The 105,844-nt window shown below is 60.9% G+C and carries 91 protein-coding genes and 2 tRNA genes (1 of these 93 only partly in view); 37 read left to right on the top strand and 56 right to left on the bottom strand.

Features of this window, described 5'->3' with window-relative positions; translation table 11 throughout:
- Positions 1-200 precede the first annotated feature (200 nt).
- From JQ863_RS15215 to JQ863_RS15185, 7 genes are all read right to left on the bottom strand, one after another.
- Positions 201-3,092 carry an FAD-binding and (Fe-S)-binding domain-containing protein gene (locus JQ863_RS15215; protein ID WP_204114997.1) on the bottom strand — a complete coding sequence of 964 codons (2,892 nt, stop codon included), beginning with the start codon at positions 3,090-3,092 and terminating at the stop codon, positions 201-203.
- A 28-nt stretch (positions 3,093-3,120) separates the two neighbouring features.
- Positions 3,121-4,404, bottom strand: coding sequence for a TRAP transporter large permease (locus JQ863_RS15210; RefSeq protein WP_204114996.1), 1,284 nt, complete (start codon positions 4,402-4,404; stop codon positions 3,121-3,123).
- On the bottom strand, positions 4,401-4,901 hold the full coding sequence (locus JQ863_RS15205) for a TRAP transporter small permease (RefSeq protein WP_204114995.1): 501 nt from the start codon (positions 4,899-4,901) through the stop codon (positions 4,401-4,403). Before JQ863_RS15205 ends, JQ863_RS15210 begins: the two co-directional genes overlap by 4 nt.
- Before the next feature lie 80 nt (positions 4,902-4,981).
- The gene (locus tag JQ863_RS15200; protein ID WP_204114994.1) at positions 4,982-5,977 is read right to left on the bottom strand and encodes a TRAP transporter substrate-binding protein; all 996 of its coding nucleotides are present in this window, start codon (positions 5,975-5,977) and stop codon (positions 4,982-4,984) included.
- Positions 5,978-6,012: 35 nt separating this feature from the next.
- Positions 6,013-7,941 carry an amidohydrolase family protein gene (locus JQ863_RS15195; RefSeq protein ID WP_275411566.1) on the bottom strand — a complete coding sequence of 643 codons (1,929 nt, stop codon included), beginning with the start codon at positions 7,939-7,941 and terminating at the stop codon, positions 6,013-6,015.
- A 426-nt stretch (positions 7,942-8,367) separates the two neighbouring features.
- The gene (locus JQ863_RS15190) at positions 8,368-10,047 is read right to left on the bottom strand and encodes a hypothetical protein (protein WP_204114992.1); all 1,680 of its coding nucleotides are present in this window, start codon (positions 10,045-10,047) and stop codon (positions 8,368-8,370) included.
- Entirely contained in the window at positions 10,008-10,328 is a 321-nt protein-coding gene (locus tag JQ863_RS15185) for a hypothetical protein (protein ID WP_204114991.1), read from the bottom strand. The genes JQ863_RS15190 and JQ863_RS15185 overlap by 40 nt, the downstream gene beginning before the upstream one ends.
- A 67-nt stretch (positions 10,329-10,395) precedes the next feature.
- Between JQ863_RS15185 and JQ863_RS15180 the strand changes: the two genes are divergently transcribed.
- Positions 10,396-11,367 (top strand): YcaO-like family protein, encoded by a 972-nt coding sequence (locus tag JQ863_RS15180; protein ID WP_204114990.1) that lies wholly within the window; start codon positions 10,396-10,398, stop codon positions 11,365-11,367.
- Here JQ863_RS15180 and JQ863_RS15175 read toward each other — a convergent pair.
- Entirely contained in the window at positions 11,364-11,909 is a 546-nt protein-coding gene (locus JQ863_RS15175) for a hypothetical protein (protein WP_204114989.1), read from the bottom strand. The genes JQ863_RS15180 and JQ863_RS15175 overlap by 4 nt on opposite strands.
- A 320-nt stretch (positions 11,910-12,229) precedes the next feature.
- Here JQ863_RS15175 and JQ863_RS15170 point away from each other — a divergent pair, with 320 nt between their 5' ends.
- Positions 12,230-16,609: an Ig-like domain-containing protein gene (locus JQ863_RS15170; RefSeq protein WP_204114988.1), complete on the top strand. Its 4,380-nt coding sequence runs from the start codon at positions 12,230-12,232 to the stop codon at positions 16,607-16,609.
- 119 nt (positions 16,610-16,728) lie between these two features.
- Here JQ863_RS15170 and JQ863_RS15165 read toward each other — a convergent pair whose 3' ends face one another.
- Positions 16,729-17,412 carry a GntR family transcriptional regulator gene (locus JQ863_RS15165; RefSeq protein ID WP_204114987.1) on the bottom strand — a complete coding sequence of 228 codons (684 nt, stop codon included), beginning with the start codon at positions 17,410-17,412 and terminating at the stop codon, positions 16,729-16,731.
- 161 nt (positions 17,413-17,573) lie between these two features.
- Between JQ863_RS15165 and JQ863_RS15160 the strand changes: the two genes are divergently transcribed.
- Positions 17,574-18,590, top strand: coding sequence for an Ldh family oxidoreductase (locus tag JQ863_RS15160; RefSeq protein ID WP_204114986.1), 1,017 nt, complete (start codon positions 17,574-17,576; stop codon positions 18,588-18,590).
- 32 nt (positions 18,591-18,622) lie between these two features.
- On the opposite strand, the gene JQ863_RS15155 is transcribed toward JQ863_RS15160, so the two are convergent.
- The 14 genes from JQ863_RS15155 to JQ863_RS15090 form a co-directional block, all read right to left on the bottom strand.
- The gene (locus JQ863_RS15155; protein WP_204114985.1) at positions 18,623-19,648 is read right to left on the bottom strand and encodes a trans-3-hydroxy-L-proline dehydratase; all 1,026 of its coding nucleotides are present in this window, start codon (positions 19,646-19,648) and stop codon (positions 18,623-18,625) included.
- Between the two features lie 9 nt (positions 19,649-19,657).
- A complete protein-coding gene (locus JQ863_RS15150) occupies positions 19,658-20,761 on the bottom strand; it encodes a cis-3-hydroxy-L-proline dehydratase (protein WP_204114984.1) in 1,104 nt (367 codons plus the stop codon).
- Positions 20,762-20,772: 11 nt separating this feature from the next.
- A complete protein-coding gene (locus JQ863_RS15145; RefSeq protein ID WP_204114983.1) occupies positions 20,773-22,014 on the bottom strand; it encodes an FAD-dependent oxidoreductase in 1,242 nt (413 codons plus the stop codon).
- Between the two features lie 9 nt (positions 22,015-22,023).
- Positions 22,024-23,334: a TRAP transporter large permease gene (locus JQ863_RS15140; protein WP_204114982.1), complete on the bottom strand. Its 1,311-nt coding sequence runs from the start codon at positions 23,332-23,334 to the stop codon at positions 22,024-22,026.
- 3 nt (positions 23,335-23,337) lie between these two features.
- Positions 23,338-23,871, bottom strand: coding sequence for a TRAP transporter small permease subunit (locus JQ863_RS15135; protein WP_204114981.1), 534 nt, complete (start codon positions 23,869-23,871; stop codon positions 23,338-23,340).
- A gap of 55 nt (positions 23,872-23,926) precedes the next feature.
- Complete coding sequence (gene dctP / locus JQ863_RS15130) at positions 23,927-24,991, bottom strand: TRAP transporter substrate-binding protein DctP (protein ID WP_204114980.1); 1,065 nt, start codon at positions 24,989-24,991, stop codon at positions 23,927-23,929.
- A gap of 92 nt (positions 24,992-25,083) precedes the next feature.
- Positions 25,084-26,016, bottom strand: coding sequence for a 4-hydroxyproline epimerase (locus JQ863_RS15125; protein WP_204114979.1), 933 nt, complete (start codon positions 26,014-26,016; stop codon positions 25,084-25,086).
- Positions 26,007-26,966: a dihydrodipicolinate synthase family protein gene (locus tag JQ863_RS15120; protein WP_204114978.1), complete on the bottom strand. Its 960-nt coding sequence runs from the start codon at positions 26,964-26,966 to the stop codon at positions 26,007-26,009. The genes JQ863_RS15125 and JQ863_RS15120 overlap by 10 nt, the downstream gene beginning before the upstream one ends.
- 37 nt (positions 26,967-27,003) lie before the next feature.
- On the bottom strand, positions 27,004-27,726 hold the full coding sequence (locus tag JQ863_RS15115; protein ID WP_204114977.1) for an amino acid ABC transporter ATP-binding protein: 723 nt from the start codon (positions 27,724-27,726) through the stop codon (positions 27,004-27,006).
- The gene (locus JQ863_RS15110) at positions 27,723-28,385 is read right to left on the bottom strand and encodes an amino acid ABC transporter permease (protein WP_204114976.1); all 663 of its coding nucleotides are present in this window, start codon (positions 28,383-28,385) and stop codon (positions 27,723-27,725) included. The genes JQ863_RS15115 and JQ863_RS15110 overlap by 4 nt, the downstream gene beginning before the upstream one ends.
- 10 nt (positions 28,386-28,395) lie before the next feature.
- Positions 28,396-29,058, bottom strand: coding sequence for an amino acid ABC transporter permease (locus JQ863_RS15105; protein ID WP_204114975.1), 663 nt, complete (start codon positions 29,056-29,058; stop codon positions 28,396-28,398).
- 62 nt (positions 29,059-29,120) lie between these two features.
- Positions 29,121-29,921 (bottom strand): transporter substrate-binding domain-containing protein, encoded by an 801-nt coding sequence (locus JQ863_RS15100; RefSeq protein ID WP_204114974.1) that lies wholly within the window; start codon positions 29,919-29,921, stop codon positions 29,121-29,123.
- A 362-nt stretch (positions 29,922-30,283) separates the two neighbouring features.
- Positions 30,284-31,558 (bottom strand): flavin-dependent oxidoreductase, encoded by a 1,275-nt coding sequence (locus JQ863_RS15095; protein WP_204114973.1) that lies wholly within the window; start codon positions 31,556-31,558, stop codon positions 30,284-30,286.
- Between the two features lie 246 nt (positions 31,559-31,804).
- Entirely contained in the window at positions 31,805-32,695 is an 891-nt protein-coding gene (locus JQ863_RS15090) for an amidohydrolase family protein (protein WP_204114972.1), read from the bottom strand.
- A 184-nt stretch (positions 32,696-32,879) separates the two neighbouring features.
- Here JQ863_RS15090 and JQ863_RS15085 point away from each other — a divergent pair, with 184 nt between their 5' ends.
- From JQ863_RS15085 to JQ863_RS15065, 5 genes are all read left to right on the top strand, one after another.
- Positions 32,880-33,344, top strand: a complete 465-nt coding sequence (locus JQ863_RS15085) for a DUF3237 domain-containing protein (RefSeq protein ID WP_204114971.1) — start codon at positions 32,880-32,882, stop codon at positions 33,342-33,344.
- 451 nt (positions 33,345-33,795) lie between these two features.
- The gene (locus JQ863_RS15080; protein WP_204114970.1) at positions 33,796-35,439 is read left to right on the top strand and encodes a GMC family oxidoreductase; all 1,644 of its coding nucleotides are present in this window, start codon (positions 33,796-33,798) and stop codon (positions 35,437-35,439) included.
- A gap of 61 nt (positions 35,440-35,500) precedes the next feature.
- The gene (locus tag JQ863_RS15075; protein WP_204114969.1) at positions 35,501-37,138 is read left to right on the top strand and encodes a long-chain-fatty-acid--CoA ligase; all 1,638 of its coding nucleotides are present in this window, start codon (positions 35,501-35,503) and stop codon (positions 37,136-37,138) included.
- Entirely contained in the window at positions 37,131-38,873 is a 1,743-nt protein-coding gene (locus JQ863_RS15070) for an aldehyde dehydrogenase family protein (RefSeq protein WP_204114968.1), read from the top strand. Before JQ863_RS15075 ends, JQ863_RS15070 begins: the two co-directional genes overlap by 8 nt.
- 61 nt (positions 38,874-38,934) lie before the next feature.
- Positions 38,935-39,546: a TetR/AcrR family transcriptional regulator gene (locus JQ863_RS15065; RefSeq protein ID WP_204114967.1), complete on the top strand. Its 612-nt coding sequence runs from the start codon at positions 38,935-38,937 to the stop codon at positions 39,544-39,546.
- A 22-nt stretch (positions 39,547-39,568) separates the two neighbouring features.
- Here JQ863_RS15065 and JQ863_RS15060 read toward each other — a convergent pair whose 3' ends face one another.
- Positions 39,569-40,456 carry a LysR substrate-binding domain-containing protein gene (locus JQ863_RS15060; protein WP_204114966.1) on the bottom strand — a complete coding sequence of 296 codons (888 nt, stop codon included), beginning with the start codon at positions 40,454-40,456 and terminating at the stop codon, positions 39,569-39,571.
- A 108-nt stretch (positions 40,457-40,564) separates the two neighbouring features.
- Between JQ863_RS15060 and JQ863_RS15055 the strand changes: the two genes are divergently transcribed.
- The 4 genes from JQ863_RS15055 to pbfA are packed head-to-tail and all read left to right on the top strand — an operon-like array spanning position 40,565 to position 45,889.
- Positions 40,565-41,752 (top strand): 2-aminoethylphosphonate--pyruvate transaminase, encoded by a 1,188-nt coding sequence (locus tag JQ863_RS15055; protein WP_204114965.1) that lies wholly within the window; start codon positions 40,565-40,567, stop codon positions 41,750-41,752.
- 50 nt (positions 41,753-41,802) lie between these two features.
- On the top strand, positions 41,803-43,050 hold the full coding sequence (phnA, locus tag JQ863_RS15050) for a phosphonoacetate hydrolase (RefSeq protein ID WP_204114964.1): 1,248 nt from the start codon (positions 41,803-41,805) through the stop codon (positions 43,048-43,050).
- A complete protein-coding gene (gene phnY, locus JQ863_RS15045) occupies positions 43,047-44,516 on the top strand; it encodes a phosphonoacetaldehyde dehydrogenase (RefSeq protein WP_239113298.1) in 1,470 nt (489 codons plus the stop codon). Before phnA ends, phnY begins: the two co-directional genes overlap by 4 nt.
- A complete protein-coding gene (gene pbfA, locus JQ863_RS15040) occupies positions 44,513-45,889 on the top strand; it encodes a (R)-1-hydroxy-2-aminoethylphosphonate ammonia-lyase (RefSeq protein ID WP_239113297.1) in 1,377 nt (458 codons plus the stop codon). Before phnY ends, pbfA begins: the two co-directional genes overlap by 4 nt.
- Here pbfA and JQ863_RS15035 read toward each other — a convergent pair.
- Positions 45,874-47,541, bottom strand: coding sequence for an amidohydrolase (locus tag JQ863_RS15035; protein ID WP_204114963.1), 1,668 nt, complete (start codon positions 47,539-47,541; stop codon positions 45,874-45,876). The two genes, pbfA and JQ863_RS15035, sit on opposite strands and share 16 nt — an antisense overlap.
- Before the next feature lie 194 nt (positions 47,542-47,735).
- Between JQ863_RS15035 and JQ863_RS15030 the strand changes: the two genes are divergently transcribed.
- From JQ863_RS15030 to glpK, 14 genes are all read left to right on the top strand, one after another.
- Positions 47,736-50,204 (top strand): AMP-binding protein, encoded by a 2,469-nt coding sequence (locus JQ863_RS15030; RefSeq protein ID WP_204114962.1) that lies wholly within the window; start codon positions 47,736-47,738, stop codon positions 50,202-50,204.
- Between the two features lie 224 nt (positions 50,205-50,428).
- The gene (locus JQ863_RS15025; RefSeq protein ID WP_204114961.1) at positions 50,429-51,775 is read left to right on the top strand and encodes a serine/threonine protein kinase; all 1,347 of its coding nucleotides are present in this window, start codon (positions 50,429-50,431) and stop codon (positions 51,773-51,775) included.
- 11 nt (positions 51,776-51,786) lie between these two features.
- Entirely contained in the window at positions 51,787-53,142 is a 1,356-nt protein-coding gene (locus JQ863_RS19485; RefSeq protein WP_239113296.1) for an FHA domain-containing protein, read from the top strand.
- On the top strand, positions 53,126-54,079 hold the full coding sequence (locus tag JQ863_RS15015; RefSeq protein ID WP_204114960.1) for a PP2C family protein-serine/threonine phosphatase: 954 nt from the start codon (positions 53,126-53,128) through the stop codon (positions 54,077-54,079). Before JQ863_RS19485 ends, JQ863_RS15015 begins: the two co-directional genes overlap by 17 nt.
- Positions 54,076-55,284 (top strand): GTPase, encoded by a 1,209-nt coding sequence (locus JQ863_RS15010; protein WP_204114959.1) that lies wholly within the window; start codon positions 54,076-54,078, stop codon positions 55,282-55,284. The genes JQ863_RS15015 and JQ863_RS15010 overlap by 4 nt, the downstream gene beginning before the upstream one ends.
- On the top strand, positions 55,281-57,350 hold the full coding sequence (locus tag JQ863_RS15005; protein ID WP_239113295.1) for a dynamin family protein: 2,070 nt from the start codon (positions 55,281-55,283) through the stop codon (positions 57,348-57,350). The genes JQ863_RS15010 and JQ863_RS15005 overlap by 4 nt, the downstream gene beginning before the upstream one ends.
- Positions 57,351-57,367: 17 nt before the next feature.
- A complete protein-coding gene (locus JQ863_RS15000) occupies positions 57,368-58,339 on the top strand; it encodes a dynamin family protein (RefSeq protein WP_204114958.1) in 972 nt (323 codons plus the stop codon).
- Positions 58,340-58,371: 32 nt separating this feature from the next.
- Positions 58,372-58,734 (top strand): hypothetical protein, encoded by a 363-nt coding sequence (locus tag JQ863_RS14995; RefSeq protein ID WP_204114957.1) that lies wholly within the window; start codon positions 58,372-58,374, stop codon positions 58,732-58,734.
- Positions 58,734-59,531, top strand: a complete 798-nt coding sequence (locus tag JQ863_RS14990) for a hypothetical protein (protein ID WP_204114956.1) — start codon at positions 58,734-58,736, stop codon at positions 59,529-59,531. Before JQ863_RS14995 ends, JQ863_RS14990 begins: the two co-directional genes overlap by 1 nt.
- Before the next feature lie 397 nt (positions 59,532-59,928).
- Positions 59,929-60,002: transfer RNA gene (locus JQ863_RS14985), tRNA-Gly, on the top strand.
- Positions 60,003-60,125: 123 nt separating this feature from the next.
- A complete protein-coding gene (locus tag JQ863_RS14980; RefSeq protein WP_204114955.1) occupies positions 60,126-61,925 on the top strand; it encodes an ABC transporter transmembrane domain-containing protein in 1,800 nt (599 codons plus the stop codon).
- Positions 61,926-62,160: 235 nt separating this feature from the next.
- Entirely contained in the window at positions 62,161-64,056 is a 1,896-nt protein-coding gene (locus tag JQ863_RS14975; protein WP_204114954.1) for an acyl-CoA synthetase, read from the top strand.
- 157 nt (positions 64,057-64,213) lie between these two features.
- Positions 64,214-65,773: a glycerol-3-phosphate dehydrogenase gene (gene glpD / locus JQ863_RS14970; RefSeq protein WP_204114953.1), complete on the top strand. Its 1,560-nt coding sequence runs from the start codon at positions 64,214-64,216 to the stop codon at positions 65,771-65,773.
- Positions 65,774-65,830: 57 nt separating this feature from the next.
- A complete protein-coding gene (gene glpK, locus JQ863_RS14965; RefSeq protein ID WP_204114952.1) occupies positions 65,831-67,315 on the top strand; it encodes a glycerol kinase GlpK in 1,485 nt (494 codons plus the stop codon).
- Here the strand turns inward: glpK and JQ863_RS14960 are convergent.
- The 4 genes from JQ863_RS14960 to metF all read right to left on the bottom strand — a co-directional run bounded on the left by JQ863_RS14960 (position 67,305) and on the right by metF (position 70,444).
- Positions 67,305-68,417: a DUF4147 domain-containing protein gene (locus JQ863_RS14960; RefSeq protein ID WP_204114951.1), complete on the bottom strand. Its 1,113-nt coding sequence runs from the start codon at positions 68,415-68,417 to the stop codon at positions 67,305-67,307. The genes glpK and JQ863_RS14960 overlap by 11 nt on opposite strands.
- 3 nt (positions 68,418-68,420) lie before the next feature.
- Positions 68,421-68,858, bottom strand: a complete 438-nt coding sequence (gene dtd, locus JQ863_RS14955) for a D-aminoacyl-tRNA deacylase (RefSeq protein WP_204114950.1) — start codon at positions 68,856-68,858, stop codon at positions 68,421-68,423.
- Between the two features lie 146 nt (positions 68,859-69,004).
- Positions 69,005-69,502 carry a PaaI family thioesterase gene (locus JQ863_RS14950; protein ID WP_204114949.1) on the bottom strand — a complete coding sequence of 166 codons (498 nt, stop codon included), beginning with the start codon at positions 69,500-69,502 and terminating at the stop codon, positions 69,005-69,007.
- Positions 69,503-69,577: 75 nt separating this feature from the next.
- The gene (metF, locus tag JQ863_RS14945; protein ID WP_204114948.1) at positions 69,578-70,444 is read right to left on the bottom strand and encodes a methylenetetrahydrofolate reductase [NAD(P)H]; all 867 of its coding nucleotides are present in this window, start codon (positions 70,442-70,444) and stop codon (positions 69,578-69,580) included.
- Between the two features lie 112 nt (positions 70,445-70,556).
- Here metF and JQ863_RS14940 point away from each other — a divergent pair, with 112 nt between their 5' ends.
- Positions 70,557-71,462 (top strand): LysR family transcriptional regulator, encoded by a 906-nt coding sequence (locus tag JQ863_RS14940; RefSeq protein WP_204115175.1) that lies wholly within the window; start codon positions 70,557-70,559, stop codon positions 71,460-71,462.
- Positions 71,463-71,532: 70 nt separating this feature from the next.
- On the opposite strand, the gene efp is transcribed toward JQ863_RS14940, so the two are convergent.
- Positions 71,533-72,096 carry an elongation factor P gene (gene efp, locus JQ863_RS14935; RefSeq protein WP_204114947.1) on the bottom strand — a complete coding sequence of 188 codons (564 nt, stop codon included), beginning with the start codon at positions 72,094-72,096 and terminating at the stop codon, positions 71,533-71,535.
- A 215-nt stretch (positions 72,097-72,311) separates the two neighbouring features.
- On the opposite strand from efp, the gene JQ863_RS14930 reads away from it, so the two are divergent.
- Positions 72,312-72,632 carry a DUF6280 family protein gene (locus JQ863_RS14930; protein ID WP_204114946.1) on the top strand — a complete coding sequence of 107 codons (321 nt, stop codon included), beginning with the start codon at positions 72,312-72,314 and terminating at the stop codon, positions 72,630-72,632.
- An 81-nt stretch (positions 72,633-72,713) separates the two neighbouring features.
- Here JQ863_RS14930 and JQ863_RS14925 read toward each other — a convergent pair whose 3' ends face one another.
- The 3 genes from JQ863_RS14925 to JQ863_RS14915 form a co-directional block, all read right to left on the bottom strand.
- The gene (locus JQ863_RS14925; RefSeq protein ID WP_239113294.1) at positions 72,714-73,658 is read right to left on the bottom strand and encodes a hypothetical protein; all 945 of its coding nucleotides are present in this window, start codon (positions 73,656-73,658) and stop codon (positions 72,714-72,716) included.
- A 66-nt stretch (positions 73,659-73,724) separates the two neighbouring features.
- Positions 73,725-75,131, bottom strand: coding sequence for a TolC family outer membrane protein (locus JQ863_RS14920; RefSeq protein WP_204114945.1), 1,407 nt, complete (start codon positions 75,129-75,131; stop codon positions 73,725-73,727).
- A 40-nt stretch (positions 75,132-75,171) separates the two neighbouring features.
- Entirely contained in the window at positions 75,172-75,825 is a 654-nt protein-coding gene (locus JQ863_RS14915; RefSeq protein ID WP_204114944.1) for a protein-L-isoaspartate O-methyltransferase family protein, read from the bottom strand.
- A gap of 240 nt (positions 75,826-76,065) precedes the next feature.
- Between JQ863_RS14915 and JQ863_RS14910 the strand changes: the two genes are divergently transcribed.
- Positions 76,066-76,139: transfer RNA gene (locus JQ863_RS14910), tRNA-Cys, on the top strand.
- Positions 76,140-76,379: 240 nt separating this feature from the next.
- On the opposite strand, the gene JQ863_RS14905 is transcribed toward JQ863_RS14910, so the two are convergent.
- From JQ863_RS14905 to JQ863_RS14825, 17 genes are all read right to left on the bottom strand, one after another.
- A complete protein-coding gene (locus tag JQ863_RS14905; protein WP_204114943.1) occupies positions 76,380-77,009 on the bottom strand; it encodes a hypothetical protein in 630 nt (209 codons plus the stop codon).
- A 258-nt stretch (positions 77,010-77,267) separates the two neighbouring features.
- Positions 77,268-78,317 (bottom strand): 2-oxoacid:ferredoxin oxidoreductase subunit beta, encoded by a 1,050-nt coding sequence (locus JQ863_RS14900; protein WP_204114942.1) that lies wholly within the window; start codon positions 78,315-78,317, stop codon positions 77,268-77,270.
- Positions 78,317-80,197 carry a 2-oxoacid:acceptor oxidoreductase subunit alpha gene (locus tag JQ863_RS14895; RefSeq protein ID WP_204114941.1) on the bottom strand — a complete coding sequence of 627 codons (1,881 nt, stop codon included), beginning with the start codon at positions 80,195-80,197 and terminating at the stop codon, positions 78,317-78,319. Before JQ863_RS14895 ends, JQ863_RS14900 begins: the two co-directional genes overlap by 1 nt.
- Positions 80,194-81,990: an FAD-dependent oxidoreductase gene (locus tag JQ863_RS19600; protein WP_204114940.1), complete on the bottom strand. Its 1,797-nt coding sequence runs from the start codon at positions 81,988-81,990 to the stop codon at positions 80,194-80,196. Before JQ863_RS19600 ends, JQ863_RS14895 begins: the two co-directional genes overlap by 4 nt.
- Positions 81,991-82,135: 145 nt before the next feature.
- A complete protein-coding gene (locus JQ863_RS14885) occupies positions 82,136-82,819 on the bottom strand; it encodes a YjbF family lipoprotein (RefSeq protein ID WP_204114939.1) in 684 nt (227 codons plus the stop codon).
- Between the two features lie 5 nt (positions 82,820-82,824).
- Positions 82,825-84,867 carry a YjbH domain-containing protein gene (locus JQ863_RS14880; RefSeq protein WP_204114938.1) on the bottom strand — a complete coding sequence of 681 codons (2,043 nt, stop codon included), beginning with the start codon at positions 84,865-84,867 and terminating at the stop codon, positions 82,825-82,827.
- Positions 84,868-85,054: 187 nt separating this feature from the next.
- The gene (locus tag JQ863_RS14875; protein ID WP_204114937.1) at positions 85,055-85,456 is read right to left on the bottom strand and encodes a VanZ family protein; all 402 of its coding nucleotides are present in this window, start codon (positions 85,454-85,456) and stop codon (positions 85,055-85,057) included.
- A 324-nt stretch (positions 85,457-85,780) separates the two neighbouring features.
- The gene (locus tag JQ863_RS14870; RefSeq protein WP_204114936.1) at positions 85,781-86,038 is read right to left on the bottom strand and encodes a hypothetical protein; all 258 of its coding nucleotides are present in this window, start codon (positions 86,036-86,038) and stop codon (positions 85,781-85,783) included.
- A 4-nt stretch (positions 86,039-86,042) separates the two neighbouring features.
- A complete protein-coding gene (locus JQ863_RS14865) occupies positions 86,043-86,765 on the bottom strand; it encodes a NapC/NirT family cytochrome c (protein ID WP_204114935.1) in 723 nt (240 codons plus the stop codon).
- 33 nt (positions 86,766-86,798) lie between these two features.
- A complete protein-coding gene (locus JQ863_RS14860) occupies positions 86,799-87,227 on the bottom strand; it encodes a nitrate reductase cytochrome c-type subunit (protein ID WP_204114934.1) in 429 nt (142 codons plus the stop codon).
- 21 nt (positions 87,228-87,248) lie between these two features.
- Positions 87,249-88,172 (bottom strand): quinol dehydrogenase ferredoxin subunit NapH, encoded by a 924-nt coding sequence (gene napH, locus JQ863_RS14855; RefSeq protein ID WP_204114933.1) that lies wholly within the window; start codon positions 88,170-88,172, stop codon positions 87,249-87,251.
- Entirely contained in the window at positions 88,169-89,020 is an 852-nt protein-coding gene (gene napG, locus JQ863_RS14850; protein WP_204114932.1) for a ferredoxin-type protein NapG, read from the bottom strand. The genes napH and napG overlap by 4 nt, the downstream gene beginning before the upstream one ends.
- Before the next feature lie 23 nt (positions 89,021-89,043).
- Positions 89,044-91,533, bottom strand: a complete 2,490-nt coding sequence (gene napA / locus JQ863_RS14845; RefSeq protein ID WP_204114931.1) for a nitrate reductase catalytic subunit NapA — start codon at positions 91,531-91,533, stop codon at positions 89,044-89,046.
- 16 nt (positions 91,534-91,549) lie between these two features.
- A complete protein-coding gene (locus JQ863_RS14840; protein ID WP_338055528.1) occupies positions 91,550-91,819 on the bottom strand; it encodes a chaperone NapD in 270 nt (89 codons plus the stop codon).
- A complete protein-coding gene (napF, locus tag JQ863_RS14835) occupies positions 91,813-92,313 on the bottom strand; it encodes a ferredoxin-type protein NapF (protein ID WP_204114930.1) in 501 nt (166 codons plus the stop codon). Before napF ends, JQ863_RS14840 begins: the two co-directional genes overlap by 7 nt.
- Positions 92,314-92,551: 238 nt before the next feature.
- The gene (locus tag JQ863_RS14830) at positions 92,552-93,496 is read right to left on the bottom strand and encodes an ABC transporter transmembrane domain-containing protein (protein ID WP_204114929.1); all 945 of its coding nucleotides are present in this window, start codon (positions 93,494-93,496) and stop codon (positions 92,552-92,554) included.
- Position 93,497: 1 nt separating this feature from the next.
- Entirely contained in the window at positions 93,498-93,803 is a 306-nt protein-coding gene (locus JQ863_RS14825; RefSeq protein WP_204114928.1) for a DUF6476 family protein, read from the bottom strand.
- On the opposite strand from JQ863_RS14825, the gene JQ863_RS14820 reads away from it, so the two are divergent.
- The 5 genes from JQ863_RS14820 (at position 93,802) to JQ863_RS14800 (ending at position 98,241) form a co-directional block, all read left to right on the top strand.
- Positions 93,802-94,827, top strand: coding sequence for an RluA family pseudouridine synthase (locus tag JQ863_RS14820; protein WP_204114927.1), 1,026 nt, complete (start codon positions 93,802-93,804; stop codon positions 94,825-94,827). The genes JQ863_RS14825 and JQ863_RS14820 overlap by 2 nt on opposite strands.
- Positions 94,828-94,994: 167 nt before the next feature.
- Positions 94,995-95,891, top strand: a complete 897-nt coding sequence (rpoH, locus tag JQ863_RS14815; RefSeq protein WP_204114926.1) for an RNA polymerase sigma factor RpoH — start codon at positions 94,995-94,997, stop codon at positions 95,889-95,891.
- 84 nt (positions 95,892-95,975) lie between these two features.
- Entirely contained in the window at positions 95,976-96,950 is a 975-nt protein-coding gene (locus tag JQ863_RS14810; protein ID WP_204114925.1) for a Gfo/Idh/MocA family protein, read from the top strand.
- Positions 96,947-97,894 carry a capsular polysaccharide export protein, LipB/KpsS family gene (locus tag JQ863_RS14805; RefSeq protein ID WP_204114924.1) on the top strand — a complete coding sequence of 316 codons (948 nt, stop codon included), beginning with the start codon at positions 96,947-96,949 and terminating at the stop codon, positions 97,892-97,894. Before JQ863_RS14810 ends, JQ863_RS14805 begins: the two co-directional genes overlap by 4 nt.
- A gap of 17 nt (positions 97,895-97,911) precedes the next feature.
- Positions 97,912-98,241, top strand: a complete 330-nt coding sequence (locus JQ863_RS14800; protein WP_204114923.1) for a DUF4389 domain-containing protein — start codon at positions 97,912-97,914, stop codon at positions 98,239-98,241.
- 21 nt (positions 98,242-98,262) lie between these two features.
- On the opposite strand, the gene JQ863_RS14795 is transcribed toward JQ863_RS14800, so the two are convergent.
- Positions 98,263-99,438, bottom strand: a complete 1,176-nt coding sequence (locus JQ863_RS14795) for a dipeptidase (protein WP_204114922.1) — start codon at positions 99,436-99,438, stop codon at positions 98,263-98,265.
- Positions 99,439-99,550: 112 nt separating this feature from the next.
- Between JQ863_RS14795 and JQ863_RS14790 the strand changes: the two genes are divergently transcribed.
- Entirely contained in the window at positions 99,551-99,820 is a 270-nt protein-coding gene (locus tag JQ863_RS14790) for a DksA/TraR family C4-type zinc finger protein (protein WP_204114921.1), read from the top strand.
- Between the two features lie 156 nt (positions 99,821-99,976).
- Here JQ863_RS14790 and JQ863_RS14785 read toward each other — a convergent pair whose 3' ends face one another.
- The 5 genes from JQ863_RS14785 to JQ863_RS14765 form a co-directional block, all read right to left on the bottom strand.
- Positions 99,977-100,858, bottom strand: coding sequence for an AAA family ATPase (locus tag JQ863_RS14785; protein WP_204114920.1), 882 nt, complete (start codon positions 100,856-100,858; stop codon positions 99,977-99,979).
- A gap of 150 nt (positions 100,859-101,008) precedes the next feature.
- The gene (locus tag JQ863_RS19480) at positions 101,009-101,950 is read right to left on the bottom strand and encodes an endonuclease V (protein WP_204114919.1); all 942 of its coding nucleotides are present in this window, start codon (positions 101,948-101,950) and stop codon (positions 101,009-101,011) included.
- Entirely contained in the window at positions 101,947-103,767 is a 1,821-nt protein-coding gene (locus JQ863_RS14775; RefSeq protein WP_204114918.1) for a M3 family oligoendopeptidase, read from the bottom strand. Before JQ863_RS14775 ends, JQ863_RS19480 begins: the two co-directional genes overlap by 4 nt.
- A gap of 151 nt (positions 103,768-103,918) precedes the next feature.
- A complete protein-coding gene (locus JQ863_RS14770) occupies positions 103,919-104,860 on the bottom strand; it encodes an alpha/beta fold hydrolase (protein ID WP_204114917.1) in 942 nt (313 codons plus the stop codon).
- 16 nt (positions 104,861-104,876) lie between these two features.
- Positions 104,877-105,167 (bottom strand): SCP2 sterol-binding domain-containing protein, encoded by a 291-nt coding sequence (locus JQ863_RS14765; RefSeq protein ID WP_204114916.1) that lies wholly within the window; start codon positions 105,165-105,167, stop codon positions 104,877-104,879.
- A 131-nt stretch (positions 105,168-105,298) separates the two neighbouring features.
- Between JQ863_RS14765 and JQ863_RS14760 the strand changes: the two genes are divergently transcribed.
- Entirely contained in the window at positions 105,299-105,796 is a 498-nt protein-coding gene (locus JQ863_RS14760; RefSeq protein ID WP_239113293.1) for a tetratricopeptide repeat protein, read from the top strand.
- Positions 105,797-105,820: 24 nt separating this feature from the next.
- A protein-coding gene (locus tag JQ863_RS14755) for a helicase-related protein (protein ID WP_204114915.1) crosses the window boundary here: on the top strand, positions 105,821-105,844 show its start. The gene runs 2,808 nt beyond the window's last position; only the first 24 of its 2,832 coding nucleotides appear in the window; its start codon is at positions 105,821-105,823; its stop codon lies beyond the right edge, outside the window.

The raw sequence follows: 105,844 nt of genomic DNA, 5'->3' as shown, positions 1-105,844 counted from the left end.
GCCAAAACCCAGCAATCCCCCAAAGCGGACACCACCTCGAAAAACAGTTGGTCGAATCCCGCGGAAACGGGACACGTTGACAATGAAGAGCGGCCCCATTCGGCGCGTGATTGTCAGACGCTCCAATTGCGCCAAACTGTCTATCAACCCAAAGGGCTGCGGTTCCAACTGGGTGAAAGTTCAGCGCAAGGACACGCGGGCTACCCTCTGCGCGCGGGGGGGGGTGCTTGGGTTCCGTCGAAAACTGTTGCCAAAGCTTCTATCGGGTGACGCGTTCGCACACCGGCAAATCGTTTGACCTGCGACCGGCAGGAAAAACCTGTTGCCAGAAGTGCGCCCTTGCTTTCGGCGACCTGTTCGGCCCAGTTGAGCGCATATATCTCTTGCGACATCTCGCGGTGTTCGGCTTCGTGCCCAAACAGACCCGCCATGCCGCAACAACCGGCCCGCCGGGTATTGAGTGTCAGTCCGGCCGCCGAGAATATCATTTCCCAGCGTTTCAGGTTGTTCGGATCGGCCGAAGTTTCGGTGCAATGACCAATCATTGTGAATTCCTGTGCCGGGACCCTTGGCAAATTCCGACAGCGCGCGGCAAGAAAGTTGTCGACGGACTGTGGGGCCAGGCCCTTTGGCAGTGCAGAAAAGTCCTGCCGATAGAGCATCGTCACGGCGGGTTCGACGCTGATCAGCGGTATGCTCGTTGACGCAAGCCGTTCGAGATCCCGCGCGGCTTTTGACTGGACCTTCGCGAAGTCCGCCAGATAGCCCCGCACCTGCGCCGCCTTTCCGTTTCTCAGGATGGGCGTGTGAAAGACCCTCAAACCCATGTGCGTCAGCACACGCGCCGTTGCTTCCAGAACCGCCGGTTCGAAAGGTCCGAGGAAACTGTCACACAACAGGATGACCGCGCGATCTCTGTCGATGTCTGCCGGCACGTCTTGCCCCGGTTTCAGCCGGCGTGACCCGGCAGCCGCAAGCCGCGCGTGCAGGCCTTTGCGGTCAAATGCCGGCAGGTCGACCAGTCCCGCCAGCCGCGCCACCAGCGGGCGGCCGAGGGTCAGCGCAGCATTGGCGACATGTGGAATCCGCGCCGCCGTCAGGGTCAGGTCCTCCATCCGGCGGATCAGAGCGTCGCGCAGACTGCGTCCGCCGCCGCCGTCGGTTTCGTCAAGGAATCGCGCCTTCATCGTCGGAATGTCCACCTGCACCGGACATTGCGAAGTGCAGGCCTTGCAGGACAGGCACGTGTCCAGAGATTGCGCCAGTGCAGCCTGAGCATCACTTGCATCCTCTCCTGTCGTGCGGGCGTGCAGCCAGTCTCGGAACAGCGATGCGCGGCCTTTGGGAGATTGCACTCGATCCCGCGTCACCTTGTAGGACGGGCACATTTCCTGCGCCGTGTCCCAGTGGAAACACAGGCCGTTGCCGTTGCAGTCGCTGGCCTTGGCATAGTCCACCTGACCGGCGATCACCTGATCGCGGGCGCCGCGAAAGGGGATGCCGTCGATCGGGTCCACTTGCAGGTCGGTCTGCGCCGCTGTGACCAGCTTGCCCGGATTCAGAAGGTTTCCGGGGTCGAAGGCGGCCTTGATCTGCCGAAGCAGTCCGAACAGTGCCGGGCCAAAAACCTGTTCGACATACTCGCCGCGCACGCCCTTGCCATGCTCGCCCCAGATCAGTCCGCCCTGCCGCTGCGCCAGGCGGGTCACCGCGTCCGAGATCGGGCGGATCATCGCGCGGTGTTCGGGCCGCGTCATATCCATCAACGGACGGACATGGACACAGCCGACATCGGCATGGCCGTACATGCCGTATTCCAGCCCGTTTGCATCCAGAATGTCGCGGAACTCACGCACGAAACCGACAAGGTTTTCCGGCGGCACGGCTGCATCCTCGACAAAGCCGGTTCCCTTGAGGCGCCCCTTGCCTTTGCCCATCAGACCGACCGCATCTTTCCGCAAACCGTTCAATGCGTTCATGGTTTGCGGATCGCGTGTGGCTACGACGCCTTGTGCCTGCCCGCGCATCGCGGCGCGTTCGACATCGGCAAGCTGCCGGTCGATGTCATCGGCGCTCGGGCCGGAGACCTCGACAAAAAGAAAGCCGCCACAGGCAGAAAGCGCCGTGCCGAGGACGGGTTCCAGGGTAGGCCAGGACGGGGTGGTCTTGCCAAGATTGACGGTCACGTCATCAAGGAACTCGATCGCCAGCGGATCTGCATCCAGAAGGTCAGAAACAGCGTCCATCGCGGTCAGGCTGTCGGCATATCCGACGATCGCCATGCCGGTACATTCCGGCAGTGGCATCACCCTGAGGGTCAGTTCGGCGGCAATGGCCAGTGTTCCTTCGGACCCGGCTAGCAACTTGGCCAACCGCAGGGTGCCATCGGTTCCGCGAACCTCGTCCAGATTGTACCCGGTCAGACCGCGGTTCATCACTGGAAAGACCTGGGAAATATCCTCGGCGTGCTTTGGCAGCTCCCGGCGAAGTAGCGATACGGCCTCACCCAGGGGGCCGGCCGGCGCGTCCTCTTCCGCAATTAGGTCGCCGACCTCGGCAATGCTGCCATCGGCCAGTACAACCTCGGCCGAAACCAGGTAGTCCGAGGTCCGTCCCAGTTTGCGCGACCCCTTGCCCGAGGCGTCGGTCGCCACCATTCCGCCCAGTGTTGCGCGGGACGCGGTCGAGACGGCAGGCGGAAAGAAATACCCCAGCGGCTTCAGATATGCGTTCAGCTGATCCAGCACGACACCCGGCTGCACCCGCACAATGCCCGTGGCGGCATCAAAGCCCAGGATACGGTTCATGAAGCGGGACGTGTCCAGCACCACGCCTCCGGTCAGCGATTGACCGTTGGTTCCGGTGCCTCCTCCACGCGGCGTGATCGACAGGCCGGCACAGGCAGCCGCTGCGACGGCGGCCCTGATATCGCCGATGTTGCAGGGTTCGACCACGCAGGCCGGCTCACGGTAATAGATCGAGTTATCCGTCGCGTTGACCACGCGCGCGGCGCGGCCTGGTCGCATCCGACCGGAGAACCCGACCGTGGCCAGCGTCCGTAGAAAGGTCGCGACCTCCGGTCTTGCAGTCATTGTCTGATCCACTTCTTTCCGGCGCGGCCTAGCGTATGAAGGACGGCAGGAACAACGTCACCGCAGGCACATAAGTCACCAGCATCAACACGATGAAGGACACCAACAGCATTGGCCAAAGCGCTAGGCTGAGCCGTTCAATCGACTGTTTGCTGATCGCCGACGCTACAAAGAGCGAGTAGCCGAACGGCGGCGTCGCCATGCCAATCGCGAGGTTGATGACCACCAGGGCACCCAGATGGATCGGATCCAGACCAAGCTGTGCACCGATCGAGGACAGCGTCGTTCCAAGGATGATCATTGCCGCAATATTGTCCATGATCGCGCCGATGAACAAAAGAAACAGGTTCAGGATCAACAGGATGACAATCGGGTTGGTCGAGATCGACATGATGCCCCCCGCAATGGCCGAAGGCAGTTGCTCAATCGCGACCAGCCAGCCAAAGGCCGAAGCGATGGCGATGATGAAACAGACGATTGCCGAGGTGCGCATGGACGCCATGATGATCGACGGCAGCGCGTCCAGTTTGATCTCGCCATGAACAAACAGGCCGATGACAAGCGCATAGAATACTGCGATTGCCGACGCCTCGGTCGGTGTAAACACCGACCCGTAGATGCCGCCAAGGATCAGCACCGGGGCCAAAAGCGACCACTTGCCTTCCCAGATACTCTGGGCCAGTTCCTTGCGGGTGGCGCGCGGCTCGCGGGGGATATTCGGGCTGCGGCGGGCGACGACCCAGCACACCAGCATCAGGCCAAGGGCAATCATAAGCCCGGGGATGATCCCGGCAAGGAACAGCTGATTGATCGACTCTTCAGCCACGACGCCCCAGATAATCATCGGGATCGACGGCGGGATCATCTGACCGATGGGTCCCGCGGCGGCTGAGAGGGAGGCCGAGAAATCGCGCTTCCATCCGCGTTTTTCCATCTCGGGGATCATAATGCCGCCGATTGTCGCGGTCGTTGCCGGCGCCGAGCCGGAGATCGCCGCAAAGAATGTGGCCGACAGGACGGTTACCATGCCAAGTCCGCCGGTCACATGCTGAACCAGCGCCTGGCAGAACTTGACCAATCTGCGCGACAGGCCACCGTGCATCATCAGGTCACCCGCCAGGATAAAACCGGGAATGGCGAGGATCGAGAAGCTCTGCGTGCCCGCGATCAGACGTTGGGCCAGGATCACAAGCGGGAAATCCGCCATGTAAAGCCCCAGAACCGAGGCGATCCCAAGACCAAATGCGATGGGCACGCCACCGAACATTGAAATGAGGAAGGTCGCAAGAATGGCGATGGCAACGGCACTCATCCGATGATCTCCTTGGGCTGGCCGGCCTCGTCCACCGGCTTGAAGAAACGGGCCAGCGCGTGCAGCGCGCCCAGAACGCCGCAGACCGGCGCGGCAAGGTGCAGCACTTCGATCGGCAAACGCATGGCGGCCGAAACCTGTCCCATCGTGCTGACCGTGTACTCATACCCCGAGACAGCAAGCGCGATGCAGAACAGCAGGATAACCAGGGTGATCACCCGGTTCCAGAAGGCCTGAAATCCCCGCGGCAGGTATGAAATCAGCACATCCAGCCGAACATGCGCCATGTCGCGCAAGATGCTGGTCGCCGCCAGAAGCGTCGTCCACGTGAACAGCATCAGGGCCAGTTCCTCGGACCAGACAAGCGACGAACCCAGCACATAGCGGGAATACACTTGCAATATGAGAGAGGTCATCATGACAACGGTCATCACGATAACCACCCAGTTTGTGGCACGCGCTGTCCAATAGGACAGCCTGTCGAGCAGATGGATCATGCCAGCCCCCTCGTGTCTTGGTTGGATGTGCAAAGAAATGGGCCGGCGCCGCGCGGGATGCGGGGCGCCGGCGAATGGGGCTAGCCCTGAACGGTGGCCAGCGCCTTGTTGAACAGCGCCTCACCGATGGCGCCTTTGAACTCGTTGTAGACCGGCGCAACCTGCGCACGGAACGCGGCCGGGTCGTCGATGTCATTAACGGTCATGCCGGCGTCCTGCAGATGCTGCACCAATGCCGCGGACGCTTCGGCAACCTGAGCGCGCTGCTTTTCGATCGCGGCGGTTGCCGCATCCCGGAAAGCGGCCTGTTCGTCTTCCGACAGTTTGTTGAACATGCGTTCCGAGGCCATAACGCCGAGCGCCGAATAGGTGTGCTTGGTCAGCGACAAGTATTTCGTGACCTCCGGGTAGTTGTTGGCTGAAATGACCGCCAGCGGGATTTCCAGCCCGTCGATCGTGCCCTGCTGAGCCGCAGTAAAGGTCTCCGACCATGCCATCGGTGTCGGGTTGCCGCCCAGCGACGAGAACATACCGATAAAGACCGGGTTCTGCATCGTGCGGAACTTCACGCCTTTGACGTCCTCGGGGCTCGTGACGGGGCGGGTGTTGTTGATCATGTGGCGGAAACCGCCTTCGGCAAAGCCAAGCCCGACCATGCCACGGCCCGACAGTTTGCCAAGCACTTCCTGACCGACTTCACCGTCCAGAACCGTATGTGCCTGTGCTTCGTCGGCAAAGAGGAATGGCATGTCATTCAGCTGAAATGCCGGGTCGAGGTTGGCGATTGCCGCATTGGTTATGATGCCAACATCGAGCGTGCCGTATTGCAGCCCTTCAAGCATCTGTTTTTCGTCGCCCAATTGGTTGTTGGGGAACATCTGCACGTCGAACTTGCCGGGAAGACGTGCCTCCAGCTCGGCCTGAAGGTTGTGCGCCATGATGGCATAGGGGTCTTGTGCGCTGTCCGAGGTGGTCCAGCCCACGCGCAATGTGTCGGCGGCCATGGCCGGCAGGCCGGACACGCCAAGAACGGCAGCGGCAAGCAAGGCCCGTGCGGTGTTTCCAAGGGTTGTCATCGTGGGTTCCTCCCAAAAGAGTGTGAGTGGTGGGGTTATTCAAAGCCGTAGAGACGCGCCGGGTTGTCCGCCAGGATGCGGTCACGTGTTGCCGCGTCCGGGGTCCAATCATCCAGCATGTCGAGTAGGGCACCGTCATTGGGCATGTCGACGTTGATATAAGGATGCGGCCAGTCGGTCGCCCAAAGCACCCTTTCGGGATTGGCGCGGATGATCTCGCGGGCAAACGGCGCGATGTCGGAATAGGGCGTTTCGTTCTCGCTGGTGATCCGGTAGCTGCCGGACAGCTTGACCCAGGATTTGCCATCTGCCACCAGCGACAGCATTTGCTGGAAGCCGGGGTGTGATGTGCCCGCCGAGATCGGCATATGCCCGAGGTGGTCGAAGACCGTTTCCACCGGCAGAGATCCCAGCGTGTCGCGGATATCGGCGAACTCGGACACGTCGATCAGCATTTGCAGATGCCAGTCCAGGGCGGCGATCTTGTCAGCGATGCGGCGCACGTCGGACACTTCGACGCCCGAGCGGAACAACAGGTTCAATCGAACGCCCCGCGCGCCGTCCGCGTGCATCTGCTCCAGCTCTTTTTCCGTGATGTCTTCGTTCACCACGACCACCGCGCGCAGCTTGTCAGGATGCCGGCGCACGGCATCCAGGGTGCAACGGTTGTCACGCCCATAGACCGAGGGCTGTACGATCACGCCGCGCGACAGCCCGAGGCTTTCCAGCAGGTGAAAATACTGCGCCTCGCTTGCCTCGGGCGGCGTATAGGTGCGGTGCGGGGTGAAGGGATATTGCGCCTCGGGTCCGAAGATATGCGCATGGCAATCAGTCGCCCCCGGCGGCGGGGTGAAGCGCGGGGCGTACGGGGCAGGGTCTGCGGCGGCGCAGACCGGGATCTTGACTTCGCCCAGTGATGTCATCCGGCTTTCCTCCCAACCTTGCAGGCCACGAAGCCCAAGCCTGTCGGCCGTGCGCAGCAGGTGGTTCCACGCCGCGCGGCGTGCCTTGTCTGGATCCCCGATACGGATCGCTTCGAAAATGGTGCGTAATTCATGCTCGATATCCTGCGGACCATCGCCCCTGAGGGCGGATTTCGTGAGGTCTTCGGCAATCCCGGCGTCGATGCGCTCGTAAAGGAATTGCAAAAGGTCGCGGAAATAGGGGTTGTTGGTCGCCACGGCTACCGCCTGATGAAAGGCGCGCTGTTCCGGCAGGGCAGCATCGCCCCGCGCCAGCGTCGCCTTCACCGCATCGCAGGCGGCCTCGAGCCCTTGCAGCTGCGCCAATGTGCGGCGCCGTGCCGCCATCGACGCCCCGCCCACTTCGATTTCCATGCGCAGTTCAAGCAACTGGCGCAGATGTTCGAAGGAGGAAAGGGTCTGCGGGTCGATCTTGAACCCAGCTGCGGCCACGGGTGAACAGACGAACGCCCCGACACCGTGCCTGCTTTCGACAAGCCCGGCCTCGCGAAGCTGCGCAATGGCCTCGCGTACAGCGCTCCGGCCTGCACTGAAGTCACGTACAAGCTCTGCCTCGGTCGGCAGCTTTGCCCCGACCGGAAGCTGTCCGGACGTGATCATTGCAGACAGCTGTTCGGCGATGTCGTCGGATACACGACGACGCCCGACAGGTCGCACGCTCAGTGGGGGTGATTTTTTGGGCAAGACAACTCCTCTCTCTGGCGCAGAGCTAGCATAGGGTAAGTTGTCTGACAACAGACAACAGACAACATTTCTGACGCGGGCAAGAACACGCTCGAAGTGCGGCACCGCACTGTTCCGATACCTGCCGACAGACAAGGTCGCAACGGCGCATCGCGAATGCGCCAACAGGGTCGCCCCACTGCGGCAATTGCGGTCAGAGATCGCAAAATAAGGCCGGTTTGCCCCCGTCGCCCTGGCCAGAAAACAAGTCCTTCCCGTCGAAAACACGAAACCAGATCCCCACCGAGGCCCCGCCATTTCCTCGACAGTTGCAGTCATTCTCCAATAGTCAGGACGATGCGGTGTGGTGAAAAGGCCGGGGGCTGACTGTCTTCTTGTTCGCCGGAAGTGGGTACAACCGGCCGAATATGCGGCCGATCGATTCGGGCGGCAAATCATGCCCGCGTGAACGTCAGGGCACCGCTGGGATGCCTGGTGATTGATCGCAACTGCCTCGGGGATTGATTTCAGGGAACGACCGCGAGGCAGGCGGATACACTCATGCATCCTGGACATGAGGCGTTGCGCACACCGTAATCGGATCGAGTTCTTATTCCGAAGGCTCTGTCTGACATCAGTGCCAATGGGACAGTTTAGGGTAATTCACAAAAGAGAGCGAGATGCCCCCAGGTTCCTGGAGGCCAGCCATTTCCAGTTCGTGCTGACTGTTCTTGTCGGCGAAAGCTAAAGCCCGGCTTGTTTCAGCGCATCGACCACGAAACGGTAATGCGCTTTATCGCGAAAGCACGGTCGATACGCCCATGCCTCTGGTTTGAAACCGGGTTGAAGCTGTTTGACCTGCTCGCCGTAGCGGTGTGCAAGTGTCTGGTTATTTGATTGAACAGCCAAAACGGTCAACACCACATGCGCCCGTACGTTTGTCGGCTCTGAGCGCAGAACGTTATTGGCGTGTATCCAGGCGGCCTTTTCTCCAAGGAACATCAATGCCAATGCCAGGTTCGTTTCGATCCACACCGGAGGGTAAGGAGTCATGGTCAAGGCTTTGCGGTTTACAGCGGCTTCGTCTTCCCAGCGGCCATCATATCCCAGCAGGGCGGCGTAATAGCCCAACAGCTCGGGGCTGACAGCATTTTCTTCGACCACCGCGCGCATCAATTCGCAGGCTGCCGCAGTTTCGCCCTGAACGTTGAGAAGGAAGGCCCGCAAAGCCGTGCCGTAAAAGTCTTCTGGATCGGTTCTGATGACTTTTGCGCAGGTGGCGCGAACGTCATCCAACGCTTTCTCGAGATCGGGAACCCATCCCATCCGTATCCTGTCGAGATGGCAGAAACCCGTCGCCACCAGCGCCGGCAGATATCCGGGATCACGTTCCAGCGCATCCCGGTAGTGGTCCAGGGCTTTGGCCAGGCCTTCGCGGGTTGTTTCACTTTCACAGACCCTGCCTTTGTGAAAGGCTTCCCACGCTTCGATGGTGGTGTGGCGTGCAGCCCAGATATTCACCCATTCACCGTCGCGCAAATTCAGCTGCAAAGCCTCGACCAGTTTTGTCGCTATTCGATCGATGACCGTGAAGGGTTCTTGTGGCGCAAAGCGATAACGTTCGCTCCAGAGACACAATTGCTGTTCGGGTTCCGTCAGTTGAGCTGAAATGCGCAAGAGCCCGTCGTTGCGAACGCTGCCCGAAATGACATGACCGCGCGTTGGCGCGTTCTGGCGCGTTGCGTCGCGCAGCTCGATCATCCCGATCATCGAACTTAGAAGCGACAGCATTTCTTCATGCAAGGCTTGGGCAAAGGCGTCCAGTCGCGCATCTCCTGCGATCACTTTGAACGGTTCAAGGATCACCGTCGGACGCACGCCGCGCGGAACTGCCGAAATTGATGGGCGCGCCACGACCGAGGACGCCTGCTCATCGTCTCCAAATCCCCAGCGATGCTGGCGTTCGAGGGTCAGCCATTCCTCAAACTCGTGGTCGTTGACGTCGAGACCTTCCAGCAGTTCGGCACGGTGCGGCAAGCCTGAGCTTTCCAGAAAATCGGCCTCGATCAGGCCGGCGTCGATGGCGACTGTTTCGCGTGTGACTCTTAGAAAGCTCAATCCGAAGGCCGACAAATGTCGCCCCAAGCCGCTGAGTTCCTGCCGCAAAGATGCTGCGCCCTGCGCTGGTGCGCTGGAACTCCACAGCTTGTCCTGAAGCCACATGCGGCTGCGGATCATGTCCTTGGACAGCAATACCAGCGCCAGCAAAGCTTTGGCCTTGCGGCCTTTGGGCGTTGCGTCCCTGCCATCTGCGGTCAAAACCTGAAAAGGCCCAAAAACGTGTATCCGAGTTGGCGCTTGATCAACCGCCGGTCTTTCTTTGACTATTGGCCGCACCCTCTTATCACGATGCTGCCCATGCATTCGGCCGCAATATCCACAATCTCGAATTCGTCCAACTTGCTTTGGTCGCGCTCTACGAGTTTGTCGCCCAAGTATGGCACAACAACGTGAATTTCCGTCTCGTCGTCATAGTGGAAGTAAATCTGTTGGCTGCGATCCTTGTCCACGAACATGTCCAGGATTTCGTGTTCAATCCGTCCTACGCGACTGCCATCCCTGGCAAATTTCGCCGCAGCTGCATTCAGGATAGCATATCCGAGGTCCTTCAGGTGAACATCCGGTTTCAACTTCAATCGCGCCATAGTTTCCTCCACCGTCTTTGTTGCGATAGAAAAAGGTTAACGGATTTTTGGATAATCGGGAAAAATAATGTCAAAGGCCATTGTCGAGACTGCCGAAAAAATGGGGTGTATTACATCCGCGTCCCTCTCGAAAATGCCGAGTGATGCACCTCTGGCTGTGTCGGTGCGATTGATAAACACGCGGAATGGTAGCTTGCCGCCGGCCAATCCGATGGGGCGACGGGTTGCGACCGGGGTTGGCGCGACGCCGGAGCAAGCCGCACTCCTGTCCGGATTTGAGGCAATTGAACGGTACTCGCTTCAATTCGACAACCGGCTGACCGACCGGATGCATTCATTTTGGTCAAGCAAGGGCATGCCAGTCATTCGAGGGCGCGCCGAACTGGCTCTGGGTGCGCCGGAGGCGGGGCTAACTGTCAGTTCCAAAGGCGCGGCGGCGGGTCCGGATCGGGACGGGGCGGCCAGGTCGGCAATCTTCGAACTCTTTGAACATGCATGTGTTGATCGGCTTATGACGCGGCCGGGTGAGTTGGTTGAGATTGATCCGAATGAGATTGGTGAACTGGGTGCTGTGAATGCATGGTTGGATGGGCAGCTGCGTCGCCTGCGCCTGTTTGCCTGGCGCAATCCCAAAGCCGGGGTCTTTGTGGCTGCGCGATGCTCAGATGTGACGGGGCATCGAGCGACACAGGGCACGGCCTTTTCATTCAGTAGCGGTCAAGCTGCCGTTGGTGCGACCCACGAGGCGGTGACATACTGGCGCAATATGGTGTCACTTGAGGATCGCGGTATCGATCTCGCCTCTCTTGAGCAAGCTGACGCCGATGCGATCCGCGCCTATCGCGGTGCCCTGCCTCAGGCGTTCCTGGGGGATGGCTCATCGGCCGGGAGCGTCCCGACCGATCACCCGGAACGGGATTTCAAGGATCTTGCCCGGGCCTATTCGGATTGTTGGGGAGGGTCTCTGGCACTTTTTGATTTCACTGTTCCTGAGATCGGACTTCCTGTCGTCAAGGCCGTTCACATGTCCGAGCTTTAGACGCGTGTCCATTCACCGTGCCGACAGCGCCGAATGAAACTGGTGGAAAATTGCGATGCGTTGGCGATGCCGCGGGTCAATAACCCTGTGCGCAGAGGTTCTAGCAGTGCAGCGGTTGCGGCAGATGGATTTCCGGCCAGAAGAATGGGGACGACCGCAGCCAACGCTTCGGTGACCGCGTCATGCAGGATTTGCCGGATCATGATGGGCAACACCCCGTCGCCGTCAAAGCAGATCGACAGCACCCACTCATGCGTCACGTCGCGCTGCCAAAAACTGGGGTAGCGGACCTGTGTCCAGCCCCCGAGGGGGATATCCACACGTTTTTCCCGCCATTCTTTGCGGACCTCAGGCCAATGCGTGATCTCCAGGACCTTGGCTTCCCATGCTCGTCCTCCGGGTGAGGGGCCAATGTGGTGGCCGTGCAATCCAGGGTCGGAGGCCCCATCACGACATAACCAGAGTTTGTCGATGACCTCACAAAGCTCAATCGGAGCCTGGGGGCCAAAAGTGAAGAGGAGCCTGATTTCACGGTTGGGCATGAGGAACTCCGGTTGCCGGATGAGCTTATCCAAACAAGTTTTGCGTCCGACCGTCAGACCGACGTGAAACCCGCGTGAAATCCTTTCTCCTCACATTGTTGGCGACGTTGAGACGTCAAATCTCTTCATATTTCTTCAGTTTTTCAAAGGCTTTTACGCCTTTCACGTTCGATTGACGCGCGCCTCACGGTCAATTGCGAACAACGCTTACAGCCCGGACCGCTGCATGTCCGGTGTGAATAGCAATGGACCCGACCTGGTCCGTCTGGCCGTTTGCCCCCTTGAACGGGGATGGATCGGCGAACGAGAAAGGACACGACATGGCTCGCTCAATTACTTTCGTGATCGAAGGCGCGGTGAACACCGAAGTTCGCATCACTGAAAACGCAAACGGCACTCTGACTTTTGACATCCAGGTAATGGATGGCGGATTGATCGGGGACCTGCGCGCGCTGTTTTTTGATTTGAACGGTCTGGTTGCCGACGATGGGTTGATGGTGTTCGACGGGGTCGACGTCACTGACACCGCCTTTGTCGAAGAGGGTGTCGATACACTCGGGCGGGACGCCAACATCAAAGGACAGGTGGTCAACGAGTTGGGCGAGTTCGACGTAGGCATCGAATTCGGTACGTCCGGCATGTCGAGCGACGATATCCAGTCAACCAGTTTTACCTTGGCCCATGACGACACTTTTCTAACGCTGGACATGATTGACCTGGCAGATTTTGGCCTGCGGTACACGTCGGTCGGCGAAGAAGGGGGGACGCGAAACGACTCGTTCAAAGTGGGCGATCAGGCGTCGGGCGTTGCTGATAGAGATGGCATTGAAGTGGTCGAAAATACAGCCGGCTCTGTCGATCTTTTGGCCAATGACACAAATGGAACCGATGCAACCGTGATCGGAGCCAGCGACACAGAAGGAGCATTTGACGCCGTGCCGGACGGCTTTGAGCGGACAGTTGCCAGGAGTGGTGTCGAACTGGGAACGCTTCATGTTGGTTTCGACGGTATTGCCAACTTTGACGCAAATGGAGCCCAGGTTGACACATTGGCTTTGGGCGAAACCGTCGACGTGTATTTTTCCTATGTTTCAGAGGCGTTGGATGGGTCTCTGGCCTCTGCCGATGTGGTTTTGACTGTCGTGGGGACCAACGACGCGCCTGTATTGGTGGATGGCACGGCGAACGCCGAAGAGGGGGGAACACCGGTGACGGTGGACCTGACGGTCCTGGGCAGCGACATCGACAATGACGATGATGGAAGTACTCTGGTTTACACCCTTGTCGGGGTTCCAGCCGAGGGAACCGCTACAATTGCCAGTGGCATTCTGAGCTTTGATCCGGGGACGGATTTCGAGGACCTCAATGCCGGAGAAATCCGGGTTGTCACCCTGACGGTTCAGGCAACCGACAGTCACGGTGCCACAACAACGGGAACGGTTGCCATTACCGTTACCGGCACAAATGGCGCACCATCTGCCGTGGCGGATATGCTCGAAGCCGTTGAAGATACCGGACTTGTGATCGACCCGCTGGCCAATGACACGGACCCCGATGCAGGAGACACGCTGGAGATCGACACCATCAACGGCGTCACAGTGGTCGAAGGGGCGACGATCGCCACCGATCACGGGATGATCACGGTCGGGGCCGGAGGTGTGCTGAATTATGTGCCTGATGAGAATTACTCGGGAACCGACAGTTTTTCATACACGGCGACCGATGGGCAGGCTGCAAGCAATTCCGCGACGGTTTCAATCAATGTAGAAGCAGTAGCGGATACTCCAGAGCTGATGCTGACCGGTGGATCCGCCGCGCCGGGTGGCGACCTGACGCCCGTGCCCAGCGGTGCGGATGTGCAAATCAATACGACGACAGACGGCACCCAGACTGATCCTTCCGTGACTGCCCTGTCCGACGGCGGATTTGTCGTTGCGTGGCACAGCTATCAGTCTGGTGTCGGATACGAGAGCTTCTTTCAGGTCTTCGATGCATCCGGTGCGCCCGTGGGGGGCGAGGTGCAAATCAGTTCGGGGGCTGGCGACCAACGCGCGCCTGATGTTCTGGCGTTGGACGGCGGCGGGTTCATTGTCGCCTATGCCTCAACCGGCGGCGCAGACGGCAGTGCCTACGGAATCTACAGCCAGAGGTATGATGCAAGTGGTGTCGCAGTGGGGCCCGAGGTGCTGGTGAACACAACCACTTCGAACCAACAGCAACAGCCCAATATCGCGGCGCTTGATGGCGGCGGCTATGTGATCACTTGGGAGTCCTTCGATACCGACGGCACCGCGTACAATATCTATTCCCAATCGTTTGACATAAACGGCAACCCGGTTGGAGCCGAGACCCTGATCGACAGCCCGGCGAACCCGGAATATGACACTTGGTCTGCCGTGTCCGGGCTGGCAGGTGGCGGATATGTCGTGACATGGTCAAACTGGGTGCCGGGCTCGGGGCAATGGGAAACCTATGCACAGGTTGTAGATGCAGCGGGCGCTTTGGACGGCCCCGCCATTCAACTCAACTCCCAATCCAGCTCGATCGCGACTTATTCCTCTGTGCTTGGCACACCCGATGGCGGGTTTGTCGTGGTCTGGAGCCAGGACAATCCCGGTGAAAACCGCAAGCTTCTGATGAGCCGCTTTGACGCCGGTGGCAATCTGCTCGAAGGCGAGGTCGAGGTCAGTCAGAACGGACCAACTATTCAACACGCTGCAGGTATCACTTTGTTGGAAGATGGCGGGTTCATGATTTCATGGTCTGCCGTCAACCCGACAGACAGTTCAGGCGGTATGTTCGGGCGCCGTTACGATGCCGCTGGTAACCCGGTTTCTGATGAATTCCTGATCAACGACACAGTTGCCGGCCAACAGCACCCGGTGACCAACTCTGGCAACCGGGTGTTGACGACGCTCGAGGACGGCACGGTTGTATCGGTCTGGGGCACTAATCATGGATCAGGAGAGTTGTATTTCCGTCTGATCGACGTGCCTGCCATATCGGATGGGGTTGCGGGTGCGCCAACGGCGATCGCACTGGATGCGGCGCTAACTGATGGCGATGGGTCCGAAACCCTGACCATTACCCTGTCTGGTTTTCCGCCGGGTACCACATTCAATATCGGCACAGCCAATGGCGACGACTGGGTGATTGAGAATGCCCAAACAGTCGATCTGTCGGTGCTGGAGATGGTGATCCCGACCTCCTTTGCTGGGGGAACCGTCACGCTGATCGCAACCGCGCGGGCGACAGAAATGTCCAATGGCGACTTTGCGGAAGTGAGCGACAGCATCAGCCTCGAGATCGCGCCGGCGGATTTGCCGCCGCTGTTCACCGCAGGTGACGATGTCGTCGACATGCGCACAATGACCGCAGGCAGCTACCAGGCGGGCAGTCAATACGACGCGGGTGCCGGCAATGACAGCGTTGTTTTGCCTTGGGATGCGGCAAATGCCGCGACGGCTGGATACGACCTGAGCCAGGTGTTCAACGGAGGCGAAGGCAATGACTCGCTTCATGGCAGCGCCCTCGGTGACCACTTCGAGGGCGGTGGTGGCCGTGACAACCTGCACGGGTTTGACGGAAACGACACCTTGAACGGCGGGGATGGCAACGACTTTGTCGCCGGCGGAGAAGGGGATGACGTCATGGACGGTGGCGCGGGCATTGATATCCTGAGCTATCAATCCTCCCTCACTGGCATCACCCTCAATTCGGGATTGGGAACTGCGACAGGCGAAGGCAACGACAGCTTCCAGAACTTCGAAAGCTATCGACTGTCACAGCATGTCGACTACGTTACCGGGTCAGCCAGCGACGAGGTGTTCCGCCTTTATGGCGGTGATGACGTGATCGACGCTGGCGGTGGTAACGATCAGGTTCTGGGTGGTGCTGGGGACGACACGATGGACGGCGGAGCCGGACGCGACCTTTTGAATTATGCTCTGGCCAGCGGCGCTGTGACGGTTGACCTGGCCGCAGGAATCGCGACCGGCGCCGAAGGTAACGACGTGATCAGCAATTTCGAGGTGGTCTATGGATCCAACTATGACGATCTGATCATCGGCGATGATGACACCAGCGTCGATGGGTGGAACACGCTTCTGGCGCAGGGTGGCAACGACACCGTTTATGGCGGCGCTGGCAATGACTGGCTCGAAGGTCAAAACGGCGACGATCAGATCTTTGGCGAAGAGGGCGATGACCTTGTACATGGCGGCGCTGGCAGCGACTTGATGGATGGTGGCGCCGGAACTGACCGGGCCTACTATGCTGACATGACCATTGCGGTGAATGTTGATCTGTCCACTGGCATCGCCACGCAGGGTACGGACACCGATACGCTGGTATCCATCGAAAACGTCACCGGTTCGGCAGGCAATGACACCATTACGGGTGACGCAGGTGACAATGAATTCACCGGCTGGACCGGAGATGACCTGATGACCGGAGGGGGCGGGGCGGATGTTTTCCATTTTGATCTTCGGGGGACGACGGATTGGGGCGATGACCGGATCACCGATTTCGAAATTGGAATCGACAAGATCAGTCTGTTCGGTTCCGCGTTTTCCACGCTTGGCGATCTCAACGCCCAGCAGATCGGTGGGGATGTTGTCCTTGATCTCGGCAATGGCACCACGCTGACACTGGAAAACTCATTGCTTGGTGATTTGTCCGACAGTGACTTCGTGTTCTGATCGAAGCAACGGTTCGAATTGATACCGCGTGAGGCGAGCCTGTCCAGAGTGGCAGGCTCGTCTCATATCGTTGGCCTGGCGGTTCTGTTACTCCGTGCCGATAGCTGGCGGAGTTTGCCCTAGGCCCCGTCGCCGGTCGCGCGTTTTGCGGCGACCATTTGCAGCAACTGGTCCTTTGTGCGTTCGATATGGGCGGACAACAGCGCGCAGGCTTCTTCCGTTTGCCCCGCGCGGGCGCAGTCGAGAAGTTGGCGGTGTTCCTGTTTGGCCGGTTCGCGCTGTTTCATTACGCTCAGGTGCATGCGGACATAGCGTTCGGATTGCACGTTGATCCGGTCCAGTAGTTCTTTGGTCAGGCTGCGACCTACCGAGGAATAGAGCGCCGAGTGGTATTCGTGGTTCAGAATCCCCCACCGCGCCACGTCGTCCCGGTCATAGGACTCTTCCATCTGCTCCAGAATCGCGTCGCATTCGGCGAAATGTGCGGGCGTCATCAGGGGAATGGCCCGGCGAAACAGGTCAACTTCGATCAGGATGCGCAGGTCGAAGATTTCGCCGATTTCGTCCAGCGAGTGTTTCGTCACCGAGCCGCCACGGTTGTTGGCCCATTGGATCAAGCCTTCGGCGTTCAGACGTTTCAGAGCTTCGCGAACGGGCATTCTCGAGACGTCATATTCCTCGGCCAGCGCTTCCTGACGGATTGCTTCGCCCTCGGCCATTTCGCCACTCAGAATTCTTTCGCGCAGATCGTTTGCAATGATTTCCGGCAGGCTTTGCCTGGATAGGGCCCGTTTGCCAACCATTCTGCTTCCCTCATACGACGCGGTGAATTTTGGATACAATTACCTATTACACGTTGGTTTTCAAGCGGTTGATATTGGCGAGGTCGAAAGATTCGGATTGATTGCCGGTGTCCGAAAAGTGTATCCATTATCCAAAGAAATGGCGCTGCGGAGTTTTGACGATGACATCAATGGTTCAACTTGCCTTGGAAGAGGTCAGGACCCTGGCCGACCGGGTTCTGACGGGGGCTGGCTATAGCGGCGATCATGCGCGCGCAATTTCGGAAATGCTCTATGCCTGCCAATTGGATGACTGTCAGTCGCATGGGCTGTTTCGGTTGTTCATGTGTCGCGAAACGATGCAGGCGGGCAAGATCGACGGCCATGTGTTGCCCGAGTTGCAGCCATCCCAGAACGCCGTTGTGCGGGTCGATGCAAAGGGCGCGATGTCGCTGCTTGCCGTCGAGACCGCCATGCCCGTCCTGATCGAAAAGGCGCGGCGCTTTGGAATGGCGGCGATGGCGGTTAATAACTGTTACCATTTTTCGGCGCTTTGGCCCGAGGTCGAGCAACTGTCAGCGGCGGGCCTGGCCGGATTGTCGATGGTCCCGAGCCATGCGTGGGTGGCACCCGCAGGCGGCACGCGCGGCACGCTTGGCACCAATCCACTGGCGTTTTCCTGGCCGCGCCGGGGCAAATCCCCGTTTACCTTCGATTTCGCCACAAGCGCCTTTGCCCGCGGTGAGATCGAACTGTACCTGCGCGCCGGCAAACCTCTGCCTGATGGGGTTGCCGTTGACGCCGATGGCAAGCCGACCAACGACCCGCAAGAGGCGTTAAGCGGCGCGATGCTGACGTTCGGCGGATACAAGGGCTCTGCCCTGTCGATCATGATCGAGCTTCTGGCAGGGCCATTGATTGACGATCTGACCAGCAAGGAAAGCTTGCGCTTCGCTGACGGCAAAGGGGGCGCGCCGTATCATGGTCAGATCTTGCTGGCTTTTGATCCGGCGCATCTGAGCTGCGGACGGGTTGAGGCCAACGATTCCCGCGCCGAGCGCCTGTTTGCTGACATTCTGGATCAGGGCGCCCGGCTGCCGTCACAACGGCGGTTCGAGGCGCGCAAGCGCAATCTGGCACGAGGCTATGTCGAAATACCAGCAACGCTGCACCGGGATCTGCATGCGCTACAGGATTAATGGGTCCTTGCACCATGAAAGGGGGCTGCGCCTCAGGCCCCCCAGGTGTCACTCAGACGATAACCGCCGGGCCATGGGTCGTCGGGGTCCAGCATGTGCTGATGAATACCCGTGACCCATCCCCGGCCGCTGATTTCCGGCACGATGGCGTTGCGGTCGCCAACCTTGGTGGTGCCGGCGATGCGTCCGGTGAACCGCGACCCGATGATCGAAACCGCCTCGAACACCTGACCGGGACGAAACTGCGCTTTCGCGGCCATCAACGCCATTCGCGCGGACACGGCGGTACCGGTTGGCGAGCGATCGACCTTGCCCGGCTGGATCGCCACGGCGGATTTTCCGGTCAACCCGGTCTCGGTCGGGATCAGTGGTCCGCAGAAGGCGCAGAACGAAATGTGGTCCCAGTCCGCGTTTTCAGGATGTCGAAAGCCAAGCTGCTGATTGGCCGCGTTGGTGATGGTGACACCCAGCCGGCCAATATCCCCGGCCTCGGCCTCGACGATTTCAAATCCCAGAGACGCGGCATCCACCACGACGAAACTATCGCCGCCATAGGCCGTGTCCACGGTGATCGTGCCAAGCCCCTCGACCTCAAGCGGCACGCCGATGCGATCGGCAAAGCTAGGCAGGTTCTGAACGTGAATGCGCTCAGCCTTTCCATTGCGACACTCGGCCCTGACCCTGACCAGCCCACCCGGCGCTTCCAGCGTCAGTTCGGTCACGGGTTCGACCATGGGGATCAGCCCCCCATCCAGAAGAACCGTTGACACGCAGATCGAATTTGAGCCGGACATTGGCGGGGTGTCCTCGGGCTCCATGATGATGAATGCGGCGTCAGCCCGAGGGTTCTTTGGCGGCACCAGAAGGTTCACGTGACGGAAAACCCCGCCACGCGGTTCGTTCAGCACGAAGTTCCGCAAGGTTTCGTCACGGGCGATGAAACTGCGCTGCTCCCACAGCGTATCGCCGGGCGGGGGCAGGACACCGCCGACGATGACATCGCCTACCTCTCCTTCGGCATGGGCGGAAATGACGTGGATTGTCTTTTTGCTGCGCATTGTGCCTCCTCAGGAATAGATTGCGACGGGGTCGCCAAGCGCGTCGAAGATCGGTGTGACGCCCAGGCCGGGGCGGTCGGCGGCTGTCATGCGGCCATTGACCCGCTCCGGCGCACCTTCGGCAATGGTGACCGTGCCATAGGAATTGAAATCCGTCGCGGAAAACGTGAATTCCGACGGGGTCGAGCGTGCCAGATGCGCGATCGTGGCCGTGGTGATATCGCCGCCCCAGGTGTCTTCGATCGTCATCGGAAGGCCGTGGGCGATGCACAGGTCGCGCATCAGCCGCGCCTTGCTGAGACCGCCAACTTTCGAGATCTTCAGATTGATCGCGTCCATCGCATCATCAACGATGCCGCGCACCAACGTATTGGGTGTGTCGATCACCTCGTCCATAACAAAGGGCAGCGCCGTGCGGCGGCGGATCGACAGGCTTTCCTCGTAGGTCAGGCAGGGTTGCTCGATATAGACGTCCAGACCGGCAACCGCATTTACGACGCGCGCGGCCTCGTGCCGGGTCCAGCCGGTGTTAGCGTCCGCGACCAGAAGGTCGGTTTTCTTCAGAACGGCGCGGGTGGCGTGGATGCGGTCGATGTCGTCATTCGCGTCGCCGCCGACCTTGAGCTGAAACTTGGAATAGCCTTCTGCGGCATAGCCCTCGATCTTGGCGGCCATCACCTCGGGCGCTTCCTGGCTGATGGCGCGATAGAGGACAACGTCATCCTGCGCGGCGCCGCCCAACAGGGTATAGACTGGTTGCCCGGTCGCCTTGCCCAACAGATCCCAGCACGCGATATCAACCGGCGCCTTGGCATAAGGGTGGCCGCGCAATGCGGCGTCCATGGTTCGGTTGATGGCCCCGGTGTTCAGCGGATCCTGACCGATCAGGTGGGGCGCAAGCTCGGCCAGACCAGCCCGGACACCCAGCGCAAAGGACGGCAGATAGGCCGATCCCAGCGGGCAGCATTCGGCATAGCCCTTCAGCCCTTCGTCGGTGACGATTTCCAGAACCGTGCTGTCAAAGACCTCGACGAAGTTGCCATTCGACCAGTTATAGCGCCCTTCCTTTAGGGGCAGGTCAACCTGATAGACATTGAGTGCGGAAATCTTCATTGCGGATCCTTTCAAAAACGTAGCGGAGAATAGGCGTCGACCGGAAGGGCCGGGGCCGTGCCGGAGACGAGATCGGCGACCAGTTCGGCTGTGCCGGCTGATTGGGTCAGCCCAAGATGGCCATGACCAAAGGCATAAATCACCGAAGGCGCGCGGGGCGCGCAGCCGATCACCGGCAGGCTGTCGGGCATGGAGGGGCGAAACCCCATCCACTGGCGGCCGCCTTCGGTCTTCAGACTGGGCAGGAAGCGCGCGGCCTTGTTCAGCAGGACCTCGGTGCGCTTGTAATTTGGCGGCAGGGTCAAGCCGCCGAGTTCAACCGCACCGCCGACCCGAATGCCGTTGGCAATTCTTGAGACAACGAAACCATGGTTGCCAAAGGTCAGGTGCGTGTGCAGGTCGAACGCGCCCGGCGGCAGCGTGGTGTTGTACCCCCGCTCGGTTTCCAGCGGAATGCGATCCCCCAGTGTCCGCGCCAGATGGTGAGACCACGCACCAGCGGCGACAACAACCTTATCGGCGGAGTAATCCGAGCCGCGTCCCGTCAGTGTGACCTGTGCACCCGACTGCGACAGCGCGGTAATTTCGGCCTGTTCGATGCGTCCGCCACGGGCGCGGAACTGTCGGGCCAGATGGTCAGTCCACGCCTTCGGGTCAGTGGTGTTCAACCAGTCCGGGGTAAAGACCGCATGGGTGAAACGCGGATGCAGGCCCGGTTGAAGCTCGGCGATGGCATCGGGTTGTTCCAACAACGTGAACTTGATCCCAAGACGGTGCCGCATGTCCCAGGCCGCAAGACTGGCGCGGAACTGTTTTTCGCCTTCATAAAGCTGCAGCTGGCCTTCCCGCTGCATCAACGCCTCGCCGTTGACCTCGCTGATCTGGCGTTCCAGCGCGGCGCGGGACAAGTCCATCAGCCGGGTCTGCGCCTGCACCGACGTTTCATACCTGTCACGCCAGCTGGCCCGCCAGAACCGCAGCATCCAGGGCGCAATCTTCAGCGCATAGGCTGGGCGCACAGAAAGCGGGCCCATCGGGTCCAGCAACCATTTCGGTGCCTTGCGCATGATCCCGGGCGTCGCCAGCGGGATGATGTCGGTAAAGGCAAACGCGCCAGCATTGCCAGCCGATGCCTCGGCCGCCACGCCCCGCCGGTCCAGCACCCGCACGTTCATGCCCTGTGCCTGAAGCCTGAGTGCGACACTGATACCGACGATACCGGCGCCGACGACAATCACATTCAACGGTTTCACGTCACACCTCTAGAGCCCGACAAGGATGGATGGCAGCCAAGTTGCCACCGCGGGGAAAAGCAGCAGCACCACCAGCACCAGCATCTGCGCCGCGACAAACGGAAGAACGCCGCGATACATCTGGCCATAGGTCATGCTGCGTGGGGCGATGGAACGCAGATAGAAGATCGACGGCGCCATCGGCGGTGTCAGGTAAGAGGTCTGGATCACCACCAGAACCAGCATGGCAAACCAGATCGGGTCTATGCCGGCGCTTTTCACGATGGGCGAGAAGATCGGGATGAAGATCAGCACAATCGACACCCAGTCCAGAACGAACCCGGCCAGAAAGACGACCGCAAGGAAAAAGGCGATAATGCCGATATTGCCATGGCCCACGGAGGCCACCGTATCGCGCACCAGATCGCCGCCGCCCGTCACCGCAAAAATGCTGGTGAACATCGTGCCGCCCGCGACGATCAGCATGATCATCGACGTGACGCGCAGGGTGACGCCCAGTGAATCGAGCAGCAGCTTGAAGCTGAGTTCGCGGAACAACAGGGTCAGGCCAATGGTGCCTGCCGCACCGACAGCCGCCGCCTCGGTCGCGGATGCGGCCCCGGCAAGAAGCGACCCCAGCACCATGACAATCAGCGCCAGTGGCGGCAGCATGGCCGTCAGGGTGATCCGAAGCTTCTGCGGCAACGGCACGGCCCGTTCCGAGGCGGGCAGGGCGGGCGCATCCTGGGGCTTCAGAATGCTGCGCATCAGAACGTAGCCCACAAAGAATGCGACCATCAGCGTGCCGGGCAGGATCGAGGCGGCAAATAGCTGACCGATGGAAAGCTGTGCGATCGAGGCATAGACCACGACGATCACGGACGGTGGAATGATCGTGCCCAGCGATCCGCCCGCGCAGATCGTACCGGCGATCAGGTCGTTCTTGTAACGCGCCTTGGTCATGGCCGGGATTGCCATCAGCCCGACTACGATCTCGACCGCGCCGACAACGCCCGATGCGGCGGCAAAAATGGCGCACATCGCAATCGTCGACAGCGCCAGGCCACCGGGCAGTCCCCCCAACCACAGTTGCAGCGCATGGAAAAGCCGTTTGGCAATGCCCGAACGCTCAAGCACCGCGCCCATGAAAATGAACAGGGGAATCGCGGCCAGGACGAAGTTCGACGCCGTATGCAGAAGCGGTCCATAGAGTTGCAGAATGACCAGGTCGCCGAACACGGTATAGCCGAAGCCGACCGCGACGATAATCAACGAGAACGCAACCGGGATGCCGGAAAATACCAGCACGAACAGCGTGGCGAACATCAAAAGGGGGATCATGGATCAGCTCTCCATCTCTTGGATTTCAGAGTCCGCGTCGCCGGGCGTGCGCTCGCCCAAGAGGAATTTCACCGCCTCGGCCGCGAATTGCAGGGCGAAGGCCAGAAGCCCGACCGCGATGACGGCATAAAACGGCCACACCAGCGGCGCCCAGGGGCTGACGCTTTCGACCTCGCCGGTGTGAAATGCCTTTAGTGCCTTTGCCCCCGAAACCCAGGCAAAGGCGAGCGTGATGGGGAACATGACCAGCAGGAAAACCAGCCCGTTCAGACCCTGCTGGACCCGCAGCGGAAACCTCTGCGAAAGGAAGTCAATGCGCACATGCGCATCCTTTTGCAGCGAATACGCGGCCCCCAGAAGAAACACCGATCCGTTCAGCATATAGGACAGATCAAACGCCCAAAGTGTCGGCGCGCCGAACACATATCGCGCGACCACCTCGAAAAGCATGGCGACGATCAGCGCGAAAATGGCCAGCCGCCCCAGGCCGCCAAGAAGGGCCGAGAACCCCTCGATGCCGTTCCTGAAAAAGGTCATTGCACCCTCCGGTTCGAGGTGGCCGACATGCGGTGACCACCCCGTTTTGTTGTTGTCATTCGGCGCTGTCGCGTACCAGGTAGCCCGAGTTTTCGGCCCAGTTCGTCTGGTAGGTCAGGTAGCTGTCGAGGACCGCCTGCATGCGCGGATTGCCCGCGTCGGACAGGCCTTTGGCCTTGGCGCGGGCCCAGTTCCGGCCTGCTTCGCGGATCTTTTCCGACTCGGCGCGTTCCATCACCACCATCTCGACCTTGGTGTCGCGGTATTTCGCCATGGCCGCGATGTCCTTGTCGCCGAAGCGGGTGTAGCTTTCATAGGTGGTCAGTTTGGCCGCAGCTTCGATCGAGGCTTTCAGATCGTCGGGCAGGGCGTCCCAGGTTTCCTGTTTGACAAAGACCTCCCACAGGAACGACGGCTGATGCACGCCCGGCATGATCATGAAGGGGGCAACTTCGTGGAACCCCTCGGTGATGTTCGCGCCGGGTGTCGACCATTCGATCGCGTCGACGCCCTTACGTTGCAACAGCGTATAGATCTCGTTTCCGGGCACCACTGTCGGCACGCCGCCAAACTCTTCTTGCAGCACAGCCGCAAATGCGCCGGACGTGCGGTATTTCACGTTTGCAAGGTCCGCCACGGTCTCGATACGGACGTTGGAATGGGCCATGATCTCGGACGTGCCGATCCCGACGACAAGGCTGTGAAGGCCCATTTCCGTGCGGCGGAACTCTTGCAGCAATTCTTCACCGCCGCCTTCATAGATCCAGTGCACGGTGGCTTCGGGCGACATACCGCCGGGAAAGCTGGCAAAGATCGCATTGGTCGGATCCTGGTTCACCAGGTAAGAGGGGGTCGAATGCCCGGCTTCCACGATCCCGTCCTGCACAACCTCATATGCCTTGAACGCGGGGGCCAGAACGCCGGCACCAAAGGGTTTGATCTCGACGCGCCCCTGGCTGATCGTTTCGACATTGTCGGCAAAGCGCTGCATGAAGTTTTCATACAGGAACGAGCCTTCGCCAATCGCGGCCGTCATTTTCCATTCGACTTCTGCGGCCTGGGCAGGACCCGAAAGTGCGGTGGCAAGCGCCGCCGCAACAAATGTTGAACTCAGTTTCATGGTCATCCTCTGTTTTTGATGTGTCGGTGCGCTTCGATCATTTCGAAGCGCACCGGTGGTCTGGCCCGGTTTTTCCCGGGCTCTGTGGTGCCTCAGGCCGCAATGCCGCGCCTGAAGGGATCTTGTTCGGCAAAGATCAGAGTGCCTTGCGCCATCACGAAAGCCTGACCGGTGATCGAGGGGATGATCCCCCCGTTCGGGCCGGGCTGATACGACAGCCGGTAAGGGCTGCCGATCACGCTTTCCTGCAGTATTTCTGCGCCGGGGTTCAGCCGGCCGTCCGCAGCCAGACACGCCAGTCGCGCCGAACTGCCGGTGCCACAGGGCGAACGGTCATAGGTGTTGTCGGGACAAAGCACGAAATTCCGGCTGTGGATGGCGGGGTTGTCCGATGCGTCCTGGAAAATCACATGGTCCACCAGGTCGCCACCTTCGTCGCCCAACCCGGCGGCCCGCGCCGCGCTGCGCACGGCAATGGCGGCCTCGGTCAGGGCTGCGATATTGCCGGGTTGCACCGGGATGGGGCTGGGGTCCACGATATAGAACCAGTTGCCGCCATAGGCGACGTCCCCTGTCACCGTGCCGATACCGTCAACGTCAAGTGTTGCGCCTTTTTGCATGCGGCGGCTTTCGACATTGGTGACGGTCACCGTCGCCGCATCAGTCAGGTCGATTGACACGATACCGGCCGGGGTCTCTATGCGGTGACGCCCGAACCCGATCCGGCCCAGGTGGAACAGCGTGACGGCCAACCCGATCGTGCCGTGACCGCACATGCCCAGAACCGCGTTCGCGTCGAAATAGATCACACCGGCAATGCAATCCGGGTCTTGTGGTTCGACCAGCAGCGCGCCCACCATCCCCGGTTTCCCGCGCGGCTCGAGCAGGACCGATTTCCAGAACGCCACATGGTCTTCCGACAGGCGGCGCGCGCGCTCGGCCAGCGTTCCCGATCCAAGATCGGGCGCGCCATCGAGAATGACCCGCGTGGGCATGCCGCCGGTATGGCTGTCCACTACATGCATTCGGCGATCACCCCGCCCTGAGCCGACCAGTCTGCAAACCAGGCGCGGAACAGCGCATATTGCTGTTCGCAGTAGTTGCGCTGGGCATCGGTCAGTTCGTCGGTTTCGTTGAAGTGCAGGCGGTATTCCTCTTCTCCGTTCAGGACGAGGAGGTACTTGTAATAGAGTACAAGGTCGGTTCCCTCGTCAAAGCTGGCCAGAACACCAAAGGCTTCTTCCAGTTCGCGCGCGCGCATGCGGGCTTCGGCGTGGCCAGCCGCAGCTTTTTGGGACAGGGCCGCCAGCAGCAGCGCTTCCTTGGGCAGGGCGGTGCCGATCCCGGTAATCGAACCGGTTGCGCCACAGTTGACGAAGCCGTGATAGACCTCGGTGTCGACCCCGACCATCAACGTGACCTGATCGTCCTTCGAGGTGATATGCTCGGCGGCGTAGCGCAGATCGCTTTTGCCACCGAACTCTTTGAAGCCGATCAGGTTCGGATGCTCGGCGCGCAGCGCCAGGAACAGGTCGGCGCGGGTGGCAAAACCGTAAACGGGGCTGTTGTAGATGATGGCCGGGATGTCGGGCGCGGCTTCGAGAATTGCTTTGAAGTGGTTTTTCTGCGCAATGGGCGACGATCCGCGCGACAGGACGCGCGGTATGACCATCAGCCCGGCGGCCCCGATCTTTTGCGCATGTGCGGCGTGGGCAACCGCCGACTGCGAATTGATCGCACCGGTGCCGACGACCACCGGGAGGCCCGCGTCAACAAGGCGCTCGACCCCTTCGATGCGCTGCGCGTCGGTCAGAAGCGGCCAGTCGCCCATCGAGCCGCAGTAGACAACGGCGGACATGCCGGCGTCGATCATTTCACGACCCTTTCGGACCAGGGCGTCGAAATCCGGGGTCCGGTCCGCCTTGCAGGGGGTCATGAGCGCCGGCATCGTGCCGGTAAAGATATTCTTGGTCATTGGTGAGGTCCTTTTTTGGAAATCTGGTCCCGCGTGCTCAGCGCACGTTGGCCAGGAATTTTCGGGTGTGTTCGGATTGCGCATCGCCGAAGATCTGGGCCGGGGGGCCGATCTCTTCCATGACGCCCTGATGGAAGAAGGCGACACGGTCCGAGACATCGCGCGCAAAGCCCATTTCATGGGTGACGCAGATCATCGTCATGCCTTCCTCGGCCAGCATCCGCATGGTTTCCAGCACTTCGCCAACTAGTTCCGGGTCGAGGGCCGAGGTCGCCTCGTCAAACAGCATGTATTCCGGTTCCATCGCAAGCGCACGCGCGATGGCCAGCCGCTGTTGCTGGCCGCCGGACAGCGCCGACGGATAAACGTCAAGCTTTTCGCCCAGTCCGACATGGCCCAGCTGTTTTCTGGCAATATCGCTTGCCTCGGCGCGGGATTTGCCCTTCACGATCCGTGGGGCCAGCGCGACGTTTTCCAGTGCCGTCAGGTGCGGGAAGCTGTTCCACTGCTGGAACACCATGCCCAGTTTCTGACGCAGGCCGTTGATGTCGGTGCCACGGGCGTGAACGTCGGTTCCATCCACGGTCACATGGCCTTGCTGGATCGGCTCAAGCCCGTTGATGCAATAGAGCAGGGTGGATTTTCCCGAACCCGACGCGCCGATGACTGACAGGACTTCCCCTTTCTTGACGTCAAGGTTGATCCCCTTCAGCACGTGTAACGCCCCGAAGTATTTGTGCAGGTCACGAATTTCGATCATTGGGCCCACTTTCTTTCAAGCGTCGCGGCATAGCGCGAAATTGGGTAGCTGAGCGCGAAGTAGAAGGCGCCCGCGAGGGTAAGGATAAGGAACGGTTCCTGGGTGCGGGTGATCAGGATCTGGCTGGCCTTGAGCAGCTCGACATAGCCCAGCACCGAGACCAGGGCGCTGTCCTTCATCACCCCAAGCGCGACGCCGACCCAGGCCGGAAAGACCGCGCGCCCGCCGATCGGCAGAACAACGTGACGCAGGTCCTGCCAATAGGTCATGCCAAGGCTGCGCGCGGCGCGGCGCATCGGTGCCGGGACCGCTTCCATGCCACCGCGGGCGACATTTGCGACCAGCGCGGCGGTGTAGATCGTCAGGATCACGACGCCCGATGCAAACGGGTCCAGATTCAGCCCGACGATGGGGGCGAAGTTGTAAAACAGGACCAGTTGGATGATCAGTGGCACCGACCGGAAAATGTCCAGAAACGGGGCGACCGTCAGGGTCGCGATCCATTTGCCCTCATAAAGCACCCAGCCGAAAAGCACGCCCAGAACGGTGCCAATGGTGATCGACAGGGCAGAGATCCACATGGTCCGCAGGGCCGCTTCGCCCAGGAACCACAGGTCGTTCAACGTGAAGCCACTGAAAAAGCTGACAGTCGGTTCCATTGCCGCCTCCTCAGTACCGAAAGAGCCGCATCGCCAGAAGGCGCGAAGCTCCGAGAATGATTTTGACGATCACGTAGTAGATGACCGCGGTGACGGTGAAATATTCGAAGATGCGGAACGTGCGGGACGCAAAGAACTGGGTTTCGCCAGACAGTTCGCGAAACCCCACTAGCATGCCCAGCGACGACATCAGCACGGCCCAGACCATCTGGTTGGTGATCGGGTGATAGACGATGCGGAACACCTGCGGGATCACGATCCGCGTATAGGTCTGCCAGGCGGTCATCCCAAGGCTGCGCGCGGCGCGGACCTGTGTGTCGGGAACCGCCTGAAAACCGCCCCGGAAGTTCTCGGCCAGATAGCCCGCGCAGTTGAAGGTCAGGCCTGCCAACACGATCATGTAGGGCGACAGGTGCAGGCCAAACGCGCCGAGGCCAAAGCCGAAGAAGAACAGCTGAAACAGGGCCGGGGTGTTGCGGGCCAGCTCGACCCAGGTCGAGGCCAGCCACAACAACGGCCCGGTCTTGTGCAGGCGGATAAGCGCAAGGCACAGCCCGATCACGATCCCCAGGATCATTGCCAGAACCGCGACCTGCAAGGTCAGAAAGGCTGCGTCGATCAGGTCCGGCAGGCTTCTCATCACCGGGCGCCAGTGAAAATTGTAGTCAAACATGAGATCAGGTCCCCAGGTCCCAGCCCGCATGACGGGCCGGGATTGGTTCCAAAAGGGGTGGATCAGTACATCACACCGGGGATGCGCAGTTCAGGGGCGTTGCCGCCGACATATTTGCCCCAAAGCTCGGCATAGCGGCCCGAGCGCACCTGATGGGTGACAAACAGGTTGAGGTAATTCAGCCAGGTCACGTCCTCGCGCTTGCCTACGACCGAGGTATAGTCGGTGGTCCATGGCATACGCGGTCCGGCAACCACCGTGTCATATTGCTGGGTGATGGGCAGAACGGCTGTGTTGGTCGTGATGCCAATATCCGCCTTGCCCTGCGCAACGGCAAGGAACACCTCGTTCTCGGACTGGTAGCCCTGATAGTTGCCTTCCTCGCCCCATTCGGCAGCGATCTTCAGCCATTCCTGCTCCGGCACGGTGCCGATTGCCGCTGCCACGCGCTTGCCGCGGATGTCCTCGAAGCTTTCGATGCCGCTGTCTTTGTTGACCACGCCCTGAGCGTAGTAAATCGCGTAGGGAATGGTGAAGCCGACGGTGCGCGCGCGGGCCAGGCTGTCCGAGGTTGCGCCAAACACGACGTCGGCGCGGCCGGTCACGATCACCGGCAGGCGTTCCGCCCATGTGACCGGCAGCACTTCGGCCTCGACCTCGAGCGCGGCGGCAAGATCGTTGCAGTAATCCACGTCGAAGCCGGCGGGTTCATTGTTGGCGTCCCGGTATCCGATCGGCGGGAAATCCAGAACGACCCCACAGCGCAGGGTGCCGCGATCGACGACGTCATCCAACGTGTCCGCAATCGCAGGTACGACGGTCAGTGTGGTGAATGCCGCAGCTGCGGCCAGTGTCTTGAGCATGTTTTCCTCCCAAACAAACGATGAGAATTGCTTAGGTCAAATTGTATCCAAAATCCAATATAAAATTTTTTAGACGAAAAACACGCATTGCCCGCCCAAGCGAAACACTCGCCAGTGCGCTGTAAATTAATGGTAAATTGCGTTTGGCGGATTTTTCGGAGGGTGGGGGCGTGTATCCGGTATTGCCGTTGCCCAAGCGATCAGCGCACCGAATCTCTATGGTTGCACCGTGTGTTCACGGTCGCGTGCCGTGCGTTTCGTTGATCCACACGCAGCTATGCCGCCCGGAACCAAACGGTTCCGGGGCAGTGAAATCATCGCGACGGTTGATGAACTGTCAGAGGTCTTGTCGCGGGCGGCTGTCAGCGCACGATTGCGCCTTCGGGGATTGTCGGCGGGGCGACGTTGAGCCTGTCCATCGCGAACCCCGCTGCGGCCTTGTATTTCGCCATGAAGTCGTGGCGCTCATCCGCCGGAATGACATCCTCAATCGTGTCAAACACACCGCCGCAGCGTTCGTCGAGCAGATTCAAGAGACCAAATGGCCCGGCGCCACGGTTGCGCAGGACCAATTCGGAAACCGGGCCGCAAAGCTCCGAGTCATAGGCGGCAAGCGCCTTGGGCGTCACCCCGTTCGCCACCATCTTGGCCCCCAGGACACGGGCGTCGATGATGGCCTGACTCGCTCCATTCGACCCGGTTGGATACATTGCGTGGGCCGCGTCTCCCAGCAGGGCGACCGGGCCATCGACCCAGCTGTCCACCGGGTCGCGGTCGATCATCGGATTCTCATAGGCGCAGTCGGCCTGGTGCAGCATGGAGGGCACGTCCAGCCAATCATACCGGAAGTCGTCGAAGTGATGCACGAACTCTGACAGGTCGACCGGGCGGAACCAGCCGTCCTGCTGCCAGCCGTCAGAGCCGTCCATGGTCACCTCGGCAATCCAGTTGATCAGCGCCTTGCCATCGGCATCCGGGGCCGAGATCGGATAGATCACCATGCGGTGCCGATGGGTGCCAAGACCGACAAAGGACGACCCCGTGCGCAGGGGCTTGGCGCGCACGGTCCCGCGCCACATGATCGCGCCGCCCCAGTGAATCGGAGGTTGGTTGGGGTGCATCTGGGCGCGCACGGCGGAATGAATACCATCCGCCCCGATCAAAATCGGCGCGGACAAAGCGGTCCTGCGACCATCGGTGCGGGTGGTTTGGACGGTGACACCGTCCGCCGTGATGTCATACCCGGTGACACGCGTACCAAGTTGCACCGCGTCGGTGCCAAGCCGCTCCTGCACCTTGCGAAAGAGCAGCATGTGCATTTCGCCCCGGTGGACAGCGTATTGCGGCCAGTGATACCCCGCCTCAAGCCCGCGCGGTTCGGCATAGACTTCCTTGCCGTTCAGCCCCACAAGCGCCCATTCGCGGGCCTGCACGCCGACCCGGTCGAGATCGTCAGTGGTGATGCCAAGATCGAAAAGCTCTCGGATGGCGTTGGGCTGGATATTGATGCCAACACCCAGCGGGCGCATTTCTTCCGACGCTTCCAGAACCCGGCAGGGAACCCCGATCTGGTGCAGCGTCAGGGCAAGTGTCAGGCCTCCGATACCGCCGCCTGCAATGATCACCGGGTTGGTCATGGTTTATTCCTTTTGTCGCCTGTCTCGGCGTGCCTGTTGGTGGTGCTGGAAGGTTTCTCTGACATTGTGTAAAGCCGATTTGCAGCCATGAGGCCAGACCTGGTATCTCGGGTGAGGTGTCCAATTGTGCAGGGCAGGCGGTTTCGACATGGGCAAATGGCATCGCGGTCGCGGCCCGGCATTTCCAATAGTGGCGCGGACCGACTGCCAACACCGGACGCCAAACTTCGCTTGCCCGTTCCCTGCTCAGCTGTCCTTCTGCCCCAACAACCGCAGCGCGTTTTCTTTCAAAATCAGCGGCCGGACCTCGTCCTTGAACGGCGCTGCCTCGAAATCGGCGAGCCAGCGGTCGGGTGTGATCGCGGGCCAGTCCGAGCCAAACAGCATCTTCCGTTTCAGGATCGAGTTGGCATAGCGGATGAAGGTCTCGGGGAAGTATTTCGGGCTCCAGCCGCTCATGTCGTAATAGACATTGGGCTTGTGCTGGGCCACGGCCAGCCCTTCCTCGGTCCAGGGGAAGGACGGGTGCGCAAGGATGATCGGCATGTCGGGAAAATCCACCGCCACGTCATCCAGATGCATCGGGTTTGAGTATTTCAATCGCATCCCCATGCCGCCGCGCATCCCCGAACCGACGCCGGTCTGACCAGTGTGGAACAGGGTTATGACACCCTCCTCGGCGCAGGCTTCCAATACGGTATAACAGGCCTCGCGGTCATTGGGGAAAAACCCCTGCATTGTCGGGTGGAACTTGAAACCACGCACGCCGAACTCCCGCACCAGGCGGCGCACCTCGCGGGCCCCGGCCTTGCCCTTGTGCGGGTCGATCGAGGCAAACGGGATCAGGATGTCGTCGTTTTCAGCGCAGATCCGGGCGACTTCTTCGTTTGAATAGCGCTTGAACCCGGTTTCCCGTTCGGCATCGACCGGGAAGATCACGGCCGCAATATTGCGTTCGCGGTAATAGGCGGCGGTATCCTGAACCGTGGGCAACATGCCCTCGGCCCCGGCCGGGTTCTTGAAATAGGCAGCCATTCCCGCCTGAAATTCATTATACCCATCGTCGCGTCCGTGATTGCACGGTTCTTCCGCATGGGTGTGGAAATCAATGGCTTTGACGGCGTTGAAATCGACCATTTTGCTCCTCCGTTGAAAATGGATATACAGCATAATGGTTATGCCGGAAAGCAAAATTGAAGTTAAGTGAGTTCGAGTGACATGACGCGCTCTCGGGCGCTGAACGATTAGCGCCTCTTGACTGGAGTAATCGCGGCAACTCAATGGGTTGCCGAAAAGCTGAAATGGAAAAGGAGCCTTGGCCATGGACTTGCCGAAACCCACGTTGACCTTCACTTGCACACTTCTTGTCGATCTGGATCCGATCCGGGAGTTGGGGCAGGGCCGCGGTGGGCATCGGCGCATTATCCCGATCATTGGCGGCACGGTTGCGGGGCCGCGCCTGTCGGGGCGAATCCTGAACCTGGGGGCGGATTGGCAGACGGTCCATGCGGACGGATTGGCCCAACTGGATACGCGCTATGCGATGGAGACCCACGACGGCGCGACCATCGAGATCGTGAATTTCGGGTTCCGCCACGGACCGCCCAACGTGATCGAGGCGGTGTCGCGTGGCGATGAGGTTGATCCTGCCAGTTACTACATGCGGACCCAGGCGCGTCTGGAAACAGGGGACGCGCGCTATGATTGGGTCAACAGGACGTTGTTTGTCGGCGTCGGCGCCCGGATGCGTCAATCGGTGCGGATTGATCTCTATGCCTTAGCCTAAGGCGCTTTGCCTGATTTCATGCCGCCAGAAATCGCTATGGGCGAGACCTTACTAATATTTTTTGGATAAAAAATCTGGACAGATGTTTTAATTTTTTGATTAATGAAAATGTCCCGCCTGGCTGGTGTCAATGTGGCAGGGTATTATTGTTTGAAAACAAAGCAATAAACCTGCGCGACGCCGAATCCTGCGGCGACATGGGAGGAGACCGTGAACACAAAATCAGCCACAACTGGCATCTCTGGCACGTCGGCGGGGTTAGGTAACTTCGTGGCGGGACGAGGTTTTGAAGCCGCACGACTTGGGCGCGATCAGGGTCTGATGGCGGCGCGGGTCTGGTTGTCGCAGATCGCAAACGTGGGCGGTTCAGTGAATATCGTGAGACAATAGACGGACGTGTGCTACGGCGTCAGAGACGCGCGTTGCCCGCACAAAATGGGGGGAGTTCCGAATGTCATTTGATTTCGTAGTCGTGGGCGGCGGTTCGGCCGGAGCGACAATAGCGGCGCGACTGAGCGAAGATCCGAACGTCAGGGTCTGTCTTCTTGAGGCCGGAGGGCAGGGCAAGGATATTCTGATCCGGGCACCTCTGGGTGTTGTGGCGATGTTGCCGGGCTATGGCAAGATCAACAACTGGGCCTTCAAGACGGTGCCGCAGCCGGGTCTGAACGGGCGCATGGGCTATCAGCCGCGCGGCAAGGCGCTGGGTGGATCAAGCGCGATCAACGCCATGTTGTATATCCGCGGCCAGAAAGAAGACTATGACAGCTGGGCCGAGCTGGGCTGTGACGGATGGAGCTGGGACGATGTGCTGCCCTATTTCAAGAAGGCCGAAAACAACGTCAATGGCGCGGATGAATATCACGGGGACAGCGGACCCTTGCATGTCTCGGACCAGAAGGCACCACGCCCGATTTCGAAAGCTTTTGTCGAGGCCAACACGCAGGTTCAGATCCGCGAAACCGCCGATTTCAATACTGGCGACAATGAGGGGGCAAGCCTCTATCAATGCAGTCAATTCCACAGCCCCGAGAAAAACGGCGAACGCTGCTCGGCGGCGGCGGGCTATCTGCATCCGGTCATGGGCAAGCGCCCGAACCTGACCGTCATCACCCGTGCCCGCGCCTCAAAGATCATCTTCGACGGCAAACGCGCCGTCGGGGTGCAGTATCTGGTCGGGAAGAAGCCCCACGAGGTCCGAGCTGACAAAGAGGTCATCCTGTCGTCGGGGGCATTCCAGTCGCCGCAGTTGTTGATGCTGTCGGGGGTCGGGCGGTCGCAGGACCTTAAGGCGCATGGCATCCAGATGGTGCATGACCTGCAAGGGGTCGGTCAGAACCTTCAGGACCACATCGACTTCATCATGGCCTACAAGACCAAGGATACCGACAATATCGGGATTGGGCTGCGGGCCTCGGTCAAGCTGATGGGCGAGATATTCAAGTGGCGCAAGGACGGCAATTCGATGGTCGCATCGACCATTGCCGAGGCGGGCAGCTTCTTCAAGACCGACCCGTCTCTGAATCGCCCCGACGTGCAGACCCATTTCGTGATCTCGATCGTCGACGACCACGCCCGCAAGCTGCATCTCGGCCATGGCTATTCCTGCCACGTCTGCGTCTTGCGGCCCCATTCGCGCGGCGAGGTGTTCCTGAACTCGGCCGATCCAAGCGATGCGCCGGGAATCGACCCGAAATTCCTGTCCGATGACCGCGACCTTGAGACGTTGATCAAGGGGGCCAAGAAAACCCGCGAGATCCTGAACGCTCCGGCGATGAAGAAATACATCCACAAAGAGCTGTTCGGCGTGCATGACAACATGACCGACCAGGAATGGGAACAGCACATCCGTGCCCGGTCGGACACGGTCTATCACCCGGTCGGCACCTGCAAAATGGGCGTCGAAAGTGATGACATGGCCGTCGTGACACCTGACCTGAAAGTGCGCGGCCTGGAAGGGTTGCGCGTGGCGGATGCCTCGATCATGCCGCTTCTGGTGTCAGGCAACACCAACGCGCCAACGATCATGATCGGCGAGAAATGCGCCGACATGATCAAGGCTGAACACGGCAGCGTCCGTGCCGCCGCTGAGTAAACACTTTTCCGCGCCCGCAGCGGGCGGGCCGGACGATTTTCTAGATTAAGGGAGACTGCCCATGCTGGGTTCGATGATGCGCAAGGAACTGTTGATAAGCGATCTGATCGTTCATGCCGGGAAATACCATACCGACACCGAGATCGTCAGCCGCGAGACCAGCGGCGAATTGCACATGACCAATTGGGGAGAGGTGGCGGAACAGTCGCGCAAGCTGGCCTCGGCGCTTGACGCGCTGGGCCTTGAGATGGGGGACAGGGTTGCCACGCTTGCCTGGAACAACCACCGCCATCTGAAGATCTGGTTCGCGGTATCCGGTGCGGGCAAGGTCTGCCATACGCTGAACCCGCGCCTTGCGCCGCAGCAGTTCATCTTCATCTGCAACGATGCCTCAGACAAAGCGATCTTCTTCGACAAGACTTTCATGCCGCTCATCACCGGCACCAAGGACCACCTCAAGACGATCGAGCATTTCATTTTCATGGGTCCGCGAGACGAAGATGTCCTTGCCGCGCTGCCCGAGGCGGTGTTCTTTGACGAACTGGTCGAGACCGGGGCAGAGGATTATGTCTGGCCGCAGTTCGCCGAGGATAGCCCCTGTTCGCTTTGCTATACCTCGGGCACCACGGGCAATCCCAAGGGCGTTCTCTATACCAACCGCTCGACCATGATGCACACATTTGCGATCAGCCTGCCGGATGCGCTGAGCCTGTCGGCGTCGGAAGTGATCCTGCCGGTGGTGCCGATGTTCCACGCCAATGCCTGGGGCATCCCTTACGCGGCGGCGATGACCGGGGCGAAACTGGTGATGCCGGGCCCGATGCTGGATGGCGACAGCCTTCTGGGGTTGATCGACGGCCAGAAGGTGACGCTGGCGCTGGGTGTGCCGACGATCTGGATGATGCTGATTGCGGCGGCGAAGAAATCGGGCTCGAAGATGGACAGCCTCAAACGCAACGTGATTGGCGGATCCGCCGCCGCACCGTCGATGATCGCCAGCTTCCGGGATGATTTCGGCTGCGACACGATCCATGCCTGGGGCATGACCGAAACTTCACCCCTGGGCACTGCCAATCAGCCGAAGGGCAAGCATGCAGACCTGGAGGCCGATGCGCTGGCGCTGCTGCGGGAAGGTCAGGGGCGGCCGCCTTTTGGGATCGACCTGCGTATCGTCGATGACACGGGCCACGTGCTGCGCCATGACGGCAAGACCGAGGGCGCGCTGCAGGTGCGCGGCCATTGGGTCGTCGATACCTATTTCGGCAAGGATGCCACGGCGCTGACGGATGACGGCTGGTTCGACACGGGCGACGTCTCGACCATTGATGCAGACGGATTCATGGTTATCCGCGACCGCACCAAGGACATCATCAAGTCCGGGGGCGAGTGGATTTCCTCGGTCGACCTGGAAGGCATCGCTGTGGCGCATCCCGGTGTCGCCATGGCTGCCGCCATCGGCGCGGTGCATCCGAAATGGGACGAGCGACCGATCATCATCGCGGTCAAGGCAGAGGGTGCCGATCCGACCGAGGAGGAAATCCTGGCCCTGTTCGACGGCAAGGTCGCCAAATGGCAGGTGCCGGACGCCGTGGTCTTTACCGATGCCATTCCGCTCAATGCCACCGGGAAAATGTTGAAGAACCAGCTGCGCGAGGCCTTCGGCAACACCTTGATTGAAAGGGGGACGGTGGATGCTTGATGCTGCACAGCTGACCCTGTCCGGGCAGGACGCCCTTTTCGAACAGTATGAGACCGCACTGGCGGAACTTGATGCCAACAAGGACCGCTGGGCGCAGCTGCCTGTCGCGGATCGCATCCGCTTGCTGAAGGGGATGAAAGACGGGGTTATGACCGTCGCAAAAGGCTGGGCCGAGGAAGCCGCCCGCAAGAAGGGGCTGAAACCCGGGACACCCGTCGCGGGCGAGGAATGGATTGCCGGGCCTTATGCCTGCATGTCCGCCTGCAACAGCCTGATCTCGACCCTGTCGCAGATGGACGGCAAGTCCTTCATTGACCACCTGCCCACACGCGAGCTGCCAACCGGTCAACTGGCGGTTAAGGTGTTGCCGCATTCGATCTGGGATCACCTCTTGATGTCAGGCGTCAAGGCCGAGGTCTGGATGCAGGATGGCGTGACAAAGGCCAACCTGAAAGCAAACGCTGCGACCGCCTATGACATTCCCGAAGCCCAGCGGACCGGCAAGGTCGCGCTGGTTCTGGGGGCGGGCAACATCAATGCGATCACGCCTCTGGACGTGTTGCAGAAACTGATCCTGGAAAACCAGGTGGTGATCCTCAAGATGAATCCGGTCAACGACTATCTGACCGATTATTACAAGGTTGCGATGAAGTCCTTTGTCGACGAGGGCTTCCTGCGCATTGTCAGGGGGGATGCCAAGGGTGGCGCGTATCTTTGCGACCACCCGACTGTCGAGGAACTTCACATCACCGGGGCCGAAACCACCCATGACGCGATTGTCTGGGGTGTCGGGGAAGAGGGCGAAAAGAACCGCAAGGCGGGCACGCCGAAGAATGCCAAGCGATTCACCTCGGAACTCGGCTCGGTCAGCCCCACGATCGTGGTGCCGGGGCCGTGGAGTGCCGCCGACATCCGGTTCCAGGCGGAAAACATCGCCACGATGAAGCTGCACAATTCGGGCCACAACTGCATTGCAACGCAGGCGCTTGTTTTACCCAAGGGATGGGACAAGGCAGACCGCCTTCTTGAGGCAGTGAAACAAGTCGCGGCGACCTCGACCCGCCCGGCCTGGTATCCCGGTGCCGAGCAGCGGCTTGAGACGCACAAGGCGCAGGGCGGAAAGGTCGAGACCGTCGACCGGGGTACAATTGCGCCGCCGCTTGTCATCAGCGACCTGTCCGGCGGATCGGCGAATTGCCAGACAGAGGTATTCGGCCCCGCCTTGGGGACAATTGCACTGGATGCGCCGGATCCGGCCACCTATCTCGAAAACGCGATCGCCTATGCCAATGATGACCTTTGGGGCACGCTTGGATGTCAGATCCTGATCCATCCCAAGACCATCAGGACGATCGGCAAGAAGCGGTTTGAGGAAATCCTGTCGAAACTGCGATACGGCACCATCGGCATCAATGGCTGGTGTGGCCTTGGCTTCCTGATCGCCACCTGCCCTTGGGGGGCGTTCCCCGGTCACACGCTGGAGGATGTCGGATCGGGCATCGGAACGGTGCATAATGCCTTTATGCTGGAAAAGACCGAACGAACGGTGGTTCAAGCCCCCTGGCGCCCGTTCCCTCGCGGGCTTCTGTCCTTGCAGTTCTCGCTGATGCCCAAGCCGCCCTTCTTCATCACCAACACCCGGCAGCACAAGATCGGAAAGGCGCTGACCAGGTTTCAGTACAAGCCGAAACTCAGCCGCTTGCCGGGCATACTGATGAATGCGGTTTTGGGCTGAATCTTCTGTTTCGGGGCGGAATGAATTGCAATTTGCCCCGAACCAAGCCAATTGAACGACAATGAATGAAATGCCTGCAAAGCTCAAACAGCGTGCCGCCCGCAAGAACGCCAAGCGCGACGAGAAGAAGCGCCGCATTGCCGAAAGTGCAATCGAGGCGCTGAAGGATCTGGGCTATGCCAACACCTCATTGCGCGACATCGCCGACAGAAGCGATCTGTCGCTGGGTATGCTGCATTACTATTTCGAAGATCGCACCGATCTGATCATCTATTGCGTCTCTGTCTACAAGCAGACCTTCGTGCGCACTATCGCGGAAGCGCTGGAAACGGCCGATGGGCGCGATCAGGTGATCGAGGTCTTTTCCCGCGCGCTGGTCGAGTCGATCTTTGATGACCACATGACTCATCGTCTGTGGTATGACATCCGCACACAGGCCATGTTCGACGAGACATTCCGCCCGGTGGTCGCCGAGATCGAGGCCAACCTCATGGGGTTGGTTCGCACGGCCTATCTCAAGGCGGGGCACGACTTGCCCGAAAAAATCGACATGCCCTATGCGATGCTGGACGGCGCGTTCCAGCATTTGATGCGTGGGCAGATGGAACAGCCGCGCAAATCGCACGAGGAACTGGTCGACGTGTTCCGCGCCCTGCTGGGTCGCTTTCTCTGACCCGGCCCCCGCGCGAGTGCAGCTAGGGTTTCATAGCGGCCAAGGCGCGTGCTTGCCGTGCGGCCAGCTCCATGAAGGCGCGCACGACACGGACGCCACGGCGCTGGGTCAGGTGAACGATAGATTCCGGCATCTGCATGTCGAGATCCAGTATCGGAATTTTCTCAAGCCTGTCGTCTGCGCTAAACTCGGCCTCGCTCACGAACCCTATGCCGCTTCCCGCGAGAACGATGGCGCGAACCGCCTCGCGCCCTTCGGCAACGATTGAGGGGGCCAGTGTCACGCCAAGGTCTTGCGCCGCGTCCGCTACCTGCTGGCGGGTGCGCGATTTCTCTTCCCGGAAGATCAGCGGGTATTGCGCGAACTCGGCCAGCGTCATTCCCGCCGCGCCGCCCGCAACCAGCCCCCGGCGGGCAAAGCCTGTGATCGGGCTTGACCCGATGGCCATTGCCGTCAGGTCGCGGGCTTGCGGCAGGCTGCCGACGACGCCGATCTCGGCGTTGTAGTTGCGCAGTTCTTCAAGCACATCTTCGGTATTGCCGGCCCGCAATGTGATCCTGACTTCGGGGTGGCGGGCGCGAAAGGCGGCCAGAAGGTCAGTGACGTGCTGGGCACTGTCGGCCACAATCCGCAACTCACCCGAAACCGCATGACCCCAGGCTGACAGGTATTCGGCGATCTGCGCCTCGGTTTCGAAATAGCGTTTGGTCAGCAGGAACAGGTCTTCGCCCGCCGCCGTCAGTGCAATCTGTCGGCCTTTGCGGGCAAACAGCAGGACGTCGTTCTCGGTTTCAAGCGTCTTTACCTGTTCCGAGATCGCGGGCTGCGTCAGGCCCATCGCCTCGGCCGCCCTGGAAAACCCACCAAGAGTAGCGACGTTGTGAAACGCCTTCAGTTGACTGTGCCGCATGGGTGACCTCGCAATATAAGAAATTCCTATGCATTGATTGCTTTTTTCAATTTTTCGTATATCAGCACCTTTGGCAAAAGGAACCTGTCTTTGAAAAAGAGTTCCGCCATGAACCAGATTCGCCCCAGACTGCCATTGCCACGGTTGGGAGAGCCGTATCTTCTGACCCCGGGGCCGCTGACGACCTCGTTCCGCACCAAAGAAGCAATGCTGCGCGACTGGGGCAGCTGGGATGGCGACTTCCGCGCCATGACCGCAACGATGCGCGCGCGGCTTCTTGAGATGCTCGGACCAGCGCGTGACGGCTTTGATTGCGTGCCGATGCAGGGCAGCGGCACATTCGCGGTCGAGGCGATGCTTGGCTCCCTGACGGCGCGGGGGGACAAGGTGCTCGTTCTGTCAAACGGGGCCTATGGCCTGCGCGCGGCCAGAACGCTTCAACAATTGGGCCGCGATCACGTGGTTCTGGATAAGGGCGACTACCTGCCGCCGCGCGGGGACGAGGTGGCCGATCTTTTGTCCCGCGACCCGGCCATCAGCCATGTCGTTGCAGTCCACTGCGAAACCAGTTCGGGTATCCTGAATCCCATCTCCGAAGTCGCCGACGCAGTGCAGGCCGCAGGCCGCAAGCTGTTGATCGACAGCATGTCGGCCTTTGGCGCAATTGACCTCAGGCCCGACGAAATCCCGTTTGAAGCGCTGGTGTCCTCGGCCAACAAATGTATCGAGGGTGTGCCCGGGTTTGGCTTTGTCATCGCCAGAAAGGAAGCGCTGGAACAGGCCGTAGGCAACAGTTCTTCCCTGTCGCTGGACCTGCATGACCAATGGGCGCATATGGAAAAGACCGGCCAGTGGCGTTTTACCCCGCCGACCCATGTCGTCGCCGCCTTCCTGGAGGCGCTGAACCAGCATCACGCCGAGGGCGGCGTTGCCGGGCGCGGCGCGCGCTATGCCGAGAACCGGGACACGCTGGTTGCAGGCATGCGCGGGTTGGGTCTTGAGACCCTTTTGCGGGATCGCTGGCTGAGCCCGATCATCGTAACCTTCTTCTGCCCGGACGACCCGAAGTTTGCCTTCGACAGTTTTTATGCGCGCATGAAGGCCCGCAATTTCATCATCTATCCCGGCAAGCTGACCGTGGTGGACAGTTTCCGCATTGGCTGTATCGGCCATATGGACGCCCATGTGATGCGGCAAGTGGTTGACGCGACTGGCGAAACCCTGTCCGAAATGGGCGTGACCAACACGGCACCGCCCGAGGCCGCGATCCGCGAACGCTCCAAGCTGGCCGCCTGAGCCCTGAACAAAACTCCTGACAAGACACTGATACGAGACAAGGAAAAGACATGACACTCCAGACCCCGGTCGAAGCGAATGAACGCGTGTACCCGGCCCCGAAAGTGCCCGCCGTGGCGATCTGTCTTGACGGGTGCGAACCGGAATACCTTGATGTCGCCATTGCGAAAGGGCTGATGCCGCATCTGAAACGCATCCGCGAGACCGGGACAGATCGGCTGGCCCATTCGGTGATCCCCTCATTTACCAACCCCAATAACCTGTCAATTGCCACCGGGCGCCCGCCGATCGTGCATGGAATCTGCGGCAACTACCTGATCGACCCGGACTCGGGCGAAGAGGTGATGATGAACGACGTGCGCTTCCTGCGCGCACCGACGATCTTCTCGCAATTCTACGACGCCGGATTTCGGGTCGCCATGGTCACCGCCAAGGACAAGCTGCGCGCGCTGCTGGGCTCGGGTCTGAAATTTGACGAAGACCGCGCCATTGCGTTTTCTTCGGAACGGTCGGGCGAAACGACATTGGCGGAACACGGGATCGACAACGCCTCCCAGTGGCTGGGCATGGACGTGCCCGAGGTCTATTCGGCCGAACTGAGCGAGTTCGTCTTTGCCGCCGGCGTGAAGCTTCTCAAGGAATTCAAGCCGGATGTCATGTATCTGTCGACCACCGACTACATCCAGCACAAGTTTGCCCCCGACCAGCAGGGCGCGCTGGATTTCTACGCCATGTTCGACCGCTATCTTGGCGAGCTTGACGCGCTGGGCGCGGCCATCGTGGTGACCGCGGATCACGGTATGAAGCCGAAACATAACGCCGATGGTTCGCCCGCGGTTGTCTATGTGCAGGATCTGATGGACAACTGGCTGGGCAAAGGCGCGGCGCGGGTGATCCTGCCGATCACCGACCCTTACGTGGTTCACCATGGCGCGCTTGGCTCTTTTGCCACGTGCTATTTGCCGGAAGGGGCAGACCGGGACGACATCATCGCGAAACTGGCGGCAACGGATGGGATCACCCATGTTCTGACCAAGGAACAGGCCATCGCCGAGTTTGAACTGCCCGGCGACCGGATCGGGGACATCGTCCTTGTCTCGGGCGAGAACATGACCATCGGCACTTCTGCGGACCGGCATGACCTTGCGGCGTTGAAAGAACCCCTGCGCAGCCACGGTGGGTTGACCGAGCAGGTCGTGCCCTTCATCGTCAACCGCAAGATCGACCTGCCGGACGACCCGGCGGTCCTGCGCAATTTCGACGCCTTCTTCTTTGCGACGTTGGCTGCCGCGCAATGAGCATGGATGGGGCCGGGGACATGATCGAACTTCGCCATGAGGGGATGCGCATCGGGGGCGAACAGGTGTTCACCGATGCCGTGATCGAGGTGCGCTACCCTTTCACGAATGAGGTTGTCGGCACGGTCCCGGCAGGCGATGCATCTCATGCGCGCAGGGCGTTCAAGATCGCGGCGGGTTACAAACCGACCCTCAGCCGGTATGAGCGCGCGCAAATCCTGACCCGCGCCGGGGAACTGATTGGCCAGAAACGCGACTGGCTGGCCAAATGGCTGGTGCTGGAACTGGGCATCTGCCACCAGCACGCGATCTATGAGACCAAACGCGCGCAGGATGTCTTTGGCTTTGCCGCGCAGATGGCGATGGTCGATGACGGGCAGATCTTTTCCTGCGACCTGACCCACAATGGGAAAGAGCGCAAGATCTACACCAAGCGCGAGCCTGTCCGCGCGATTTCCGCAATCACGCCGTTCAATCACCCGCTGAACATGGTCGCCCACAAGATCGCGCCATCGGTGGCCACGAATAACTGCATGGTCTGCAAACCGACCGAACTGACCCCGCTGACCGCGATTGCGCTGGCAGACATCCTTTACGAGGCCGGGTTGCCGCCCGAGATGTTCCAGATCGTCACCGGCTGGCCGAAGGACATCGGTGAGGAAATGATGGTGAACGAGCATATCGACATCATCACTTTCACCGGCGGCGTGCCGGTGGGCAAGCTGATCGCGTCCAAGGCGGGCTACAAACGCGTGGCGCTGGAGCTTGGCGGCAATGATCCCCTGATCGTTCTGAATGACCTTGATGACGCTGATCTCGACAAGGCCGCCACAATTGCCGTCGCAGGGGCCACCGGCAATTCCGGCCAGCGCTGCACGGCGGTGAAACGCATCCTCGTGCAGGAGAGCATCGCGGATCGTTTTGTGCCCTTGGTGCTGGAAAAGGCCCGCGCGCTGAAACATGGCGATCCGATGGATCCAAAGACCCAGCTGGGCTGCGTGATCCATGAGCAGGCGGCGGAGCTGTTTGAACAGCGCGTGTTCGAGGCCGAGAAACAGGGTGCAAAAATCCTCTATCACCCCGGTCGGCAGGGGGCGCTTCTGCCTCCGATCGTGGTCGATCACGTTCCCCATGGCAGCGATCTGGTGATGGAGGAAACCTTTGGACCGATCGTGCCCATTGTGCGGGTGCCGGATGATGACGCCGAGGTCATGCGCATCTCAAATGCCACGCCGTTTGGCCTTTCGTCGGGGGTCTGCACCAACGACCTGAACCGCGCCATCGCCTATATCAACGGGCTGGATGTCGGCACATGCAACATCTGGGAGCAGCCCGGCTATCGGATTGAGATGTCGCCCTTTGGCGGTATCAAGGACAGCGGCAATGGCGTGAAGGAAGGCGTTCAGGAGGCGATGAAGTTCTTTACCAACGTCAAGACCTACTCGTTGCCCTGGCCGGGGGCATGACACGCGAGATCGTTCATACCGAGGGAGAATCCAACACGTCGGACACGCGGCGAGACTGGCAAGAGGCCCGGATCGGGCCGCGCTCTGCACCGCTGCTGGACCGGGACAGCGCCGCCTTCCTGCACCAAAGCCTGTCCTCACCCTGCGTCAGCACCATTGCCCGCGCCGAAGGCATCTGGATCGAGGATCTGGATGGCCGCCGCTATATGGATTTTCATGGCAATTCGGTACATCACGTCGGCTATGGCCATCCGCGCGTGGTGGCGGCGATCAAGGATCAGCTTGACGCGCTGCCCTTTGCCCCGCGCCGTTTCACCAACGAACCCGCTGTGGCTTTGGCCGAGAAACTGGCCACCATCGCGCCCGGTGACCTGAACAAGGTTCTGTTCACCACGGGCGGGTCCGATGCCAACGAAGTGGCCCTCAAAATCGCGCGGGCCGCGACCGGCCGGTTCAAGACCCTGTCGTTCTGGGACGCTTTCCACGGTGCCGGGTTCGGCGCGGCCTCGGTCGGGGGAGAGGCGACGTTCCGCAGCCATATCGCCGGACCCCTGTTGCCGGGGGCAGAGCATGTCGCGCCTTTTGCCTGTTACCGCTGTCCCTATGGGCATCCGGGGCCGGAAAACTGTGCTTTGGCCTGCGCGAAGATGGTCGACTATGTGCTTGAACGGGAAGGAGATATCGCCGCCGTGATTGCCGAGCCGATGCGCGCTGTGCCCTATGTGCCGCCGCCCGGTTTCTGGCAGTCCGTGCGCGCCGCCTGCAACCGCCACGGCACGCTGCTCATTATGGACGAGATCCCGACCGGGCTGGGCAAGACGGGCCGCATGTTTGCCTTTGAACATGATGAGGTGATCCCGGATATCGTTACGCTCGGCAAGGCGCTGGGCGGAGGCATCCTGCCCATCGCGGCGGTGGTTGCGCGGCGCGATCTGGATGTCTGCGGCGACTTCGCCATTGGCCATTACACCCATGAAAAGAACCCTGTCACGGCGGCGGCGGCCCTGGCCACGTTGAAGGTGATCGAGGACGAGGGGCTGGTCGAACGCGCGGCCGAGATTGGCCGGATCGCAATGGAGCGGCTTCAGGAACAGCTCGCATCAGTGCCGATTGTCGGTGATATTCGCGGTCGCGGCGCGCTGTTCGGGGTCGAGATCGTGACCGACCGCACATCAAGAAGGCCGGGCAATGCCTTGGCGGAGCAGGTTTATTACACCTGTCTTGATGGCGGGGTCAGTTTCAAGATCAGCCAGGGCTGCGTCCTGACCCTGTCACCGCCGATGACCATTTCCGACGCCGATCTGCATACCGCGCTGGACGTGGTGATCGCCGCGATACGTGTCGTGGCCGATGGCGCTCAGGCTGCGCCATAGGTTACGTTGCCACCGCAGATCGTGACAGATGCGCGTGCCTTGGCCAGGTCCTCGGGCGGGGTTGCAAAAAGATCCCGGTCCATGACGCAGATATCGGCCATGTATCCCTGCGCCAGCTTGCCCTTGCGATGCTCGTTGAACTCGACCCAGGCGTTGTCGTGGGTATAGGACGACAGGGTTTCCAACAGGGTCTGGCGGTTGTCGACCCACGGCGCGGGCAGATCGGCGCAATTGACCGCGCCGGCCACTGTCATCATCGTATCGACCGGCACCACCGGCCAATCGGTCGAGAAACAGACTCGCGCGCCGCTGTCCCGCAGAGCGCGCCAGCCGAAGGCATTGGCGATCTGGTCCTCGCGCAAGACGTCGCCCGCAGGATAGGCGGGGAACAGCCCGCCCGCAGGCGAGTGCAGCGGTTGCAGCGACGCCACGACGCCCAGCTGCGCCACGCGTGGCAGGTCGGCGGGGTCGATCACTTCGATATGCTCAATCCGGTGGCGGGCGTCGCGTTTGCCGTTGGCCTCTTTCGCCGCCTCATACCCGTCCAACGTGCGCCGCACCGCCCCGTCTCCGATGGCATGGACGCTGATCTGCAGACCCATCGCATCGGCGCGAATGCAGGCTTCGTTGAATTGGTCGGTCTCGAATACGGCGTCGCCACAGGTGTCGGGCGCGCCCGGATAGGGCGACAGCATCAGTGCGGTATAGCTGTCCAGAACCCCGTCCATGAACATCTTGACCCGGCCCGACCAGACCATGTCGGAATTGAAGCGCCGCGTCATGTCCTGCGCCTCGGCCAGCCGGTCGAGTGGGTCGAAATTCTTCAGATGCATCGGCACCTGCACGCGGGCGGGCAGGCGGCCTTCGGCCTCTAGTTCGGACAACAGTTCCAGCTGGTAATAGTTGCCATCCATATTGTGCAGCCCGGTGATCCCGTGTGACACGCAATGGTGCAGCCCGCGCAGGATCACCTCCTTGTCAAAAGCCCGCTCCGCTGCGGTGGCGGGCGGCTCTGGATCGGCACCGGTGACATAACCCAACAGATCGCGGCCCCCCAGTGCAGACAATTTCAGCACCGGGCCAAAGGCACCTGTTTCGTTCAACTGTCCATGCGCGGTGCCATCCCCCGCCATCACGATTTCCGAGCCCTCGGGCACCTTGCCGCCGTGCAGCAGCCCGGCTTTTTCTAGGGCGGCGGTATTGGCCCAGACGGTGTGGTGATCCGCCGCCATCATTGCCAGAGGGCGGTCCGGCAGGATCTTGTCCAGGTCCTGCCGCGTGGTGCTGCGCCCCGGTCCTAGAACATGGTAATCGGCACTGACGCACATGATCAGCGGATCGTCGGGCCGGCTAGACGCATAGGCCCGCACCGCATCCAAAAGCGCGTCAAAGCCCTGAACGCCAAGCAGGTTCAGCATGTCGAGTTCCGCCGACCCGCCAAACAGATGCACGTGGCTGTCGATGAAGCCGGGCATGACCGTGCCGCCCTTGGCGTCGATGATCCGGGTATTTGCCCCGGCAAGGGCGCGGATTTCCCTGTCCGTGCCAAGTGCGGCAATGTTGCCGTCTTTCACGGCCAGCGCGGAGACCTGCGACCCGGTGTTGTCGAAACTGAGAAGCGATCCGTTCAGGATGACGATATCCACACTCATGCCGGGGTCCTTTCGTGGCGCTGCAATGCCAATTTGCGATCCACAAAACGATTTGGCAACGGGCTGTTGTTTCACCTGTTTTGATCGCCATCCGGTCTGGCAAGTGACTTGACCCTCGGTCGGGAATATCCGTTAACTCCTGACCAACAAAATCCGCAAGCGGATGAACTCCGCGCGGCAGGCAGGGGGCAGATATGACCGAACGGTTTGTCGGTATCAGAACCGTCAATTCCCCGGCCTATGTCGAGGCGGTCTTTGGCTGCTACCAATCCGGCGAGATTGTCGTTCCGCTTCAAGATGATGGTGTCGAACTGCCGCCGCAAATCACGCTGTCACGGCGGCTTGCTCCCAAGGCCGGGGGCGGCTGGCTTCGGGCGCGGCTTCCTGACAACGAAAGCGATGCGGTCGCCCAGATTTCGTTTTCCTCCGGCACCGAGGGCAAGCCAAAGGGGATTGTCCTGTCCCACCGGGCACTTCTCGACGTTGTAAAGCGGCTCAACCGGGTCATGGCGGTCGATGACACGATCCGCGAATATGTTGGTATTCCGGTCTATTACTCCTTTGGACTTGGGCGCTGTCGGGCCATCGCCCGTGCGGGTGGGGCGGCTTACATTCCCGGCGATGGGTTCAACCTTTCGGAATTTGCCGCGATGCTGGAAACCGGCGAGGTCAACGCACTTTCCGCCGTTCCGACTTTGCTGCGCCTTGTCATCAGGAACGCCAAGCGGTTCGACGGGATTGGCGCGCGGCTGCGCTGGCTGGAGATCGGCAGCCAGTACATCAGCGAGGATGAGAAACGTTCGCTGATGTCGATCTTTCCCAATGCGGTGATCCTGCTGAACTATGGGCTGACCGAAGCGTCCCGGACCACATTGCAGGTGATCAACACGTCCGACCCCGGCACGCTGTCCTCGGTGGGTACGGCCAAGGGCGAGGTCGAAATCGGGCTGTCAGACGACAACCGCATTCGCATCCGAGGGCCAAACCTTGCCTCATACCTGTGGGTCGACGGCAAGAAGCGCCCGCTGACAGATGCCGACGGTTGGTTCACCACGGGAGATATCGGTGAGATCATTGACGGACACCTCTATTTCCGCGGCCGTGCGGACGACCTGATCAACGTGGCCGGGATCAAGGTCTCGGCCGAGGTTCTGGAACAGGCACTGGTGGCGGAATTGCCGCAAGACGCCGGGGTGGGCGTGGTCGGCGTGCCGGACCCGCTTCTGGGAGAGGCCGTATTTGTCGCCGTCGAAGGTGGCGGCGCGATTGATGCCGATATTGTGAAACAACAGGCCGAAGCGGTCTTTGGCCAGATTGACACTGCCTTTTCCGGCGCGGTCATGGTGGGAACAGTCGACAGCCTGCCGCGCACCCGCACCAACAAGCTGCGCCGCGGAGCGCTGCGGCAGATGGCTGGCGATCTACCGCAAGTGACTCGCGAAATCGCCGACCACATGGCAGCGGACGACCCCGACCCAGTGCTGGGCGCCTTTCGCCGTCAGTTCCCTGACCAGAACGTAACCCCGTCGGACAGCCTGCGGTCGCTGGGCGGGACGTCGCTTGATTTCATCGAGATGGAGCTGGAACTGGAAACGGTGCTGGGCCATTTGCCCGCGGATTGGCAGTTGATGCCGATCTGCGACCTTACTTCAACAACGAGAGATGACACCGGGATCGGATCGTTCTGGCTCGGACAGGTCGATCAGCTATCCGCCCGAGCGCTGTGCTGCATTCTCGTGGTGCTTGCCCATGTCGTGGGGGACAGTGCAGACTATGGCTTGCGCCTGCCGCAGGGCCATCCTCTGCATGACCTCAATGGACTGGCGGGCTACTTCAAGATGCCGCTCTTTGCTTTCGTGTCGGGGATGACTTTTGCGCTGATCGGCACGGCGCAGATGCCGCCACGCAGCTTCCTGTCCTCGACCTTCAAGACTGTTGCCCTTCCAACAATCCTGACGATCCTCTTGTTCGCTGTGCTGTCTGGCGCGTCAGGCACGGATTTCGCCCTTGGCGGTGCGTGGTGGGTGCGGGCGCTGTTCACCTCGTATGCGCATTTTTGGTTCATCCAGAGCCTTCTGACCATTCTTTTGCTGGTCTATGCCGCCGGTCGGGTTCTGCCGCGTGCGGTGCCCTGGCTTCTGGCCGCGCTTGTGATCGTGCCCCTCGCACAGCCAAGCCTTTTGTCCACGCCTCTGTTTGGGTTGGACGGGGTCGCCGTCCTTGGGCCGTTTTTTGCGCTTGGTATTGGCATGACGGAAGCAACGGGTCGTTCAAAATCGGTCGTCGACCGCCTGTTTACGCATTCGGGCGCGCTGGCGCTGGTGGCGGTGCTGGTTTCCGGGGCGCTTTTCCTGGGGCGGGACGAAATCCGTTACATGCCCGACCTCCTGGCGTTCCTGGTCGGCGTTCCGCTGGTGCTGGTCCTGATGCGCTGGGCGGGGCGCATTCCGGGGCTTCGAACGCTGGCGCCATACACATTCTATATCTTTCTGTGGCACGTATTTTTCACCAGTGTCACCCGAAGATTGCTGGACTTGGCCGGGGTCCACGGGCTGGCGCCACATCTTGGTCTTGGCCTGCTGGCCGGGATCGCGGGGCCTGTGGCCATCTGCCTTGGCCTGCGCCGCCTTGGGCTGTTCCGCTATCTGGAAGGGCGCTGGTAGCAGCAGGCAATCGCAGGTATTTCAAGTTTTTTATATATTTGTCAGTGTGTTAGTGGGCAATAGGCGAAGCCTTGCCGATCATGCCATTGAGTGCGCCCTGCCACATCGATTACCCGAAGCCGCCACGAACTTACCACATTCTTTTCACAGATTGGTCGTCATGGGGAGAATTTGCTGCCGCATATTCATCCAAGGAACCGAAGACGACCAAGGGGCAGGCAACCATGCTTGACGCTGAGGAGACCTCGACTGCACTTGCCGCGGGCACAGCCCTGTTGCGCGGACAGTACCGTATTGACCGCCAGATCGGTCAGGGCGGGTTCGGGATCACCTATCTGGCGCATGACAGCCTGAACCGGTTTGTCGTCATAAAGGAATGTTTCCCAACCGATTTCTGTATTCGCGACGGCCACGAGGTGGTGGCGACCGAAGTTGGGGCCACGCGCCAATTCGAAGCCTTGCTGGAACAGTTCCAGGCCGAAGCGCATCAATTGGCCGAGTTGGATCACCGTGGCATTGTCGGCGTCCACCAGGTCTTTGCCGAGAATGGCACCGCGTATATGGCGATGGATTTCGTGTCCGGCGATGACCTGATGACCCTGGTCGAAACCGACCGTGCGCGGCTGACACCGGCGTTAATGGATTCGATCCTGCGGCAAACACTTGATGCGGTGGGATATCTGCATGATCGGGGCATCCTGCATCGTGACATCGCGCCAGACAACCTGATCGTCGGTGCCGAGGGTGAAGTCACGCTGATTGATTTCGGTGCCGCCCATTCGCATGGCCCCGCCAAGCCCGGCCAGCGTCAGCATCTTCTTGCGGTGAAGGACGGCTACTCGCCGCCCGAGTTCTATGATGCGAACGCCGAACAGGGGGCGGCCAGCGACATCTATTCCCTTGGCGCGCTGTGCCACCTGTTGTTTACCGGCGAAGCCCCACCTTATGCTGAAGACCGGATGGAAATGGTCGCCGCCGGGTTGCGCGACACCTACCAACCGCTGGTGCGCCGCGGTCTGGACCTTGACCCGCGCCTGACCCTGGCCGTGGACCGGGCGCTTGCGCTGGACCCGGCGCATCGCTTTCAATGCGCCGACGAGTGGACCGCCATGCTTGACGGGCCGCTTGTCACGCCCCCGGCGGTTGAACGTTTTGACCCCCGCCTTGTCGATGTCATTTCGGATCTGGTTGTCGAGACCAACGGCAATATGACACCGGGCGTTCCGAAAGCGCTGATGCACACCCGAACCCTGCCGCAAACTGAACAGACCGCGCCGCAGCCGCCAAAGCAATACGTCGACATCTTCGGTAACCCGATCGACGACGTCGAAGCCTATCTGCGCGAACAGGATCGGTTGTGCCGAGAGCGCAACCGCCGCCTGCGTCGCGCGCAGGACAGCGTTGCAAAGGAAATCGGCGGATATGCCGAGACGCCGCCCGACAGTTTTTCCACGACCTCCGACCCAGGCCCCAATCGGGCCAACTCCGCGCCGGCGACCCTGTTTGGACGTGTTCTGGACCGGTTCAAACCCAGCCGCCGTAACTCTGACACCCGACTGCTTCAGACTTGAAGGGACAGACCATGAAATTCATTCGCGACATCATCAATGAAAAGACCCAGGCCGCCGGGTCGTCGAATTCGTCGGCGCTGCGCTATCCCCTGAAGCTCAGGGCCGAGGACCGCGCCGATGTCGAGCCCGAGGAAGAGGTGCTGAACACAGAGCTCGGCGATGAGCAACATGACGTGTCCCGCGTCGACGACCTGCAGGATGACACCGCCGATGCGATGTCGGCAGACGAACCGATGGCAGAGCAAGCACGGGAACTGGAAGAAACAGAAGCTGCGGATTCCTCTGTATCCGAGCGCATTGATTTCTCGGCCATCGCGGGCGCTTTTGCCGATGCGCCTGCTGACGACGCAGACACCGATACCGACGAGGCGATGATCGCAGTGCCGCAGATGCGGGACGAGGCGGTTGCATCAATCACACGCGAGCCGTCGATCTTCGACGCCTTCGACCAGGACGACGGTGAAGAAGGCATTGACGAAAACAGCATCGGCGAAGAGTTCGAGGACGAATTCGAAGAGGAAATCGAGGCCAAACTGGACCGCGAATTCGGTATTGCCGCAGATGAAGACGCGGCGTCCGACGATGGGGTTGACGAAGACAGTCAAGACCAGGACGACCCGGGCATGGCGTTGCCCTCGGAAACGTCTACGGACCCGGCAGATGATCGCACAACGGCCGAAGCGCTTCTGCGCCGCAATATCATGCGCTCGGAAGTTCAAAGCAAACCCATTGGCGCGCCGCGTCGGGATCTGGGGCTGAACCAGCCCCGTCCCGTGACGCCCGAGCCCATGGCCCGGACCGAGCCGGAGGCAACCCCGGAACCGATGCGTTCCGCGCCTGTGTCCGTGTCCGTTCCCAAACCGGCCTCCGGGCGCGGTTCCGGCCGGTCGGGTCGGGTCAAGACGCGGCTTCTGGGTTTCAGCGCAACGCAGTCGTCGGTCCAGGACCCGATCAGCGCTTCGGGCGCGCCGGGCGTGTCGGACTATTCTGAATTCCCCGTTGGCTGGCTCGTCGTGGTCGAAGGCCCCGGCAAGGGGGCGGCGTTCACCCTGTTTGACGGCTTGACCCAGATCGGACGCGGCGAGGGGCAGGCGGTTCGCCTGGATTTCGGCGACAACAGCATTTCGCGCGAAAACCACGCCGCGATTGCCTTTGATGCCGAACAGGGGCGCTTTTTCTTCGGTCACGGTGGCAAGGCCAACCTTGTGCGGTTGAATGGCCGCCCGGTTCTCAGCACCGAAGACCTGCAATCCGGCAGCGTGATCCGCATCGGAGAAACCACGCTTCGGTTCATCGCGCTCTGCAATGAAGAATTCTCGTGGGGGGCGGAAGACAGGGAAGAAATGCGCCATGCTCAGCACGGGTGATTTTCGGGTAGACGTGGCCTCGGGTCTGTCGCTTGGCCGCCGCGCGCGGCAAGAGGATGCCGTGGTCACGGATTTTGCCATGGGTGCGCCTTTTGGCTTTGCCGTCCTGTCCGATGGCATGGGCGGGCATGCTGCGGGGGACGTCGCGGCCAATATCGTCGTGACCGAGCTTTTCAGCGAATTGAAGATGCGCTGTGACGATGTTGAAGCCTTTGAGGTCGACCTTGAGGATATCCTTCTCGACGCGGTCGAGGGGGCCAACAACTGTGTGGCCCTTTACGCGCAGGAGAACCCCGAGGCATTTGGCATGGGTGCAACGCTGGTCGCGCCGATCCTGTTTGCCAACCGCCTGTACTGGGTATCGGTCGGGGATTCCCCGCTGTACCTGTTTCGCGATGGACAACTGTTGCGCCTGAACGAGGATCATTCATACGCCGCCGAATTGGATCACCTGCGGGCGCAGGGCATCTGTGATCAGGAAGAGGCGCTCAGCCATCCCGACCGCAACTGCCTGACATCCGTTCTGTCCGGGGGCGCGGTGGCGCGGATCGATTGCCGGTCCGAGCCTTTGGCGCTGCAGGACGGCGACATCGTGGTCGCCGCCAGTGATGGCCTGCTCTCACTTGGGGATAGCGACATTGCCGCGATCCTCGCGCAGACCGCGTCGCAGCCCAGCAATGCGATAGGCCGCGCCTTGATGACGGCGGTCGACGGGCTGGGCCATCCAGATCAGGACAACTTGTCGTTCTGTGTAATCAAACTTGCCCGCTCTGAGACCGGGCAGATGGCCGACGACCAACCCGCGCCTGTTGAATTCATGGCTGACATGCCTGCCAGCGCCGACCGCGGTGCCGAGGTGGTGCGCATCGACCGCCGCTCGCAAAACGGCAGCGTGCGCACGGTGTTCTGCATGTCCAGAAAGGCAGGCCAGCGATGATTGCACAGCCTGACAACATCGTCGTCGAACAGCTGCGCGAGGCGCTTGGGCTGGGCCGCATCCCGGCCCGCCATCAGGCCCTGGGTGCGCAGCTACTGGGGCATCTTGAGGATGCCATTCGCGTGGCCGTGGTCGGTCGCCCGGGCAGCGGCAAGTCCAGCCTGATCAATATGCTGGTGGGCGAGAACATCCTTGGTCCGATGCCTGGGGTCGATATTTGCGAAGTCGCCTATGGTCCGACTCCACGCACCCTTTTGGAATGGCCGAATGGCAATACCCGCAAGCTGGCGGGGTTGATGGTGGACCCGCATGTCGCCGATGGCGCCTTCCGGGTGCGGTTCGAATTGCCCGAGGACAGCCTGCGACAGCGCACCTATTGCGAGGTCAACCTTGCAGACGACCCAAGTTTGCAGAGACAGCTGTTTCAATATGCGCTTGAAACGGGGCAGGTCTTTGTGTGGTGCAGCGACAGTTTCGACGAGGGCGAACAGGCGATCTGGGCCGCCGCGCCGGATGCGATCAAGGACCACAGCTTTCTTGCGCTGACGATGGCAGACCGGCAGTTGATGAAAGGGTGCCTGACGCAGCGGATCGAAGAATTGGACGAGATCGTCGCCGAAGAGTTTCTTGGGCTGCACCCGATTGCAACGCTGCAGGCGATTGCCGCGCGTGCCGGGGATGTCCTTCAGCGCGATCTGTGGGATTCCAGCGGTGGCCGCGATCTTCTGGATGCAATCAACGCGCAGGTGCGCTCGGGCCGGGCCGAAGAACTGGACAAGGCTACTATGCTGGTTGCGCAATACGCGCGCGACCTGATGGCTCCCACCGTGATCGAAACGGCCAAGCCCCTTGGCGTGCCGGTTCAGCCGGTCGGCTACCGCGACATGGACCGGTCGGCGATCCTCGATCATGTGCGCGAACGGCTGCAAGCCTGTGCTGATGGGATGCTGGACGGTCTGCCGACCGACGGGCAACCCGATCCCGGACAGGTGCTGGATGACTGTGTTGCCGCAATCCGCGACATGACCGGCGCGCTTGAGTCTACCGGCGGCGACGGTGACATCTCCGAGTTGCTGGAAGATGCGCGGGACGGTGAGGAAATGATGCTTCTTTTGCAGGTCGAACAGGGACAGACAGCGGCCGAGGACGCCGTGATCCTGATGCTGCAACTGAAGAAGGAACTCGGGACGAGGACAGCGTCATGAATATTCAGATCAAGCACGAACCCGACATCGATGCCGAAACCGAGATCCGCTCATCCCGGCGGCTTTCGAACCTGCGCACCGGGCTGGAACGGCTGGGGCGGCTGGGTCAGGACCTAGATGCGCTCGACATACTGCTCGAGCGGATGTCGCAGGTCACCGGCGAGAACACCGCCCGTTCGGTTGAACGCCTGCGCAAAGACGTCGCGGCGTTCGAACCGACGATCACGGTTCTGGGCCAGGTGAAGTCCGGTAAGACGACGCTGGTGAACGCAATGGCGGGATGGGCCGATCTGCTGCCATCGGACGTGAACCCCTGGACGTCTGTGGTGACGTCACTGCACCTGAAACCGGCGGCACGCCCGGCGGAAACCGGCGCCACGTTCCGTTTTATGACCGAAGCGGATTGGGACCGCCTTCTTAGCCAGGGCGGACGCATCGGCGAACTGGCCAGCCGCGCCGGGGCCGAAAGCGAATTGCAGAAAATTGGTGAACAGATCGAAAAGGTCCGTGCCAAGGCGCAGAAACGGCTGGGGCGCAAGTTCGACCTGTTGCTCGGGGACGAGCATGAATACGGCTATTTCGACAAGAACCTGCTGGAGCGTTACATCGTCCTGGGCGATGATTTTGCGACCGACGACCCCGACCAGGCTGACCAGGGACGTTTTGCCGATATCCTGTCCTCCGCCGATCTCTATCTGAATTGCGAAACCGTGCCGGTGCCGCTGTGCCTGCGTGACACGCCGGGTGTGAACGATACGTTCATGATGCGCGAACAGGTCACGATCCAGGCCATCCGCGGTTCGAAATTCTGCGTGGTTGTCCTGTCCGCAGGGCAGGCGCTGACGTCTGTTGACATGGGTCTGATCCGTCTGATCTCGAACCTGAAGGCGCGCAACGTGCTGATCTTCGTCAACCGTATTGACGAATTGCCCGACCCGGTGAACCAAATCCCCGAGATTGAAGCCTCGATCCGCCAGACTCTGAAAGACAGGCAAGGGCCCGAGGATGCCGAGATCCTGTTTGGCAGCGCATTCTGGGCCAACAAAGTTCTCAGCGGCAATATCGAGGGCATGCCTGAAGTGTCGCGCAAGGCGCTGTTCGATTGGGCCGAAGTGTCGCTGGACCCTGTTCACAGCCAGACGCAACCACTTGAAATGGTGTGGGAATTGTCCGGAATGGGCGGGCTGTTCCGCGCGCTGTCTGATCGCGTGCTTGAGGAGGAAGGCCTGCCTTTCCTGCAAAAGACCACCGACGCCGCTCTGACGGTCGCCACCAGCCAGTTGGCAGCCGGAATGGTGCAGATCGGCGAAAGCGACGAGGGCAGCAAGACACTGACGACGTTTGATGCCCTGCGCGAATTCGACAAGATCTCGGAGTTCCACGCAAAGGCCTTTGCAACCGAGTTGGACGGCGCGATCTCTGAATACCACGCCCGTGCCGACCGCGCGCATGACAAGTTCATTGACCGGGCGCTGCAGTCACTGCTGACCCACTTGGAACACCACGGCAAGGACGTCGTATGGGATTATGATCCCGTCGGGCTGCGGATGTTGCTGCGGTCGGCCTATACCGTCTTCGGCAACAGGGTCCGCTCTCTGGCGGAAGCCCGGTTCGAGGCGGCGTTGACCGATGTCGCCGTGCTTTATGCCAACGCGTTCGGATCGGCGGTCGAGGGCATCCAGATGGCACCGCCGACGCTGCCGTCACTGCCGGCACCCGTCGCGCTGGGCCAGACCATCGCGCTGGATTTCAACGACGGGTGGTGGATTTCCTGGTGGAACCGCATCCGCGGGTTCAACGCCTTCTCAAAGCGTTTCCAGAACCTGATCGCGCGCGAGACCGAAGATTTCATGACCCAGTCCAAGGACATCCAGACCGCGCAGGTGCGCGAGATGGCCGAGGGTGCGCTGCAAGAGTTCCTTGCCCAGCACAAGGACATTATCAAGGAAATCAGCATCGGCCCGCGTCAGCAGGACCTGCAAGGGCTGTTCCAATCCGGTGACGAGGGCCGCCGCCGGGCAGAACTGGACGAGATCGTCGAGCAACTGAACCAGATTTTGGCCTGACGCAGAGGGATAAGAGCATGAACAATCAGGACATCGACTTTTCGACCGACGCGGCAGCCATGCCAACCGGAAAACCGCGGATCGCCCTAATGGGAGAGTTCAGCGCCGGAAAAAGCACGCTGATGAACCTGTTGCTGGGGTGCGATCCCTTGCCGGTTCGCATCACCGCCACACGCGTGCCGCCGGTCTGGGTCAGCTACGGGGCAGAGTCCGCCACGCGCATCCTTGACGATGGCACGCAGGAGGTGCTTGAAGGCGGAGATCTGACGGCGACACCTTTGGATGGCACGTCGCTGATCCGAATGTCGCTGGAAAGCGATATCCTGCATCTCTGCGACCTGATCGACATTCCCGGCATTTCGGATCCCAATATCAGCCACGAGGACTGGATGGGGCTGATCGACGATATTGACTGCGTGATCTGGTGTACGCACGCGACCCAGGCCTGGCGCCAGTCTGAAGCGGCCATGTGGGACCTGGTCGCGCCGAAAGTGGCTGGCCAAAGCTTCCTTGTGGTGACCCAGTTTGACAAGCTCAAGACCGACCGGGACCGGTCCCGGGTTCTGGCACGGCTCGGGGCCGAGGCGGGCGAGCTGTTTGATGGCATCCTGCCGCTCGCCACGCTTGAGGCGATCGAAGCCGGGGTGGATGAGGACGCATGGAACCGCAGCGGTGGCGCGGCACTTGTGGAAAACCTGGTTTCGATGCTTGTCGAACTGCAAGAGAGACCGGCCACCGAGATTGAAGACCCGGACCTGTTGGCCACGGATGAGTCGCAACCCGAGCACGCGCGCTTGCGGCTTGTGGAAGAAGATATGGATGACGAGGAAGGCGAGACTTCGGACGATGCAGCCTCAACCGAACGCGTCATGCCCCGCCGCGTCCGCCCAAAGACCGACAATCCCGATCGTCCCAGCGCGGCCGACCTGCACAACCCGATCCTTGACCGGATCACGCAGCCAGAGGACAATCTGCAAAAGCCATACTGATCCAGGGATGACAGCCGAAAGGTAACCGCAACATGACCTTTGCCGACCACATCAATGCCCTGCGCGCCGATATGCCGGGCTGCCGCCTTGTGGCATTTGGCGATGCAAGCACGCGGTTGGTATTGCGCGCATCGCATGGTCCCGATATCCGGCGTGAACATTTGGATCGGCTCTGCGACGAGGCCTCGGCGTGTTTTTCGATGGCGGATGTCGCCGACGGCAGTCCCAGCGGAGCGAAAGAGGCGCTGGTTCTGACGCACCGGGATTTGCGCGTCTACGTGCGTTCGCCTGATAACGACGCCGATTTTCTTTGTATTCAATGTGACCCCGATTGCGATCCCGAGACCGTGGTTCGCATGGGGCATGACACGCTGAAAGGGTTGACGGACTTCTGATGAACGCGCCGCGCAGGGGACATAAACCCGTCCTTCCAGAGGAACCGGCCAAAGGTCTGGCCGAGGCGGTGGAGCGTTTTGCGCGGTCCAAAGCATTTGCCTATGGTGAATGGCTGAACTTTGGCGATGATCTGGCCCGCGTTCATGCGATCATAAACGAGATTGATGAGACGGTTCTGGCCCGGAAAATCCGTGTCACGGGCGACCGCGACGGGGCCGAACCGGTCTTGTTGACCGTGTCCAGCCGCCGTCTTGTGGCGATCGAGGGCATTCCGGCCCAGGCCCGACATTCAGACCTTGCTGAGGCTGTCGTCGCAGGACTGCAGGCCGCCTTTACCGGATGCCAGAAGCTGAAATTCGAACTGGTCGAGCGTAACCCGGTCATGCCGCGTTCGGCGCGGTCGTGTTCGGCAACTGCGCTGCGCGAGGTCATCCAGCCGATTGCCCCGGCGCCGGCTTATGCTTCGGCCACGGATTCGCTGATCGCGACGATCAAGGCACAGGCGCTGGCCTGGCTTGAACCGGGCGGATTTCAGACCGGAGCCGACCGGATGGAGGATTCGGGCAACCTTGATGTTCTGGAACGCTGCGCCGCTGTGTTGGCGCGCCCGTCACGCGATCAGGCGGACATCCGGTCAGGGGATCCAACCCTGACGATCTTGCCATCCCAGGGCGGCAAGGTCGTCGTCCATCTGGAAGGGCGCGAGATGCGGCTTTTCGCGATGTTCGAGCAGCGTCAGCAACAGGCGATCGTCGCGGCCTGGCGCGCTTATGTCGACGCTGCAAACGCAAGCTGAGACAGATTGACCTTCTGACCGGCTGTTTTCTGTCTTGTTACGGAGATCGGTAAGGAAAAAGAGTATCGGAGGCAGGCCAAAGCGTGCCTCCGACATCTTTACGATTGTGCCGCGTCGTCAGACGTTTTGCGCGATTGGCGGACCTTGTAGACCAGCGCAACGCAGAACACGACCAGCAGGATATTGACAGTGGTGAACATGTTTTGTCCCTCTTGTTTCCCTTCCTAGACGCCCCGGTTAATGGAAAAGCTGGGCGACAAAATGGACGGATCGGAAAATTTTGCCCTAAATTTGCCCCAATGCGACCGGCAGAGCCCGCAATCCCCGGCGCGGGGTGTTTGGAAACGGGCTGCTTGACGCCCGTCTGAGGCTGGATTATGAACCAGCCCACGCTCAGGCGGGCGTTGTGTAATGGTAAGACCTCAGCCTTCCAAGCTGATGATACGGGTTCGATTCCCGTCGCCCGCTCCAAGCTCTTCCCGTTCCCGGATCACGTCGTTTCGTTGCTTCCTCAGAGTCGCATCTGCGCATTGTGCGCTTGACCCCGTGCGCGGGTGGCGGCACTAACCTCGGGACCGAGTGTAAGGAGCGCCCATGGCACGCCAACCGACCCCGCAGCCAAGCGAACTTGATCGCGAGAAATCCAAGCGCGTTGGGGCGCTGCGTGAACTTGGGCCTTTTCTGAAACCTTACCGGGTGCTGGTGATTCTGGCCGGGCTTGCGTTGACGCTGACGGCGGCCGTGTCGTTGGTGCTGCCGATGGCGGTGCGCCGGGTGGTGGATAATTTCGGCACCGAGAGCGACCGGCTTCTGGACAAGTATTTCCTGGCGGCCCTTGGCTTTGCCTCGCTGCTGGCAGTGGGAACGGCGCTGCGCTATTTGCTTGTGACGCGGCTGGGTGAAGTTGTCGTCGCCGATATCCGCAAGGCTGTGTTCGACCGGGTCATCTCGATGAGCCCGCGTTTCTTTGAAAACATCATGACCGGCGAGGTTCTCAGCCGGATCACTACAGATACGACCGTGATCCAATCGGTCATCGGGTCTTCTGTGTCTGTGGCGCTGCGCAACGTGCTGTTGTTTGTCGGTGGTCTGGCGCTGATGTTGTTCACCTCCGCCAAGCTGACGGGGATGGTCTTGCTGATCGTGCCGCTTGTGATCGTGCCGATCCTTGTGCTGGGCCGCCGCCTGCGCAAACTCAGCCGTGAAAACCAGGACTGGATCGCCGAAAGTTCGGGCAATGCGTCCGAGGCGCTGTTGTCGGTGCAGACGGTGCAGGCCTTTACCAACGAACCCCGCGCACGGGCGCGGTTCGGCGAGGTCACTGACCTGTCGCTGCGCGCCGCCAATCGCCGCATCAATACCCGCGCGGTCATGACGATGATCGTGATCTTCCTGATCTTCACCGGTGTTGTCGGCGTGCTTTGGATCGGCGCGCGCGACGTGCGGGCAGGCGGGATGAGTGTCGGGGCGCTGGTCCAATTCGTGATCTACTCGGTCATGGTGGCCGGCGCGGTCGGGGCCTTGTCGGAAATCTGGGGTGAGTTGCAGCGCGCAGCGGGTGCAACCGAGCGTCTGGTTGAACTGTTGCAGGTGACCGACACGGTGCAGGATCCTGCAGACCCGCGCGAACTGGCGCAGCCGGTCAGGGGTGAAATCGCGTTTGATGCTGTGTCCTTTGCCTATCCCGCGCGTCCCGATGTGTCGGCGCTTGACGCGGTCGACCTGACGATTGCGCCTGGTGAAACCGTTGCGCTTGTCGGACCTTCCGGCGCGGGCAAGACCACGATCATCCAGCTGATCCTGCGGTTTTACGACCCGGACAAAGGCCGCGTCTGCCTGGACGGTGTGGACCTGACAGAACTCTCTCGTGACGACTTCCGCAAACACCTCGCGCTGGTGCCACAGGACCCGGTGATCTTTGCCGCCTCTGCGCGTGAAAACATCCGCTTTGGCCGCCCTGAAGCCAGTGACGCCGAGGTTGAGGCCGCCGCCCGCGCCGCCGCTGCACATGACTTTATCGCGGCTTTGCCCGAGGGCTATGACAGCTTCGTCGGTGAGCGCGGGGTGATGCTGTCGGGTGGACAGAAACAGCGTATCGCCATCGCCCGCGCCATCCTGCGCGACGCGCCGGTCCTGTTGCTGGACGAGGCGACAAGCGCATTGGATGCCGAAAGCGAACGCGCGGTTCAGGCCGCGGTCGAGGAGCTTTCGCAGGGCCGCACGACCATCATCGTCGCCCACCGTCTTGCCACGGTGAAAAAGGCCGACCGTATCATCGTCCTGGAGGGTGGCCGGATCGTCGCGCAAGGCACCCATGACGATCTGGTGGCGGAAGGTGGGCTTTATGCGCGGTTGGCGCGGCTGCAGTTCACTGACGGGCTGGCGGCTGAATAAAAGGGCGGTTCGCCTTGCAAATTCAGGCTATTTCCATGCCGCGCAGGCGGACGTCCGGCAACGCTCTGGCCGTCCGCTGGTTTTACGCCGCGTTTCCGTCGCCCTGACTTTAGGTCAGGGCTGGTCAAATGCTTGCGGGAACGTGATTTAGCCTGCATCTTTTGGGAGGAACGACTCCGGCTGGCGATATCCGCGCCTGACCGGGGCAGCCTGACTATGCAGGGAGGAACCGGATATGAGCTTCGCAACGCTCGAAGACCTGAAACAGATCGAACAGGAAATGTCGTGGGAGGACCGGGATTTGCCGGTCACGCTTTATGACATGCTGAAGGGCACGCGGGACAAGTATCCCAATCGCCCGGCAATCTCTTACCAGCTGCTGTCCGGACCCAAAGACAAGGCCGAAACCCTGACCTGGACGGAACTGCATGACAAGGTGGTGCAGGCCGCCAACCTGTTCCGGTCGCTCGGCGTGAACGAAGGCGACTCGATCGCTTATGTGTTGCCCAACTCGAACGAGACGCTGATCACCATGCTGGGCGGGGCGATTGCCGGGATCGTGAACCCGATCAACCCGTTGCTTGAGCCGGAACAGATCGGTGCCATCCTGCGCGAAACCAATGCCAAGGTGGTGGTGACGCTGAAGTCCTTCGTTAAGACGGACGTGGCACAGAAAGTGGCTGAGGCCGTGCGCCACGCGCCGGGCGTGCATACAGTTCTGGAAATTGATCTGGTGCGCTATCTGACCCCGCCGAAAAGCTGGATTGTGCCGCTGATCCGCCCCAAGAACCCCGATGCCGTTGCCCATCACGCCGACCTCAAGAACTTCAACCGCGAGTTGGCGAAGCAGAACAAGACGCTGGATTTCGAGGACAAGAAGGTCGACCGCGTCGCCGCCTATTTCCACACCGGCGGCACCACGGGCATGCCCAAGGTCGCGCAGCACAAGTATTCGGGCATCATCTATAACGGCTGGCTTGGCCACCGGCTGCTGTTCACCGAAGAAGACAGCATCATGTGCCCGCTGCCGCTGTTCCACGTCTTTGCCGTGCATGTGATCGTGATGGCCGCGATCTCTTCGGGGGCTCACGTGGTCTTCCCGACCCCGGCGGGCTATCGCGGTGACGGGGTGTTCGACAATTTCTGGAAACTGATCGAACGCTGGCAGACCACCTTCATCATCACGGTTCCGACCGCGGTGTCGGCCTTGATGCAGCGGCCGGTGGATGCCGACCTGTCGACCGTGAAAACCGCGTTTTCCGGTTCGGCCCCGATGCCGATGGAGCTGTTCAAGCGGTTCGAGGAAACCTGCGGCGTTGACGTGGTCGAGGGTTATGGTCTGACCGAGGCGACCTGCCTTGTTTCCTGCAACCCGCCGACCGGCGCGAAAAAGGTCGGCTCGGTTGGCCTGCCGTTCCCCTACACGGACGTGCGTATCGTCAAATCCAGCCCCGACGGGCTGGTGGAATGCGCCACAGACGAGGTGGGTGAAATCTGCGTCTCGAACCCGGGCGTGTTCGCGGGCAACACCTATACCGAGGCAGATAAGAACAAGGATCTGTTCTATAACGAGAAATACCTGCGCACCGGCGACCTGGGCCGGGTGGACGAGGACGGGTATCTGTGGATCACCGGCCGCGCCAAGGACCTGATCATTCGCGGCGGTCACAATATCGACCCCGCCGAGATCGAAGAGGCGCTGCTGACCCATCCCGCAGTGGCCTTTGCCGGGGCCATCGGCCAACCCGACGCCCATGCCGGCGAGGTGCCCTGCGCCTATGTCGAACTGGTCGCCGGTGCCAGCGTCACCGCCAAGGAACTGCGCGAACATTGCAAGGTCCATGTTCACGAACGCGCTGCCCAGCCGAAATATATCGAGGTCATGGACGAACTGCCGAAAACCGCCGTGGGCAAGGTGTTCAAGCCTGACCTGAGGAAGTCGGCCATCACCCGGATCTATAACGCCGAACTGGAAACAGCCGGTGTCAATGCCCGCGTGACTTCGGTTCTGGATGACAAGAAGCGTGGTTTGATTGCCCAGCTGACCGCCACTGGCAACGCCCCGGACGAGGACGTGGCCAAGGTGCTGGGTGCCTTCACCCGTCCGTGGGAATGGGCACCGAAGGGCTGATTTCTTTTGGCCTTCTGGCCCGACTGGACAAGAAAACCGGGCGCGGGGCTTACCCTGTGCCCGGTTTCGCATTTGACGATTGCCCTGACGTTGGGCTTTCAAATCCGCAATGGTGCCGCTAACCGTTGAGGCAGTTTCAAGTGATTGCAGGCGGACCATGGCAGGGCAGCCCGAAATTTTTGACATTCTGGTCATCGGCGGCGGCGTGAATGGCACGGGTGTCGCGCGGGATGCGGCTGGTCGCGGGCTGTCGGTGGCGCTGGTCGAGAAGTCCGACCTGGCCTCGGGCACCTCGTCAGGGTCGACCAAGCTGTTTCATGGCGGGCTGCGCTATCTTGAGTATTTCAAGCTGCGCCTTGTCCGCGAAAGCCTGATCGAACGCGAGGTCCTGCTGACTGCGATGCCGCATATCGCATGGCCGATGCGCTTTGTTCTGCCGCTTGATCCCGAGATGCGGTTTGACGGCGATACGCCGGCCTCTCGCTTGCTGGGCATGGTCATGCCATGGGCCAAAGGCCGGCGCCCGGCCTGGCTGATCCGGCTGGGGTTGCTTTTCTATGACCATTTGGGTGGGCGAAAGATCCTGCCGGAGACGAAGGCGCTGGACCTGTCCACCGCGGCCGAGGGCAGGGGGCTGCGCCCCGGCCTGCGCAGGGCGTTCGAGTATTCAGATGTCTGGGTCGACGATGCGCGATTGGTGATGCTGAACGCGCGGGATGCCCAAGCGCGGGGCGCAACGGTTTTGACACGGACCGAAGCCGTCTCTGCCACCCGTGGCGACAGGGACTGGGCCGTGGTTCTGCGCGACCGGACGACGGGGGTGGAACAGACCGTTCGGGCGCGGGTCGTGGTCAACGCGGCTGGGCCTTGGGTCGAACAGGTGTTGCGCCGCGTGGTGAAGCGCAACGCCGGTCCCGGTGTGCGGCTGGTCCGGGGTAGCCATATCGTCACGCGCCGCCTGTTTGACCATGACAAGGCCTATTTCTTCCAAGGGTCCGACGGGCGTATCGTCTTTGCCATTCCTTACGAACAGGACTTTACCCTGATCGGCACGACCGACGTGGCCCATGACGCCCCCGATCTTGCGCCCCGGATTACCGAAGAAGAGCGTGATTATCTGATCGCCTTCGTCAACCGCTACCTCGATACGCCAATCACCGCCGATGACATCGTCTGGACCTATTCCGGTGTGCGCCCGCTTTACGATGACGGGGCCAGCAGCGCGACGGCGGCCACGCGGGACTATGTGCTGGACCTTGATACAGATGGCGCCCCGCTGCTCAGCGTCTTTGGCGGCAAGATCACCACCTACCGTCGGCTTGCAGAGGCGGCGCTGGACCGGCTTGGCAAATCCTTTCCCGGAGCGACGACACCCTGGACGCAAGGGGTGCCGTTGCCCGGTGGCGATTTCCCGGTTTTCGGCGTTTCGGACCTGCAGCAGGGGCTGATTGCCGACTACCCGTTCCTGACCCCGGACTGGGCGGCGCGACTGGTGCGGCTTTATGGCACCGAGGCGCGCAGTTGGCTGGGCGCGGCGCAATCTGCCGCCGACCTGGGCCGCGACTTCGGAGCGACATTGACCGAGGCGGAGCTGGTCTGGATGCGTGACCATGAATTTGCCCGCAGCGCCGAAGACGCGCTGTGGCGGCGCTCCAAACTCGGGCTACGGCTGAATGCGGACCAGATCGACGGGGTCAGGGATTGGTTCGACGCATAACCATTGGCCCGAGGCGCAATTTACGCCAGTCTGTTTGAGCAGAAGCGGAGGACTCGGATGACCCAGATACTTGCCATCGACCAGGGCACAACTTCGTCCCGGGCGATCGTGTTTGATGACGCCTTGGCCGTCACCCATGTGGCGCAGCGAGAGTTTCCCCAGCATTTCCCGAAATCGGGCTGGGTCGAGCATGATCCGGGCGACATCTGGTCCACCGTTCTAACCACCTGCCGCGAAGTGATCGCGAAGGCTGGGGGCGCAGCGCAGGTGGCGGCCATCGGCATCACCAACCAGCGCGAAACGACTCTGGTCTGGGACAAGGCCACGGGTGAGCCGGTGCATCGCGCGATTGTCTGGCAGGACCGCCGCACCGCCGCGATTTGCGAAGACCTGCGCGACCAAGGGCACGAGGCTTTGGTCACCGCACAAACCGGGTTGCTTCTGGACCCTTATTTCTCGGGCACCAAAGTCAAGTGGATCCTCGACAATGTCGCGGGCGCGCGGGCGCGGGCCGATGCGGGGGAATTGCTGTTCGGCACGGTCGACAGCTACCTGATCTGGAAGCTGACCGGCGGGCAGGTCCACGCCACCGATGCCACCAACGCTGCGCGGACGCTGCTTTATGACATCCACAAAGGCGCTTGGAGCGACGATATCTGCGGGCTTCTCGATATCCCGATGGCGATGCTGCCCGACGTGCGCGATTGCGCCGCTGATTTCGGCGCGACCGATCCCGATCTGTTCGGTGCGGCGATCCCCATTCGTGGGGTGGCCGGGGACCAGCAGGCGGCGACGATCGGGCAGGCATGTTTTCGCCCCGGCATGATGAAGTCGACCTATGGCACGGGCTGTTTCGCGCTTCTCAACACCGGGACGACTCCGGTTGCCTCTAAGAACCGGCTGTTGACCACGATTGCCTATCAGCTCAACGGGCAAACGACCTATGCGCTGGAAGGGGCGATCTTTATCGCGGGCGCGGTGGTGCAATGGCTGCGCGACGGGCTGGGTATCATCGGCACCGCGCACGAGACCCAGCCCCTTGCGATGCGCGCCGACCCGGAACAGAACCTGATCCTCGTGCCTGCCTTTACCGGGCTTGGCGCGCCTTACTGGGCGCCCGAATGCCGGGGTGCAGTGTTTGGGCTGACGCGAAACTCCGGCCCTGCCGAATTTTCCCGTGCCGCGCTGGAAAGCGTCGGTTTCCAGACCCGTGACCTTCTGGAGGCGATGAAGGCCGATCTGGGGCAGGCCGATTTTGATACGGTTCTGCGGGTCGATGGGGGCATGACGGCCAGCGACTGGACCATGCAGTTCCTGTCCGACATCCTTGGCGCGCCGGTTGATCGCCCCGCCGTTCTGGAAAGCACCGCGATCGGGGCGGCGTGGCTTGCGGGCATGGCGGTCGGTCTCTACCCGCAAATGGACGAATTCGCCGCCACATGGTCCGCCGCCCGCCGGTTCGAGCCTGGACAGGATCGGGACTGGCGCGACAGCCGCTATAACGCCTGGAAACGGGCGGTGGCCGCGACGCTTAACGTTTGATGGCGATCAAAAGGTCCATGACATTGGTCCCGGTGGGGCCGGATGTGAACAGCGCCTCGGATGTTTCAAGGAAACGCCCGCTATCGGCGGCACGCAGGTAATGCGCGGCGTCCTCGGCCCAGGTCCGGCCCGTCACGATGCCACCGGCCGCGCTGGTCGGGCCATCGGTGCCGTCGGTCCCCGCAACCAGCACCGTGATCCCGTCCAGCCCCGAGATCTCGCGCGCAACCTCCAGCGCCAGCGCCTGATTGCGCCCGCCCTGTCCGGGGTCGGGGGGAAGAACAACGGTGGGTTCGCCGCCGAAGATATGACAGCCCGGTGCCGCCTCGGTCAGGTATTGGCCAAGCGTCGGGGCAAGGGCCGTGACATCGTCATAAAGCGTTTCATCATTGATGATCACGTCCAGACCGGCATCGCGTGCCGCCTGCGCTGCGGCTTCGCGGGCAATGGCATTTGAGGCCACGATATGGGCGACGAAGCTGAAGGCATGCTGTGCCGGGGCGTCGCCGATACCAGAGCCGATGACCGACAACGCGTCGCCTTCGACATCCGAGATCGCCAGAACCGTCACCCGCGCGCCGCCAAACCCGGCCAGAAGCTTGCCGCCCTTGATGCGCGACAACTCTTTTCGGCGGGCGTTCATGGCATGAATATCAAGCCCCTCGGACAGAAGGCGCGTGTTTTCTGCCCGAAGCGCGGCAAGGCTCAGCCCGTCCTCGGGAAACTCGGCCAGCGCCGAGGCCCCGCCCGAGACCAGCAGCAGCAGGTGAGACCCGGCCCCCATGTCCTGAACGGCCTGCCACAGGGCGCGGCCTGCGATCAGGCTGTTTTCGTCCGGCACCGGATGCGCGGCCTCGATGGTTCGGGCGGCCTCGGGCAGGGGCAGGGCGTGGTCGTATTTTGTCGCCACGAGGGTCGGGACATCGCGGCCAAGGGTGTCCATGGCCGCCCGCGCCATTGCCGGTGCCGCCTTGCCCACGGCAAGGATGCGGTCGGGTCGGGGGACCGCCAGCCGGGAAATCGCGTCACGGACCGAGCGGTCCCCGCCGACGGCGTTAACCCCAGCCCACCAGATTTCCTTCAACAATGCGCTATCCTGCATGCCTTATGCCTCCATCCAGATAGTAACCGGACCGTCGTTCAGAAGCTCGACCTTCATGTCCGCCCCGAAGCGGCCCTTTTGTGTCGGCACACCTTCGGCCGCGATGCGGTCCGCGAAATACTCGTAGAGCCTGTTGCCCTCGTCAGGAGCAGCAGCGGTCGAGAACCCGGGGCGGTTTCCACGTGATGTGTCGGCCGCCAGCGTGAATTGCGAGACCACCAGCGCCGCGCCGCCGATATCTCGCACCGATTTGTTCATCTTTCCCGCCTCGTCCTTGAAGATGCGCAGTTTGGCAATCTTGGCGGCAAGGTGATCGGCCTGTGCCTCGGTATCGCCATCCATGGCGCAGATCAGGATCAGAAGACCGGGACCGATTTCGGATATGCGCTCCCCGTCGACGGTGACAGAGGCGTGGGACACACGTTGGATGAGGGCGCGCATGGGGTCTCCGGTTGGTCAGTTGACGGTTTCGCGGAGACTGCGATATTCACGCTTGGATGACAATGCGGAAGGCGGGGGCAGGGGGCGTTGCCCCCTCTTGGACTGACGTCCAATTCACCCCCAAGGTATTTGAGGCAAGAGGAAAATCAGCCCCGCTTGCCGTCCATGATGATGCAGGTAGTCGAGCCGGTGGCGTAAAGGCGGCCATCTTCGATCCCGACGATCTCGCCATCGGCGATTCCGGTTGAGCGTCCGGCATGATGCACGGTTCCCGTCGCGCGCACCCTGGTGCCAAGCGGGATCGGGCGGATGATGTTGATCTTGTATTCCAGCGTCGTATAGACTTGTCCCTTTTTCAGCTTGGTCTGGACCGCGCAGGCCATGCAGCTGTCAAGGACAGTGCCGTACCAGCCGCCATGCACCGTGCCCAGCGGGTTCAGGGTGTGAAACTCGGGCGTGCCTTCGAAGATGACCTTGCCCTCTTCGGCATGGACCGGCCAATAACCCAGGGCTTGGCCGATGGGCGGGCCTGCGAAATGGCCCGAGATCATGTTCTGGATGAACTCAAGGCCGGAAAGTTCCAGCACATCCGCCAGTTTGGGAAGTTCATCGACGGACGTGGCGATTTTGCGGTCTAACGACATGTGCGGCCTCTCTTGTCTTGTTAATCAACAGGAGGCCGCAGAATGTTGTTGGGCGCAAGGTGGGGACGCGATAAGTTACGCGACGTTTTCCAGCGAAACCTTCGGCGTAACCCCAAGAGCGTGGCACACATCGCGGGTCAGCTCGGGGCGGTTTAGCGTGTAGAAATGCAAGGCATCCACGCCTTCCTCGATCAGGTCCGAGCAAAGCTCAGTGCAGATCGCGGTGGCCAGCAGATCGCTGCGGTCGTCACGTTCGGCCTTTTCGAAGGCGTCTTCCATCCAGTCCGGCACATGGGTGCCGCAGGCGCGGGCGAACTTGCTGGCACCTTTCCAGTTCTCGATCGGCAGGATGCCGGGGGTGATCGGCGCGTCAATGCCGGCCTTCTGGCAGGCGTCCCGGAAGCGCAGGAACGTGTCAGCCTCGAAGAAGAACTGTGTCAGCGCCTCGGTCGCACCGGCATCAAGTTTGCGTTTCAGCCAGTCGATATCGGCGCGGCTGTCGGCCGCTTCGGGGTGTTTCTCCGGGTAAGCGCCGACACGTATATTGAACCGGCCGGTGGCGGACAGCGCCTCGATCAGATCGACCGAACTGGCAAATCCGTCGGCATGGGGGACGAAGCCCGCCGCATCCTTGGGCGGGTCGCCGCGCAGGGCGACGATATCGGTCACGCCCGCATCGGCAAAGCCGTTGGCGATACCAAGGGTTTCGTCGCGCGTGGCATCGACGCAGGTCAGATGCGCCGCGACATTCAGGCCGGAATGTTTGTGGATCGTCGCCACCGCGTCGCGCGTCAGGTCGCGGGTGGTGCCGCCAGCACCATAGGTCACCGAGACGAAGCGCGGTGCAAGCGGGGCCAGCGCCTGGACCGTGTCCCACAGCCGGAACGACGCTTCGAGGTTGCGGGGCGGGAAGAACTCGAAGGAAATTGCAGGCGCGGTCATGTTATCGGGTCCAATCTTGTGGTTGACCTCATGTTGCATAGGCGGCATCTAGAGGCAAACTCATAATTCTCATCACCAACATGAGCCCGATTTGAGGATGTCGCCGATGAAGATGCATATCGAATTCCGTCACCTGCGCACCGTGCGTGCCATTCACGAGGCGGGCGGGCTGGCGCGGGCGGCGGAACAGCTGAACATCACGCAATCGGCCCTGTCGCACCAGATCAAGGGGCTTGAGGAGCAGGCCGGGGTGGAACTGTTCGTGCGCCGCTCGAAGCCGATGAAGCTGTCGGCGGCGGGGATGCGGCTTCTCAGGCTGGCGAACCAGATCCTGCCCGAGGTCGAGGCGCTTGAGGCCGAGTTCAACGGGCTGCGCGACGGCAGTTCCGGGCGGCTGCACATCGCCATTGAATGCCATGCCTGTTTTGAATGGCTGTTCCCGGTGCTGGAAAAGTTCCGCAAGCTGTGGCCGGACGTGGACGTCGATATCCGTCCCGGCCTTGCCTTCGACGCCATGCCCGCGCTTCAGAAGGAAGAGGTCGATCTTGTCGTCAGTTCCGACCCCGAAAACCTGCCGGGGATCGAGTTTTCGCACCTGTTTGACTATGCGCCGGTTTTTGTCGCGGCCTCGCAGCACCCGCTGGCACAGAAGAGCTTTGTCGAGGCCGAGGATTTTCGCGGCGAGACCCTGATCACCTATCCGGTCGAGCGATCGCGCCTGGATGTGTTTTCACAGTTGCTGACGCCGGCCAAGGTGGAACCGGCAGCAGTGCGTCAGGCGGAACTGACGGCGGTTATCCTGTTGCTGGTGGCTTCGAACCGGGGGGTCTCGGTCCTGCCGGACTGGGTGGTGCGAGAGGTGAAGTATTCCTCCGATTACGTGACCCGGCCAATCACCGAACAGGGGCTGACCCGGCAGTTGTTCGCCGCGACCCGCAGCGAGGATCTGGAAAAACCCTTCATGCGGGATCTGATCCGACTGGCCGGGGAAGAGGCGCGGGCGCTGCAATCGGCGTGAAACGGCGGCGATTTGCCACGAAAAAGGGGGCCACGCGGCCCCCTTTGTCATTCTTACGCGACGTCATGCCTCAGGCGCGTTCCGAATATTCCATCGTCTCGGTGTTCACGATGATGTCTTCGTCCTGACCGACAAACGGCGGGACCATCACCTTGACGCCATTGTCGAGGATCGCCGGTTTGAACGAGTTTGCGGCGGTCTGGCCTTTCACGACCGGCTCGGTCTCGACAACCTTGCAGGTGACCTTTTGCGGCAGCGTGGCGTTCAGCGCTTCGTTTTCATAGAACTCGACAAGGATTGTCATACCATCCTGAAGGAAGGGGCGGCGTTCCCCCAACAAGTCGGCGGGCAGTTGGATCTGCTCATAGGTTTCAGCATCCATGAACACCAGCATCCCACTGTCTTCATACAGAAATTGCTGATCCTTCTGCTCAAGCCGCACGCGCTCGACCTTGTCGGCAGAGCGGAAGCGTTCGTTCAGTTTCGACCCGTTGCGCAGGTTGCGCATCTCGACCTGGGCGAATGCGCCGCCCTTGCCGGGTTTCACGTGGTCGACTTTGACGGCGGCCCACAGACCGCCATTATGTTCCAGGACATTGCCCGGACGAATTTCGTTGCCGTTGATCTTGGGCATGCAGAAAACCCCTGCGAAAGGTTGAATGAAAGTTCCACCGTCCTATATCTGGCGGGTCGACGGGTGGCAAGACAACCTATCTCGTGCTGCACATGCAGAAAGCCATGCGCATTTTGCATAGAAGCTATGCAGATAGGGCCTATCCGAATCGCATGTCTTCCGCCATAAGGGGCGGCACGCCGAAAACACAAGAGCAATAATAGGAAAGCGACGAGATGACCGATTTCGTTGATGGAACGGCCTTTAACAACGAACAGGGCAACCGCGCACGCAAGCTTTTTGCGGCCGTGGTGCTTGCTGCGCTGGATGACGCCATTGCTGATGACAAGAAATATGGCAACGGCCCCGAACAAATCGCCCGCTGGGCACGCTCGCGCGATGGCCGCGAGGTGTTGAGCTGTGCCGGTATCGACCCGAACGAACGTGTCGTGTCCGGTTTGATGGAGTTTGTGGCCAAGGGTGTCCGCACCTCGGTTGCGCTGTCGCGCGAAGAAAGCGAACGCCGCAATGCTGCGCAACAGGCCGAAGCCGCCTGATCAGTTTACCGTTCCGCAAAACAAAAAGCGCGTCCGTTTCAGGGCGCGCTTTTGCTTTTGTGGATCTGTTCGGTTGCCAGGTTACTCGAGTTCCGCCGCCGCCAGCGCACGATGAATCTCGCGCCGGACCAGCTTGCGGACGTTCCGTGTAATGCGTTCGCCCAGAGCGCCTTGCAATTCCTGGCGGACGATGTCGGCAACAAGGTCTCGCAGCGCGTCTTCGTCCATGATCTGGGCGTCATCAGGCAGGATGCCGATGTCCGACCCCAGTTCTTTCTCGACCGCACGGCCAACGTATTCGCGTGCGCCTTCCTCAAGCTGTTCCGACATCTCTTCATAGGCTTCTGCCATGTCCAGGTCGTCGGTGTCGATGTCCTCGGGGTCCTGCCAGTCAAGCCGGGTTGTCGCCGTGCCCGCATTGGCGCTGTCGCCCGGTAGGTCGGGTTCATAATCGTCTTCGACCACCTGCTCCACCGCTTCGAACCGCGCCTGGATTTCTTCCTGTTTTTCTTCTGGTGCGGTTGCGCCCGTGTCCTCAGCAGAGGTGTCCTCTTCCGACGGTTTCAGCCAGGGCATATCAAGAGCGGTCAGGTCAGATCCGTCCGCTGTGTCGTCGGACAAGTCCAGCGCTTCGGCAAGGTCCTTTTCCAGCGTTTCGTCGTCGATTTCACCGTATGAAACAGACTCAGGCGCGTCGTCAGGTGTGTCCACATCGCCGATGTCCTCATTGTCTTCGACAGGAAGATCGTCGGCGGCGACGTCCGTCTCATCGGACGGTTCGTCGGCGTCCGATTCGGCGTCAGGGGGCGGCATCACGCGCAGGGAAGGGGTCAGAACAAGCCGTCCGTCATCGGCTGGCTCATCGGCTGTCTCAGACGTTTCCGCCAGTTGCGGATCGTCTTCTTCGGCTTTCTCTACAGGGAATTCCTTGCGCGGCGTGGACCGCGTGTTTTCGGTCACCAATCGGCGAATGGACGAAAGAACGTCCTGCATTTCGACATTTGTCACCGGATCAGACATGCTCATTTCTCTTCCTGCCCCGACGCGATTTTAGCGTCCGGGCGGCGTTCGCACAACCGATAGCGAAAATTGTCACTCTTTCCCGATGGCGCGCAGCACCCGGTCCAGATCACGACCCTGTTTGGAATAGTAGGCAGGCGCCGATTTCACCTGGTTGTAATAGGCTTCGGGGTCATATTGCTCGACCCGCAAATTCAGGTGTTCGGCCGTCAGAAGTCCCATCGCAGCCAGAACCGCGTAGGCGGCCACATACTGATTGGCCTCGTTTGAAATGCGACGGGCTTCGGCGTCCAAGACCTCTTGTTCAGCGTTCAGAACGTCCAGAGTGGTGCGCGCGCCAAGTGTGGCTTCCTCGCGGATACCATCAAAGGCGATGCGCGCGGCCTCGATCTGGCGATCCGACGCTTGAAGCTGTGCATTCGCGGCCTCAAGCTGGGCCCAGGCGGCACCGGCCTGTTGGATCAGGTTGTGACGCACCACATGCAGTCCCGCGCGTTCGGCGTCGCGAAAGGCCATCGCCTGACGTAGCAGCGCGGTCAGGCGGCCGCCCTGATAGATCGTCTGCTGCAGATTCAGCGATACCGAACCTGAGTTACTGAAACGGCTGGAATTGTGATACTCGTTCAGGCCGACCGTTCCCCGCAGGCTGACGCTGGGGCCCATGCTGGCCTCGGTGCGCAACACGTTCAGTTCGGCTGTCTGAATGTCGTGCTGGGCCTTTTTGATGTTGGGGTGGTTGCGGACGGACACCGCGGTGGCGTCTTCACGCGACTTTGCGGTCGCGGGCAGCCGCGTCGGGGCGACCAGCTGACCGGGGCGACGGCCCACGGCGGCAACAAACTCGGCCTCGGACGCCAGAAGCGATCCCTTGGCGGCGGCAAGATCAGCCCGCGATCCGGCCAGGCGCGCCTCGGCCTGGGCCACGTCGGTCCGCGTGACCTCACCCACTTCAAAACGGTCGCGCGCGGCCCGCAGCTCTCGTGTAATCACGCGCACGTTGCTTTCACCAAGCGCCACGAACTCGCGGTCGCGCAGCACGTTCATAAAGGCCTGAACCGCGGTCAGAAGGACGTTCTGTTCGACCGCGATCAGCGATTGCCGCGTCGAAAGCACGGATTCCTTCGCCGCATCGACGGCAAGCTGTGTCGCGCCGTTGTCCCAAAGCAAAATCTCGGCCGAAAGCCCGACCGAAACCGGGGTGGCGGTGCTGTCGGTGACAAAACCTCCGGTGGATGACCTTGTGCGGCCTGTGCCAACCGACGCGCTCCAGGCGATTACCGGGCGTAGTAGGGCAAAGGTTGCGGCGACATCTTCGTCCGCAGCCCTCAGAACCGCGCGGTTCTGTTCAAGCAATCCGCTGTGCTTGTAGGCATCCGCCAGCACATCTGCCAATGTCTCTGCGATTGCAGTTGCAGGGGCTGACAGGGTCAGAACGGCGGCGGTCACACCTGCTGCAATTGCTTTTCCAAAGAATTTCATGCCTGCAACCCTTGTTTTCTGCCCGCCTCGCCGCAAAGCGTCAAAGCGCAAATGCCGTTTCTTGTTCAAACCCCGGCAGGATAGGCGCTGTTGCATTGAATGCAAACCGCCAATGAACCTCTCCGTCGATCTTGTACCCGATGCGTACGACGCCAAGCGCGCCTTCGGCAAAGGGCACAACCGCGCGGCCGCCCTCTTTCAACTGGTCCAGAAGCGCCGCAGGCACGGTCTCAGCCGCCCCCTGCAGGAGTATTACGTCATAAGGCCCATGTTCCGCCGCGCCCTGATCCAGCGGGCCGGTATGGACAACCACGTTATCGGCGCCCTGCGCGGACAACAGCGACTGTGCTTCCGTTGCCATGTCTTCATCCGCTTCGACGGCGACCACGGCCTCGGCAAAGCGGGCGACCACGGCAGAAGAATACCCCAATCCGCACCCGATATCGAGAACCAGCTCGGAGTTGCCGATTGCTGCGATGTCCAGCATTTTTGCCAGGGTGCGCGGCTCAAGCACCACGCGGCGCGGCGCCAGCGGAATGTTCTCGCCGACATAAGCCGCCTCGACCTGGTCGCGCGGCACGAATTGTTCGCGCGGGACCGTCAGCATGGCCTCGATTACGGTATATTTGGTCACATCCGAGGGGCGGACCTGGGTATCGACCATCGTGGTGCGGCGTGCGGCAAAGTCGGTCATGGTAAACTCGTTCTTCCGTTCGGATTCTGGCTGGCCTTTCTTGCCACATGTGACAAGGGTCGGCAACGGGCGCAATCCGCCAAACCCGTCGCTGAGGACAATTCGCCCTGCGACAGATTCGATCCGAAGGCGAAAAAGCGGGGTTTTCCACCTCTCATCCGGCCAAAAAACCCTTGCAGCCCCCCGCGAAACCCATCATGTAGAGGTCTCGAAACACCACGTCCCGATCGGGACCCGGCTGGCGAGTTGGCGGAGTGGTGACGCAGCGGATTGCAAATCCGTGTACACCGGTTCGATTCCGGTACTCGCCTCCATTTTTTTCACATATTTTCCGATACTTAGCGGGCAATCTCGTCTATTTTGAAGCGCAATACTCGAGATTTTTCGACCTATACACAACCTATACACATCAACTGGCGGTTCATTTAGGGGATAGCGAGCCGAGTCTCATCAACTGAGTGAGTTGGTAAACTCTCAGCCTGCTGCAAAGTTCGCCTTTGCAACAGCCACACTGAAGCTCGTGACCTACACACCAATGCACGGCAGGCAATAGACTAGATAAATGCACTCTTTGTACCATGTTTGAGGCTTAGTTTCCTCACGCTCTCATAGTCCTTCAACTCGGTGTAGTATGGTAGTGAATCTGGAAATATCTGACCCTCTGTAAAAAACGCAACTCCCTCATATGGCTCCTTCTTGTTGGCAAACCGGCAATATAAGTGTGGATAATTGTAGTACTCGTCACCTTCAAAATTTACTTCGACAATGTTTTCAAAGGGGATCTTTCCAGCAATCAGGGCTTTGATCGAATTTGATTTGGTATCTTCGTCATCTTTTTCGAAATCATAGACTCGAAAGTTTTCGTTCCCGAGATCAATGAGAGCATTGTATCTAAGAGCCACGATGACGCCTCGGTGATAAGTGCCGACCAAACCAACACGGAACCAAGGCGATATCCCCTTTTTCTTTTCTTCGATCTCAGGGTACTGATCAACCCGGCTGATATCCCGGATGATCACATCCTTTCGCAAACCTTTTGAATGATGTTCACGAAGCCAATCTTCAAAGATTGGCTTCCACTTGTTTCTCACTGCAACGATTTCTTCCGGAGGGGTTCCCTTCCACTTGCGATAAACATCTTTAGCAAAATTGTAGAGAAAGTTGGGGGCAAGCCATTCCAGCATGTCATTTTCGCTCTAGTTTTCCGAGGCAGATTAACCAAGTCGCAAAGAATGTGAAGACCAATCGACAGAAATCTGAAGAGGAAAACCTCTACACTAAACCTATACACCCACCTGTAACTATTTGATTTTATTGATACTATTTGGATTGCAAATCCGTGTACACCGGCTCGATTCCGGTACTCGCCTCCAAATTTGCTCAGAATACCTCGAACGTTCAGCCAAGGCCCGTCGTGGTTCCGGCAAGAAGCGGGCCGCGCGTTAGCGCAGCCCTTCGTTGATGGATTTCAGAACCTTGCTGCCCGGGCACAGTTCGTCCTTGCCAAGTTCGTTCAGGGGGCGTGAGGCCAGGTTCAGGTTCACGGCCAGATTCTGTGTGTTGGGGTCAAGGAACAACAGGCCTGTTAGGATGCGGCCCTGTTCTTCGGCTTCCTGCACCGCGTTCAGGGCGCCGCGCCGGTCGTTGGCGTCGTAGTCCGCCGATGCCTTGTGCAGGTGGATGACCGAGCCGTCATGCAATGTGACATCCTTGGTGGTGCCTTCGGCATATTGCGTGCGGATCTCGTCACGCATTGGCACGAAATCCACTGGCATGGCGTCGAGATGGTCGCGCGTGGCGGCATAGCTCTTGGTGGACCCGGCGTGGTTGTTGAAGGTCACGCAGGGCGACACGACGTCGATGAAGGCAAAGCCGTTATGGGCCATGGCCGCGCGGATCAGCGGCTCTAGCTGTTCCTTGTCGCCCGAGAAAGAGCGCGCGACAAAGCTGGCCCCTTCAAGGATGGCAAGGCTGGCGAGGTCGATGCCGTCAAACGGGTTCACCGCGCCGCCCTTGGCGACCGAGCCACGGTCGGCGGTGGCGCTGTCCTGGCCCTTGGTCAGGCCGTAGCAGCCATTGTTGGCCACGATATAGGTCATGTTCACGTTGCGGCGGATCAGATGCACGAACTGACCCATACCGATTGACGCCGTGTCGCCATCGCCCGAAACCCCGATATAGGTCAGGTCGCGATTGGCAAGGCTTGCCCCCGTTGCCACCGATGGCATCCGGCCATGGACCGAGTTGAAGCCGTGGCTGCGCGACAGGAAGTATGTCGGCATTTTCGATGAACACCCGATGCCCGAGACCTTGGCGATCCGGTGCGGTGGCAGGGACGACTTGAAACAGGCATTGCGGATCGCCGCCGAGATCGAGTCATGCCCGCATCCCGCACACAGGGTCGAGATCGCGCCATCGTAGTCGGCCACGGTATACCCAAGCGCATTTGTCGGCAGCTTCGGGTGGCGGAATTTCGGCTTGATATAGGACATCAGGCGGTCTCCTTGTGCAGCGGCACGACATTGGCGGGCTGGCCGTCCAGCGTTTCGCGGATCTTGCGCGCGATATGGCGCGCGGTGATCGGGGTGCCGGAATAATTCAGCACGCTGGTCAGTTTCGATGGGGTTATGTGGCACTCGTTCATGATCAACTGCCGCATCTGCCCGTCCCGGTTCTGTTCGATGACGAAGACAAGGTCGTGGTCATGAATGAACTGGTCGATATCCTCGTGGAAGGGGAAGGCCCGGATGCGCATCGTGTCGATGGGGAAACCTTCATCGGCAAGGATCTCGACCGCCTCATATGCGGGCGACGCCGAGGTGCCGAAGAACAGGGCCCCCAGCTTCAGCTTGGTCTTGGGTTTCTTGACCTCGATCGGCGGGTGGGTCTTGGGGCGTGGCACATATTGTTTGGCGGTCTCGAATTTCCGCAGCAGTCGGTCGACGTTCTGGACATAGTCCTCACCGCTTTCGGAATAGACCGCCATTTCGTTCTTGGAACTGCCACGGGTGAAATAGGCGCCTTTGTCGGGATGGGTGCCGGGCAGGGTGCGATAGGGGATACCGTCACCATCGACGTCCAGGTAGCGGCCCCATTTCTCGACCGCGTCCAGTCCGGCGGCGTCAAGGACCTTGCCGCGATCCATTTCGTAATTGTCGTCCCATTCCAGCGGCGGCGACATCCAGTCGTTCATGCCGAGGTCCAGATCGGACATCATGATCACCGGGGTCTGCAATCGCTCGGCCAGGTCAAACGCCTGTACCGTCATCTCGAAACATTCGCGCGGGGTCGCCGGGAACAACAAGACCTGCTTGGTGTCGCCGTGGCTGGCATAAGCTGCGGACAGGACGTCCGATTGCTGGCTGCGCGTCGGCATGCCGGTCGAGGGCCCTGACCGTTGCACGTCGATCAGCACCGCGGGAACCTCGGCGAAATAGGCGAGGCCAAGAAACTCGCTCATCAGGCTGAGGCCGGGGCCGGAGGTCGCGGTGAAGGCGCGCGCGCCGTTCCAGCTTGCCCCGATCACCATGCCCATCGCGGCCAATTCGTCTTCGGCCTGCACGATGGCAAAGTTTTTCTTGCCCGACCCGGCGTCGATGCGCATGCGCTCGGCGTATTTGGCGAAGGCATCCACAACCGAGGTCGACGGCGTGATCGGATACCATGCCGCGACGGTGGCCCCGCCATAGATTGCCCCAAGCGCGGCGGCGGTGTTGCCGTTCATCAGGATATGCGGGGTCTCAAGGATATGCGGCGCGACATTGCCGCCTTTCTTCAGACGGATCGGCAGCGGGCATTGGAAGTTTTCGATCGCATATTGATAGCCCATCTCCAACGCATGCACGTTTGACGAGATCAGCTTTTCCTTGCCCTTGAACTGGTCGTTCAAGAGGTCTTTCAGGATCGCGAAATCGATATCCAGAAGGGCCGCCAGCGCCCCGACATAGACCACGTTCTTCAGCAGCTGTTGCAGACGCGGAACCGAGTATTCGCGCATGCACATGGCGGTGAAGGGGATGCCGATCAGCTCGATATCGTCGCGTTTCAGGTGCGGCTCAAGTGGCTTGGTGCTGTCATAGACGAAATAGCCGCCTGCGGCGACGGATTGGATGTCCTTCTCCATCGATTGCGGGTTCACGCAGACCATCAGGTCCACCCCGCCACGCCGCCCCAGATAGCCCTTGGAACTGACTCGGACCTCGTACCAGGTCGGAAGGCCCTGAATGTTCGAGGGAAAGATATTGCGCGGCGATACCGGGATGCCCATGCGGAAAATTGCCTTGGCAAACAGGTGGTTGGCCGATGCCGACCCGGTGCCGTTCACGTTTGCGAACTTGACGACAAAGTCGTTGACGCCCTTGATCCGTTTCATGCCTGCACCTCCATCATGTCGGGTTTTGCCTTGGTCATCGAATAGAGGAACCGCTGCATGTCCCAGGCCGCCGTCGGGCAGCGTTCGGCGCAAAGGCCGCAATGCAGGCAGACGTCTTCGTCCTTGACCAGAACCTTGCCGGTCTTGAGGTCGTCGGAGACAAAGATGTCCTGTTCGGGGTTCTCGGCCGGGACCAAAAGGCGCGCGCGCAACTCCGGCTCATCGGCGTTTTCGACGAAGCTGATGCAGCTTGTCGGGCAGATATCGGCGCACGCGTCGCATTCTATGCAGTTCTCGGTGGTGAACACGGTCTGCACATCGCAGTTCAGGCAGCGTTCGGCCTGTACAAAGGCGGTCTGGGCGTCAAACCCAAGCTCGACCTCAAGCGCCCGGTCCGCCAGTGCCTTTTTCAAGTCAACCAGCGGCACGGCCTCGCGTTTGTCGTCGACCGGGACCGAGTCATAGGACCATTCGTGAATGCCCATTTTCTGGCTTTTGAGCGAAACTGTCGGGGCGGGGCGCTTTTCAAGGTTCTTGCCCTGGCAGAACAGGTCGATCGACACGGCCGCCTTGTGGCCATGGGCAACGGCGGTGATGATGTTGGACGGTCCAAAGGCCGCGTCGCCACCAAAGAACACGTCCTTGCGGGTCGACTGGAAGGTCTCGTCGTCGTTGATGATCGGCGTACCCCAGCTGGTGAAGCGCACGCCGGTGGATTTCTCGATCCAGGGAAAGGCGTTTTCCTGACCGATGGCGATCAGCACGTCGTCACATTCGAAAAACGCCGGGTCTTCGCCGGTCGGGACAAGGCTGCGCTTGCCATCGGCATCATATTTCGCCTCGACCTTCTCGAAGGTCATGCCGACAAGCTTGCCGTTTTCCACCACGAATTCCTTGGGGACGTGGTTGTCGATGATCGGGATACCTTCGTGGATGGCGTCCTCTTTCTCCCAGGGGCTGGCCTTCATGTCCTCGAAGGGGGACCGAACGATGACCTTGACGTCCTCACCACCCAGCCGCCGCGAGGTCCGGCAGCAATCCATCGCCGTGTTGCCGCCGCCCAGAACAATCACCTTCGTGCCGATCTTCTTGGTATGCTCGAAGGCGACATTCGCCAGCCAGTCCAGCCCGATATGAATGTTCTTGTCGGCTTCCTTGCGGCCCGGCAGTTTGGGCAGGTCGCGCCCGCGTGGGGCGCCGCAGCCGATAAAGACCGCGTCATAGTTCTTGTCGAGGATGGATTGCAGACTGTCGATATAGGTGTTGAAGGTCGCGTGAACCCCCATGTCCAGCACATAGCCGACCTCTTCGTCCAGCACCTCTTCCGGCAGGCGGAAGGATGGGATTTCCGAGCGCATGAACCCACCGCCCTTGGCCTGCGCGTCATAGAGATGCAGCTCATATCCCAACGGCGCCAGGTCACGTGCCACGGTGAGTGAGGCAGGGCCGGCGCCGATCAGGGCAATCTTCTTGCCATTGGGCGCACCCGCCTTGGGCATCATGTGTTTGACGTCGTCCTTGAAGTCGGCGGCGACCCGTTTCAGGCGACAGATCGCAACCGGCTCTTCCTCGACCCGGCCACGGCGACAGGCCGGTTCACAGGGGCGGTCGCAGGTGCGGCCAAGGACGCCGGGAAAGACATTGCTTTCCCAGTTGATCATGTAGGCGTCGCTGTAACGTTCCTGCGCGATCAGGCGGATGTATTCGGGCACCGGCGTATGGGCGGGGCAGGCGAACTGACAATCCACGACCTTGTGAAAATATTCCGGATCTTCGGTATTTGTCGGCTTCACGCGACACCCTCCCTAGATGTTCCCGGAAACAGAATACAAAGGTATGCGAAGCTGAAAAGGTACAAAAAGCCCGCTAACGCAAGGAATCCATGCGACATTATGAGAGGCGGCTACCGTTTTTGCGGGAATCGGGCGCTGTTTGCGCTCACATGTTCATCAAGAGCAGCTGCGCATAGCTGCGCAGCGGGCTCAGCCATTGGATGCTTTCCGTGATCTGGCCCTTGCCGCTGACCACATAAGAATTGGTAAAGCCCATGTCGTCGGCACGGCACCGTTCGATCATGATCGTGCCCTCGGTGTGCAGGCTGCCCTTGAACTCGTCCCGCGTGCCGGGGGCGATCTGGCAGGCAAAGCGCCGTTCCACAGACTGGTCGTCGCCACCGATATGACGCATGACGCGAGTGACTTCACCGGACTTGCGCGCGCGCACAAGGTCACTGCTGGGGTCTGAGTCCGACGACATCAGGTCCTGACCCAGACCGCGCGTGGCGGTGACCATTCCGCCCTTCATGACAATCGTGCGCCGATCCGCCGAGGCATAGGTGACATGTGGGCCGTTGCGCTCGATCTCGACCACGGCCGCAGTGCCGCCACCGTCCTTCATCTCGATCAAGATCAGCGGGTCGGTAACGGTTTGGCGGACCACGGCGACCATCTGCTCCAGCGTCGGTTGTGGTTGGGTTTCGCCTCCGCCGCCGATCACACCGGACTTCAACTTGTCGACATAGTTCTTGCCTATCCGCCCCTTTTCGGTGTCATTGCCGCAGGCCGAAACGAGGCCAAGCGCGACAATCACTGCGGTCAGAGGCGCGCGGCGTGAAAATGGCATGCCGATCATCTCCAGAATTTCGCCCAGCCGCGTGAGATATCCGTTTCATGATACTCGCGCAGCTTCGGATACAGCCGGTCCTGCACGTTCAGACGTGCGCCGCCGTCCCGCATCAGCGATTGCAGGCGGATCGTGTTCGCGTCCCGTGTCGGCTGACCAAAAATCCAGTTCACCGGGATCGTGACATAGATCCCCTTGTCAAACGATCCTTCGCCGAAATCCTCGGCGCTGACATCGGTCAACGTGGCATAGCCGCCGACACGCCAGCCGTTGGCAAACGCGCGTTCCACGGTCAGGGTCGCACCAATGTCGCCCGCCAGATAGCGTCCGACATCCAATTGCGTGAAGAAGCCGTTGTCGAACTGGTAATACCCCGAGATATGTCCGGTCGCGACCTCGTAGTCGAGGAAGTCGAATAGCTGATCGTAATCGCGTTTCTTGACGTAGTTCAGTTCGGCACCAAGAGCAAAGCGGCTGCCGACCGGCTTCCACAGCAGTTCTCCCGACACCCCGCCATACATGCCTTCCAGCAGGCCTGCAGTGACGCGGCTGTAGAGGTTGGTTCCGGGGCGGCCATAATGCGTAAGCGTCAGGTGTTCGATCGCCGGGTCGCCCAGCTGCGAATAAAGCGGCGCGTCGGTGCGCACGCGGGGCAGGTTCGAGGGTGAAAGCGTTGCATCCGCAAGGTTGCCAAACACCTTTTTGGTCAGGCTGCCCGACGCAATCAGGTTGGGCGTGATGGCATAGGTGGCGTCCAGTTGGGCGCCAACGTCGAAACGTACCGGATTGTTGGGGTCAAAGACGCTGAGGCGCAGATAGGGGGACAACGACCAGCGGAACCGGTTCACCTGATCCAGCCCGGCGCCCATCGCCAGACCAAAGCTGTCACGGAACTCGGTCCGGGCCAGCATAGACTCGGCGGGTGCGTTTTCCAGCCGTTCCAGGTCCGACCGTTTGAATACCACGGCAGAGGTATCAAGCCCGTCGACAACGGGCACGATCACGAAAGTCTCGACCGAAGCAGGCAGGGCACGGCTCATGGCGCGGGCCGTTCGTCCCAGAGCTTCGGGAATGTTGTTGTAGCGACTGTTCGAGATCCGCGCGGTGGCGCTTGTCGGCTGCAAATCCAGCGCCCGGAGTTTCAGGTTTTCCTTGCGCAGGAGCGCGGCAAGCTCGTTACGGGCCTTGTCCGAGGTCACGCTGTCGGCGGTCCAGCCCAGATCGGCGGCCGATCCCGCAGAACGGACCTTGATCGGAAGCGGTGCGGTTTCGTCGCCACCGGGTATCTTGGCACGTTTGGGATTGGTGACAAAGGTCGCCTGAAGCCCGATCGTATCGCCGTGAAGCGCGTAAAGCGAAAGAAGGGTGCCATTTTTCAGGCGGTAGTCCACGCCGACATTGAAGGGGGATTTGTAGTCGAACAAAATGCCGTCTTCACGGCTGTATTCGTCCGACGAATATTCGAATTTCAGCGCCAGGTTCTGGGTCGGGGACCAGGCAAGCCCGCCGAAGAAGGCCATCGGCCCGCGGAACCACTGGTCAATGTTCGGAGTCCCGCCCTGGCTTTGCGGGTCGTATGGGGGACGGGTGCCGAAGCTGGCAAAAGAATTGTGGGATCCCAACCGGCCCCAACCAATACCACCGGTGACACGCAGGGTCGGGGTTATGGACTTGGTGGCGACGATGTATTCGGCCGCATAAAGCCCTGTACCCAGGAAATCCTGCAACCCGATCGCAACACCCGGTCTGCGGTCGGTTTCCGTCAGGAGCTGATAGCGGACGTCAAAACTGCGGTCGAAGTAGTCGCGTCCGGCCCAGACGCCGCCCACGATATCGCCATCCGTCGCGGTATAGCGGAACTGCGCCGACAGTCTGGGTGTGATCTGAAAGCCGATGGACGAGCGCAGCGTTTTGTTGAAAACCGAGAACGTGGTGTAAAGCTCGGCATCGGGCGAGGCCTCTGCCGTGGGCAAATCCACCAGCCCCGGCGCGCCATAGCCATTGTAGCTGACCCATTGTTCGGCATGGCCCGACGGTACGACAAGCATGGAGCCGATGAGGACGGAGGCCGTTCCCAGCTTCCACGCCGCCCGATTTGAACCTGCCGCCTTTCCGGTCGTTCCCGGTATGTCAGGCTGTTGGGACATAGGGTTTGCTCACTCGAATGCCTGTGCCAGTTTCCCTTGTCACTAATCGGTTGATCGCGGTCTGTAAATCGCCGTGAGTGGCGCACGCCTAATCTGTGTGCAATTTGGCACGGCGCGCGCGCAGGAAGAAAAGCACCGGTTTTCGGATCAGGAAGATGCCAAGGGCCGCGCCACAGGCGGCACCCAGCGAGTCTGCCGAGAAATCCGCCAGTTCCCTTTCGCGCCCCACCATTGGCTGGATCACTTCGATCATCGCACCAAAAACAAGCGCCAGCGGAATCAGCGCGACCAACCAACGCGGCGAGAGGATCGCGCAGGGCAGGGAAAGCATGGCAAAGGCGATGAAATGATACGCCTTGTCGTTGCCCGGAAGACCGGATGGCGCGCGCACCGGGGTCAATGTCGCCCAACAGATCATCGCCGCGATGGTCAGCGTCATCGCCAAGGCGATCAGGCTGGGCCAGTGGGGGCGGATGGATGGTGCGGGCATTCTTCGCATGTCCCTTGTGGCTGTGGGGGATTTGTAAACCATGACGGGGGGCGTGTTTCAATCGAAGCTTTTGCCGCAGGGATTTTGGTCACGCGCCGCGTCGTTGTCGCAAAATCCCAAAACCCGGACGCCTCATCCCGAGCCTGCCCCTCGTCGGCCCCCCATCTTGTGTGACAAGAGGCGCTGTCGTGGGTGGCGCCACCGGGTCGGTCGCGGCGCGTCTGTGGCTGGTCCACCGGGGTTTTCCGGTTTCCACGGTTTTCCAATAAACTAGGCCCGCTCGGATGAGCGGGCCCTTTTCTTTCATGCGTGGTGGTTATGGCGTCAGGCCACGGTCCCCTTGACCCGGATCGCCGAGCCGACAACCCCGGCCAGCACACCGACGCCGATGGCGATCACAAGATCAAACACCGCGATGTTGCCAAAGTCGAATTTGGCAAAGATGAATGCCTGGATCACGGCGACGACCGCGCCGAACACTCCGCCAAAAATCGGGTTGCGGGTCATCATGCCAAGGGCAAGACCAAGGACGCCCGGCAGACCCAGAACGGCACCTCCGACAGTTCCCAAGAATTCGAGCATCTGATTACCTTTCCGTCACGTCTGTTGCATCGTCGCCGCCAAGGAAGGCGCGCAGGGCGGCGAAGCTGACGGTCTTGCCGTCCTGATTGCCGGTATCCGCTGCCAGGTCCTCGACCACGGACTTGTATTTTTCCTGATAGCCCTCGGGCAACTGGTGGGCGATACCCTGGTGGCAGTCGATACAGGTCATGTCATCGTCGATGGCGCGCTGGTGAGCATCCGCAGCCCGTGCTTCCTGCACTGGGAAGTCCATATAGTCGAACTTGTGGCAGTTGCGGCATTCGCGGCTGTCGGATTTCTTCATCTTGCGCCAGGTCTGGGCAGCCATGCTGAGGCGGTGATCCTCGTATTTTTCAGGCGTGTCGATGGTGCCCATCACCTCGTGATAGACGTCCTTGACTGCCATGATCTTGGCTTTGACCTTGTGGTTCCATTCCTTCGGCACGTGGCAGTCCGAACAGATCGCACGCACACCGGAACGGTTGTTGTAGTGGATGGTCTCGCGGTATTCGCCGAGGTTTGTCTCCATCGTGTGGCACCCGGTGCAGAATTCCTCGGTGTTGGTCATTTCCATCGACCAGTGGAAGCCGCCCCAGAAGATGATCCCGGCCAGGAACCCGGCGATCAGGGTGAAGCCAACCGTCACGACACCGGACGTTGACCAGAAACCGTTCCACACCCGGCGGAAGAAGCCGGGGCGGGGTTCGGGAGAGTTGTTGTCAGTCATCGCTTGTTTCCTCGTTCGTCCCCTTGGGCCTCGTTACTTGCTGGCGTCAAACTCGTTTTCGACCAGTTCCGGCGCATCGGCCTGCGGGACGTGGCATTGCGTGCAGAACCAGCGGGTTCCGGCGACGCGGTCCAGCTGGTTACCTTCGCGGTCCAGATAGTGGGTCATCGAGAGCGTCGGCGCATTGCGATCGCCGGCGGCGGACCAGTCATGGCAGCCAAGGCACTGGTTCGCTTTCAGGTCGACCTGGTACTGGTCGATCGAGTGCGGGATCAGCGGCGGCTGCTGGCGATAGTTGCGGTTGAACCGTTTCTTGTCCTGCTGCCAGTTTTCCTGGAGACCGACATAATCGTCGACCTGACCGCCACGCAGCGACTCGACGGACGCCGATTGCGCGGTCACGAGCCCGGCGGAAAACACGGCCGCTGCGGTGATGACGCTGATGATGAGATTTTTCTTCATGGGTTTTCTCCGTGTGCTTGCTCAGGCGGCGCGGCTGGCCCCGGATGCAGGTTGGGATTTGGTTCGGGCGGGGCGGGCCGGGGCCTCGCGTCCGTCGAAACGGTGGGTGAATTCAAAGACATTGGGCGCGCATACATCGATGCAGCGGCCGCAATTGGTGCAGTCTGGTGACAGGATGAGAGGCGTCTCATCGGATTTTCCGCGCAGGGCGGGGGTGATCACATGCATTTCGGGGCAGACTGCGAAACAGTCCATGCAATCGTCGCATTCGGCGCGTTTGGTGGCGCTCACCCGCAATAGGGACTTGGTGCCAAGAAGCCCGTAGAAGGCTCCGACCGGGCAGAGATGCCCGCACCAGCCGCGCCGCGATACGAACAGATCAAAGAGGAACACGGCAAGGACGAAGGTCCATGCAAAGCCGACGCCAAAGATCAGCCCGCGATGCAGCATCGAAATCGGGTTGACCAGTTCCCAGGCGACCGTGCCCATGATTGCCGACGCCGCCAGCACCATGCCCAGCACCCAGTAGCGCGTGTTGCGCTTGGGCTGCCAGCCCTTGGCCAGCCCCAGCTTGTCATGCAGCCAGTGCGCCCCGTCGGTGACCGGGTTGATCGGGCAGACCCAGCTGCAATAGACCCGGCCTCCGATCAGCGCATAGGCCACAGCGACGATCACGGCCCCGATCAGGGCGGTGGTCTCGGGCCAATAGCCTGCGACAAGCGATTGCAGCGCGATGAACGGATCGGTCAGCGGCAGCACGTCGAAGGTCAGCGATCCCGACAGGTTGCCTTTGACCCACCAGATGCCGAACCACGGGCCCAGCATGAAAAGACACAGGAAAAACAGCTGCGACGCCCGCCGCAGCAGAAGGTATTTATGCGCCTGCAACCAGCCCTTTTCGGCGATGGCCTCGGCGTTCACGGGCAGGCGGGTCTTGTCGCTCATTGCGTCACCTCCGCGCCTGTTCCGGGCAGTTTGAATGCCGGCTCGAACCCACCCTCATAGCCACCTGGCGCCGCGAGGTTGTCGGTGCCCGGTCCCGGCAGTCTGTCGGGCAGATCGATGATGCCATCGACGACAGGCCCGCCCTTGGCGTCTTTTTCTTCCCAGCCCAGCCGGTAATGCTCGGCCGAATCCGCGCGCGCGATACGATGCGGCAGCACCTTGATCGCGCTTTCATGTGGCAACACGCAGGATTTTTCGCATTTGCCGCAGCCGGTGCATTTGTCGGCATGGACAGTCGGCATGAAGATCGCGTGGCTACCTGAGCGTTCGTTATGCGACAGTTCCAGCGTGATCGCCTCGTCGATGACGGGGCAGACGCGGTAGCAGACGTCACAGCGCAAACCCAGCGCGTTCAGACAGTTTTCCTGATCGATCAGCACTGCGACCCCCATCCGGGCGTCGTCGATATCGGTCAGGTCATGGTCCAGCGCACCCGTTGGGCAGGCGACGACGCAAGGGATATCCTCGCACATCTCGCAAGGCACATCGCGGGCGGTGAAAAACGGGGTGCCGGTTGCCGCGCCATCGACACCAAGCTCGGCCAGCTTGAGTGTGTCATAGGGGCAATCGCGGACACAGAGGCCGCAGCGAATGCAGGCGGCCAGAAAATCCTTTTCGGGCAAGGCGCCCGGGGGGCGGATCGCCTGCGCGGGCAGGGCGCGGGCATCCGTGGCGAGTTTCGCCAGGAACGTGCCCGCCACCGCGCACCCCGCCACCGCTCGGGCCGAGTCCTGAAGGAACCGGCGCCGGTCGGGCGACTTGGGGGTGCGTTTGGTGGTGGCGGACATCGCTTTTACTTTCTCACTTCAGATCAGGCGCGCTCGACTTTGCAGGCGCATTTCTTGAAGTCGGTTTCCTTCGACAACGGGCAGGTCGCATCCAGCGTCAGCTTGTTGGTCAGCTGGCCCTCGTCGAACCACGGGTGGAACACGACGCCACGGGGCATCTTGTTCCGACCACGGGTTTCGATGCGGGACTGGACCTCGCCGCGACGGGTCGAGATTGTGATCTCTTGTCCGCGGCGCAGTCCACGATCCTTGGCGTCTTCGGGGTGCATGAACAGAACCGCCTGCGTGAACGAGCGGTGCAGCTCGGGCACGCGCCGGGTCATCGAACCCGAATGCCAGTGTTCCAGCACGCGGCCGGTGACCAGCCACAGGTCATATTCCTCGTCCGGCACCTCGGGCGGTGCTTCGTAAGGCGCGAAGATGATGTTCGCACGACCGTCGGGCTTGCCATAGAACTGCACGCCCTTGCCCTTTTCGACATAGGGGTCATAGCCCTCGCGGAAGCGATAGAGCGTCTCCTTGCCGTCGACCACGGGCCAGCGCATGCCGCGCGCCTTGTGATAGACATCGAAGTCGGCCAGGTCATGCGCCTTGCCGCGGCCAAAGTCGGCATATTCCTCGAACAGACCTTTCTGGACATAGAAGCCGAAATGCTCGGATTCGTCGTTGGCAAAGCCTTCCTGACGTTCGTCGAGGCTGTACTTGTTGACCTTGCCGTTTTCGAACAGCACCTCGTAAAGCGTCTTGCCGGCATATTCGGGCTTCTTGTCGATCAGGTCCTGCGGCCAGACGTCCTCGACCGTGAAGCGTTTCGAGAACTCCATGAGTTGCCACAGATCCGATTTCGCCTCGCCTGGTGCGTCGACCTGCTGGCGCCAGAATTGGGTGCGGCGTTCGGCGTTGCCATAGGCGCCTTCCTTCTCGACCCACATGGCGGTCGGCAGGATCAGGTCAGCGGCCAGAGCGGTGACGGTCGGGTAGGGGTCCGACACCACGATGAAGTTCTCGGGGTTGCGGTATCCCGGCCAGCCTTCTTCGTTGATGTTGGGCGCGGCCTGCATGTTGTTGTTGCACATCACCCAATAGGCGTTCAGGTCGCCATCCTTCAGCTTGCGGTTCTGCAAGACAGCGTGGAAGCCCGGTTTCGGCGGGATGGTGCCTTCGGGCAGCATCCATTTGTCTTCGGCAATGGCGCGGTGCTTGTCGTTTGCCACCACCATGTCGGCGGGCAGGCGGTGGGCAAAGGTGCCGACTTCGCGTGCGGTGCCGCAGGCCGAGGGCTGACCCGTCAGCGAGAAGGGCGAGTTGCCGGGTTCCGAGATTTTGCCAACCAGAAGGTGGACGTTATACATCAGACCGTTCACCCACGACCCGCGGGTGTGCTGGTTGAACCCCATGGTCCACAGCGACATCACCTTGCGGTTCGGATCGGCATATTGCTGGGCCAGGCGCAGAAGCTGGGCTTCCGGCACGCCGGACAGTTTCGACACTTTCTCAAGCGTGTATTCCGAAACCGCTTCGGCATATTCCTCAAACGTGATCGGGGTCAGCTTGCCGGAGTCGGGGTTGGCCGCTTCCTGCTGGCGCGGATCGCTGTCGCGCAGACCAAAGCCGATGTCGGTGTCGGTCTTGGTGAAGTTGACGTGGTTCTTGACGAACTCCTCGTTCACCGCGCCGGTCGAGATGATGTAGTTGGCGATGAAGTTCAGGATCGCAAGGTCGGTCTGCGGCGTGAAGATCATGCCGTTGTCGGCCAGTTCGAACGAACGATGCTCAAAGGTCGACAGCACATGCACTTCGCAGCCCGGTTTGGTCAGGCGGGTGTCGGTCAGACGCGACCACAGGATCGGGTGCATCTCGGCCATGTTCGATCCCCACAGGACAAATGTGTCCGCATGTTCGAGGTCGTCATAGCAGCCCATCGGCTCGTCGATGCCGAAGGCGCGCATGAAGCCGACCACGGCGGACGCCATGCAGTGACGCGCGTTCGGGTCGATATTGTTCGAGCGCAGGCCGGCCTTCATGAACTTGGCAGCGGCATAGCCTTCCCAGACCGTCCATTGACCAGAGCCGAACATGCCGACGGCGGTCGGACCCTTATCCTTGATGGTTTTCTTGAACTTCTCGGCCATGACGTCAAAGGCTTCGTCCCACGAAACCGCGGTGAATTCGCCGTTCTTGTCATATTCGCCGTTGGTCTTGCGCAGCAAAGGCGTGGTCAGGCGGTCCTTGCCGTACATGATCTTGGACAGGAAATAGCCCTTGATGCAGTTCAGGCCACGGTTCACCGGTGCGTCCGGGTCGCCCTGCGTGGCGACAACCTTACCGTCCTTGACGCCGACCAGAACCGAGCAGCCGGTGCCGCAGAAGCGGCAGGCCGCCTTGTCCCAGCGGATGTCGGGCGCGGCAAGCTGCGCGGCGGCAGCGTTGGGCAGGGTGATGCCCGCAGCCGAGGCGGTGGCGGCAGCGGCCGACGCCTTCAGGAACGAGCGGCGGGATGTTGGCAATGTCATGGCTGGTTTCTCCCGTTCAATGTGTAGGGGTTGCGAGGGGCTGGCCGCCTTGGGGCAGATCCTCGAAATGGTGATAAGTCAGGGTGACGGTGATGACGCCCGGGATCTGGTGCATTTCCATGATCCGGTCCGAGGCGCGCATGTCCTTGGTGTCCTCGACGGTAACGACGATCCGCCCGTCTTCATGGGCGTGTACCTCGCTGCCCGCGCCGGCATTGATGGCGGCGATGACGCTCTCGGTCATCTCGGGCATGGCGTGGACAAGGCATCCGCAGATATTCAGCACGTGGCGGTCTCCTTGAGTTGTGTGATCTTGGTGAACTGGATCGCTCCGACCGGACAGGCACTGGCGCAGCCGCCGCAGCCGGTGCAGGCATTGGTATCGAAGGCAGGAACCGAGCGTCCGCCGGTCTGAAGCCGGAAACGGATCGCCTGCGCGTCGCACTGGTCTTCGCAGGTGCGGCAAAAGACGCCGCCGACCGACAGGCAAGTGTCATCGGCCTGCGCCCGCCAGGTCCAGTCGCGGCCTTCGGCCAGGGCGTCTGTCTCGCAGGCATCAATGCATTCGGCGCAGAAAGTGCAGGCGCCAAGGCTGGGGTCGAGGCGGGGAAATCCATCGCGGTCGGCGATCAGGATCGCCTCGGGGCAGGCCGTCAAACAGTCGCCGCACCGTGTACAGGCATCGGTGAAACCGTCGCCCATCGCCCCGAAGGGACGCATTGTATCCTGCTGCCTGAACGCGCCTCGCAAGAAGGCCCGTCGGGTTGCCTGGTTCGTCATGTTTCGCGCTTTCCTATGACCGATATGGGTTTCGGTCGATGAGGAATTTACGCTGTCACGGTAACGCGCGAATTGATCTGGATCATGGTTTTTTACGGTTTTTGCGTCGATTTCACAGGCAGCGTTCCGTGATCCCGGTCAAAAGGTAAGGTTTCCCCGTGAGTTTTGCGGCGGCGCGAAACCTCGCTGCCTTCGCGCACCATCAGAGCGAAAGAGCCAAAGACAGAAAAAGAGAGAATCAGCCTTCGGCTTTCGCGCTGTCTGGCTGCTCCATGTTCTGCCGCAGGGATCGCAGCAACTCGTATTTCACCTGCGTCGCGCTGACCTGTCGGTAAAAGGCGATCAGGAAGTTCGTCGGCCCCTGCAGACGTCCAAGCCCCATGGTTGCCGCAACCACCGTGCCGACATCGGTTGCGCCACGCAACACCATCGCCCCGCCCAGAAGCAGCACGGCAATCAGGCCGATCTGGTTGACCAGGCTGAGAAGGAACTTGGTCGATGTCTTCCACAGAAACATCGACCGCCGGGTTTCATAGATCCGGTCGAAATCGGCCAGAACCGACTGTTCCAGACTTTCAAGGTTGGACTCGACGATGGTGTCATTCGACCGCCGCAACAGGCGCACTCGTTCAGCGACATGCTGGTTGACCTTGGTCTGAGTCAACAAGACGATCACCACCTGCGGGATGATGGTCGCCAGCGCGATCACCCCCAAGCCTGGCTGGGTGGCGGCGATATAGCCTACGACCGAAACCAACGTGCCGACCTGCACCACGGGCTGCGAAAAGGCGCTGCCGGCAAAATTGCCCAGTTCTTCGGCCTCGGATGCGATCGACGCGGCAAGGGTGCCCGCCGGGATCGCGCCTTCAGTGTCATCGGGCTGGTGAACCGCATCGCGGTAAAGCCGGTTGCGGATACGCCGGATCACGTCTTCGCCCAGCTTGCTGGACCGGTAGCCCATCTGCATCTTCAGCCCCAGGCTTAGAACCACCGCCCCCGCCATCGAAGCACAGAGCCAGATCAGGTGGTCGAACGTCATGTCCTGACGTTCAAGCCCGTTGATGATCTGTTTCTGGAATTCCAAGGGCACCGCGGCAAGGGCGGCAATGGCAATCGACAGAGCGATCAGCACCAGCTGCCTGCGGCCCGAAACCTGCCAGATGGCGCGGTACATCTTCAGCATATCAATCCGTTCCGGTCGAGATGACCACAGTCTGGCGCAATTGCCCGGTGATCTCATCATAAATGAGGATGTGGTTGTCGGTGGTCACAACCGCATACCAGCCCGGTCCATTGGTGACGGCAAGCGGCGCGGTGCCATCGGGCAGGGTGATTTCGGACGGCATCACGGGACTGCGGTCCTGGAAACGGATGACAATCAGCGTGATGATCAGTAGAAGGCCCGCAATCATCACCAAGGTCAGCCCGGTCACCAGCCGTCTGAGAAACCGCAGATTCGCCGGTTCCGCCGGTTCAGGAGCCTCGTCCATGTCCACTTCCCTCGTTCGCTTCGAGATCGGGGCAAACCCGCCCAACCGCCTTGATAAGGCGCTTTCGCGTGATGTGCCAGAAGAAGCGGCGCTGTCGCGCACCCGGCTGGCGCGGCTGATTGCCGAAGGTGCCGTGCATATTGACGGCGTGGCGGTCACCGACCCCAAGGCCAAGGTCTCGGAAGGGGCGGTGATCGAGATCGGCGTACCGGAAGCCAGCGAAAGCCACATCGGTCCCGAGGACATCCCGTTGACCGTCGTCTTTGAAGATGACGACCTGATCGTCGTCGACAAATCTGCGGGCATGGTTGTGCATCCCGCGCCGGGCACGCCGTCGGGCACGCTGGTCAACGCGCTTCTGGCCCATTGTGGCGACACGCTCTCGGGTGTTGGTGGCGCCAAACGTCCCGGCATCGTGCATCGCATCGACAAAGAGACCTCGGGGCTGCTGGTAGTGGCCAAATCGGACCGCGCCCACCATGGGCTGGCCGAACAATTCGAGAAACACACGGTCGAGCGCTATTACAATGCCGTGGTCTACGGTGTGCCCGATGCCGCCGACCCCCGGTTGCGCGGGGTGCGCGGGGTCAGTTTCGAACAGGGCAATATCATGCGCATCACCACCCAGCTGGCCCGGCACAAGACCGACCGGCAAAAACAGGCTGTCCTGTTCGAGGGTGGGCGCCATGCGGTGACCCGTTGCCGGACCATCGAGTCCTTCGGCACGCCCGGCGTCGCCGCGCTGGTGGAATGCTGGCTGGAAACCGGGCGCACGCACCAGATCCGGGTGCATATGTCCCACGCCGGACATGGTCTGATTGGCGATCCCGTCTATGGCGGGCGGCGCAAGCTGTCGGAAAAGGCGCTGTCGCCAGCAGGTATCGAAGCGGCGCGGAATTTCAGCCGCCAGGCGCTTCATGCCCGCGTTCTGGGCTTTGAACACCCGGTGACGGCCGAGGCGATGCGGTTTGAGTCCGATCTGCCGCCGGACATGGCCTCGCTTCTGACCAGTTTGCGCGGATAATTGCCTGTTGGCGCAACGAAAATGACATCCATGTGAAGTTTGATGTCGGCACATGGCGGATTCGCCTGCGCCGGTGCATACTCGTTTTGTTCCCTGCCGGGCCTTGAAACGCCGGTAGCGCGAACATATGTGCATGTTAATCTGGTAAACATTGTGAGGGATGTGAGTTGGGCAACTATTCAAATCTACCGGCACCGACGCCTGAGGGCGGTCTCAATCGCTATATGCAGGAAATCCGCAAGTTCCCGCTGCTTGAGCCGGAAGAAGAATACATGCTGGCCAAGCGCTGGGTCGAAGAGCAGGACGCAAGTGCCGCGCACAAGCTGGTGACGTCGCATCTGCGGCTCGCGGCCAAGATTGCCATGGGCTATCGCGGTTATGGTCTGCCCCAGGCCGAAGTGATTTCCGAAGCCAATGTCGGCCTGATGCAGGCGGTCAAGCGGTTCGACCCCGAAAAGGGGTTCCGCCTGGCGACTTATGCAATGTGGTGGATCCGGGCTTCGATCCAGGAATATGTCCTGCGATCGTGGTCGCTGGTGAAATTGGGCACGACCAGCGCGCAGAAAAAGCTGTTTTTCAACCTGCGCAAGGCGAAATCCCGCATTGGCGCGCTGGAAGATGGCGACATGCGGCCCGAAAACGTCAAGAAGATCGCCGAGGACCTTGGTGTTACCGAAGACGAGGTGATCTCGATGAACCGCCGCCTGTCGGGTGGCGATGCGTCGCTCAATGCCCAGGTGGGTACCGAGGGCGAAGGGTCGATGGAGTGGCAGGACTGGCTCGAGGATGAAACCGCGGACCAGGCCAGCGCATACGAGGCGCAGGACGAACTGGACGCGCGCCGGGAAATGCTGGCCCAGGCGATGGATGTGCTGAACGAACGTGAACAGGACATCCTGACCCAGCGCAGGTTGCAGGACAGCCCCGTCACGCTTGAGGACCTATCGGGCCAATACAATGTCAGCCGCGAGCGCATTCGCCAGATCGAAGTGCGGGCCTTTGAAAAGCTGCAAAAACGCATGCGCGAACTGGCTGCCGAAAAGGGCATGCTGGCCGGGGTCTGACGATCCGTCGAAAAAGCCAAGGAAACAGTTTTCCTTTCCGCCGTGACCTTCTAACCTCCCGCCAGACTGACGGGAGGTTTTTTCATGACGGATCATGTGCGCTGGGGCATTCTTGGGGCGTCGAATTTCGCGTTGCAGCACATGGGGCCGGCGATCCACGCCGCCCGTGGCGGCGCGTTAGAGGCGCTGGCGACATCGTCGCTGGACAAGGCGCGCGGGTTTGCCGATCTGGTGCCGGGGCTGCGGGTGCATCTGGATTATGACGACATGCTGAACGACCCGCTGATCGATGCGGTCTATATCCCGCTGCCGAACCACCTTCATGTCGAATGGAGCCTCAAGGCTATTGCCGCGGGCAAGCATGTCCTGTGTGAAAAACCTATGACGCTGAAAGCGGACGAGTTCGACCGCCTGATCGACGCGCGCGATACCAGCGGTGTGCAGGTGGCCGAGGCCTTTATGATCGTCCACCACCCGCAATGGCTGCGTGCCAAAGAGATGTTCTTGGACGGGGCGATTGGCGAACTGACCCATGTCGAAGGCTTCTTTTGCTATCACAACGATGACGGCAAGAACATCCGCAACCGCCCCGAAACCGGCGGCGGTGGCATCCGGGATATCGGCGTCTATACCTATGGCGCAACGCGGTTCCTGACCGGCAAGGAGCCGACCGAGATCACTCATGCCAATGTCCGCTGTGAAAACGGTGTTGACGTCTTTGCCGATATCTCGGCCCAGTTTGACGGGTTCACGGCGCGTTGGCTGACGTCCACCCGGCTGCAACCGTGGCAGGAAATGCGCTTTCACGGCAGCGAAGGCATCCTGCGCCTGACCGCGCCGTTCAACGCCAATGTCTTTGACATTGCCGAGGTCGAGTTGCACCAGACCAAGATGGGCCGCCGGATCGAGCGGTTTCCGGCGGACAATCACTATGTGCATCAGGTCGAGCGCTTTAACCGTTCCGTTTCGCAGGGGCGGCCGTTCCCCAACACGCTTGAGTTTTCCAAGGGTACGCAGGCGGTGATCGACGCGGTGTTTGAAAAGGCCGGGCTGGAATGACCGACAAAGAGGGCGTTGTCCTTCATCTGCCGGCCGAGTGGCTGACGGGTGACGGCGAAGGGCCGATGCCCTTTTATCAGCGTCTTCAGGATGGGTTCCGGCAACTGGGCATCGCCAGCGAGGTGGTTCCGATCAACCGGGGCACGCTGGCCGAACAGGTCGAAGCAGACCGCAGGTTTCACATCCTCAATCATGCGCGCCATGAACACCCGCGGGTGCTGACGGCGGGTGTGGCCTATATCTATCCGTTCTGGAACCTTGACCCCAAGGGGATCCGGGCGTTCTCGTCTATTGCGGACAAGCGGTTCCGCCCCGGCACGATCGACGCGGACAAGGCCAAGCGCTTTTACAAACGGCTGCGGCAACGCTGGGTCGACCGCCGCGAAAGCCGGTATGAACAATCCGAACTGCGGACCGAGATCCCCGAGGGCTGCGTGGCGGTGTTTTTCCAGAGCGAGGCAAACCGCGACGTTGCCGAGACATGCTACCTTGACCGCTGGCAGATGCTCGACACGGTTCTGGCCACGGTGGATGGCCCGGTCGTGGTAAAACCGCATCCGCGCGACCTGGACGAGGATATGATCGACCGGCTTCTGGCGCTGCACGCGGCGCATCCGAACCTTGTCATCAGCCAGGCCAATATCCACGACATCCTTGCGGTGGCAAAACGCGTTGTCACCATCAATTCGGCTGTCGGGATTGAGGCCTTTCTGCACCGCAAGCCGGTGATCCTGTGCGGACAGTCTGACTTCCATCACATCGCCGATGTCGCCCGCACCCCGGACGAACTGGCGACGCTCTTGACCTCTGAACCCAGGGGGCGTGTCTATGCCAAGTTCCTCTACTGGTATTTCGCTCAGAACTGCATAAATGCAGGTCGAGATGACATGGCCAGAGAGGTCGCCCGCCGCATTCAGGCAACGGGCTATGACCTTGGGCTGTAAGAGGAAAGGGCTACGAGATGGCGGAAAAAGGCGATCCCAGGTTCAGTGATGAACCGGTCAGTATGGATGAACCCTATGACAGCGGTGCAGATAGTGACGGGCGTGACGACGGCATCTGGATGCGCGGACTTTACATGCTGGTGTTTGCGCTTCTCTTTGCCATTGCCGAGGCGGTGTTGATCGCGGTTGCGGTTCTGCAATTCGGATGGATGCTGTTTGCCAAGGAGAAGAACAGACATATCGCGGGCTTCGGGCGCGATCTGGGGCGCTGGCTGGCGCAGGTTGCGGATTTCCAGTCCGGCGCAAGTGACCAGAAACCCTTTCCGTGGGAGCGCTGGGGCGGCTGACCGCCCCAACACGCTTTGGGATCAGTCGCCCAGACGGGCGCGCAGCACGCGCAGCATGTTTTCGCCCATGACCTTGCGGATCTGGGTTTCTGACACCCCGGCCTCGATCAGCGCATGGGTCAGGGCCGACAGTTCCGACGTGTCAAAGGCGGTGGCCACCGAACCGTCGAAATCCGAACCCAGCGAAACGTGATCCTCCCCGACGACGTCAATTCCGGCCTTGATCGCCTTTGCGATCCCGGCGGGGCTGTCGTCGCAGGTCACATCCGCCCAATAGCCGATGCCGATCACACCCCCGGTTGCCGCGATCTCGCGCATCAGGTCGTCGGGATAGTTGCGCTTGACCGGGCAGTTCGAATGAACGCCCGTGTGGCTGACGACAACCGGGATGTCGGTCATCTCCAGCGTGTCGCGCACGACCTGCGGGCTGGAATGGGCCAGGTCGAGGATCAGGTTGCGGTCAACCACGGCCTGCACCACCTCGCGCCCGAAATCGGACAGGCCATGATTGCCCTCGCCATGCAGGGACCCGCCAAGTGCGTTGTCAAAGAAATGATGCAGCGCGATCAGCCGATAGCCGGCATCCTGCAGCTTTTGCAGGTTTTCGATCCGGCCCTCCAGCGGGTGCGAGCCCTCGATCCCCAAAAGGCCGCCAACGACGGTTTCGCCTGCCTCGCGCCTTTTCAGGACATTTTCCAGGTCTGCCCGGTTGCGGATGATGTGAAGGGTGCCGTTCGACCGGGCCTCGAACTCGTGCAGTTTCTCGGCCTGAAAAACAGCGCGTTCGAAGATGCTCTGCCAGGTTCGGGGCGGCCACAACTGCCCGACCGCCAGCAGGGTGATATTGTCCATCGCGTCGCTGCTGTTCTGGTCATAGTTCTGACCGGCGGGAGATTTGGTCACGGCGGTAAAGACCTGCAAGGTGACATTGCCCTCGATCAGCCGCGGGATGTCGACCTGTCCCCGGTCGCCCCGTTTCAGAAGATCGCGATCCCACAACAGGCTGTCGGCGTGCCAGTCGCCGATGATCAGACTGTCATGCAGCGCCCTGGCCTGGTCCGAGACCGGGTAGGGGGCGTGGTCGGCAACAGCATTGCGCTGCGTCTCGACATAGCCGGGGGCAAAGATGAAAAATGCCGCCGCGGCGACCGCCACAAGCAGCAAAAGCCGCCCGATCCATTTTCCCAAGGTGCGCATGAAATCCTCCTGTCCCTTTTGGGATACACCCTATGCGTGTCAGGTCCGTGACACAAAGCCTGACGTTGCGCCACCGCGCGTGCTAGGCTGGTTCCGACAGGAGGGCACGGATATGGCTGGTGGATGGGCGCGCGACGGCGCGGTGAGCGAACAGATCGAAGCCTCGATCGAGGATGAGCTTGCGCGGATGAAGGCGCGCAAATCGCCCACGGGCGACAGCCTGACCCATTGCGCCGAATGTGACGAGCCGATCCCCGAGGCGCGACGGCAGGCCATCCCCGGCGTCAAGCTGTGCATCGACTGCCAGCAGGACCGCGACGGCGCGCAGCAGAAGCGTGGCGGCATTAACCGGCGCGGATCAAAGGACAGCCAGTTGAAATAGCGGGGATCAATCCGGTGCCTTGCCCCCGCGTCGCCTCGAACCGTGACAGGAGCGGCAGGGCAGGTGCATGTTTCATGCCAAGCCAAAAACGGGAAACGGCCACCCGTTGGTGACCGTTCCCTGAGCCGTTGAATTCCGGCGTACCCTTGGCTGGGATTATTCGGTCACCACTTCGACGACAATGTCCTCTTCCGCGTCCGGTGCCTCTGGCGCGGGCAGGCCAAGAAGCGCGTGAAGCTCCTCTTTGGCCTCATCCGACAACTCGCGCCCACCGGTTGCGGTATCCAGCGCCTCTTCCGGTGTCGGCCCAAGTGCGTCCAACTCGTCCGTTGCATCGGCAATCTGACCATCCAGCGCGGCTAGGTCCCCTTCGTGGGCGAGGGCGGCGCCCAGTTCCTCGTTCAACTCCGCCAATTCGTCGGCGTTTTCCTCGGTCGGCGCACCAAGAGCATCAATCTCGGCCTGAATTTCGTCGCTGGTGCGGCCGGTGTAGCCTGACTCCAGGGTTTCCCGCTCTGATGTCAGTTGGTCAATCAGCGCCGCCAGCTCATCGCGGACAGGCTCGTTTTCGACTGCCGTCTTATAGGCAGCAACGCGCCCGACCATGCTGTTGGGATTGGCATTGGCCAATGCTTTCGGATTTGCATGGGCGGCGTTGAGCCCTTTCAGTTCCGATGCAAGCGCACCACGTGATCCGGGGGTCTTGGTCGCGCTTGCTTTGACCGTTCCTGGTGCGGATGCCTTGGTCTCTTGCTTGCCCAGAGGAATGAAGCCGAACAGCTTGCCACCGGACTTGCCGGCCGACGATGCGGACCCGAAACCGCCGTTTCCATTGCCCTTGCCGTTGCCGCCCGCGTTGCCGCCGCCATTGCCACCGCCGTTCCCGCCGCCGTTTCCACCACCGTTGCCGCCACCATTACCGCCGTCCTTCGCAGCGACCTCGGTTGCGGTCAGAAGGGTTGCGGAAGCGGTAACCGTGAAGGCCAGAAGCGAGGTCGTAGCGACGATTTTGAGTCCGTCTGAAAGGGTCTTGATCATGGGTCATTCCACGTTGGTGAGTGATGATGAAGGCAACCCTATTTTCGTCATGATTCTGTTCAAAACAGTCCGCCGACATGGCGGAAATGTGGCGACGGCTTGCTGATCCGGCGAAATCAAGCGGCAAAAGCCTGCCAATTGGCCCGGCGGTCACCGAGGTTGGGATTGACCCTCTTTCGATTTCAACCCGTCACGCGCCAACCGGTCGACCATGGTCAGAAGCGTCGGCATGCGGTGGTCGCCGTGCATCGCGGCGATACAGGCGCGGGCGTCGTCAACGGACATGCCTGCAGCGGTGACAAACAGCGGGTGCTTGCTGCTGCCTCGTCGCAACTCAGTGTCGGCGGGTGTGTCCTCGAACCGCGTCTTGGCGACTCCGATCACCGGGATGCGGGCCTCCAGTGTGCGATAAAGATGCGCGCCCAGACCGTCGCGCCCGTCCTTGCCCAATGTCACATAGCCGTCGATCACGATGGCGGACGGTGGGGTCTCAAGCCTGTCCAGCAAGGCCAGGATGCACGGCAATTCCCGCTTGAAGAACGCGCCGGGTTCATAAGGCGCGACATGGTCGATCCACGCGGTCACCTGCGCCTTGGGGGTGGCGACCTGCCAGTCGCGGAACAGAACCCCTGCCGCCACCGCGCCGCCCGTATCGCCATATTGCACATCGACCGCCATCAGCAGGCCAAAGGATGGGTCGTCATAGTCCTTTTCGTCCACTTCGGGGTCATCCTCGGGCCAGAGACGACAGGTCTGCTCTGCCATCAGGCACCAAACCTTACTCAGGTCGCCGGGGTCGATCCGCGCCGGGAAACCCTGGCCTTCGTGGAAGGTGAACAAAAGCTTGTCATCCAGCGCCGAGACCAGATAGCGCACGCCGTTCCAGTCAAGGCTGAAGTCGTGATACCGGAAACCCGGTTTCCACTGTCGATCACCAAAAAGCTGGTCGGCAGTGCCGGACCAGCTTTCATAAGTGCGCGTCCCGACATGGATCAGCTCAACCGATTGCCGATAGCGCCGCGGCGACCCATCCGCCCGTGTGCCGGGCAAGGGACGGCGAAGCCAGTCGGCAAATCGGCGGAAGGGGATCACCCCTCCATCGCCTCCAATTCATCGATCATGCCGGAAATCATGCTGAGGCCCTTGTCCCAGAATTTCGGGTCGGAGGCGTCAAGGCCGAAGGGGGCCAGAAGCTCTTTGTGGTGTTTCGATCCGCCTGCTTTCAGCATGTCGAAATACTTGTCCTCGAACCCTTCCGCGCCGGACTCGTAAACCGAGTAAAGCGCGTTCACCAACCCGTCCCCGAAGGCATAGGCATAGACATAGAAGGGCGAGTGGACGAAATGCGGGATATAGGCCCAGAAGGTTTCGTAGCCTTCCATGAAGTCAAACGCCGGTCCAAGGCTTTCGGCCTGAACGCTCATCCAGATTGCGTTGATATCGTCCGGGGTCAGCTCACTTTCGCGGCGCGCGGCATGGAGTTTGCATTCAAAATCGTAAAACGCGATCTGGCGCACCACCGTGTTGATCATGTCCTCGACCTTGCCCGCCAGAAGCACCTTGCGCTGTTCCTGCGTGGCGGCGTTTTTCAGCATCGCGCGGAAGGTCAGCATCTCGCCAAACACCGAAGCGGTTTCCGCCAGCGTCAGCGGGGTCGAGGACAGCATCTCGCCCTGATCGGCGGCCAACACCTGATGCACGCCATGGCCCAGTTCATGGGCGAGGGTCATCACGTCGCGTGGTTTGCCGAGATAGTTCAGCATGACATAGGGGTGGACGTCGGTGACGGTCGGATGTGCAAAAGCACCCGGAGCCTTGCCCGGCTTCACACCGGCGTCAATCCAGCCCTTGTCGAAGAAAGGCGCGGCGATCTCGGCCATGCGCGGATCGAACCCGGCATAGGCATCCATGACCGTGGCCTTGGCTTCGTCCCAGCCGATGGTGCGCGGGTCTTCCAGCGGCAGGGGGGCGTTGCGGTCCCAGACCTGCATCCGGTTGAGCCCCAGCCACTTGCGTTTGAGTTCATAATACCGGTGCGACAGCTTCGGATAGGCCGCGACCACGGCATCCCGCAGCGCTTCGACGACTTCGGGTTCCACATCATTCGACAAGTGCCGCCCGGTCTGCGCGGTCGGCATCTTGCGCCAGCGGTCGATGACCTCTTTCTCCTTGGCGGCGGTGTTGTGAACGCGCGAGAAGATCTTGATATTCTCATTGAACACCCGTGCCAGTTCCCGCGCCGCCGCCTCGCGCTTGTCGCGGTTCTGGTCGGTGAGGAAATTGAGCGTGCCCTCGATATTCAGCTCTTCGCCGTCGATGTCGAAGGTCAGCCCCGCGATGGTTTCGTCAAACAGCCGTTCCCACGCGTCACCGACGACGCCGAGGTCGTGCAGGAATTTCTCCAGTTCGTCCGACAGTTGATAGGGTTTCATCGCGCGGATGCGGTCGAAAACGGGCTTGTAGCGGGCTAGGTCAGCATTGGCGGCGAACAGGGCATCGAGGTGATCGTCTTCCAGCCGGTTCAGTTCCAATGTGAAGAACACCAGAGGGGTCGAGAAATTCGTCAGCTTTTCCTGCATGTTGGACATGAATTGCGCGCGCTGGGCGTCGGTGGTCAGCTGGTAATAGCGCAGGCCCGCATAGGACATGATGCGCCCCGAAATGGCCGAAATCTTCTCGTTCCGCTGGACACAGTTCAGCAGACCAGCAGCGTCCAGTTCGCCAAGCTTGCCCTCATAGTCGGCGGCAAAGGCGGCGCATTCCTTTTCCAGCCACTCAAGATCGCGCGTCAGTTCCGGCGCATCATCGCCCGTATAAAGATCGCTCAGGTCCCATTCCGGCAGGTTGCCAAGGTCTTTTGAGCCGGAACCGGCATTGGCGTCGCGGACGGGGAAGGGCAGGTTGCGCATCTTTGGCCTCTGGTTTGCTGTCAGTCAGGGCAACAGATAGGCAGAGGCAACCGGGGGGTGCAAGGGGGAGTGCTGGATTGACGGACAGTAAACCGAAATGACAAGGACCGCCCCGTAAATGCCGGTGGCGGTTTCGTCGTTCAAAAGAGCGTCACAGGTGCCGGTCAAAGAACGCGCAGATCCCGTCATAGACCGGGGTGCGCATCTCGGGCAGTTCCATCAGGACCTCGTGTTCGCCCCCCTTGACGATATGCAACTCTCCGCCCGGCCAGTTCTCCATGCGTTTATGGATCGCGGGAGTATCGACGATTTTCTCATCGCCGCCAAGGAAGGTGATGCACGGATAATCGGGGGCGGGCAGCTTGGCCAGCGCGCGGGTTTCGTTCATCGCTTCATGCAGCCAGTGCAGCCCGGGACCGCCCAGGGCCAGATCGGGACGCTCACGCATCTGCACCTGCATGTATTCCCACATGTCGCGGTCATGGGTCAGGTTGTTGCATTCGAAATCGGCATCCAGCACATAGGTCAACGCCTTGGTGCCGGGTGTAAAGCTTGTCCCTGCGCCAGCCTTGCGCCCGACCCAGGACAGCGCCCAGGCGGTGGGGCGCATGGCCGCTGACATCTGGATACCCCACATCGGGCCGCTGAAGGCGGCGGCCTTGACCGGCAGCCCGCCCATCAGCGCGCGCAGGCCGATACAGCCGCCCATGGAATGGGCCAGAAGGAAGAAAGGTTTCGGCAGGTCCAGAGCCTGGGCGGCATCCACCATGGCGGCGACGTCCCGCTGGTAGTCGCCAAATTCGCCGACATGTCCGACCGCGCGGTCTTCGGTCAGGCGGTCGGCAATGCCCTGACCGCGCCAGTCGATGATCATCGTGGCAAAACCACGGGCGCGCAGATCGCTGGCCGCGCGCCCGTATTTCTCGATATATTCGGTGCGGCCGGGAAACAGCAGAACCGTCCCCTTGGCACCCTCATGGACCCAATGCGCCAGCCGGATCCGCACCCCGTCCGAGGTCTCGGCCCAATGTGCGACACCGCCTTCGGGACCGTCGGCGACCTCGTGATAAAGCGGGGCGGGGGACAGCCGCATCGGTTCGACCAAATGCTCAGGCCAGGACCGAACCCAGTTTCATCGCCATGCCCATGTCACCGTCAACGCGCAGCTGGCCGGACATGAAGGCGGCAGTGGGGTTGGTTTCACCGGCAAGAATCGCCTGGAACGTGTCGACGTCTGCCGACAGGGTCACGTCCGTCTCGTCATCCGAAGCGCGCACGCCGGAGCCGTCAATCACGATCGAACCTTCGCCCTCGATCTCGAATTTTGCCGAACCATCAAAGCTTTCGCCGCCCAGCTTGGCTTGCAGGGCTTCGACGGCTGCGGTCACGATATCGCTCATAAGTTTGTCCTTTGGATAGTGGTGCGGGTCTGGAATAATGATCCGCACGGCTTAATATGATTTACGTTATGGTCAACTTGCACAATTTTCTCAAACCTATCGTTGCGGCAGTTTGCCTCGCAAGCGGGTTTTTGCACCCCGTATCCGTTTTCGGCAGCGAGGCGTCGGCGCTTCTGGACCGCCTGCGCGATGCCAGTCCCGCGCAGGCCGCACAGCTGGAGCGTGAGATCCAGCTGGAATGGGATCGCAGCGGGTCTGCCACGGCAGACCTGTTGCGAAAACGCGGCGCCGATGCGCTGGAACGGGGCGAGTATGACATCGCGGTCGAACATTTCACCGCACTGGTCGACCACGCGCCTGATTTTGCCGAAGGCTGGGTCGAACGCGCCCGCGCCTTTGCCGCGCTGGGCATGTTTGGACCGGCGGTCGGCGATCTGGAACATGCGCTGGCGCTTGAGCCGCGCCACTATCAGGCCATCGCGGGGCTGGCAGAGCTGCTGGAAGCGATGAATATGCCCGACGACGCCTATACAGCCTGGGAACAGGTGAAGGTCTTACATCCCCATCACGAAGCGGCTACAGAGGCACTGGCCCGACTCGCACCGCAGGTGAAGGGGCAAGAGCTTTAAGACCGAATTCGCGCGGGCAGGACCATGCCAGACCTTGGACGCATCACC

It is taken from the genome of Shimia biformata (assembly GCF_016888515.1).
Lineage (GTDB): Bacteria > Pseudomonadota > Alphaproteobacteria > Rhodobacterales > Rhodobacteraceae > Shimia_A > Shimia_A biformata.
Note: the sequence above shows the minus strand (reverse complement) of the source record. Positions and strands in the feature narration are given on the sequence as shown.

Excerpts from the sequence above, each read along its gene's own strand:
- JQ863_RS15195 (WP_275411566.1), bottom strand. The coding sequence starts at position 7,941 with ATGGCGGGGCCTCGGTGGGGATCTGGTTTCGTGTTTTCGACGGGAAGG.
- JQ863_RS14860 (WP_204114934.1), bottom strand. The coding sequence starts at position 87,227 with ATGAAGAAAAATCTCATCATCAGCGTCATCACCGCAGCGGCCGTGTTT.
- JQ863_RS15015 (WP_204114960.1), top strand. The coding sequence starts at position 53,126 with ATGCTCAGCACGGGTGATTTTCGGGTAGACGTGGCCTCGGGTCTGTCG.
- JQ863_RS15075 (WP_204114969.1), top strand. The coding sequence starts at position 35,501 with ATGCTGGGTTCGATGATGCGCAAGGAACTGTTGATAAGCGATCTGATC.
- JQ863_RS14820 (WP_204114927.1), top strand. The coding sequence starts at position 93,802 with ATGTCCACTTCCCTCGTTCGCTTCGAGATCGGGGCAAACCCGCCCAAC.
- JQ863_RS14865 (WP_204114935.1), bottom strand. The coding sequence starts at position 86,765 with ATGACTGACAACAACTCTCCCGAACCCCGCCCCGGCTTCTTCCGCCGG.
- efp (WP_204114947.1), bottom strand. The coding sequence starts at position 72,096 with ATGCCCAAGATCAACGGCAACGAAATTCGTCCGGGCAATGTCCTGGAA.
- JQ863_RS14790 (WP_204114921.1), top strand. The coding sequence starts at position 99,551 with ATGGCTGGTGGATGGGCGCGCGACGGCGCGGTGAGCGAACAGATCGAA.
- JQ863_RS14980 (WP_204114955.1), top strand. The coding sequence starts at position 60,126 with ATGGCACGCCAACCGACCCCGCAGCCAAGCGAACTTGATCGCGAGAAA.
- JQ863_RS14800 (WP_204114923.1), top strand. The coding sequence starts at position 97,912 with ATGGCGGAAAAAGGCGATCCCAGGTTCAGTGATGAACCGGTCAGTATG.
- JQ863_RS15065 (WP_204114967.1), top strand. The coding sequence starts at position 38,935 with ATGAATGAAATGCCTGCAAAGCTCAAACAGCGTGCCGCCCGCAAGAAC.
- JQ863_RS14770 (WP_204114917.1), bottom strand. The coding sequence starts at position 104,860 with ATGCGGCTGTCCCCCGCCCCGCTTTATCACGAGGTCGCCGACGGTCCC.
- JQ863_RS14995 (WP_204114957.1), top strand. The coding sequence starts at position 58,372 with ATGACCTTTGCCGACCACATCAATGCCCTGCGCGCCGATATGCCGGGC.
- JQ863_RS15070 (WP_204114968.1), top strand. The coding sequence starts at position 37,131 with ATGCTTGATGCTGCACAGCTGACCCTGTCCGGGCAGGACGCCCTTTTC.
- JQ863_RS15010 (WP_204114959.1), top strand. The coding sequence starts at position 54,076 with ATGATTGCACAGCCTGACAACATCGTCGTCGAACAGCTGCGCGAGGCG.
- JQ863_RS15115 (WP_204114977.1), bottom strand. The coding sequence starts at position 27,726 with ATGATCGAAATTCGTGACCTGCACAAATACTTCGGGGCGTTACACGTG.
- JQ863_RS14960 (WP_204114951.1), bottom strand. The coding sequence starts at position 68,417 with ATGCAGGATAGCGCATTGTTGAAGGAAATCTGGTGGGCTGGGGTTAAC.
- JQ863_RS15025 (WP_204114961.1), top strand. The coding sequence starts at position 50,429 with ATGCTTGACGCTGAGGAGACCTCGACTGCACTTGCCGCGGGCACAGCC.
- JQ863_RS15080 (WP_204114970.1), top strand. The coding sequence starts at position 33,796 with ATGTCATTTGATTTCGTAGTCGTGGGCGGCGGTTCGGCCGGAGCGACA.
- phnA (WP_204114964.1), top strand. The coding sequence starts at position 41,803 with ATGACACTCCAGACCCCGGTCGAAGCGAATGAACGCGTGTACCCGGCC.
- JQ863_RS15210 (WP_204114996.1), bottom strand. The coding sequence starts at position 4,404 with ATGAGTGCCGTTGCCATCGCCATTCTTGCGACCTTCCTCATTTCAATG.
- JQ863_RS15180 (WP_204114990.1), top strand. The coding sequence starts at position 10,396 with ATGTCAAAGGCCATTGTCGAGACTGCCGAAAAAATGGGGTGTATTACA.
- JQ863_RS14925 (WP_239113294.1), bottom strand. The coding sequence starts at position 73,658 with ATGAGCATGTCTGATCCGGTGACAAATGTCGAAATGCAGGACGTTCTT.
- JQ863_RS15200 (WP_204114994.1), bottom strand. The coding sequence starts at position 5,977 with ATGACAACCCTTGGAAACACCGCACGGGCCTTGCTTGCCGCTGCCGTT.
- JQ863_RS15155 (WP_204114985.1), bottom strand. The coding sequence starts at position 19,648 with ATGCGCAGCAAAAAGACAATCCACGTCATTTCCGCCCATGCCGAAGGA.
- JQ863_RS15170 (WP_204114988.1), top strand. The coding sequence starts at position 12,230 with ATGGCTCGCTCAATTACTTTCGTGATCGAAGGCGCGGTGAACACCGAA.
- JQ863_RS15125 (WP_204114979.1), bottom strand. The coding sequence starts at position 26,016 with ATGCATGTAGTGGACAGCCATACCGGCGGCATGCCCACGCGGGTCATT.
- JQ863_RS15085 (WP_204114971.1), top strand. The coding sequence starts at position 32,880 with ATGGACTTGCCGAAACCCACGTTGACCTTCACTTGCACACTTCTTGTC.
- JQ863_RS15060 (WP_204114966.1), bottom strand. The coding sequence starts at position 40,456 with ATGCGGCACAGTCAACTGAAGGCGTTTCACAACGTCGCTACTCTTGGT.
- JQ863_RS14930 (WP_204114946.1), top strand. The coding sequence starts at position 72,312 with ATGACCGATTTCGTTGATGGAACGGCCTTTAACAACGAACAGGGCAAC.
- phnY (WP_239113298.1), top strand. The coding sequence starts at position 43,047 with ATGAGCATGGATGGGGCCGGGGACATGATCGAACTTCGCCATGAGGGG.
- JQ863_RS14795 (WP_204114922.1), bottom strand. The coding sequence starts at position 99,438 with ATGCGCACCTTGGGAAAATGGATCGGGCGGCTTTTGCTGCTTGTGGCG.
- JQ863_RS15110 (WP_204114976.1), bottom strand. The coding sequence starts at position 28,385 with ATGGAACCGACTGTCAGCTTTTTCAGTGGCTTCACGTTGAACGACCTG.
- JQ863_RS15140 (WP_204114982.1), bottom strand. The coding sequence starts at position 23,334 with ATGATCCCCCTTTTGATGTTCGCCACGCTGTTCGTGCTGGTATTTTCC.
- JQ863_RS14905 (WP_204114943.1), bottom strand. The coding sequence starts at position 77,009 with ATGCTGGAATGGCTTGCCCCCAACTTTCTCTACAATTTTGCTAAAGAT.
- JQ863_RS15185 (WP_204114991.1), bottom strand. The coding sequence starts at position 10,328 with ATGGCGCGATTGAAGTTGAAACCGGATGTTCACCTGAAGGACCTCGGA.
- napF (WP_204114930.1), bottom strand. The coding sequence starts at position 92,313 with ATGACGAACCAGGCAACCCGACGGGCCTTCTTGCGAGGCGCGTTCAGG.
- metF (WP_204114948.1), bottom strand. The coding sequence starts at position 70,444 with ATGACCGCGCCTGCAATTTCCTTCGAGTTCTTCCCGCCCCGCAACCTC.
- JQ863_RS15120 (WP_204114978.1), bottom strand. The coding sequence starts at position 26,966 with ATGACCAAGAATATCTTTACCGGCACGATGCCGGCGCTCATGACCCCC.
- JQ863_RS15095 (WP_204114973.1), bottom strand. The coding sequence starts at position 31,558 with ATGACCAACCCGGTGATCATTGCAGGCGGCGGTATCGGAGGCCTGACA.
- JQ863_RS15100 (WP_204114974.1), bottom strand. The coding sequence starts at position 29,921 with ATGCTCAAGACACTGGCCGCAGCTGCGGCATTCACCACACTGACCGTC.
- JQ863_RS15055 (WP_204114965.1), top strand. The coding sequence starts at position 40,565 with ATGAACCAGATTCGCCCCAGACTGCCATTGCCACGGTTGGGAGAGCCG.
- JQ863_RS15150 (WP_204114984.1), bottom strand. The coding sequence starts at position 20,761 with ATGAAGATTTCCGCACTCAATGTCTATCAGGTTGACCTGCCCCTAAAG.
- napA (WP_204114931.1), bottom strand. The coding sequence starts at position 91,533 with ATGACATTGCCAACATCCCGCCGCTCGTTCCTGAAGGCGTCGGCCGCT.
- JQ863_RS14895 (WP_204114941.1), bottom strand. The coding sequence starts at position 80,197 with ATGAAACGGATCAAGGGCGTCAACGACTTTGTCGTCAAGTTCGCAAAC.
- JQ863_RS14880 (WP_204114938.1), bottom strand. The coding sequence starts at position 84,867 with ATGCTTGTCGTACCGTCGGGCCATGCCGAACAATGGGTCAGCTACAAT.
- JQ863_RS15190 (WP_204114992.1), bottom strand. The coding sequence starts at position 10,047 with ATGCATGGGCAGCATCGTGATAAGAGGGTGCGGCCAATAGTCAAAGAA.
- JQ863_RS14915 (WP_204114944.1), bottom strand. The coding sequence starts at position 75,825 with ATGACCGACTTTGCCGCACGCCGCACCACGATGGTCGATACCCAGGTC.
- glpD (WP_204114953.1), top strand. The coding sequence starts at position 64,214 with ATGGCAGGGCAGCCCGAAATTTTTGACATTCTGGTCATCGGCGGCGGC.
- JQ863_RS14920 (WP_204114945.1), bottom strand. The coding sequence starts at position 75,131 with ATGAAATTCTTTGGAAAAGCAATTGCAGCAGGTGTGACCGCCGCCGTT.
- JQ863_RS14975 (WP_204114954.1), top strand. The coding sequence starts at position 62,161 with ATGAGCTTCGCAACGCTCGAAGACCTGAAACAGATCGAACAGGAAATG.
- JQ863_RS14785 (WP_204114920.1), bottom strand. The coding sequence starts at position 100,858 with ATGATCAAGACCCTTTCAGACGGACTCAAAATCGTCGCTACGACCTCG.
- JQ863_RS15175 (WP_204114989.1), bottom strand. The coding sequence starts at position 11,909 with ATGCCCAACCGTGAAATCAGGCTCCTCTTCACTTTTGGCCCCCAGGCT.
- pbfA (WP_239113297.1), top strand. The coding sequence starts at position 44,513 with ATGACACGCGAGATCGTTCATACCGAGGGAGAATCCAACACGTCGGAC.
- JQ863_RS15035 (WP_204114963.1), bottom strand. The coding sequence starts at position 47,541 with ATGAGTGTGGATATCGTCATCCTGAACGGATCGCTTCTCAGTTTCGAC.
- dctP (WP_204114980.1), bottom strand. The coding sequence starts at position 24,991 with ATGAAACTGAGTTCAACATTTGTTGCGGCGGCGCTTGCCACCGCACTT.
- JQ863_RS14870 (WP_204114936.1), bottom strand. The coding sequence starts at position 86,038 with ATGCTCGAATTCTTGGGAACTGTCGGAGGTGCCGTTCTGGGTCTGCCG.
- JQ863_RS14950 (WP_204114949.1), bottom strand. The coding sequence starts at position 69,502 with ATGTCGTTAGACCGCAAAATCGCCACGTCCGTCGATGAACTTCCCAAA.
- JQ863_RS15165 (WP_204114987.1), bottom strand. The coding sequence starts at position 17,412 with ATGGTTGGCAAACGGGCCCTATCCAGGCAAAGCCTGCCGGAAATCATT.
- JQ863_RS15135 (WP_204114981.1), bottom strand. The coding sequence starts at position 23,871 with ATGACCTTTTTCAGGAACGGCATCGAGGGGTTCTCGGCCCTTCTTGGC.
- JQ863_RS14830 (WP_204114929.1), bottom strand. The coding sequence starts at position 93,496 with ATGCTGAAGATGTACCGCGCCATCTGGCAGGTTTCGGGCCGCAGGCAG.
- JQ863_RS15000 (WP_204114958.1), top strand. The coding sequence starts at position 57,368 with ATGAACAATCAGGACATCGACTTTTCGACCGACGCGGCAGCCATGCCA.
- napG (WP_204114932.1), bottom strand. The coding sequence starts at position 89,020 with ATGTCCGCCACCACCAAACGCACCCCCAAGTCGCCCGACCGGCGCCGG.
- JQ863_RS14875 (WP_204114937.1), bottom strand. The coding sequence starts at position 85,456 with ATGCCCGCACCATCCATCCGCCCCCACTGGCCCAGCCTGATCGCCTTG.
- JQ863_RS14765 (WP_204114916.1), bottom strand. The coding sequence starts at position 105,167 with ATGAGCGATATCGTGACCGCAGCCGTCGAAGCCCTGCAAGCCAAGCTG.
- napH (WP_204114933.1), bottom strand. The coding sequence starts at position 88,172 with ATGAGCGACAAGACCCGCCTGCCCGTGAACGCCGAGGCCATCGCCGAA.
- JQ863_RS19485 (WP_239113296.1), top strand. The coding sequence starts at position 51,787 with ATGAAATTCATTCGCGACATCATCAATGAAAAGACCCAGGCCGCCGGG.
- JQ863_RS14940 (WP_204115175.1), top strand. The coding sequence starts at position 70,557 with ATGCATATCGAATTCCGTCACCTGCGCACCGTGCGTGCCATTCACGAG.
- JQ863_RS14825 (WP_204114928.1), bottom strand. The coding sequence starts at position 93,803 with ATGGACGAGGCTCCTGAACCGGCGGAACCGGCGAATCTGCGGTTTCTC.
- JQ863_RS15030 (WP_204114962.1), top strand. The coding sequence starts at position 47,736 with ATGACCGAACGGTTTGTCGGTATCAGAACCGTCAATTCCCCGGCCTAT.
- JQ863_RS14990 (WP_204114956.1), top strand. The coding sequence starts at position 58,734 with ATGAACGCGCCGCGCAGGGGACATAAACCCGTCCTTCCAGAGGAACCG.
- JQ863_RS14805 (WP_204114924.1), top strand. The coding sequence starts at position 96,947 with ATGACCGACAAAGAGGGCGTTGTCCTTCATCTGCCGGCCGAGTGGCTG.
- JQ863_RS14900 (WP_204114942.1), bottom strand. The coding sequence starts at position 78,317 with ATGTCCTATATCAAGCCGAAATTCCGCCACCCGAAGCTGCCGACAAAT.
- JQ863_RS15215 (WP_204114997.1), bottom strand. The coding sequence starts at position 3,092 with ATGACTGCAAGACCGGAGGTCGCGACCTTTCTACGGACGCTGGCCACG.
- JQ863_RS14885 (WP_204114939.1), bottom strand. The coding sequence starts at position 82,819 with ATGCCATTTTCACGCCGCGCGCCTCTGACCGCAGTGATTGTCGCGCTT.
- dtd (WP_204114950.1), bottom strand. The coding sequence starts at position 68,858 with ATGCGCGCCCTCATCCAACGTGTGTCCCACGCCTCTGTCACCGTCGAC.
- JQ863_RS15105 (WP_204114975.1), bottom strand. The coding sequence starts at position 29,058 with ATGTTTGACTACAATTTTCACTGGCGCCCGGTGATGAGAAGCCTGCCG.
- JQ863_RS15005 (WP_239113295.1), top strand. The coding sequence starts at position 55,281 with ATGAATATTCAGATCAAGCACGAACCCGACATCGATGCCGAAACCGAG.
- JQ863_RS15160 (WP_204114986.1), top strand. The coding sequence starts at position 17,574 with ATGACATCAATGGTTCAACTTGCCTTGGAAGAGGTCAGGACCCTGGCC.
- JQ863_RS15205 (WP_204114995.1), bottom strand. The coding sequence starts at position 4,901 with ATGATCCATCTGCTCGACAGGCTGTCCTATTGGACAGCGCGTGCCACA.
- JQ863_RS15090 (WP_204114972.1), bottom strand. The coding sequence starts at position 32,695 with ATGGTCGATTTCAACGCCGTCAAAGCCATTGATTTCCACACCCATGCG.
- JQ863_RS14810 (WP_204114925.1), top strand. The coding sequence starts at position 95,976 with ATGACGGATCATGTGCGCTGGGGCATTCTTGGGGCGTCGAATTTCGCG.
- JQ863_RS14775 (WP_204114918.1), bottom strand. The coding sequence starts at position 103,767 with ATGCGCAACCTGCCCTTCCCCGTCCGCGACGCCAATGCCGGTTCCGGC.
- glpK (WP_204114952.1), top strand. The coding sequence starts at position 65,831 with ATGACCCAGATACTTGCCATCGACCAGGGCACAACTTCGTCCCGGGCG.